Origin of the sequence: Glycomyces sp. MUSA5-2, from assembly GCF_037034145.1 — a bacterium.
GTDB lineage: Bacteria > Actinomycetota > Actinomycetes > Mycobacteriales > Micromonosporaceae > Glycomyces > Glycomyces artemisiae.
This window is the reverse complement of the sequence record NZ_JBAGKG010000001.1, coordinates 1-114098: the sequence shown is the minus strand read 5'-3', so window position 1 is coordinate 114098 and position 114098 is coordinate 1. Positions and strand designations below refer to the sequence as shown.

Genomic DNA, 114098 nt, shown 5'->3' with positions numbered 1-114098 from the left:
ACCCGACGCCCGCCGCGACCGCGACGACCACCGCGATGAGCGGCCACGGCAGCCGCCGCAGGCCCCCGCGCGGGTACGGGCGGCCGACGAGCGCGCCGCGCGGGCGCCGCTGCCACCACATCCGGTAGCCCCACACGATTATGCACACCAGCGCGATCATCGCCGCCGCGAGCAGGATCTGGTTCGCCAGGCCGAACAGGAGGCCCATGTGGAGCGCGATCGCGACGTTCGTCGCCTGCGCCATCACCGGCCAGTCCGCGAACCGCAGCTCCTCCGTCACTTCCGGTGCGCCCGAAGCGGTGTCGACCACGACCTGGTCCTGCTGCAACGGCAGCGACCGCTGCTGGCCCGTCACCAGGTACTCCGAGCCCGACCCGGACGGCAGCGCGATCTGCACCGGCCCGGACATGCCCGCATCGAGCGCCGCAGCATAGACGCCGTCGAGGAGCGTCACCGCGAACACCGACGACCCGGAGGAACCCGAATGCTGGTGCTCCGCATGCGCATCAGAGCCGCCCTCGGCCACGGTGAGCGACGGCGTCGTCCAGTCCAGCGCCTCCCGCAGCTGTGAGACGTTCTCACCGGCGTACCGCGACCACGTCAGGCCCGTCACCGACAGGAACAGCAGCACGATCACGAGCCACAGGCCCACCGGGCCGTGCCACGCGAGCGTCCGCCCGCGGCCCCGGCCCTCCGGCTTCGGCCGCCAGAAACCGCCGTTCCTCCGTTTGCGGGCGATCCACAGGACCAGCCCGCCCAGCGCCACGACCCACAGCCACGACGCCGCCAGCTCCGAGTACAGCCGCCCCGGCTCGCCCAGGTGCAGGCTCCGGTGCAGGGTCGAGATCCACTCGCGCACCGGCCCGGCCTGCGACGAACCGTACGTCGTCGAGTCCCCGAGCACCTCCCCGGTGTACGGGTCCACGTAGACGATCGCGACCGCGCCGGACTCGCGGACCGCGCCGTCGTCGACGAGCACTCCCGTCGAGTCCCCGGCCTCCGCGGGCGGCCGCACCGCCGTCACCGTCCAGTCGGGATGCGCGGCCGAGACGGCCGCGACCTGGTCCGCGAGCGTCAACGGCTCGCCGCCGGGATCGACGGTCTTCAGATCTTGGTAGAGGTAGTCCTCCAACGGGTACGAGAGCGCGTACGCCAGCCCCGTCAGGGCCGACACGAGCAGGAACGGGGCGATCAATATGCCGGCGTAGAAATGCAGCCGGAGCAGCAGCTGCCGCAGGGCAGCCGGAATTCTGGACATGGTTCGCTTTCTGAGCGGCCCGGAGCGCACGCTGCGCCCAGGGCAGGGGGAAGCGCCGAACGGCGCTCGGGGACAACGGGAATCAGAAAGCGAACCGCGGCGGACCCCGCCGCGAGATGGCCGCCGCAGCGACCGGGGCCGGACGCGGCGTCCGCGTCCGCGGCGTGAACCACCGCGGCCGCACCGCGACCGGGGATTCGGCGGACGCCACGCGCACCAGGCGCGCGGCGAACAGCGTCAGCAGGTCGAGCAGCGCCGCCGTCGCGGCTTCACCGCGCGCGAGCCACGACGCCTGCGCCAGGGCCGCGGCGACGTGGACCAGCCACATCGACACGCCCGAGCCGTGCACGTGCGCCGTCTCGACCGCCCCGGCCTGGAACAGCTCGTGCAGGCCCCACTGGGCCGCGAGGCACAGCGGCGCGAGGACGAGGAAGCCGCGCTGGCGGCCTCCGGCGGCGTACGCGGCGGCGAAGACCAGCGCGAACGCGGCGGCCGACTGGAGCGGGCCGGGCGCGTGCCCGCCGCTCCACAGGTGCAGCAGGAGCGACGCCGAGCCGGAGACCGCTGCGAACACGGCGGCCCGCAGCGCTCGGATCGGAGTCCAGCTCATCTGCACGGCCGTATTGTGTCACGGGCCCGGACGCGCGGACGCCCCCGCGTCGGCCATCCGACACAGGGGCGTCTCTGCGGTCCGAGGATCAGGACCGCTTGCGGCCGTAGGTGAGGCGCCGCAGGAGCACCTCGAACGGCCCGCGCATCCCGGCCTTGTCCATGAGCACCGCGATGAGCACGGTGGCCGCCCAGGTGCCGAACGCGACCCCGAACGCCCCCAGGTACCCGAGGTCCTCGCCGAGGCCGATGCCCCATGCGGTGAGCAGCGGCGCCATGATGAACGACTGGAGCAGGTAGCTGGTGAGCGACCGCTCGCCGACCGCGGCGAGCGCCCCGGGGACGCCCTTGCGGCCGTAGTCGCGGAGCTTGTGCGCCAGGAGCGCGAACCCGCAGATGTAGCCGAGCCCGGCGTACATCCCGCCGAGGAGCTCCAGGTACACCGCCGCGCGCCACAGCGAGGTCGACGGCTCCCAGGCGCCGATCGCGATGAGCGCCACGGGGAGCGCGCTGAGGGCGCCCGTCGCCGCGCCGGTGAGGAACACCGTCTTCAGGCGCTTCAGGTGCTCCTCGGGGTGATTGAGCCAGCCCTTGCGCTGGAGCATCATGCCCGCGATGACGAGCGGGAAGAACGACCCGGTGACCACGATCGCGAGGGAGCCGAACGGCGAGGCGATCGCCCCGACCATCATCTGCTCCAGGTACGGGTGCAGCGAGGCGTCGCCGGGCTCGCCGCCCGCGCCGCCGGTGAAGAAGAACGCCATGATCGGGTTGCCGATGAGCACGACGTACGCGATGGAGCCCCACAGCCACTTCTTGAGCCCCTTGTCGGAGAGGTGCACCCAGAACAGTGCGATGAGGCCCATGACGCCGTAGGGGGCGAGGATGTCGCCCATGAACAGGAACGTCGCGTGCAGGAAGCCGAACGCGACGAGCCACCACGAGCGGCGGCGCAGGATCTTGCGGACTCCCTTGGGCTCCATGCCGCGCGCGAACATGCGCGAGGCCATGACGGCGATGCCGAAGCCGTAGAGGATCGCGAACATCGGGCGCGAGCGGTCGGCGATGAACAACTGCTCGACGAACAGCGCGATGTGGTCGGCGGCCGACTGGCCGGTGTTGTGGCCGTACTGGTCGACGCCCATGCCCCACAGGTGGATCGGGACGTTCGCGAGGGCGATGAACAGCAGCATGCCGCCGCGGGCGATGTCGGGCGCGAGCGACCGCTCGGCCTTGGTGATGGGCGCGGGCGGCCCGGCCTTGGGCGGATCGGCGGTCGCGTAGGGGGTGGCGGTCACGGTCGCTCCTTCAGGATCGGACGGACGGGTTTCCTGGTCTCCTCGCCGCGGTGGGGTCCGCGCCTGCTCAGTCTAGGAAAATCGTGTCCTTTTGACGGTAGTGCCAGCCCCCGTCCCCCGCTCCCGCCTGCGGTACCGTTCCTCCTCGTTCTGAGGAAGGATCGCGTTCGAGGAGCGTCGTACCTCGGTAGTATTTTTGACCCAGGGGACCCTCTTCATGTCCGGTTTGTGTTAGACGCTCCGCGACACTCCGAGACGCTCCCGAAATCGTGGACACGCAGCAGGGCCCCGCCGCTTTCGCGACGGGGCCCTGCTGTTCGCTTGCGTCCCTTAGGACTTCGTGCTGCGCCTCTGGTTCACTCCGCCTACGGCTTCGTGCTGCGCCTCTAGTTCACTCCGCCTACGGCTTCGTGAACAGGAGCGCGGCGTTGTGGCCGCCGAAGCCGAATGCCGTGTTGAGCGCGGCCTTCAGCTCCACCTTGCGGGCCTCGTTCGCGGCGACGTCGAGGTCCAGGGCCGGGTCGGGGTTCTCCAGGTTGATCGTCGGGGGGATGACGCCCTCGGTGATCGCCAGGATGGCCGCGATGGACTCGACCGCGCCCGCGCCGCCGAGCAGGTGCCCGGTCATCGACTTGGTCGCGGTGAGCACCACGTGGTCGCCGACCTCGCGCTTGATGCCCTTGACCTCCGCCATGTCGCCGACGGGCGTCGACGTGGCGTGCGCGTTGACGTGGCCGATCTCCTTCGGGTCGATGCCGGCCTGCTTGATCGCCGCGCGCATCGCCCGGCCCCCGCCCCGGCACTCCGGGTCGGGCTGGACGATGTCGTAGCCGTCGGAGGTCAGGCCGGAGCCCGCGACGACCGCGTAGATCTTCGCCCCGCGGGCCTCGGCGTGGTCGCGGCGCTCCAGGACCAGCGCGCCCGCGCCCTCGCCCATGACGAACCCGTCGCGGTCGCGGTCCCAGGGCCGGGAGGCGTGCTCGGGGTCGTCGTTGCGGGTCGACATGGCCTTCATCGAGGAGAACCCGGCCATCGGCAGGCCGCCGATGACCGCTTCGGCGCCGCCCGCGACGACCGCGTCGGCGCGGCCGGCGCGGATCATGTCGGCGGCCCAGGAGATCGCCTCGGCGGAGGTGGCGCACGCGCTGGTGGGGGCGTGCACGCCTGCCTTGGCGCCGAACTCCAGGCCGACGACCGCGGCGGGCCCGTTGGGCATGAGCATGGGCACGGTGAACGGGGAGACCTTCCGCGCGCCGCTCTCCTCCAGGATGTCGTCCTGGGCGAGGAGGGTGAGCGCGCCGCCGATCCCGGAGCCGAAGACGACCCCGAGCCGTTCCTTGTCGAGGTCGTCGGTCAGCCCCGCGTCGTCCCACGCCTGCTGAGCCGCGACGAGCGCGATCTGCTCGGAGCGGTCGAGCCGGCGCAGCCGGACCCGAGGCAGGACCTCGGACGGCTCCACCGCCAGCTCGGCGGCGATCCGGCACGGGAGTTCCTGCGCCCACTCGTGCTGGAGCAGGTGCACGCCGGAGCGACCGGCGACGAGTGCCTCCCAGGTCGACGCCACGTCCCCGCCGAGGGGAGTGGTCGCGCCGAGCCCGGTCACGACTACCTCAGTCACATTAACCCTTCTCGATGTAGGAGACGGCGTCGCCGACGGTCTTCAGGTTGGCGACCTCGTCGTCGGGGATCTTCACGCCGAACTTCTCTTCAGCGGCCACGACGACCTCGACCATGGCGAGCGAGTCGACGTCAAGGTCGTCGGTGAAGGACTTGCCGTCGGCGACATCGTCGGGGTTGACGCCCGCGACCTCTTCGAGAATGTCCGACAGGCCTTCGCGGATCTCGTCACGAGACAGAGCCATGAGTTAATTTCCTCTCGATAGTTACGGGCAGCGGATGACCTGCCCGGCGTAGGTGAGCCCGCCGCCGAATCCGAACAGGAGGATCGGGGCGCCGGAGGCCACCTTGCCACTTTGTACCAACTTCGACAGCGCCAGCGGCACCGACGCCGCGGAGGTGTTGCCGGAGTAGACGATGTCCTCGGCGACGACGCAGTCGTCGCTGAAGTCCAGCCGCTTGGCGATGCCCTGGATGATCCGCAGGTTCGCCTGGTGCGGCACGAAGGCCGCGAGCTCGGAGATCTTCACGTCGGCCCGCTCGGCGACCTTCTCGATGAGCGGCGCGAGCTGGGTGGTGGCCCAGCGGAAGACGGTCTGCCCGGCCTGCTTGATGAACGGGACGTCCTCCTCGATGCGGATGACGTCGCTCATCGACGGCTCCGAGCCCCACACGACCGGGCTGATCGCCAGCGCCGGGTCGTCGGTGCCCTCGACCACGACCGCGCCCGCGCCGTCGCCGAACAGGACGCACGAGGTGCGGTCCTCCCAGTCGGTGACCGCGGTGAGCTTCTCGGCGCCGATGACGATGGCGCGGGTGGCGCTGCCGGTGCGGATCGCCATGTCGGCCTGGGCGAGCGCGTACTCGAAGCCGGAGCAGGCGGTGTTGACGTCGATCGCCGCGGGGGCGCCGATGCCGAGCGCGTCGGAGACGCGGCAGGCGGTGTTGGGGCAGACGTCCTTGGCGGAGACCGTGGCGACGATGACCATGTCGATGTCGGCGGCGGTGAGGCCGGCGTTCTCCAGGGCCTGCCGGGCGGCGTGGATCGCCATGTCGGCGACCTTCTCGTCGTCGGCGGCGATGCGGCGCTCCTTGATGCCGACGCGCGAGACGATCCACTCATCGTTGGTGTCGACGATCTTGGCGAGGTCCTCGTTGGTGAGGATCTTCTCGGGCTGGTAGTGCCCGACGCTGACGACGCGTGTTCCGTTGACGCTCACTCGGCTCCTTCGTTCCCTGCGAGGGCGGCGGCGGCCGCGAGGTCTGCGGGGGTGTTGACGTTGAGTCGTTCCACGCCCGTGAGCGCCCGCTTGGCCAGCCCGGTGAGCGTGCCCGCCGGCGGCAGTTCCACGACCGCCGTGACGCCCAGTTCTCCAAGCGTACTCATGCAGGCGTCCCATCGGACGGGTGAGGTGACCTGGGCCACCAGTTGCTGCAAGGCGGCGGCGCCGGAGGTCACGGGCCTGCCGTCGCGGTTCGACAGGAGGGTGCGGACCGGGTCGGCGGTGGGGATCTCGGCGGCGAGCGCTTCGAGGGCCTCCTGCGCGGGCGCCATGTGCGGGGTGTGGAACGCCCCGGCGACCTTGAGGGCGATGACCCGGGCCTTCTCGGGCGGGCTCGCGGTGAGCTTCTCGATGGCGGCGACGGGGCCGGCGGCGACGATCTGCCCGGCGCCGTTGCGGTTCGCGGGCCAGGCGCCCGCGGCCTCGATGCGGTCGAGGACTTCCTCCTCGACGCCGCCGAGGACGGCGGCCATGGTGGTCGGCTCGATGCTGCACGCGGCGGCCATCTCGCGGCCGCGGACGGCGGCGAGGCGGACGGCGGCCTCGGGGGTGAGGACCCCGGCGATGGCGAGCGCGGTGAGCTCGCCGACGGAGTGCCCGGCGACGGCGTCGAACACGTCGAGCGGGAGGGATTCGGCGGCGATCAGTCCGGCGGCGACCAGCAGCGGCTGCGTGTTGGCGGTGTCGGTGATCTCGGCCTGGTCGGCCTCGGTGCCGAGGCGCACGAGGTCGAGGCCGATGAGGTCCGACCAGTCGCGGAGCTTCGCCGCGGCGGCGGGGTCGGCCTCGATCCACGGTGTCAGGAACCCGGGCTTCTGGGAGCCCTGCCCAGGGGCGAGAATGGCAAGCACACTAGAACTTTCGCATCGGCGGCATGGGATCCGGGAGCACTCAGAGGACTGAAAGCCCGGTCGGTTCTTGTAGGGAATCTACAACACTCGTTGTCAACTGCGAGGACGCCGGGTCGCCGGGGAGTTCTCCAGGCGGCCTATGGTCAACCCCACACGGAGCACGAACGCCTCATGCGGATCGGTGGGGGAGAAACCGGTCACCTCCTGGATGCGGCGGAGGCGGTACCGGACGGTGTTCGGGTGCACGTACAGCTCGCGCGCGGTGCCTTCGAGGACGCCGCCGGAGGAGATGAACGCGTCCATGGTCTCCAGCAGCTCGCCCCCGGCGCGGCGCAGCGTCATGAACACGCCTTCGCGCAGGCCCCGGCGGGCGGCCTCGTCCCCGGCGATGGCCCGCTCGGGGAGCAGCTGGGTCGCGGTGACGGGGCGGGGCGCGTCGGGCCAGGCGGGGGCGGCGCGGTGCCCGGCGACGGCCGCGAGCGCCGACGCGGACGCGTCGGCGAGGCCGGTCACGGTGGGGCCCACGACGATCGGGCCCTCGCCGAACTGCCCGGTGAGCTTCTCGACGATCTCGACGGGTTCGGCGACGCCGCCGAGGAGGAGCACGAGGCGGGCGCCGTGGACGCCCGCGAGGATGTCGAGCCCGAGCCGCCGGGCGGCCCGCTGCACCGAGTGGAGGACGAGCGTGGCCTCGCCGCCGGGGGTGGCGCCGCAGACGACGGTGATCGTCTGGGTCTCGGACCAGCCGAGCGCGGCGGCGCGGCTGATGAGCTCGTCGGGGTTGTCGCCGCGCAGGAGCGCGTCGACGAGCATCGCCTGGAGGCGGGCGTCCCACGCGCCGCGGGTCTCGGCGGCGCGGGCGTACACGCGGGCGGCCGCGAACGCGATCTCGCGGCTGAAGCGCAGCACCGACTCGCGCAGCTGGTCGTCCTCGCCGTCGGCGGCGAGCTGGGGGACCTGCTCTTCGACGACGTCGATGACGACCTGGATGAGGGCGACGGTGTGCTGGAGGGAGATGGCGCGCGCGAGTTCGAGCGGCGCGGCCTCGAACACCATGTCGGAGGTGCCGAGGTCGTCGCCGGAGGAGCGCAGCCACTCCAGGAACTGACGGACGCCGGCCTGGGCCACCAGGGTCACCATCGAGCGCTGCTCGGCGGGGAGGTCGCGGAACCAGGGGAGGCGTTCGTCCATCCGGGTGAGCGACTGGGTCGTCAGCGCCGACGAGGAGCGTTCGATGTTCTGAATGGTCGTGGCCAGGTCCATGCCCTATAGCCTGCCAGACGTGGCGCGCGCCGCGCACCGACGTCGGACGGAATACCACCGGCGCCACTACTGTTGCCCGGGAGAGGACGAAATCACCCGAGACAGAGAGGCGGTCCTATGGCCACCGTTGAACTGACCAAGGACAACTTCGAGGAGACCGTCACCGGCAACGGCATCGTGCTGGTCGACTGGTGGGCCGACTGGTGCGGGCCGTGCAAGATGTTCGCTCCGACCTTCGAGGCGTCCAGCGAGCAGCACCCCGACGTCGTCTTCGGGAAGATCGACACCGAGGACCAGCAGCAGCTGTCCGCCGAGGCCGGGATCCAGTCGATCCCCACCCTCATGGCGTTCCGCGACGGCATCCTCCTCTACAGCCAGCCGGGCGCGCTGCCGCCGGCCGCGCTGGAGGAGATCATCGGCAAGGTCAAGGAGCTCGACATGGACGCCGTCCGCGCCGAGATCGAGAAGGAGGAGGCCGAGGAGGCCTAATCCCGGAGACCGATTGAGGGCGAGCGCGTTTCGGACGCGCTCGCCCTCTTTTGTCCGTCCATTTTGCGTGCTACGTTGAGCTTCGGTTGGGGACAGCAGCAGGGTCACCTCCCGAGGAGGCACGCAGTGCCGGCCGACACCACCCCCGATACCCGCCCCCTGCTCGGCGCCGCGGCGCGCCGGGCCCTCACCGCGAGCCACGTCGTCCTCTCGGTCGTCTGGCTCGCCTACATGGCGTTCGTGCTCGCCCTCTGCGTCTGGGTCCTCCTCTCCCCAGCGCCCGGCACCGCCGACGCGGCCTGGGCCGTCGCCGGGATGTTCAACGGCCTCGGCACCGGCGCGATCAGCTTCGCCGTCCTCGGCACCGGCCTCGTCCTCGCCGCCTCCGGCGGGCTCCTGCGCCACTGGTGGACGACTGCGAAGCTCGCCGCCGCGGTCGGCGTCATCGCCGGGGGCCTCGCGGTCCTGCGGCCCAGCCTCACCGCCCTCGCCGCCGGGGCCGGGACCGGCGCGGACCAGGCGGCCCTGACCGCCGGGACCGCCCTCGGGACGATCAGTCTGGGCTTCGCCGTCGCCGTCTCCTACCTGCGCCCCTGGGGCCGCATCGGGCGGCTGCGCGCCGAACAGCCCGTCGCGGACGGCCGCATCGGGGTGCGCGTGCGCCGCGTCGTCCCCGTCGCCGCGAAGGTCCACGCCATCGAGCTCGTCGGCCTCACCGGCCGCCTCCTCCCGCCGTTCGAGCCCGGCGCCCACCTGGAGGTCGAACTCCCCTCCGGGACCGTCCGCCACTACTCGCTGTGCTCCTACGCCGGAGACCGCCTCCTCTACCGGATCGCGGTCCTGCGCGAGGACGCCGGGCGCGGCGGCTCCCGCGAGGCCCACCGCCTCCGCGAAGGCGACCGCATCCGGATCTCCCCGCCCCGCAACCAGTTCCCGCTCGGCCTCCACTCCGGGTACCTGTTCATCGCCGGAGGCATCGGCATCACTCCGATCATGCCGATGATCCTCCAGGTCGAGCGCTCGCGGCTCCCGTGGCGCCTGGTCTACACCGGCCGCGACCGCTCCACGATGGCCTTCGCCGACCAGCTCGCCACCACCTGGCCCGGCAACGTCGTCCTCTACCCGACCACCAAGTACGGGCGCCCCGACTACGTCGCCGAACTCGCCGGACTCCCCGCCACCACCGGCGTGTACGCGTGCGGGCCCGTCCCTTTGATGGACGCCCTCGCCGACACCGTCCGCCGCGTTGCCCCGCAGCTGGAGCTGCACACCGAGAAGTTCGCCGCCCCCGCCGGGCCCGCCCCGTTCCCGCTGTTCGCCAAGCGCAGCGGCGTCGAGATCACCGTCGGGACGGACCGGACCGCGCTCGCCGCGCTCGTCGGCGCGGGCGTCGAGGTCCCCTCCAGCTGCGAGAACGGCGTGTGCGGCACGTGCCGCCTCCGCGTCGTCGAGGGCAGCCCCGAACACCCCGGGCGCGTCCCCGGCGCGCTGGCGCCCGACGGGGCGGTCCTGTTCTACCCCTGCGTCGGCCGCGCCCGCGGCAGGCTCGTGGTGGACGCCTAGCCGACGCATGACGAAGGGCCGCAGGCGATCCGCCTGCGGCCCTTCCGATGCCATTGCGGCTTAGGAGTCGCCGCCCGCCTCGCCGGCCTCGGCGGCCGTCGGGTCGGTGATCTGGTACTTCGCCGCCGCCTGCGCCGCGAGCTCCGGCTTGACCTCGCCGCGGGCGGCGAGCTGCTGGAGGGCCGCGACGGCCACGGACTCGGCGTCCACGTTGAAGTGGCGGCGCAGCGCCCCGCGGGTGTCGGAGTGGCCGAAGCCGTCCGTGCCCAGCGAGGTGTAGTCGCCCGGCACCCACCGGCTGATGAGGTCCGGGACCGCCCGCTGGTAGTCGCTGACGGCCACGAACGGGCCGTCGGAGCCCGAGAGCTTCTCCGTCACGTACGGGACCTTCTTGTCGGCCTCCGGATGGCGCAGGTTGTGCCGCTCGGCCTCGATCGCGTCGCGGTTGAGCTCCGACCAGGACGTCACCGACCACACGTCGGCGGCCACGCCCCAGTCCTCGGCGAGGAGGTCGGCGGCCTTGCGGGCCCACGACATCGCCGAACCGGAGGTCAGCAGCTGTACTCGCGGCCCCTGCACGTCCGAGGACGCGACCTTGTGGATGCCGCGGAGGATGCCCTCCACGTCCACGTCCTCGGGCTCGGCGGGCTGCACGATCGGTTCGTTGTACACCGTCAGGTAGTAGAAGACGTGCTCGCCGTCGGCGTACATGCGCTTCAGGCCGTCCTGCATGATGTGCCCGATCTCGTACCCGTACGACGGGTCGTACGAGACGACCGCAGGGTTCGTGTGGGCGATGAGCAGCGAGTGCCCGTCCTCGTGCTGGAGGCCCTCGCCGTTGAGCGTGGTCCGCCCGGCCGTGGCGCCGATGAGGAACCCGTTCGCGAGCTGGTCCGAGGCGGCCCAGATCGCGTCGGCGGTCCGCTGGAACCCGAACATCGAGTAGAAGATGTAGAACGGGATCATCGGCTCGCCGAGGGTGTCCCCGGAGGTGCCCGCCGCGGTGAACGCCGCGACCGAACCGGCCTCGTTGATGCCCACGTGCAGGAGCTGGCCCTGCTCGGACTCCTTGTAGGACAGGAACAGGTCCCGGTCCACCGACAGGTACTGCTGCCCGTGCGGGGAGTAGATCTTCGCCGTCGGGAACATCGCGTCCATGCCGAACGTGCGGGCCTCGTCGGGGATGATCGGGACCCAGCGCTTGCCGGTCTCCTTGTCCCGCATGAGGTCCTTGAGCAGGCGCACCAGCGCCATCGTCGTGGCGGCCTTCTGCTTGCCCGAGCCGCGCTTCGCGGACTTGTACGCGTCCTCGCCGGGGAGCGAGAGCGGGATGACCGTGTTGCGGCGCGAGGGGATCGACCCGCCGAGCGCGCGGCGGCGCTCCTGGAGGTACTCGTGCTCGGCCGAGCCCTCCTCCGGCTTGATGTACGGCGGCAGGTACGGGCTCGCTTCGAGCTGCTCGTCGGTGACCGGCATCTCCAGGGCGTCGCGGAAGCCCTTGAGGTCGTCGAGCGAGAGCTTCTTCATCTGGTGGGTCGCGTTGCGGCCCTCGAAGGTCGAGCCGAGCTTGTAGCCCTTGACGGTGTGCGCGAGGATCACCGTCGGCTGGCCCTCGTGCTCCATCGCGGCCTTGTACGCGGCGTAGATCTTCCGGTCGTCGTGGCCGCCGCGGCGCAGGTCCCAGATCTCGTCGTCGGTCATCGGCTGCGCCATCGCCTTCGTGCGCGTGTCGCGCCCGAAGAAGTGCTCGCGGATGAACGCGCCGGACTCGGCCTTGAACGTCTGGAAGTCGCCGTCGGGCGTGGTGTTCATGAGGTTCACCAGCGCGCCGTCGTGGTCGGCCGCCAGCAGCGGGTCCCACTCGCGGCCCCACATCACCTTGATGACGTTCCAGCCGGCGCCGCGGAAGTACGACTCCAGCTCCTGCACGATCTTGCCGTTGCCGCGCACCGGGCCGTCGAGGCGCTGGAGGTTGCAGTTGACGACGAACGTGAGGTTGTCGAGCTCGGCGCCCGCCGCGAACTGGAGCGCGCCGCGGGACTCGACCTCGTCCATCTCGCCGTCGCCGAGGAACGCCCACACCTGCTGCTGCTTGGTGTCCTTGATGCCGCGGTCGTCCATGTAGCGGTTGAACAGCGCCTGGTAGATCGCGTTGATCGGGCCCAGGCCCATCGACACGGTCGGGAACTGCCAGTAGTCGGGGATGAGGCGGGGGTGCGGGTAGGAGGGCAGGCCGCCCTGCGGGCGCGACACCTCCTGGCGGAAGCCGTCGAGGTCGTCCTCGGTCAGGCGTCCCTCCACGAAGGACCGGGCGTACATGCCGGGGGAGGCGTGGCCCTGGAAGAAGATCTGGTCGCCGCCGCCCGCGTGGCCGCGGCCGCGGAAGAAGTGGTTGTAGCCGACCTCGTACAGGTTCGCGGCGGAAGCGTACGTCGAGATGTGGCCGCCGACGCCGATGCCGGGACGCTGCGCGCGGTGGACGGTCATCGCCGCGTTCCAGCGCACGAACGCGCGGATGCGGTGCTCGACGGCCTCGTCGCCGGGGTAGTGCGGCTCGGCCTCCACAGGGATGGTGTTCACATAGTCGGTGCTCGTCGACGCCGGGACGCCGATCTGGCGCTTGCGGGCGTGTTCGAGCAGCCGCTGCATGACGTAGCGGGCACGGGTGCGCCCGCCGGCGTCGAGGAGGCCGTCGAGGGATTCCAGCCACTCGCTGGTCTCCCCGGGGTCAGTGTCCGGTACTTGGGTCGGCAATCCGTCACTGATGGGCGGCCGGTTCTGTTCCGTGGTCACGGGCGATCCCTCGTTCTAAGACTGCGGCTTTGCAGGGTTTCTTCAGGCAGCAGAGTGTCGTCGTTCGCTACCATCTTCCCCCGAATCTACCGCGACGCTCGGCCGCCCACCCGGGTTGATGCGACGGTGCCCACACTCTGCGCACGCGCAGGCCCCGGACGTGCGACCGTTTGCCGAGGAAGGTTCGCGAACGGGCGCGCGAGTCGGCCATATGCCCCACCGAATATGCTCTACTCCATATGCTGTGGTTCACAGAGCGAGCGCTCTGGCAACCGACCTCTGGAGGGGACAAGGTGAACGCTTCGAGCAGCCCGGTGGACGTGTCGAGCGTGGTGCAGCGGCTGGGGCTCGACGGCGTCGAGGCGGTCATGGAGATCGGCTTCGACACCGACGTCGACGCCGCGCTGCGGACGGCCGTGATCGAGGCCGTCGGCGAACTCCTCGACGAGGACTCCGACGAGATCGTCGGCGCCGTCCTCCTGTGGTGCCGCGTCGAGGACGGCGACCTCGTCGACCTCCTCCTCGACGCCCGCGACCCCCTCGCCGACGACGGCGTGGTGTGGCTGCTGACCCCCAAGGCCGGGCGCCCCGGGCACATCGACCCCGCCGACATCGAGGAGTCCGCGGCGCTCGCGGGCCTGAAGTCCACCAAGACGCTCAACGCCTCCCCGGACTGGGTCGCGTCGCGGATGGTCGTCGCCCGCCGCTAACGTTCAGCGCGACAACACCCGCAGGCCCTCCCTCGCGAGGGCCCGTCGCAAGGAGCGCGCATGCCCATCGAACCCGGAACCGCGGCCCCCGCCTTCACCCTGAAGGACCAGAACAACCAGGAGGTCTCGCTCGCGGACTTCCACGGCCGGAAGCACGTCCTCCTCGTCTTCTACCCGTTCGCGTTCACCGGCGTGTGCGAGGGCGAGCTGTGCGGCATCCGCGACAACCTCGACGCCTACCAGTCCGACGACGTGCAGGTCCTCTCCGTCTCCGTCGACTCCCCGTTCGCGCACAAGGTGTGGGCGCAGCGCGAGGGCTTCGAGTTCCCGCTCCTGAGCGACTTCTGGCCCCACGGCGCCGTCGCCCAGGCCTACGGCGTCTTCAACGACGAGAAGGGCATGGCCAACCGCGGCACCTTCGTCATCGACAAGGACGGCGTCGTCCGCTTCTCGGAGATGAACATGCCCGGCGAGGCCCGCGACCAGTCCCTGTGGCAGAAGGCCCTCGCCGACCTCCAGGGCTAGCCGACGCGCGGGCGCACCGGTCCCGGTGCGCCCGTCAGCGGTCCACCGGAGCGTCGCCCCACGGGCTCAGGAAGACGTACGTGACCATCGGGTACTTCTCGCGCAGCCGCGCCTCGACGGCGCGGCTCGTCGCCTCGATGTGGGCGCCGTCGGCGCCGTCGCGGTAGTCGATGCGGGCCGCCACGAGGACCGAGGTCGGGCCGAGCTGGAGCGTCAGCAGCTCCTGCACGGCCGTGATCTCCTCGCCCGACTCCAGCTCTCGGCGCACGGCCTCGCGGAACCGCGGCGGGAGGCTGCGGCCGATGAGGAGCGAGAGGTTCGCGTGGCCCAGGAGCACCGCGACCACGAGCAGCAGCAGTCCGATGAGGACCGACGCGCCGCCGTCGTACCGCGGGTCGCCCGTGACCTCCGTGAGCGCGAGGCCGCCCGCGGCCAGCAGCAGGCCGATGAGCGCCGCGGCGTCCTCCAGGAACACCGCCTTCAGCGACGTGTCGGGCGTGTACTTCAGGAACCGGCGCGGTCGCACGTCCCACGCGGCCGACTCGCTGCGCAGCTGCACGATGGTGCGCCCGAACGAGACCGCCTCCAGCACGAACGAGATCGCCAGGACGATGTAGGACACCAGGAAGTCGGCCTCGCCGCCCGAGTTCATCGAGTGGAAGCCGTGGGTGATCGAGAACAGGCCGCCCGCGACGAACGTGAACGCCGCCGCGAGCGCCGCCCACATGTACGCGGTCGAGCCGTAGCCGAAGGGGTGCGCCTCGTCGGGCCGCTTGGCGCTGTTGCGCAGCGCGATGTACAGCATGATCTCGGTGACCGTGTCGGCCGCGGAGTGCGCGGCCTCCGAGACCATCGCCGCCGAGCCCGAGAGGATGCCGGCGACGAGCTTCGCGACGGCGATGGCGAGGTTCATCAGGCCCGCCACGAGGACGGTCAGGACGCTCTCGGACTTCACTGCGCTCGCATCGCTCACTCCGGAAGCCTATGCGAGGGAACGTCCCCGGCGGGCCCGGATCGGGCCCGCCGGGGACGTTCCGCTAGGCGTCCTCGTCGATGAAGCCCCACTCGCCGACGTTGGAGAACACGCGCATGGTCGTCGCCCAGTTGTCGCGGACGTTCACGACGTCCTTGTCCACCATGACGAGCGCGGGCGTCCACGCGAGCGGGAGCTGCACGGCCTCGTCGAGGGAGATCTGCGCGGCCTCGTTGTTCAGCTCGGCGGCGCGGTCGCGGTCCATGGTGGTCGCGAGCTCGTCGACGATCGCGTCGACCCGGTCGTCCTGGAACCCGGTGTGGTTGCCCTCGCCCCAGTAGTCGGCCGCGGAGGCGGCGAACAGCGGGGTCTCGATCCAGGAGAACTGGATGAGGTCCCAGTCGCCCTCGTCGAGGACGGAGCTGAGCTCGCCGTTGGGGATCGGGTCCACCTGGAGCTCGATGCCGATCTCGGCCAGGTAGGTGATGACGAGGTCCTGGATGATCGGGGTGAACGCGTTGCCCTCGATGCCGGTGCGGTACCGCAATGTCACGGGTTCGCCTGCGGGCGTGAGGAGCTGCTCGTCCTGCCAGGTGTACCCGGCGGCTTCGAGGACGCCGCGGGCGGCGTCGATGTCGCCCGAGCCCAGGGTGGAGCCGTCGAGCTGGTCGGTCCAGTACTCCGAGTCGGGCCGGAAGAGCACGTTCTGCATGGTCTCGATGTCGGCGTACGCGGCGCCGTAGGCCCGCTGGTTGACGTCGTCGGCGTCGATCGCGGTGAAGATCGCCTCGCGCAGAGCCTTGTCGGACAGGAACGGGTTCTTCAGGTTCGCATCGATGTGGGACCAGCCGGACTGGGGCGCGACGCTGTACTTGATGCTCTCCTCGGAGGCGAGCTGGTCGAGGACCTCGGGGTCGAAGCTGGAGGGCGCGGCGCCGTCGATGGTGCCCTGGCGCAGCTCGGTCGCCATCGCGTCGGCGCTGCCGATGTACTTGAGCGTCAACGAGTCGAGCGTGGACTGCTGCGAGCCGGTCCACTCCGGGTTCGGCACGTACTTCGCGTACTCGCCGAGCACCCCTTCGGTCATCTTGAAGGGCCCGGCGCTGTAGTCGAGCGGCGGGTTCTCGGAGAAGTCGGCGACGGACGCGGCCATGACGGCCGGGTCGGTGCGCCATTCGGCGTGGCCGCGGGCCTCGGCGATGTGCGCGGGGTGCGTGATGACGCCCGCGGAGTACCACTCGGAGTCGAGGTAGCCGTCCACGTAGGTCACGACGACGGTGTTGTCCTCGGCCTCCTCGATGGAGGCGACGGTGGAGCCGTAGCTGCTCGCGGGCGTGCAGCCCTGGCACTGCGCCTCGTCGCCGGAGGTGGCCTTCCAGTGCCAGACGAAGTCGTCGATGCCGATCGGGACGCCGTCGCCCCAGGTCGCCTCGGGCTTGAGGTGGTAGGCCACGGTGAGGGGCGCTTCGGCGAGGAGCTCGGGTGCCTCGGCGTAGATGCCGTCGTTGTAGTGGATCACGCCGTCCTGGTCGAACGAGAACACCGTGGGCCGCAGGGGCTGGTTGATGATCGAGGTGGCGAGGCTGGAGCCGTAGATGTCGGCCTGGCCCCACGCCTCCCACTTGCCGTCGACGGCCCACACGAGGTCGCCGCCGTCGGCGCGCTCCCCGGAGTTGCAGGTGGTCGGCTCGGTGATGCAGTCCTCGAAGCCGACGCCGGTCGCGTCCGCCTCGCCGCCGCCGCCGCAGCCCGCGACCGCCAGGGTGAGGGCGGCCGCGACCGCGGCGAAGGACGTCGTCAAAGCGCCGCGGGTCGGCGCCTCGGTCTCAGGCATTGGAGGGCCTTTCGGATGGTATGGGGGGATGTGCACTATGGCACGTCCCGAACGCTATCGCCACCCTCAAGGAATGTCAACTTAAACGATAGGAATACTCGTGTATCTCACATCCGGGCCAGCCGCTCGACGTGCCGCCGGACGCCCCGGCCGGTCCGCTCCTCGTCGCCGGTCGCGATGAGGTCGATGAGCGAGCCGCGCAGGACCGCGAGCGCGAGCGTCAGGTCCGCCTCGTCCGCACCCGGCTCGCACGCGGCGAGGACCGCGAGCCAGTCGTCCACGGTGGCCTTCGCGAAGCCCGCCCAGGCGCCGTCGGGCTCCACGAGCGAGCGCGTGTACGCCTCGGTCCACAGCCGCAGCATCGGCCGGTGCTCGGGGTCGGCGAGCCAGTCCCACAGGCGCTCGACGGCCGCCGCGAGCCCCGCGGGCTCGTCGAGGCGGCCCAGGAGCGCCAGCTCGTCGGCGCGGGCGCGGGCCAGCAGCTCGCGGATGAGGCCGTCCTTGCTGCCGAACAGGAACAGCAGCACGCGCGGGCTGGAGCCGACCGCCGCCGCGAGCGGGCGCAGCGACATGTCGGAGAGGCCGTGCGCGAGCACGTACGCGTACGCGGCTTCGAGCAGTTCGGTCCGGCGGGCGGAGGGGCTGGTGCGGTCCAGGGTCACGGGTCTAGCATAAAGCCACTGAAACGAGTGTTTCACTCGATCGCGAGTCTGGAGGACCCCGCCATGGCCCACACCGAACTGCGCCCGGCCGACCGCCCCGGCGACCTGGGCTGGATCGTCAAGTCCCAGGGGGAGCACTACGCCGAGGCCCTCGGCTGGTCGAACGGGTACGAGGCGATGGTCGCGAAGATCGTGGCGGGCTTCGCCGACCTCGACCCCGACCGCGAGGCCGCCTGGATCGCCGAGGTCGACGGGGAGCGCGCCGGGAGCGTCGCCCTCGTGGACGACGGCGCCCCGGGCACGGCCCGCCTCCGCATCCTCTACGTCGACCCCTCCGCCCGCGGCCTCGGCCTCGGCGCGCGCCTGGTGGGGGAGTGCCTCGACTTCGCGCGCGGGGCCGGGTACGAGCGGGTGGTCCTGTGGACCGTCGACGTGCTCGCCTCGGCCCGCCGCATCTACCAGGCCCAGGGGTTCACGCTCGACAAGGAGGAGCCGTTCCACCGCTTCGGCCACGACCTCACCGGGCAGGACTGGGTCCTGGAGCTGAAGCCTCAGTAGACCTTCCGGCGCTGTCCCGTCGCCGGCGCGCTTCTGGCGTCGGTGATCCGGGCCCGGAAGAACCGCGACGCGGCGGCCTGGAGGCGGCCGCGGCCCGAGGCGCTGAACGGGACCGAGCGGCGCGCGAGCGCGCTGGTCACGTGCGGCGGCACGCCGCGCCGGTCGGTGTCGCCCGGAGCGTGGTCGGCGCGGACCGTCTCGACCCCGACCATCGTGGTCCAGTACAGGCCGGTCCGCTTGCGCCACAAGTGGATCCCCTTGACCTCCGACCACGGCAGCTCCACGATGGGGCTCAGGGAGCGGTTGCGCTGAGAGGTCTGCGGGTAGAGCCGCACGCCCTGCCGGTCGAACTCGGCCACGGGCTGGCGCTTGGCGAGGTTCCGCAGGCGCGTCAGGGGCCAGGCCAGGAACCCGGCCGCGGCGATGAGCGCGAGCGGCCAGCTGTTGCTCGTGCTCCCGGCCGCGGCGGCCACGGCCCCGGACGCGAGCGCCGCGCCCGCGGCGGTGCGCACCGCGTCGCGCCAGTGGGGACGGTCGGTGACTTGCTCTACCTCGGAGCCGGGCATGCGGAGTCCTCAAGGGGTTGAGGGGAGGGCCGACCTCATCATCCCACGCCCGGGCCCCTTCCGGCGGCGGAGCGGCGCCCCGATTTCGGCCGCCGGGGGGAGGGGCCCGGGGCGCGCGGGCGATACTGTGCGCTGACCGCGTGAGGCGAGAGGGAGGACGGGCCATGGTGGAGGCCAAGCGCTGGCGGGTACCGATCGCGACCCGCGACCACACCGAGGGGCACCGGCAGGCGACCTGGCTGGAGCTGTTCTTCGACCTCGCGTTCGTCGTCGCGGTCGCGCAGGCGGCGCTCCAGTTCGAGCACGCCGCCGCCGAAGGACACGTCGGTGAGGGGCTCCTCGGGTACGCGTTCGCGTTCGCCGCGATCTGGTGGATCTGGGTCTCGTTCACGTGGTTCGCGAACTTCTTCGACACCGACGACGTGCCCTACCGGCTGCTCATGATGGTCATGATCGCCGGGTCCCTCGGCCTCGCCGCGGGCGTGCCGCAGGCCGCGCACCTCGACTTCCGCATCTTCGTCGTGTCCTACGTGGTCATGCGCCTGGCGTACGTCGCGCAGTGGGGCCGCGTCTACCGCACCGGCGACCCGGCGATGCGCCCGCTCGCGCTGAAGATGATGGTGTGGACCAGTTTCGTGCAGCTCGGCTGGGTCGCGTTCCTCCTGGTGCCCATGGACCTGCGCGTCGAAGCATGGCTCGTGTGGTTCGCGCTCGACCTCGCCGTCCCCGTCATCGCCCGCTGGGACCCGCGCCTCGGCGGCCACTGGGGCCACATCCGCGAACGCTACGGCCTGTTCACGATCATCGTCCTCGGCGAGGCCGTCTCGGCCGCCACGATCGCCGTCTCCGGCGCCGTCGACTCCGGCCTCGACTTCGACACCGCGCCGCTCCTCACGCTCGCCGCCGCGGGCCTGGTCACCGTGTTCGCCCTGTGGTGGATCTACTTCGACTTCAGCGGCGGCCACGCGTTCGACCGCGGCCCGCGCACAGTCTACGTGTGGGCGTACGCCCACTACCTCGTGTTCGCGTCCGTCGCCGCCCTCGGCGCCGGGATCGCCCTCGCGGTTGTCCGCATCACCGACCCCGAGCACGTGCACCTCGGCGACCGCGCCGTCGCCCTCATCCCCGCGGTCGCGGTCGCGATCCTCCTGCTCGTCACGCTCCTCATCGAGACCGTCAGCGAGCACGGCATGGCCGCGGGCCACACCGCCGCCAAGTTCGCGGCCGCCGCCGTCGCGATCGGCGCGGCCCTGCTCGCCCCGGCGATCACGATCCAGGGCGCGGCCGTCGTCACCGCGCTGGCCCTCACGGGCCTGGTCGTCTACGGCGTCGTCGAGCAGCACCGCCTCACCGCCGCCGAGGAGGCCGAGGCGGCCTGAGCGGGCGGGGGCGCATTAGGATCGAGCGACCACCGCCCTTCGAGCCCCGAGGACCCGACGTGACCGCCACCGACACCGACACTCCCGAAACCCCGGTCCGGAAGCGCCGCAAGTGGCTGCGCGGTACGTTCATCGCCTTGGGGGTGGTGCTCGTGCTCGCGGTCGCAGGGCTCGGCGGCGCCGGGTGGTACTTCTCGAACGAGGTCCTCGTGCCCGACCACTCGCCCTCGGAGTACTCGCTCACCGTCGAGGCCTTCGACGAGACCACGGTGACGATCACCCGCGACGAGGCCTCCGAGAAGGGCGGCGTGTGGGGCCTCGCCTGGGACGGCGGGCACGCGGTCGTCGGCGACATCGTCTCCGAGGACGACGGCACCGTCACCCGCACGCTCCAGAACGTCCTCTCCGGCGACCTCGCCGAGGGCCTCAAGGTCCGCATGGACATGTACGGCTACCGCGGCGACCCGCAGACCGCGCTCGGCCTCGCGTTCGAGGAGGTCCAGATCCCGACCGGCCTCGGCGACGCCCCCGCGTGGCTCGTCCCGGCCGACGGCGACACGTGGGTGATCGGCGTCCACGGCCGCAACGCCACCCGCGAGGAGCTGCTGCGCTCCACCGAGGTCTACCACGGCCTGGGCTACCCCGTGCTCGACGTGACCTACCGCAACGACGAGGGCGCGCCCGCCGCCGAGAACGGGCTCATGAGCCTCGGCGAGTACGAGGCCGACGACGTCATCGCCGCGATCGACTACGCGCTCGCCAACGGCGCGAAAGACGTCGTCCTCCACGGCGTCTCCATGGGCGGCTCGACCGTCGCCATGGCCGCGCGCAAGATCGAGGACCCGTCCGTGATCAAGGGCCTCGTCCTCGACTCCCCGTGCGTCGACTGGAACACCACGCTCGACATGCAGGCCGCCGACCGGAACGTCATCGACCCGATCACGTGGGCCGCCAAGCGGGTCGTGGAGTTCCGCGCCGACATCAGCCTGCACGACCTCGACCAGCGGAACTTCGCCGACGAGTTCGACATGCCGGTGCTTCTGTTCGTCGACACCGCCGACCAGACCGTGGAGCACACCGCGACCCTCGACTTCGCGGGCATGCTGGAGGACGCGACGCTCGTCGAGTCCGCGTCCGGCCACACCGCGACCTGGAACGAGGACCCCGCGAAGTACGCCGCGGAGCTCCAGGCCTACCTCGCGTCGCTGTCTTAGGGGGCGCTGTAGAGCGGGTTCGCCCCCGGCGGCCGTTCGGCCGCCGACACCGGGCCCGGCGCGGTGCCCTCGCCGAACGGCGAGCCGCCGAGTCGCTCGCGGCCGTGCTCCGAGAGCCAGTTCGCGAGGTCCGGCCCGGCCGGGACCACCTGCGTCGGGTTGATGTCCTCGTGCACGACGTAGTAGTGCCGCTTGATCTGGTCGAAGTCCACGGTGTCGCCGAACCCGGGCGTCTGGAACAGGTCCCGCGCGTACGCCCACAGGTTCGGCATCTCGGTGAGCTTGTTCCGGTTGCACTTGAAGTGCCCGTGGTACACCGGGTCGAACCGCACGAGCGTCGTGAACAGCCGCACGTCGGCCTCCGTGATGTGCGCGCCCATGAGGTACCGGCTCGCCGCGAGCCGGTCCTCCAGCCAGTCGAGCGCCGCGAACAGCCGCTGGTAGGCCAGCTCGTACGCGCGCTGCGAACCGGCGAACCCGGCCCGGTACACGCCGTTGTTGACCTCCGTGAAGACCCGCTTGACCACCGGCAGCATGTCCGCGACGAGCCCCGCGGGCACCAGGTCCGGGGCGCCCTCGCGGTGGAACGCGCGCCACTGGGTCGACAGGTCGAACGTGATCTGCGGGTAGTTGTTGGTGACGACCTGCCCCGAGGGGACGTCGACGATCGCGGGCACGGTGATGCCGCGCGGGTAGTCCGGGAAGCGCTTGAAGTAGTGCTCCTGGAGCCGCTCGGTGCCGAGCACCGGGTCCCGGCCGTCCGGGTTCAGGTCGAACGTCCACGACCGCACGTCGTGGACCGGGCCCGGCGTGGCGAGGGAGATCGCGTCCTCCAGGCCCAGGAGCCGGCGCACGATGATCGAGCGGTGCGCCCACGGGCACGCCCGCGCCGCCACGAGCCGGTACCGGCCCGGCTCGACCGGCCACGCCGCGGCGCCCTCGGTGAGCCCGGCGATCCGCGGGTCCCCGATCGGCGAGGCCGCCTCCACGGGCGCGGCCAGCGCCGCGTCGACGTCGGCGACGATCCGGTCCTCGATGTAGTTGGCGTCCCGCTTGAACTCGCCGCCGGTGACGTACGCGCCCGCGGTCGAATACTCCGTGCCCTTGGTCGGCTCGTGCTGCTCTCCCATGGCACCCAGCCTACGCAAGTAGGCTCGGCGGGACTCCGCAGAAAGGGATCGCCTTGGACGACTTGACGACCGACGAGGCCACCGTCCGCTCGCTGCTGCACGACCAGCGCCCCGACCTCGCCAGCCTGGAGCTGCGGCTCGTCGACGGCGGCTGGGGCTGCCGCATGTGGCGCCTCGGCGCGGACCTCGCGCTGCGCCTGCCGCGCACCGAGGACGCCCCCGGGCTCATCGAGCGCGAGCACCGCTGGCTCCCTGGCCTCGCGCCGCTCCTGCCGCTGCCCGTGCCGGTCCCCGAGTACCTCGGCACGCCGACCGAGGCGTTCCCGAAGAACTGGATCGTCACCACCTGGGTCGAGGGCACCCCCGCCGACTTCGCGCCCGTCACCGACCCTGCCTCGGCCGCCGTGCTCGGGGCGTTCCTCACCGCGCTCCACCGGCCCGCCCCGGAGGAGGCCGCGGTCGCCACGGACCGCGGCGTGCCGCTCAAGACGTTCACGATGGAGTTCGACGAACCTGCGCTGCAAGCGGTCTGGGACGACGCCCTCGCGGCCCCCGAGTGGGACGGCCCGCCCGTGTGGCTCCACGCCGACCTGCACCCCGCGAACGTCGTCACCGCGGGCGGCGCCCTCACCGGCGTCATCGACTTCGGCGACATCTGCACCGGCGACCCGGCCACCGACCTGTGCGCGGCCTGGCTGCTCCTCCCCGACCCCCTCGCGTTCTTCGACCACTACGAGGCCGACGAGGCGACGGTCCGCCGCTCCCGCGGCTGGGCCCTGCGCCGCGCCGTCGGGCTCCAGCACATCGGGCGCGCGGGCGTCGAGGGCAGGCACTGGGGCAAGCCGACGTGGCTGCCCGCGGGCGACGCGGCGCTGGAGCGCCTCCTCGCGACCTGACGGCAATAGGCTAGACCCGGCGTGACGACCGAAGGGGAGCACATGGAAGCGACCGACCCGACCGCGCTCGAAGACCGCTACGGCGCGCACAACTACCACCCGCTGCCGGTGGTCCTCGCCGAAGGCGAGGGGGCGTGGGTGACCGACACCGACGGGAACCGGTACCTCGACTGGCTCGCCGCGTACTCGGCGGTCAACTTCGGGCACCGGCACCCGCGGCTCATCGCCGCGGCGAAGGCCCAGCTCGACCGGCTCACCCTCGCCTCGCGAGCGTTCCGCACCGACGCGCTCGGGCCGTTCCTCGCGGGCCTCGCGGAGCTGTGCGGCAAAGACGCGGTCCTGCCGATGAACACCGGCGCCGAGGCGGTCGAGACCGCGATCAAGGCCGCCCGCAAATGGGGCTACACGAAGAAGGGCATCCCCGCGCACAGGGCCCGGATCGTGGTCTTCGACGGGAACTTCCACGGCCGCACCACCACGATCGTCGGCTTCTCCTCCGACCCCGGCTCGCGCGAGGGCTTCGGGCCGTTCACGCCCGGGTTCGACTCGATCCCCTACGGGGACATCGACGCCCTGCACGCCGCGATCGGTCCCGACACGGCCGCGGTGCTCATCGAGCCGGTGCAAGGGGAAGCGGGCGTCATCGTCCCGCCCGCGGGCTACCTGCGCGCCGTGCGCGCGGCCTGCGACCAGAGCAACGTCCTGATGATCGCCGACGAGATCCAGTCGGGCCTGGCCCGCACCGGCCACACGTTCGCCTGCGACAGGGAGGACGTCGTGCCCGACGTGTACCTGCTCGGGAAGGCCCTCGGCGGCGGGGTCGTCCCGGTCTCCGCGGTCGCGGCCGACCGCGAGGTGATGGACGTGTTCACGCCCGGCACCCACGGCTCCACGTTCGGCGGCAACCCGGTCGCCGCCGCGGTCGGTGCGGAGGTCGTCGCCATGCTCGCCACCGGCGAGTGGCAGGCCCGCGCCCGCGACCTCGGCAAGCACCTCGAAGAGGCGCTCGCGACCCTCGACCCGTCCGCGGTGGACGCGGTGCGGGTGTGCGGGCTGTGGGCGGGCGTCGACCTCGCCGACGGCGGTCCCAGCGCCCGCGAGGTGTGCGAGCGGGCCGCGCGGCTCGGCCTGCTGTGCAAGGAGACCCACGAGAAGACCGTGCGCATCGCGCCGCCCCTCGTGATCGAGCCCGAGGAGATCGACCGCGGCATCGCGATCCTCAAGCGGGCGATCGAGGGCTAGGGCTCGTCCTAGGCGTCGGAGCTGCGGGCCGCGAGGATCGCGATCGCGCCCGCGGCGTCCTGGATCCGCTCGTCGTCCACGTCGCAGCCGTGCTCCTTGAGGACGGCGAGCAGGTCCGCGACCACCGGCCCGGTGGCCTCCATGGCCCACGACCGGTCCACCGGGTGCGCGTAGTCCGAGCCGCCCAGCTGCACCCCCTCGTGGTTCCACACGGCCGCCGCCGCGGCGGCGATGCGCCGCGCCCGCGTCTGCGGGTCCCCAAGGGGCGCTTCGCGTCCGGCCTCACCGTCGCCGAGGACGGGCGTGGCGTACGTGGGGCGCACCGGGGTCCGGTACCGGTCGTCGCCGAAGAGGTCTCTGAAATCGCCGATGCCGTGCATTGGTGTGCTCGCTTCCCCCCACCTGACGGTTGATCCGCTCCCCCTATTTGTACCGCGTCCGCCCGGTCCGCCCCCAAGTGGCGTCCCCCGTCCGAGTCGACGAGCGCCCCCGGGCGGCCGACCGGCTTGCTAGGATTCCCCGTCACCGCGAACCGAGTCCCCGGAGTGCCCATGGCCGTCGCCAGGCGGACGTCCCGCGACATCCGCAGCGAGTCGCGCCTCATCGTCGTGCGCGCGCTCCTCGCCGCGGGCGAGACCACCCGCAACGAGCTCGCCGAGGCCACCGGCCTCAGCCCCGCCACGGTCTCCACCGTCGTCGGCGACCTCCTCAAGTACGGCATCGCCGCCGAGACCGGCCTCATCGGCAACGGCATCGGGCGGCCCACGACCGGCCTGCGGTTCAACGCGGACCGGGGCCGCGTCGCCGGGGTGTACGTGGAGGACAAGTACCTGGAGGCGACCGTGTTCGACGCGGCCCTGGGCCGCCTCGCCACGGTGAACGCCAGCGCCGAGACGCCGGTCGAGGAGGCCGACGACGTCATCGACTGGATCGTGCGCATCCTCGACACCGCGCTCGAACGGGCCGGAGCCGAACGCGGGGACCTCCTCGGCGTCGGCGTGCTCCTCCCCGGCGGGATGCAGCGGCCCGTCAAGTCCGCGCCGACGCCCGGCGGGATCTGGCTGCACCTCGACCGGCTGCGCGACCGCCTCGGCCTGCCCGTGGTGGTCGACAACCCGCTCAAGGCCATCGCCACGGCGGAGCTGTGGCTGGGGGCCGGGCGCCGGTCCGGGAACATCGTGACCGTGAGCCTCGGCTACGGGGTGGGCGCGGGGATCGTCCAGGACGGCGCGGTCGTGCGCGGGGCCACCGACTCGGCGGGCGAGTGGGGCCACAGCCTCCTGGTCTTCGACGGCCGCCTGTGCCAGTGCGGCCGAAAGGGATGCGTCGAGGCGTACATCGGGGCCCTGGGGATGCGGCAGACCGTCGCCGAGCTCGATCCGGGCCATCCGCTCCTCGACGGGCCCGACGGGTACGTGTTCCTGCACGCGTTCACGGATGCGGCCGAGGCGGGCGACCCGGTCGCGGTCGCGGCGCTCGACCGCACCGCCCACTACCTCGGCGCGGCGCTCACCGACCTCGTCGCGGTCCTCAACCCCGAGGTCATCGCGCTGACAGGCTGGCCGGACTTCCCGGCCTGCCGCGAGCGGGTGATGCCGATCGTCTGGGGCCGCATCCGCGCCGACGCCCCCGGGTCCGCCGCGGAGGACCTGGAGATCGAGCTGGTGGGCAGGCACGGCATGGAGGGGATCGCCGCGATCGCCTTGGAGCGCTTCATGAGGGACGTGGGCCTGGTGACCACCAGAGTCCTGCCCGCGCTCTAGCTCTTGCGGAGCGACCCGAGCGAGGAGAACCCGAGCAGCACGAACCCGGCGATGACCGCGGTCGCCGCGGCGGCGGTCGCCGTCGTCGCGAGCGTGAGCGCCCCGCCGGCGACGGCGAGGCCGATGAGGCTCCACGCGAGCGGCGTGAACACGGGCGCGTCGAACGCCTTCGCGAACGGCAGGAAGTGCACGCCCACCACGAGGACCACCCAGCACACGGTCAGCTCCGGCCGCTCGAACACCCGGTTGATCACGTTGGCGCCCAAGATGATCGCCACGACTTCGGCGGCCACGGCGATCCAGTAGGTCCGCAGCGCCGCCTGCGTCGGCGGCTCGCCCCCGGGGTTTGGCCGCCGCATCACGACCCACATCGCCACCGCGAACGCGGCCACTCCGGCGATCCTGGCGACCTGCGGCAGTACCCCGGGAAGCCCGCCCGCGTTCACGAGGACGAAGACCAGGCCGCCGATGGACCCGATGGTCCCTCCGAGTTTCTCTCCATGCACTGCGGTATTCAAGCACACGTGTGCGAATCGAGACCGCGCTAGTGCAGTGCGACCGAATACGACGCGAGGTGCGGGCCATTCGGCGAGGGGATCGCGGTGACCGTGGCGTGCAGGGCGATCGCAGTGGTCTCGCCGGGGGCGGCGTGGAAGCGGGTGCGGTGTTCGGCGCGTGTCAGGTCGACAGTGGTGGCCGGGCCGGTCTGGGTGGGGTGCTGCGGGATTCGCACGACGAGGTCGTGGTCACCGGGGGCGAGCTGGGTCCAGGTGCGGGTCCAGCCTGTGGCGACGGGCTCGCCGTCGAGGAGGACTTCGGGGGCGGGTACCCAGGGGCGGCATTCGGGGGCCGCGGGTTCGCCGATGCGCACGGTCCGCCAGCGCTGCAACGGGTTCGGCTTCCCGCCCGCGAGGGCCGCGACGGCCTCGGGCGGGTAGCGGTCCAGGGTGTGGCGCAGGTGCAGGCCGAGTCCGGCCCAGCCGGGGGCGGGGGCCATACGGGCGGGTTCGTCGGCGTCGAGGACCACCGGTTCGTCGTCGGCGGCCGGGGGAGCGGCGACCGCGACGCGGCGCAGTCGCGCCTGCTTCCGCAGCGCCGCAACGATGGCTGCGGCCCCGATGCCGAGCCCGACCGTGATCGCGGCGGCCGGGGCCGCGGCGAGGAGGCCGGGGCTCGCGAGGGCGGTCCAGGTGAGCGCGGCCGCGGCGGCGACGCCGCCGAGCAGCAGGAGGTAGTACAGCGCCACCGGTCCGGGACGGCGGCGTTCCTTGAACGACACGGGGTCCCGCAGTTCCCCGGGGAGGGCGAACCGGTCGGCGGTGTCGCCGAGGACGCCCGCGTAGTCGAGTTCGAGCCGCTCGCCCGCCGCGAGCGCCACCTGCCGGTAGCAGCGCGAGTGCCCGCCCGCGACGGCGACGAGATGCGTCCCCGGCGTGAGCGTCAGTTCCGTCGCGCCCCAGCCCCACGAGGCCGGAACGCCGTCGACGCTGACCACCGGCACGAGCGGCCGGGAAGCGCGCAGCGAGGGCCGGGCCTCGCGCGAGTCCTGGTTGCGCCAGGCGGTGCGCACCACCACGACCGCGTCGGTCGCGCTCGTGCGCGCATCGAGCCGCCGCCCGGTCCGGACCTCCACGGCCGCATCGGGATGCGGCCGCACCGCCCATGCGCGGAACGGAGGGAACACCTTGAACGGGCCGAGGCGCCGCAGCCCGGGGAGCACCGGCCAGGCCAGGAGCAGTGCCGCGGCGGCCAGTGCGAAGGCCACGGCTACTTCCCGCCCCAGTCGGGCGCGTCGTCGTCGGCCCACTCGGGCGGGTCGATCGCGGGGATGAAGTCGAGGTTGCCCGGGTCGAGCCCGTACTTCGAGCGCGGGTCCTCGGCGCCGTTGACGTCGCCGTCCCCGGCGATGTCGTTGGCGTTCAGCCCGAGGTTGTAAGCGCCCTGGCCGCCCACGAACAGGTGCCCGAGGCCGCCCGCGACGTGGCGCCCGCCCGACGGCGCGGCGGCGTTGCGCAGGCCCAGCTGGGCGAGGCCCTGGATCATGTTGAACGCGGTGGGGCCCACCATCTCCAGGGGGTTGACGACGTTCCCCTGGGAGGCGAGGACGGTCCACGACACGGTCATGCCCCCGCCGATGGCCGCGGCGATCGAGTTGCCCACCACCTTCAGCGCCCCGTCGAGCGACTGGAGCACCCCCAGCCCCATCGCGGCGATCGACATCGCCGCCGTCCGCACCGCCGCGGCGGCCGGGGCGGTGAACGGGACAGCCTGGAGCGGCCAGTACACCACCGCCATCGCCATGAGGCAGGTCGCGAGCGCCGCGTACGCGGTGACCATGACGGCGAGGAGCGCCGCGATGGTGAACAGGCCCACGCCGACCTCGATCGCGAACGCCGCGATCGTGAACAGCTGCGTGCTCACCTTCCCCGACTGCTCGTGGAAGGCGTCGCAGTCGTCGCCCTGCCACGCCTCGGAGTCCATTGCGGACACCTCTTCGTCGAGGCCCTTGCCCGCGGTGATGTACTTCTCGGCCAGCTGGAACCAGTACGCGCCGACCATCATGAGCTGGCCGGGGTTGCACTGGTTCATGTAGACGATGCGGGCGATCTGCGTGCACGAGGGACCGAACGTGAAGGCGGGCAGCACGATCTCGACGGCCGCTGCCGGCGCCACGACCGCGAACAGGTCCATCATGCCCTGGAAGCTCTTGGGATCTGGTGCGCCGATTGACATTGCGCGTTCCTTTGCGGTTCGGGAGTCAGTTGAAGTCGGAGGCGCAGGCCTGATCGGCGTCCTCCCAGGAGGTCGCGCAGCCGTCGAGGTTCTCGTTCATGGCCTGGAAGCACTCGGCCGCGCCCTGGACCATCTCGTTCATGTAGCTCACCGCGGTCGTGTAGACCATCGCCAGGGACGGCGCGACCGAGGTGTACAGCGTCTGGTCGATGCTCCGCAGGTTCGGGAGGATCTCGTTGGCCTCCTCCAGCGTCGGCGTCACGTTCGCCTGGATGTCGGCGCCCAGCTGCCGCAGCGCGGCGGGGTCGATCTTCGTCATGGCGTCCTCATTTCCCGTGCAGTCGGCGGATGATCTCGTCGTGCTGGCGCCGCAGGTACTCGTACTGGCCGCGCACCTTGTCCCCGTACGCGTCCATCTCCCCGGGCAGGCCGTCGACCTGCTCCATCGTCAGCGGCAGGCCGAGGCCGTCGACCTGGGCGCGCTGGCGCTCCTTCAGGTCCGCGATGGCCTTCGCGGCGGTCTCGGAGATCTCCTTGCCGAGCGCCTCGGGCCCCAGCTCGCGGGCGTGGATGCCGAGGAGGACGCCCGCGATCGGGTACTCGCCGGTGGACTCGACGGTGACGGTCTCGTCGGGGCCGGTGGCGCGCCCGGTGACCGGCACGAGCTCGGCGGGGGTGCCGGGGCGGGGCTGGAACCGCTCCAGGATCCGGATCGCGGCGTCGAGGCCCGCGGTGGGGATCTGGTCGGCGAGTCCCATGCGGGCCATGGACCTCGGGTCGTCGGGCGGCAGCTCGTCCTCGTCGGCGCCGTACTCGGCCCGCTTGCGGTCGATGACGGCCTGGAGGCCCTCCTGGCGGAGCCCGTCGCGGAGGTTCTTGAGCTCGGCGAGGGCGTCGGCGGCCGAGCGGGACTCGTGGGCCTCGGCGGCCCTGACGGCGTCGGCCGCTTCGCGGGCGGTCCAGGTGACGAGTTCGGCGAGCTCGCGGGCGGGCAGGCGCAGGGCCTCGACCGTCAGGCGGACGACGGGGGCGCCGTTGCCGTCGACGACGGTGACGCCGCCGTCGGCGCTGGTGTGTGTCGGCGGCGGGGGTCCGGTGTCAGTCAAGGGGGGTCTCCGTCCCTGTCAGGCATCGCGAGGGGGCTGCTAAGAGGATAAACCGCAGATGCCACGCGAAGCGCCGCAGATCCCTTGTGGCAGTTCATGCTCCGTTCAACCACAGTGGACCGATTCAGCGAGCCGGACCCGTTGCGGCGGTTGGGGACGCGGAAGGGCCCGGCGGGACGATCACCGCCGGGCCCTCGTATCGGTGCCCCGTTCAGATCCCGGCGAGCGCGCGCCCGGCCTCGCGGCCGGCGTCCAGGGCCTGCCGGTGCTGCTCCGCGGCGAGGTCGCGGAGCGCCTCCATGCCCGGGGTCGTCGCGGCGAGGGTGAGCTCGCGCTTGACGATCGTCAGGTCCGCGCCCCAGATGTCGCCGAGGACGCGCTGGAGGTACGGCGTGGAGTGGTCCCAGCCCTCGCGGGGCGCGCCGGGGCCGTAGCCGCCGCCGAGCGAAGTGACGAGAACCGTGGGCGTGCCCTTGAGCACCGGCGTGGTCGGCCCGGCGCCGGAGATGACCAGGTCGGTCCAGGTCTTGAAGTGCTGCGAGACGCCGTAGTTGTACAGCGGCACGGCGAGGATCGCCGCGTCCGCGGACTGGAGCTCCTCGGCGAGCTGCGCGGCGAGGCCCAGGGCCTCGACGTGCGCGGCCTCGCGGTGCTCCTCGGGCGTGTGCGAGCCGATGGTGGCGTTCGCCCACGCGTCGGCGGGCAGCGGGTCGGTGCCGAGGTGGCGGCGGACGACGGTGCCGCCGGGGTGGGCGGCGGTCCACTCGGCCTCGGCGAGGTCGGCGATCTCGGCGCTGGTGGACGTCCCGGGCAGGATGCTGGCGTCCAGGCGGAATAGGTTCATGCGGATGGCTCCTTGCAGCGGCGCCGTCACGGGCGGCGCGGTCGGTTCGGGAGGGGCACGCCGTCGGGCCCCTCGCCAACTAAACGGACTTTACCCCGTTTATATTTCCGGCCGGTAGAGTGATCCCGTGGACCGACCCGTCGTACCTCTGGGCAGGCCGCGCGCCGAGCGCGCCGACGCCAAGCGCAACCGCCTGCGGCTCTTGGCGGTCGCGCGCGAGATGCTCGAAGAGTGCGGCGCCGAGCATGTGACGATGGACGCACTCGCCGAGCGCGCCGGACTCGGCAAGGGCACGGTCTTCCGCCGCTTCGGCTCCCGCGCAGGGATCTTCAAGGCCCTCCTCGAAGAGGAGGCCCGCCGCTTCCAGGAGCTCGTGCTCTCCGGCCCCCCGCCGCTCGGCCCCGGCGCCGGCCCCGCCGAGCGCCTCATCGCCTACGGCCGCGTGCGCATCGGCTTCCTCACCGACAACCTCGCCGTCGCCCGCGCCGCCATGGACCGCGACGTCGCCACGCCCGCCGTCGAGGTCGACATGACCCGCCTCCACATCCGGATGCTCCTGGGCCGGGCCGACCTCGGCGTGCGCGACATCGAGGGCCTCGCCCTCCAGCTCTCCGCGGCCCTCGAAGGCCCGCTCCTGCTCTACATGGCCTCCCCGCAGGCCCTCACCGACGCCCGCGACGGCGGCGCGATGCGCCTCGCCGACGCCTGGCAGGACCTCGTCGAACGCCTCTTCCGCGCCGGCCCGGAATAACCGCCGCGCAGACCGAATTAACCGCCGCGCGGTCTCGCTTTTCCGGGCCCGGGGGACTACGCTGATCCACATTGCTTGCGCATTCCGACAACACATGTTGGAGGACTGCACGTCACGGCAGCGGCCCGAGCGGCCCCGTGCGGCAGGAGCGAAGCCCCTCCCGAAATGCCCGGAACGCATTGCGTCCATGATCCGACATCACCCGTAGTGAGTAACGCGACACTCACTTTCCGGAATCCTCCATAAGATTCGATCATGGTCCCCGCCAACCTTCCCCCGCCGGAGCCGGTCCACCGACCGGCCGACACCAACACCTCCGCCGGTACACCCGGTCGGACCCTCGCCGGACCGCCGGCGCCCTCCACCGCCGCGGCACCCGCCGGTGGCATGACCTGCTGGACCCAGGAGGTCTAGACGTGGCACTCGATTTCGACGGCGACTTCGTGAGACAAGCGGTCGCCATCCTGCTCAGCGCGAACCAGCTCATCGCCTACTGGCTCGCCGGAAACAAGAACAACCTCGGCTGGCTCCTCGGCGTGCTCGGCGGCATCCCGTGGATCGCCTTCATCGTGGTCTGGGACGTCTGGGGCCTCGCCCCGCTCGTCATCGGACTCCAAGTCATCTACATCCGCAACCTGGTGCGCTGGTGGCGCGAGAGCCACAGCGCCGAACCCGCGCTCGACCCGCCCGTGGTGACGGCGGCCAAGGTCGGCGCGCCGACCGCTTCCTGACGGAGAACCGCCGGACCGGCTGGGGAGGGAGCACCCCGAGGAGGGGCGCTGCAGCCGGCCGGCGGACCCGTTCACAGGAGGCGGTCGCACCGTGTCGCGACCGAGGAGTTGTGCGAGAATCGCTCGGTGCATGTCGGCAGGCCGTTGATCCGGGGGTTCCGCGCCCTCGTCTTCGCCGTCGCCTGCACCGGCGTCACCGCCGCGCTCCACTTCGCCGCGGGCGGCCACCGCTTCGACCCGCTCCACCTCGCCGCCGCCGTCGCGGCCGTCACCGCCGCCGCCGTCCCGCTCGGGAAGCGCCAGCGCGGACCCCTCGGCCTCCTCGCCGCCTGCATTGCGGCCCAAGCGGTCCTGCACACGTGGTTCACCCTCGCCTCCGGGCACCTCGCCCACCTCGACCCCGGCCTCACGATGACCGGCGTCCACCTCCTCGCCGCCGCCGCCACCGCCCTGTGGCTCGCCCGCGGCGACGCCGCCCTCGCCGCGCTCGCCGACCTCCTCACCCTCTTCGCCGCCCCGGCGCTCGCCCTCCTGCTCGCCGCCGCCCCGGTCGCGCCCGCGCGCACCGCGCCCGCGCACACCGCCCCGCGTCCCAAGGCCCGCCGCTTCACCGCGGTCGCACCGCTGCGCGGACCCCCGCTCGGAGCGCTCGCGGGATAGGCCCCGGCCGCCCGCGACTCCGCCGACCGCACCCGCCGCCCCGGCGGGTGGACGCTCCGAGACCCTTGAGGCACACCACCATGACCGCCATCCGCCGCAACACCTTGCGCACCATGCTCACCGCCGCGTCCGGGCTCGCCCTCGCGCTGGCCTTCGCCGCCCCGGCCTCCGCCCACGCGGGCCTGGTCGGCACCGACCCCGAGGACGGCGCCGTCCTCGACACCGCGCCCGCCTCGGTGAGCGCCACGTTCTCCGAGAACCTCGACGGGCCCTCCACCGAGATCGCCGTGACCGGCCCCGACGGCGCCGTCATCGACGCCGGGGACCCGGTCTTCGAGGGCGACACGTTCACGCAGCCGATGCTGTACGCCGAGCCGGGGGAGTACACGGTCGCGTACCGGGTCATCTCCGAGGACGGCCACCGCATCGACGGCGCCGTCAGCTTCACCGTGGCCGAGATCCCGGCCGAGCTGTCGCTCAACCCGGTCGAGACCGAGACGAGCACCGCCGCCGAGACCACTGCGGCATCCGCGCCTGCCGAGACCGAGTCCACCTCCGAGGCCGCCGCCGCCGAAGAGGACTCCGGCAACAGCGCCGCGATCATCGCCGGGGCGCTCCTGGTGCTGCTGGCCGTCGCGATCGGCATCGCGGTCCTGGTGAACCGCCGCCGCAAGGCCGCCGAGTAGCCGAACGGGCGGCACGCCGGAAGGCGTGCCGCCCTTGCCGACTACTCCCCGGTCACGCCGTCGGCGAACTCCCGCATGATGTCGATGTGCCCGTTGTGGCGGGCGGTCTCTTCGATCATGTGCAGCAGGATCCACCGCAGCGAGCACGGCTCGCCCTCGGGCGGCGCGTTCCGTTCGAGCGCGTCGAGCGGCAGCGCGTCGGCGATGGCGACCGAGCGGGCGCACTGCTCGTCGTACTCGTCGAGCAATTGCGCGAGCGGCACGCCGTCGACGCGCATCTCCGCGTCGGGGTCGTCGTCGCTCCACGGGCCGCGGTCGGGCTCGCCGAGGAGGCAGACCTCGAACCAGGCGTGTTCGTTCCACCGCAGGTGGGAGACGAGCCCCGCCACGGTCATGAGCGGTGAGGGAAGGTAGGGCCGGTGGGCTTCGGCTTCGGCGAGCCCTTCGGCCTTCTTGCGGACGGTCTGGCGCTGCCAGCGCAGCCGCTCGTTCAAAGCGGTGCGTTCGTCGATCGGTTGCGATTGCGCCTGTTGGCGTTTCATGCGGATACTCCAGATTCGCGGGTGCCGCCCCGCCCGTGGAGCCGCCGCGTCAGCGCACGCCGCGGGAGGGGGACACCGGTTCGCTCGGATTCGACACCGTTTCCACCTCCCTTCCGTCGCTTGCGGTTCAGTTCGAGTCTAGCGGGTCGTCCGGGACCGCCTTGAGGATGCGGCGCCGGGCCCCCGGGGCGGGCCCGGGGGCGGCCGGTCAGGCTTCGAGGAGTTCCTGTGCGTGGGCGAGGATGCCGCGGATCTGGTCCTGCCAGGCGTAGGTCTCGGTCTCGATGGACAGGTAGTAGTCGGCCTGGGTGTCCTCGTGTGCCTGGTGGGCGGTCTCGCGGAACCCGGTCTCGTCGCCGCATTCGGCGACGTCGACGGCGAGCGCGATCTCGAACGCGAGCTTGCCCTCGTAGTCGGCGGGCGCGTCGTCGGGCAGGTCGGGGTGGTCGTGGACGTCGGCCTCGCCGGTGTACAGCTCGTAGAGGTAGTCGCTGATCGGCAGCGAGCCCTCCTCGTCGAAGGCCCACCCGGGGCGGCCGCGCTCGGCGAGGCAGTCGACGAGGTCGCCTTCGGCGCCCGCGATCCGCTCGCGGTACCGCGTCTTCACCTCGGCCATCGCGGCGAAGTCCTCGGTGGGGGTGGCGGGCCGGTAGTGCCAGTACGCGGCCGAGTATTCCTCGCCCTCGCCGCCTTCGACGACGAGTTCGAGGCCCTCGTAGAGCGCGTCGATCATCTCGCGCTTGCAGCCGCCGGGCTCGGGTTCGACGTAGTCGGGCTGCTCGTCCATGTCGATCTCGCCCTCGTCGGCCTCTTCGGCCGGGGCCCGGTCCTCGCCGATGAGGTACCCGTTCTCGTCGGCGGCGATGGCCTCGCCGTAGAACGCGACGTACCAGTCGTACTGGTCCTGCGGGGAGAGCGCCTCGAACGCGTCGTTCTCGAAGCCCGTGCCCCCGGCCTCGGGGCTCCCTTCGGCGAGCGCGTCGTCCGCGGCGTCGATACCGCGGTACTCGTCGTACTCGGCGGCCAGGTCCGACTCGCGGCCCTCGTCGGTCCAGCTCCAGGAGCCGAAGCCGAACCGCTCGGCCTCCTCCTTCTCCAGGAGCCAGCCGTCGTAGGGGTAGTAGTCGAAGAGGGTCTCGGTCTCGGTCTCGGCGGGCTCGGGCTGGGGCGCGAAGTAGAGCTGGTCGTGGACGGTGAAGCCCCGGTCCTCCAGGCACCGCTGCATGAGCCGCAGCTCGACGGCGTCGAGCTCGGCGGTGAGGCGGTGGGTCTCGTTGACCATCTCGACGAGGCGGGCCTCGTCGAACGACTCGGCCGCGGTCCCGCCGCCCTCGTCGCCGCCGGGGCCGTCCGTGCCGTCGCCGCCGCTGCACGCGGCCGTGGCCGCCAGGGCGACCGCGATGCCGACCAGGCCCGCGGTGGTACTGCGCTGCATAACTGCTGCTCTTTCGATGGGAGCCGGAAAATTGACCCCCTCAATACGCGCGCGTGCGGCAGCCCGGTTGCCCGGCTTGGTGGTCTTCGTTCAGCGGCCCCCGTAGAGCCGGGCCATGAGCTCGCGGACCGACGCGTCCATGTCCTTGAACTGCTGGATCGAGGCGTCCTGCATTTGGGCGACCCGCTCGTTCATCTCGCCGAGGTCGGCGGTCGGCACGGGCACGGCGGTCTGCTCGCCGCGCAGGTCGATCGCGGTGTTCAGCGCGAGGGTGAGCTGCTCCAGGAGCGCCTCGGGCCCGTCCTTGAGGGCGCTGAGGGTCATCTTGATCTGCTCGAACCGGCCGTCGGTCCCCAGCGTGACCTTGATGCGGCCGTCGGCGGCCTCGGTCAGGATCGGCTCCGTCTGCGCGCCCGCGGTGCCGGGCCCCTGCGCGAGGGTGTCGCGCGCCGCCGAGAGCTGCTCCGCGATCTGGTCTTCTCCGAACATGCGTCCTCCTAGCCGTTCCTGCCGAGCTTCGCCATGACCTGGCTGATCGAGGCGCTGAACGCCTGCAGCTGCCGCACGCCCGCGTCCTGCACGGCGGCCAGGGACTCGTTGATGGCGTCCAGGTCCGGGACGGCGTCCGCGGCGGTGACCATCGCCGCCCGCTTGCCGAGCGCCTCGTTCACCGCGGTGAGCACGTGCTCGGCGATGTAGTCGGTGCCCTCCTTGAACGCCTTGGGGTCCGCGACGATCTCCGCGACCCGCCCGTCGGCGCCGAGCGTCACCCGGATGCGGCCCTTCGCGGCCTCCACGGTCACCGGCTCGGCCCGGCCCTCCTCGGGCGCGGCGGCCGCGCGCGCGAGCTCGGCCCGCGCCTCCGCCAGTCGCCGCGCCTTGTCGTCTGCCTCGGCCATGGGCGCTCCCCTCTCGTTCACGAAACCGGCTCATCGTATCCCGGTCATTCGATCGGAAAACGCCCGCGGGCGCGCCGCCCGGCCGCCCGCAGCCCCGGAACGTGATCTCGGCGGCGTTGCACGCCGGGGCGAGGCGGATTACCCCTGGCGGAACGCGGCGGCGGCCTCCGGGAGGGCTACCGTTGATCCATGACCTATCGATACCTCACCGACGCCGACGCCGACGCGCTCCTCGAATCGACCTACCCCCAAGCGCGCCAGCTCCCGGCCCTGTCGGAGCTGATCGGCAGCGACCTGCGGTGGGACCCTCCGGCCCGCACGCTCGTCTACCTCGCCGAATGCTGGATCGAAGGCGTCGGCTACGGCCAGCGGCTGCACACGTGCGCCGCGCGCAACATCAACGGGGACAAGGACCTCGCGGTGGAGTTCTCCCGCGCCGCCCGCAAGGGCGACGCCGACCTCGTGGCCGCCGCGGCCGACGAGGTCCTCTCGATGGTCGCCGAGGGCGTCAGCGCCGCCGACAACGCCGCAGCCACGGCCGCGATCACCGCGATGCTCCACGGCGGCCTCACCGAGTCGCCGTCCCGCAAGCCCATGTTCGCGGCCCTGCGCGCCCAGTGGTCGGCCCGGCCCGCCGCGAACTGACCCGGCGCCTGAGTCGGCCGTTCGGCGGACCCGGCAGCGCGGCGTCCCGCCTCGCGACCGAGGCGGGAGGCCGTCCCCTCCCGTGAGGATGGTGGCGACCGCGGCATCGCGATGATGCCGGAGCACACCACCTCGAACGGGAACACCATGCACCGCAAACGAATCGCCCTGGCCGCGTTCACGGCGGCGGCAGTCGCGGCCGCCGTCTCCGCCGCCTCCTACTGGCAGGCCTCCGCCGAAGAGCGCCCCTCCCCGGACCGGCTCCAGCGGGACGCCGACGCCATCGTGGACGTCGGCGTCACCGGCGTCCAGGCCCGCGTCACCGACGACGACGGCGACACCCGCGCCGTCGTCAGCGGCGTCGCCGACATCGAGACCGGCGAGGCCGTCGACGACGAGGGGCTGATGCGGATCGCCAGCGTCACCAAGACCTTCGTCGCCGCCGTCGTGCTCCAACTCGCGGGCGAGGGCGCGCTCTCGCTCGACGACACCGCCGAGGACTGGCTCCCCGGCGTCGTCCAGGCCGAGGGCATCGACGGCGGCGAGATCACGATCCGCCAGCTCCTCCAGCACACCGGCGGCCTGCCCGACTACGCCGACGAGCCCGACTGGGGCACCGAGGCCCACTTCCAGCGCACCCGCTACGACATCGCCGATCCCGAAGAGGTCCTCGCGGCCGCGCTGGCGGCCGGGCCCGTCGGCGAACCGGGGGAGCAGTGGTCGTACTCCAACCCCGGCTACATCGTGCTGGGCATGATCATCGAGGAGGCCACCGGCCACCACTGGGCGAAGGCCGTGCACGACCGGATCGCGCGGCCCCTCGGCCTGGAGGACACCTTCTGGGCCGGGTTCACCGCGAAGACCCCCGAGCCCCGCGCCGAGCTCTACCAGCGTTTCGAGCCGGGCGGCGACCTCGTGAACGTCACCGAGTACATCGACCACGACGCCTCCGGCGGCCTGGTCTCCACCACCGAGGACGTCGACCGCTTCATGCGCGCCCTCATCGGCGGCGACCTGCTCGAACCCGCTCAAATGGCGGAGATGCAGCGGACCGTCCCGGTGACCGGCGAGGGCTACGACCTCATCTGGCCCGGCGGCGCCTCGTACGGCCTGGGCGTGTTCCGCCTCGGGTTCGACGACTGCGGCGAGGGCCTCTGGGTCGCCGGAGGCGACATCACCGGCGCCATGACCCGGGCCGCCGCCACCGGGGACGGTGCGAACTCCGTTACCGTCTTCAGTTCCACCGAACTCCGCGACTCCCTCAAATCGGGCGTCGCCCAGAACCTCGCCACGAACGACCTGATGGAACACGCCCTCTGCGGCCGCAACTGACAGCAGCAGTCCCCGGGGCGAACCGTCCTGGGGACGCCCGGGTGCCGTAACGGTGACGGCGTCAGCGGCTGAGGGCGCGGCGCACGCCGGCTGCGAGGTGTCCGTCCGACAGGTCGCCCCTGGTGACGAAGTCGAACATGAGGCCGTCGACGAGGGCGGCGATGACCTGGGCGTCGAAGGCCGGGTCCGGGGATCCGGCCTGGACGGCGACGAGTTCGGCGAGGTCGCGGAACTCGTCGCCGCAGCGGGCCATGGCGTCGCGGATCGCGGGGTCCCGGGCGCCGGCGAGGTCGAGTTCGAACCGCGCCAGGAGCAGCCGGCGGCTCTCGGTCCACCAGCCCCGCAGCAGCGCGGCGATCGCGTCGAAATCCGGCCGGTCTCTCATGGCGGCCAACTGCCTGAGCGCCTGTGCGATCGCGGGGCGGGCGCGCTCGCGGTCGATCTCGATGATGCGCTCGACGACGGCGAGGACGAGGAGGTCGCGGGTCTTGAAGTAGTACGTGACCGAGCCGTGCGGCAGGTCGGCGGCCTCCTGGACCGCGCGATGCGTGAGGCCGCGCAGACCGTGCTCGGCGATGACGTCGATCGCGGTGTCCAGTATTCGGATGCGCCGGTCTGTGGTCATGGCCGCAAGTCTGCCACGGGGTCTCGACAACGTGCGCAATTCTCTCTATGTTTGTAGAGAAAAGTTCTACAGATGTAGGAGACCGTGATGACCAGGAAATGGCCCGCCCGCGTGTCCGCCGCGACCGCGGCCGCGCTCGCGCTGCTCCTCGCCGCCGCCGCTTTCGTCGCCTATGCGTGGCAGCCGAGCCCGGCGCCGTACGACTCCGCCTATCTGGACGAGATCCGGTCGCAGTACGTCGACACGCCGGTGGCCCGGTTCCACTACACGGCCACCGGTGACGGGCCTCCCGTCGTGCTCGTCGCGGGCGGCGCGATGTGGCTGCACTCCTGGCGCGACACCGTGCCCGCGCTCGCCGCAGGCCACACGGTCTACGCGGTCGACATGCCCAGCCAGGGCTACACCGAGGTCGTCGACGGCGACTTCGCCTACGACCTCGAAGGGATGGCCGCGGCGATCGAGGCGTTCCTCGACGCCGTCGGCCTCGACCGCGCCTCGCTCGCGGGGCACTCATGGGGCGGCGCCTGGAGCCTCTACTTCGCCGAGACCCGCCCGGACCGGGTCGACCGGCTCGTCCTGCTCGACGCCCCCGGCCTGGACGCCGAGCGGGCGCGGCAGACCGAGGTCTTCAAGGTCCCCGTCATCGGCGAGGCCGCCGCGAACCTCACCACGCGGGACCGCTACGCCGACAGCCTCCGCAGCGCCTTCAGCCACAAGGACCTCGTCACCGACGAGACGATCGACGAAGGCTGGGCCTGGTTCTCCCGGCCCGAGCGGCGCGACGCGTTCGTGTCCCTCGCCCTCGGCCTCGACTACGACCAGACCCACGCCCGCCTCGGCGACGTCACCGCCCCGACCCTGATCCTGTGGGGCGCAGAGGACGCGTGGCTCCCGGCGACCCAGGCGCAGGGCCTCGCCGACCGCATCACCGGTGCGCGTGCCGAAGTCCTCGAAGGCTGCGGTCACAATGTCCACGAGGACTGCCCGGACGCCGCCCTGCCGCTCCTCACCGCGTTCCTCAGGCAGTGACCCCGCCCGAGAAGCGCCCGCCCGCCCCCAGGAGGTACCGCATGCTGCACGGACGCCGGACCGAGCAGGCCGTGATCGACCGGATGCTCCGCGACGTCCTCGACAGCCGTCCCAGCGCCCTCGTCGTGCGCGGCGAAGCCGGGATCGGCAAGTCGGCGCTGCTCGACTACGCCGCGGCGAACGCGCAGGCGCACCTCCTGCGCGCGACCGGAGTGGAATCGGAGGCGACGCTGCCGTTCGCCGCACTGCACTCGCTGCTGCGCCCGGTCCTCGACCGGGCCGAAGCCCTTCCGGCGCAGCAGTCCGCGGCGCTGCTCGGCGCGCTCGGCATGGGCGGCGCGAGCCGAGGCGACCGCTTCCTCGTCGGCCTCGCCACGCTCAACCTGCTCGTGGAGCTGTCCTCGCACCAGCCCCTCCTCTGCCTCATCGACGATGCGCAGTGGATGGACGGCGAGTCGGCCGACGCCCTCATGTTCGCGGCCCGGCGCCTGCACGCCGAGCCCGTCGCCGTGCTGTTCACCGCCCGGACCGGCCAGGACTTCCCCGCCAACGGACTGCCCGAGCTCTGGCTCTCGCGGCTCGACGACACGGCCGCCGCGCGGCTCCTCGCCGAGCGGTCCGGAGCGCTCCCGCCCGCCGTCCGCGACCAGCTCCTCGCCGAGGCCCAGGGCAACCCGCTCGCGCTCCTCGAACTGCCGCGCATGCTCACCGCCGAGCAGCGCACCGGCGCCCTCGCGCCGCATTCGTTCCCGTCGGGCGCGGCCGAACCCGTGACCGACCGGGTGCTCGCCGCGTTCCGCGACCGGATCACCGCCCTGCCCGTCGCGAGCCGCGCCTTCCTACTGCTGGCCGCCCTCGACGACCGCGGATCGCTCGACGTGCTCGCCCGCGCCGCGGGCGCGCTCGGCGTCGCACTCGCCGACGCCGCCCCCGCCGAGCACGCGGACCTGGTCCGCGTCGCCGGCGACGGGGTCGTCTTCCGCCATCCCCTGGTGCGCACCGCGGTCCTGCTCGCAAGCGACATCGGCGACCGCTTCGCCGCGCACCGGGCACTGGCCGACGCGGTCGACGACGACCGCCGGGCCTGGCACCTCGCCGCCGTCGCCATCGAATCGGACGAGGCCGTCGCCGCCGACCTCGAACGCCTCGCCCAGCGCGCCCGACAGCGCGGCGGCCAGGCCGCGGTCTCCGCCGCCTATGCCAGGGCCGCAGTGCTCTCGCCCGCGCCCGCCGACGCCGCCCGCCGGTACACCGCCGCCGCGAGCAGCGCCGTCGAGGCCGGGCTGCGGGAGCGCGGCGCCGAGCTCGTCGAGCTGGCGTCCGGCGTCGCGCAGCGGGGGACCTCGGACGCCGCCGTCACCGCGGAACTCGCCCAGGTGCGGGCGCGGCTGTCGTTCGAAGCGGGCCGCCAGCTGGAGGCCGCGAGGATCCTGCTGAACGAGGCCGAGTCGAGAGGGGCCGACCTCACCGGACTGTCGCTGCTGGGCATGGCCGCGTACTACTCGTGGTCCAGCACCGCCCACCCCGAGCAGGCGGCGCTCGCCGACCGCATCGTCTCCCTGCTCTCGCGCGGGCGCCTCACCCGCAGCACGGTCAAGGGGGCCATCGGCGACTTCTGCACGATCCTGAACGACGGCGACACGGTCACCCCCGCCGCACTCGACCCGGCCGGCCGGTTGCCCTCCGACCTGCGGACCCTCATGACGATGCACGCGATCGTGCGTGCCGACCGGGACGGGATGCTGGCCGATGCGACGGCGCTGCTCCAGGACTGCCGGGCCGAGGGCCGCCTCGGCCGGATCCCCCAGGCGATGACGACCCTCGCCATCGCCCAGGCCCTGTACGGCCGCCACGTCGCCGCGCGGGCCACCGCGGCCGAAGGCATCGACCTGGCCGCGGACCTGGACCAGCCGGTGTGGCGCGGATACCTGGCGGGCGTGCACGCGTACCTCTCGGCGATCGCCGGAGACCAGGCGGCCTACGCGGCGATGTCGTCGGAGGCGATGCGGTACGGCGACTCGCTGTCCTGGATGCCGAGCCGCTGCTGGGCCGAGTTCGCCGGAGCCATGCTGGACCTCGGCGCGGGCCGGTACGCGAGCGTGCTCGAACGCCTGGAGCGGGCGGCGGCGGGGCCCTCGCGGCACGCGTTCGTGTGGCGGTACGCGTGGCCCGACTACGTCGAGGCCGCCGCCAAGACCGGCGACCCGCGGCGCGGTGACGCGCTGCTGGAGCGGTACGCGACCTGGGCGGACTCGACCGGGCAGACCGGCCCGCTCGCCGTCCTGCACCGGGCGCGGGCGCTGGCGGCCGGCGACGACCGCGCCGAGCACTGGTACGAGAGCGCCTTGGAGCTGCACCTGCGGCACGAGCAGCCGTTCGACCTGGCGCGGACCCGGCTGGTGTACGGCGAGTGGCTCCGCCGCCACCGGCGGCGGAGCGAGGCGCGGCTCCAGTTGGAGGCCGCGAAGGAGGCGTTCGACCGGCTGGGGGCGGCGCCGTGGTCGGCCCGCGCGGCGGGCGAGCTGCGCGCGGCCGGGGCGTCCGTCGCCGAACGCGCCGCGGACGATCCGTTCGCCGCACTCACTCCCCAAGAGCTGCAAGTGGTGCGGCTGGCCGTGACCGGCGCGACCAACCGCGACATCGGCGCCCGGCTGTTCCTCAGCCCGCGCACGGTGGCCTACCACCTGTACAAGGCGTTCCCGAAGCTGGGCATCACCTCGCGCACCGAACTCGGGCGCCTCGCCCCCGGCAGCCCGTCCGCTTCAGTCGAATGACCGGTCCCGCGCGCGGCCCGTCCGCTCCCGCGGCGCCCGGGACGGCCCTGTGCTCGGCGTTCACCGGCCCAGTCGACTTGACTTCCGCGCGAACGCTTCGAATCCGCTTGCGCGGCAACTAGGCTCGGAATCCGGCGGCCCTTCCTTGCAGCGGCTGCGCCGCCGATGCCTCTGGTACGCAACCGAATCCGTCTCTCCCGCACCAAGGAGCACCCCATGTCAACGCAAGCCGAAGTCATCGTCGTCGGGGCCGGGCCCACCGGCCTGCTCCTCGCGGGCGACCTCGCCGAAGCCGGCGTCGACGTCGTCGTCCTCGAAGCCCGCGGCGAGAAGATCTCGAACCTCTCCCGCGCCTTCGGCGTCCACGCCAGGACCATGGAGGAGCTCGACGCCCGCGGCCTCGCCGAATCGCTCCTCGCGTACGGCGGGGCCCGGCTCCCCGGCATCCGACTGTTCAACCGGGTCACCCTCAACCTCTCCGACCTGGAGACCCGCTTCCCGTACCTCCTGATGACCCCGCAGTACACCGTGGAGGAGGTCCTGCGGCGGCGGGCGCTGGAGGCGGGTGCGTCGATCCGCTACGACCACAAGGTGACCGGGCTGGAGCAGACCGACGGGGGCGTCACCGTCCGCACCGGGGCCGGGGACTACGCGGCCCGCTTCGCGGTGGGCGCCGACGGCGTGAAGTCCGCCGTCCGCGAGGCGATCGGCATGCCCTACCCGGGCGAGGCCGTCCTCAAGTCGATCATGCTCGCCGACGTCAAGCTCGCCGAGCCGCCCGCCGAGAGCCCCGCGATCCACGGCATCAACGGCGCGTTCTGCTTCATCGCCTCTTTCGGCGACGAGTACTGGCGGATCTTCGCCTGGAACTCCGCCGATGTGAAGTCCGATGAGGATCCGATCGACCTCGACGAGATCAAGCAGGCCACCCGACTGGTCTTCGGCTCCGACTTCGGGATGCACGATGCGCGCTGGATCTCCCGGTTCCACTCCGACGAGCGCCAGGTCCCCGAGTACCGCCGGGGCAACGTCTTCCTCGCAGGCGACGCGGCCCACTGCCACTCCCCGGCGGGCGGCCAGGGCATGAACACGGGCCTCCAGGACGCGGCGAACCTCTCCTGGAAACTCGCGGCCGTCCTCAGAGGAGCCGATGCGGCCCTGCTCGACACGTACCACGCCGAGCGCCACCCCGTGGGGAGGATGGTGCTGCGGTCCAGCGGCACCATGATCCGCCTCGCCGCCGAGCGCTCGAAGGTCAAGGCCGCCATCGGCGGGCTCGCGTTCGGCGCCGCCATGCACATCAAGCCTATCGAGGCCAGGGCCATGGGCGTCATCTCAGGCGTCGGGTTCCACTACGCGCACGACAAGGGCGAGGACCAGCTCGTGGGCCACCGCGCCAACGACATCGCCCTCGCCGACGGCTCACGCCTCTACGAGGCCCTGCGCGGCGGCCGCTTCGTCGTCCTCGACAGCGCCGAGACCTACTCGGCCCGCTTCGTGGCCGACGCCGACTCGGCCGCTCCGGACGGCGACGCCAAGGTCGTCCGGCCCGACGGCTACATCGGCTGGGCCGGCGAAGACGACCCCGCCGCGATCCGCGCCTACCTGGAGACCCACGCCGGAAAGGCCTGACCCGTTCCCCGCAGCGGCATCCCCGCACGCGGAGGTGCCGCTGCCTGCATGTCTGTTTGTGGGTGCTACAGGGATCGAACCTGTGACCACCTCCTTGTAAGGGAGGTGCTCTACCGCTGAGCTAAGCACCCTGGGGCGCGATGGGGGCGCGCCGAGCCTGAGAAAGGGTACCTGAACGGGGGCTTGGGCGCGAGTGCGGGTCGAAGCGCGGTCGCGGGGAGAGGTGCCGCACAGGCGGAATTCAGTGGAAGCTTCAAGTGTTGGTGCCGAGGTGGAAACAGTACGTGTAGACATCTGGTCCGACATCGCCTGCCCCTGGTGCTACGTCGGCAAGGCCCGGTTCGACAAGGCCGTGGCAGGGCTCGAAGGGAAGGTCGCCGTCGAGGTGCGCCACCGCTCCTTCGAGCTCGACCCGAACCGCGCGCCCGGCGAGGTCGACGCGGTCGTCCCGATGATCGCGAAGAAGTACGGCATCAGCCCCGCCCAGGCCCAGGCGAACGAGTACAAGCTCGGCGAGCTGGCGAACCTGGAGGGCCTGGAGTACCGCACCGAGGGCCGCGACCACGGCAACACCTTCGACCTCCACCGCCTCCTCCACCTCGCCTCCGACAAGGGGCTTGAGGCCGAGGTCTGGAAGGCGTTCTACACCGCGAACTTCGCCGACGAGGCCTCGATCTTCCAGCGCGACAGGGTCATCGAAGTGGCCGTCGCCGCCGGGCTCGACGAGGCCGACGTCGTCGCCGTCCTCGACGACCCCGAGCACTACCGCGAGGCCGTGCGCGCCGACGAGGCCGAGGCCGCCGCGCTCGGCGCCACCGGCGTCCCGTTCTTCGTGATCGACGAGAAGTACGGCGTCTCCGGCGCGCAGCCGACCGCCCTCTTCGCCGAGATCCTCGAAAAGGCCTGGGACGAGCGGCAGCCCGCGAACTAACGGGACCTAACTGGCGAAACCTTCACGATTCGGCGCGCCCGGGCATATCCTGAGGCGAATTCCGACTACGAGGAGGCGGTAGCCATGCCCATGGATCGCGAGACGCAGCTCAAGCTGGTGAACCTGCGGGACGACGCCGGCGTGCTCTCGCTCTACGTCAACGCCGACCCCCGGCAGGAAGGCTCGACCCCGCCCTGGAAGACCCGGCTCGACCAGGGCCTCAAGCAGCTCCGCGAGGCCGTCGGCAACGGCACGGCCCCGCTCCTGGGCCGCCGCGTCGAGGACCTCAAGATCGACATCGAAGCGCTCGTCCGCCCCGGCTCCCCCGGGATCGGGCGGGCGCTCTTCGTCGCCCTCGGCACCGGCGAGACCTACAGCGTCGCCATGCAGACGCCCCTGACCGACCGCGTCGCCCTCGCGCCCCGCTCCCACATCGCGCCCATGTTCGGCGCCTGGGCCGAAGGCGCCCCCGTCGGCGTCGTCGTCGTGGACGGCAAGGGCATGCGCATCCTCGACAGCCGCTTCGGCCGGTGCGAGGAGGTCTCCGGCCTCGCCTTCGAGCTCGACACCGACGAATGGCGCGTCATGAAGGGGCCCGCCGCCGTCCAGAGCGCCTACGGCGGCCGCGACGGCTTCGTCTCCTCCAACCAGCAGGACCTCTTCGACTACCGCGTCGCCGAGCACCTCCAGAAGTTCCTCGCCGCCGCGCACTCCACACTGGAGGAGCACGTGACCGAGTTCGGCTGGGAGCTCCTGGTCCTCGCAGGCGAGCCCGAACTCGTCGAGGCCGCCTCGAAGCACCTCCGCAACGGCGTCAAAGCCGAGGTCGTGCCGTCCAAGCTCATCCTGAGCCAGAAGTCGCCCGCGATGATCCAGCAGGCCGTCGCGCCCGAGATCGCCGCCGCCCGGCACGCCCGGGACCTGCGGCTCGCCGCCGCCTTCGCCGAAGCGGTCCCCAAGGCCGCCATCGGATCAGAGGAAGTGCTCGACGCGCTGCAAGGCGGCCGCGTCGACCGGCTGCTCATCGAGCGCGACTCCGTCTGGAGCGCCCGCCGCATCCCCGAGGGCGCCGTCCTCGCCGACGCCGTCGCGCCCGGGGAGCCGGAGGTCGCCACGGCCGTCGCCGAAGCGCAGCTCGGCGAGGCGATGATCGAGATGGCGCTGGCGTCCGACGCCCGCGTGTCGATCCTCGGCGAAGGCGTCGACCTGGGGAAAGAGGCCGGAGGCGTCGGGGCGATCCTGCGCTGGTGACGACCTCTTGAGGGGATAGTTAGGTTATGCTAACCTATCCTCGGCAGTTCGAACTAGGGCCGCGAGTCTCTCACCTCTCGCGGCCCTAACTGCGTCTCCGGGCTCTGAATCCGTTGCACCGGACCATCTCCTGCGTCACATTGCGGCTCAGGGCCTTCCCTTCCGGCAGAATTCAACATACATTGAATTCATCAAGTGATGAATTTCCGAACACGGCTCACCCCTAGGAGACCGCCATGAACGAGCAGCAGCAGGCCGAAGTCATCGTCGTCGGTGCGGGCCCCACCGGGCTCCTCCTCGCGGGCGACCTCGCCGAAGCGGGCGTCAAGGTCACCGTCCTCGAAAAGCGCGGCGCCGAGATCTCGAACCTGTCCCGCGCCTTCGCCGTCCACGCCCGCACGCTCGAAGTCCTCGACGCCCGCGGCCTCGCCGACGACCTCTTCGCCCTCGGCGGCCGCCGCCTCGGCGAGCTGTTCCTCTTCGGCCGCGCCAAGGTCAAGCTCAGCGGCCTCGACTCCCGCTTCCCGTACGTGCTCATGACCCCCCAGTACAACGTGGAGCGCGTCCTGCGCGAGCGCGCCGCCGCGGCGGGCGTCGACTTCCGCTTCGACCACAAGGTCATCGGCATCGACCAGGCCGACGGGAGCGCCACCGTCCGCACCGACAGGGGCGACTTCACCGCGGCGTACGTCGTCGGCACCGACGGCGTCCGCTCCGCGGTCCGGCAGGCCGTCGGCATCGACTACCCCGGCGAGGCCGTGCTCCGCTCGATGATGCTCGCCGACGTCGAACTCGACGAGCCGCCCGCCGAGAGCCCCGCCGTCAGCGGCGCGAACGGCGCGTTCTGCTTCATCGCCGACTTCGGCGACGGCCTGTGGCGCGTCATCGGCTGGAACGCCGCCGACCAGCAGGACGACGACGCGCCCGTGTCCTCCGACGAGATCCGCACCGCGCTCAAGCTCGCGTTCGGCACCGACTTCGGCATGCACGAGCCCAAGTGGTCCTCGCGGTTCCACTCCGACGAGCGCCAGGCCACCGCCTACCGCGCCGGGAACGTGTTCCTCGCGGGCGACGCCGCCCACTGCCACACGCCCGCCGGGGGCATGGGCATGAACACCGGCATCCAGGACGCCGCGAACCTGTCGTGGAAGCTCGCCGCGGTCCTGCGCGGCGCCGACCCGGCGCTGCTCGACACGTACGCGGCCGAGCGCCACCCCGTCGGCGAGGCCGTGCTGCGCGCCAGCGGCCGCATCATCCGCGTGGCCGCCAACAAGTCCCGCGTCGTCGGGGCCGTGCGCGGCGCCGTCCTCGGCACCGCCCTCAAGCTGGACCCGGTGCAGCACAAGGTCACCGGCCTCATCAGCGGCATCGACGTCCACTACCCGCACGCCCACGGCGAGCACCGCCTCACCGGCGACCGCGCCCGGGACGTCGACCTCGCCGACGGCACGCGGCTCTACGAGGCGCTGCGCGCCGGGCGGTTCGTCGTCCTCGACAGTGCGCTTGAAGACGGCGCTCTTGAAGACAGCGCCGCCGCCGTCGCCCGCGCCACCGCCGAGCCCGACGGCACGGCCCGCGTCGTCCGCCCTGACGGCTACATCGGCTGGGCCGGGGCCGACGACCCCGCGGCCATCGCGGCCTACCTGGAGGCGCACGCCGGGAAGCTTTGACCGAGGAAACCAGGACGGCGGCGGACGCGAGTCCGCCGCCGTCTCTTGTGGTCTTCGGGGGCCGTCCGACACGAGTTCAACGCGCGTTCACCCCGTTGGGGTTGCACTCAAGTGGCATTTGTCGTGAACTTGCATTCCACCCGGATTCATCCTGAGATATAGAGGTTCAATGACAAACGTCCTCAGTCGACGCGGCGTGCTCGGCGCGGGCCTCGCCCTCGGTGCGACGGCGGTCGCCACCGGAGCCTTCTCCAGTGCCGCGCAAGCGGAAGAGGCCTCCGGCGGCCCCATCATCGGCGAGCCGCGCCGCGACCAGCTCCACCTGCTCACCTTCAACCTCCGCTACGAGGGCGGCGACGCCTCGCCCCACACGTGGGACGAGCGCCGCCCCCTCGTGAAGACCGTCCTCAAGCGAGAGCAGCCCTCGATCCTGTTCACGCAGGAGGGGATCTACCCCCAGCTCCAGGACGTGCGCGAGGACCTCGGCGGCCACTACGACTGGATCCACCTCGGCCGCCTCGGCGGCTCCCGGTCGGAGGCCACCGCGGTCTACTGGAACACCAAGCGGCTCAAGGTCGTCGAGTACGACCACCAGTGGCTCTCCGACACCCCGCTGCTCATCGGCTCCAAGGGCTGGGGCAACAACGTGGTCCGCATGCTCACGTGGGTCCGGTTCCTGGACCTGCGCACGGGCAAGGAGTTCTACGTGGTCAACAACCACTTCGACCACCAGTCCGAGGACGCCCGCCAGAAGGGCGCCCAGATGAACCTCGACGTCATCGCGCCGTGGGTCGAGCAGGGCTTCCCCGTGGTCGCCGCGGGCGACTTCAACCAGGTCCCCGACACCCCGACCTACACGATCCTCACCGACGGCGGCCTGGTCGACACCATGCTCGCCGCCGAGGAGCAGGTCACGCCGGTGTGGGGCACCTGGAACGGGTGGAACCCCGTCCCCAGCGAGACCGAGCGCCGCATCGACTGGATCCTCGCCACCCCCGGCGTCCGCATCCTCAAGGCCGCGGTGAACACCTACGCGAAGGACGGCCTCACCCCGTCCGACCACTGGCCCGCCCAGGCGCTCGTGGAGCTCCTGTAACCGTGAAGGCCCAGCGGGGCGGCGGGTCCGGCGCTATGGTCGCGACCATGGACACCGTTCGGAACGCCGCCCCGCCGGACCAGCCGCCCGCGCTCGCCGGCGTCCCGCTCGTCGGCCCGGTGGCGGCCCCCGAGCTCCAGGTGATGACCTACAACCTGAAGACCGCCTCGGGCCGCGCCCCGCACTCGTGGTGGAAGCGCCGCCCGTTCGTGGCGCAGGTGGTGCGCGACGAGCGGCCCACCGTGCTGTGCACGCAGGAGGGGCAGTTCTACCAGCTCCGCGAGCTGCGCGAGGACCTCGACGGCTACGACTGGGTCCACCTCGGCTGCGCCGGGGGCTCCCGGTCCGGGTCCACCGCGATCCTCTGGGACGCATCGCGGGTCGTGCCCGTCGCGTACGACCATCTGTGGCTCTCGCGCCACCCCGACCGGATCGGCTCGCGCGCGTGGGGGACCGGCGCGATCCGCATGCTCACCTGGGTCCGCTTCGAGGACAAGGCCACCGGCAAGGACTTCCACGTCGCGAACGTCCACCTCGACCACCGCTCCGAGCGGGCCCGCCGCAAGGGCGCCGCGATGTGCCGCGACCTCCTGCGCAGCTTCCAGGGGCCCGCGGTCCTGGCCGGGGACTTCAACTGCCGCCCCGACTCCGCGGCCCACGCGGTCCTCACGCGCGATCTGGCCGACGCCTGGGACACCGCCGCGACGCGGCTCACGCCGGACTGGGGCACGTTCAACAGCTGGCGCACCACGCCCGCCGAGAACGGCCGCCGCATCGACTGGATCATGGTCAAATCCGGTCCGAAGCGGCAGGAGCTGACCGTCCATAGAGCAGGCGTCAACACCCGGACCGGGGACGGGCTCGCCCCCTCCGACCACTGGCCGGTTCAGGCGGTGTTCACGATCGGCCGCTAGTTGATCTGGTCGAGGTACTCGCGGATCTCCCGCACGGCCGAGCGCCCGGCGCGGTTCGCGCCGATCGTGCTCGCCGACGGGCCGTAGCCCGCGAGGTGGATGCGCGGGTCGGCCGCGACCCTGGTGCCGTCCATGACGATCCCGCCGCCCGGCCCGCGCAGCTTCAGCGGCGCGAGGTGGTCGAGCGCGGCCCGGAAACCGGTGGCCCACAGGATCACGTCGGCGGGCACGAAGCGCCCGTCGTCCCATGCGACGCCGCCGGGCTCGATCCGGTCGAACATCGGATTCCTGTCGAGGATCCCGGCTTCCCGGGCGGCCCTGATCTCGGGCGTGAGCGGCACGCCGGTGACGCTGATGACCGACTGCGGCCGCAGCCCCTTGCGCACCCGTTCCTCGACCATCGCCACGGCCTCGCGGCCCCGGTCGGGGTTGAAGTCGCCGCTGCGCCACTGCGGCTCGCGCCGCGTCACCCACGTGGTGGCGGCCGCGACCGGGTGGATCTCCATGAGGTGCTGCATCGCGGAGATCCCGCCGCCGACGACCACGACCCGCTCGCCCGCGAACTCCTCCGGGCCGCGGTACTGCGCGGTGTGGAGCTGTCTCCCTTGGAAGGTCTCCTGGCCGGTGTAGCGGGGCCAGAACGGCCGCTCCCACGTCCCCGTGGCGTTGATGAGCGCCTTCGCGATCCACGTGCCGCGGTCGGTGGCGACTTCCAGGCGCTTGTCGGGGAGTGAGCGCACCGACCGGACCGACACGGGCCGCTCGACGCGCAGGTCGAACTCGCGCTCGTACGCGGCGAAGTACTCGGAGATGACCCCGGCCACGGGCGTCGACTCGTCGGGCTCGGGCACCGGCATGCCTGGGAGCTGGTACACCCCGTTCACGGTCTTGAACGTGAGCGTCGGCCACCGGAACTGCCACGCCCCGCCCGCGTGCGGCGCATGGTCGAGCACCGCGAACCCCGTCCCGGGCTCGAAGTGCCGCCGCAGAAAGTACGCGGCCGACAACCCGGCCTGCCCGGCCCCGATCACGACGACGTCCACTTCCCGCATCACACCAGCCAAAACGCCTCGGCGAGACGCGGGATTCCGCCCGGTGAGGGCGCTCACTGCGGTGCGGCGAACAGGTCCTTCAACGTGAAGGCATCGGCGGTCGGCCCCTTCTCGCGGAGCATCGTGAGCCGCTTCTCGGCGTCCTGGACGGTGGGCCGTTCGCCCGCCGGCACCCACCACAGCGCGGTGATCGCCTCCTTGAGGTGCTCGAACCACTCGCGGCGGCGCTGGAGGTACGGGCGGTGGACCGCGCCGTACACGTACGCGCGGAACGTCTCGGGGTTCTCCCACACCGACATGTTCACGATGAGCCACTCGTCGCCCCAGAACCGGAACGCGGTCGCCCCCTCGCCCTCCCCGTCGGCCAGCCGCCACACGAACCCCTCGTGCGCGTCGGCCGCCGCGTTCACCTCCGCCAGACCGTCCATGAAGTCCTTCATCACCGGCGAGTCCAAAGGCGCGCGCATCCGCCCGATGTTCACCTGCGCCAGTTCATAAGCCGCACTCATGCAACGAGCCTGCCAGCGCCGAACCCCCACCGTCAACGCCCGCCGGACAATCCCGGTCACACCCCAGTCGACTGGGATTCCGCACTGATTTCATGCCGCGGGGGAGAGGAACTCCAGCCGGTTGCCGAACGGGTCGTGGGCGTAGAAGCGCCGGAAGCCGATGAACAGGCCGTCCCATTCGACGACATGGCCTGCGGCTTCGAGCGCGGCGGCGAGGCCGTCGAGGTCGGCCACGAGGATGCCGGGGTGGGCCTTCTTAGACGGCACCAGGTCCGGTTCGACGCCGAGGTGGATCTCCAGTGCGTCGGTGCGCAGCCACAGGCCGCCGCGCTTGGCGAGGTCGGGAGGCTTGGGGACCTCGGTCATGCCCAGCACCTCCACGTAGAAGGCGCGGGCGGCGTCCTCGGACTCGGGGCGGATGGCGAGCTGCACGTGGTGGAGGCCGTAGCCGAAGGTCATGTCGCTCCTCAGGGGGTAATGGAGAAGGGGCGGGCCCGACCGGGCCCGCCCCTTCTCACTTTGGTTGTGCTACTTCGCGAGCAGGCCGCGGAGGACGTACTGGAGGATGCCTCCGTTGCGGTAGTACTCGGCTTCGCCGGGGGTGTCGAGGCGGACGACGGCTTCGAAGGTCTTGACGGCGCCGTCGGGGCTGGTGGCGGTCACGGTGACCGTGTCCGGGATGCCCGTGTTGACGGCGGTGACGCCGGTGATCGCGATCGTCTCCTCGCCGGTGAGGCCGAGGCTCTGGTGGGACTCGCCCTCCGGGTACTGGAGCGGCAGGACGCCCATGCCGATGAGGTTCGAGCGGTGGATGCGCTCGTAGGACTCGGCGATGACGGCCTTGACGCCGAGGAGGCGGGTGCCCTTCGCGGCCCAGTCGCGGCTGGAGCCGGTGCCGTACTCCTTGCCGGCGAGGACGACCAGCGGGGTGCCCTCGGCGGCGTAGTTCTGGCACGCGTCGTAGATCGTGGCGACGGGGCCGCCGGCCTGCGTGAAGTCGCGGGTCCAGCCGCCCTCGGTGCCCGGGGCGAGCTGGTTGCGCAGGCGGATGTTCGCGAAGGTGCCGCGGACCATGACCTCGTGGTTCCCGCGGCGCGAGCCGTAGGAGTTGAAGTCCTTGGGGCCCACGCCCTGGGACTTGAGGTACTCGCCCGCGGGCGAGTCGGCCTTGATGGACCCGGCGGGGGAGATGTGGTCGGTGGTGACCGAGTCCCCGAGCTTCGCCATGATGCGGGCGCCGTGGATGTCCTCGACGGCCTCCGGCGTGGCGGGCATGTTCTCGAAGTACGGGGCCTTGCGCACGTACGTCGACGCCTCGTCCCACTCGAACGTGTTGCCGGTCGGGATCGGCAGGGACTGCCAGGTCTCGTCGCCGTCGAACACGGACGCGTACTCGGTGAGGAACATGTCGCGGCCGATGTGGCCGTCGACGACCTCGCGCACGTCCTCGGGGGCGGGCCAGATGTCGCGCAGGTACACGTCCTGCCCGTCCTTGCCCTTGCCGATCGGGTCCGACGTCAGGTTGATGTCCATCGTCCCGGCGAGCGCGTACGCCACGACCAGCGGCGGGCTGGCGAGGTAGTTCATCTTGACGTCCGGGTTGATCCGGCCCTCGAAGTTGCGGTTGCCCGAGAGGACGGCGGCGACGGCGAGGTCCCCGGCCTGGACCGCGGCCGAGGTCTCCTCGGGGAGCGGGCCGGAGTTGCCGATGCAGGTGGTGCAGCCGTAGCCGACCAGGTTGAACCCGAGCTTGTCGAGGTACGGGGAGAGCCCGGCGCGCTGGAGGTACCCGGTGACGACCTGGGACCCGGGCGCGAGCGAGGTCTTCACCCACGGCTTGGACAGGAGCCCGGCCTCGACGGCGTTCTTGGCGAGCAGGCCCGCGCCGACCATGACGTACGGGTTCGAGGTGTTGGTGCACGAGGTGATCGCGGCGATCACGACGGCGCCGTGGTCGAGCTGGAACTCGCCGGCCTCGGTCTTGACGGTCTGCGGGTTGTGCGGGCGCGAGCCGTTGGGGGCCTGCGCGGGCGCGTCGGAGCCGGGGAAGGACTCGATGCCCGGCTCGTCGGCCACGTAGTTGGCGACGTCGCGGCGCCACTGGTGCCCGGCGTTGTCGAGCTGGATGCGGTCCTGCGGGCGCTTGGGCCCGGCGATGGAGGGGACCACGGTGGAGAGGTCGAGTTCGAGGTACTCGGAGTACTCGGCCTCCTGCTTCGGGTCGTGCCACATGCCCTGGGCCTTGGCGTACGCCTCGACGAGGGCGATCTGCTCCTCGGAGCGGCCGGTCAGGCGCAGGTAGTCGACGGTGCGCTCGTCGATCGGGAAGATGCCGCAGGTGGACCCGAACTCGGGGGCCATGTTGCCGAGCGTGGAGCGGTCGGCGACGGGCACCGAGGCGACGCCTTCGCCGTAGAACTCGACGAACTTGCCGACGACGCCGTGGTCGCGGAGCATCTCGGTGATGGTGAGGACGAGGTCCGTGGCGGTGGTCCCGGGCGGGAGGTCGCCGGAGAGCTTGAAGCCGACGACGCGGGGGATGAGCATGGAGATCGGCTGGCCGAGCATCGCGGCCTCCGCCTCGATGCCGCCGACGCCCCAGCCGAGGACGCCGATGCCGTTCTCCATGGTGGTGTGGGAGTCGGTGCCGACGCAGGTGTCGGGGTACGCGAGGCCGTCGCGGGTCATGACGACGCGCGCGAGGTGCTCGATGTTGACCTGGTGGACGATGCCGGTGCCGGGCGGGACGACCTTGAACTCGTCGAAGGCGGTCTGGCCCCAGCGCAGGAACTGGTAGCGCTCGCGGTTGCGCTCGTACTCGCGCTCGACGTTGCGCTGGAAGGAGTCCGGGTGGCCGAAGAAGTCGACGATCACGGAGTGGTCGATGACCATCTCGGCGGGCGCGAGCGGGTTGATCTTGGCCGGGTCGCCGCCGAGGTCGCGCACGGCCTCGCGCATGGTGGCGAGGTCGACGACGCAGGGCACGCCGGTGAAGTCCTGCATGATGACGCGCGCGGGCGTGAACTGGATCTCGGTGCTGGGCTTGGCGTTCGGGTCCCAGGAGCCGAGGGCGCGGATGTGGTCGGCGGTGATGTCCGCGCCGTCCTCGTTGCGCAGCAGGTTCTCAAGGAGGACCTTGAGGCTGTACGGGAGCCGCTGGTGCCCCTCCACCTTGTCGATGCGGTAGATGTCGTAGTCGTGTTCGCCGACCCGCAGCGTGTCGCGGGCGCCGAAGGAGTCCGTACTCACCATGAGAGCTCCTCGTCGAGTCTGAACTGAAGGTCGGTCTCAGTCTGCCGCAACCCGGGAGGTCGGGGACCGCGGTCGGTCAGACCGCCGACTCTTAAACAGTACGTCCGTCTTATTTAACGGTTCCAACTGTAGCACCCGCGTGCGGCCGGGCGGTGCTCAGCCGAGCCTAAGACGCATCGAGTGGCATGGATCGCCAAGAGGGGGACCGCGACGGGAACGGTGAAGGCCGGCGGCGGGAGCGGTTGTGTGCGGTGATGCCCCCGCCGCCGGCCCGGTGCGGTGGATATAAGCCTGAAATCGGACTATACGCTCCGGGCCTCCGGGGCCGTCACCGGCCCTGCGGTGCCCGGAGCGACCAGCGGTTCTATCAGTGCGCGCCCGCGATCCGCGGCCCGGCCTCGCGCTGCTCCGCGAGCCACGTCTCGACCTCGTCGGAGGTCCGCGGGAGCCCGGCCGAGAGGTTCTCGCAGCCGTCGGCGGTGACCCGCACGTCGTCCTCGATGCGGATGCCCACGCCGCGCAGCTCCTCGGGGACCAGCTCGTCGTTGGCCTGGAAGTACAGCCCCGGCTCCACGGTGAGCACGAAGTCCTCCTGGACCGCGCCCTTGTAGTAGTGCTCGGGCCGCGAGGCCGCGCAGTCGTGCACGTCGAGGCCGAGCATGTGCCCGAAGCCGTGGAGCGTCCAGCGCCGGTAGATCAGCGAGTCCTTGTCAAGCGCCTCGTCCACGGTGCCCGGCAGGATGCCCAGGTCGCTCAGGCCCTCGGCGAGGACCCGCATGCACGTCTGGTGGATCTCCTGGAACTCGGTGCCCGGCTTGATGACGTCCATGCCGGCCTGCTGCGAGGCGTGCACGATGTCGTAGACCTGCTTCTGGAGCGGCGTGAACCGCCCGTCGACGGGGATCGTGCGGGTGACGTCGGCGGTGTAGAGGTGGTGGTTCTCCACGCCCATGTCCATCAGGAGCAGCTCGCCGGTCTTCGTGGCGCCGTCGTTGGTGATCCAGTGGAGCGTCGTGGCGTGCGACCCGGCGCCGACGATCGAGTCGTAGCCGAGCCCGTTGCCCTCCAGGCGGGCCCGCGAGCGGAACACGCCCTCGATGAGCCGCTCGGAGACCGAGCCGGTCGCCGGGATGATCCGGGCGACGTCCTCGAAGCCGCGCACGGTGATGTCGACGGCGTCCTGGAGCTGCTCCAGCTCCCAGGAGTCCTTGCGCAGCCGCAGCTCCGACAGGACCGCGGCCAGCTCGCCGTCGCGGGTCAGGCCCTCGGCCTCCTCGGCCGGGAACCGGGCGTCCAGCGCGGCGTCGAAGCCGCGCAGCACGCGCACCCGCGAGCGCTCGGCGCCCTTGAGCGCCTCGTCGAGGCCCTCGACGTCCTTGCACGGCAGGCCGAGCCGCGTCTCGGTCTCCTCAAGGGAGTGCTTGCGGCCGATCCACAGCTCGCCGTACTTCGCGGAGCGGAAGAACTCGTCGGAGTCGGTGCCCTTGCGGGGCCGCCGGTACAGGACCGCCTCGTGGCCGCCGCCGCTCGGGTGCAGCACGAGCACGCCCTCGGGGTCCTGGTCGCCGGTGAGCCACACGAAGTCCGAGCCCGCGCGGAACGGGTAGAACGTGTCGTTCGAGCGCCGCTGCTCCTCGCCGGTGGGCACGATCAGCACCTCGCCGGGGAAGGCCGCCGAGAGCGCCTCGCGGCGCCGCGCCGTGTACGCCGCCTGCGGCAGCGGGGCGGCGTCCAGGTCCAGCGGCCCCCACCCGGAGCGCATGAACTCCAGGAACTTCTCGGGGAACTTCGGGTCGTGGGGTCGCTCCCCGGACTTCGTCTCGGCCATCGCCGTTCCTTTCCATCGACACTTGTCGCGCGACTAGGGGCGCTTGGGGATGACGGTACCGCGTTCGTGAGCGCCCCATGACGGTCCCGGCCGCTCGTGCCCTCCGCACTGGCACCGCTACCCTGAGAATCGTGACCGATCGCGCCAATTCGTCGCTCAACCCACCTTCCGGCAAGGGGGCGCCGTCGCGACCGAGCGTCACCCTCCCCGAGGGCCAGCTGGAGCAGATCCGCCGCCTCGTCGCGGTCGGCCGGGCGGAGTCGGTCGACGAGTACGTCGGCGCGGCCGTCGCCGAGCGCCTCGAACGCGACCGCTCCCTCTCCGAGCTCCAGGACCTCTTCGAGCGCAAGGGCCAGGGCCCCAGCGCCGAGCACCTCGCCTGGGCCCGCGAGGTCCTCGGGGTCGAGGAGAAGGACGACGGGGAGGCGCGCCCATGATCGGCGGCCGCATCCTGGACGTCTCGGCCATCGTCGGATTCGCCACCTCCATGCCCTACCCCCAGGCCGTGGTCTTCACCGCCCTGGAGCAGAACGTCGTCCTCGCGATCCCCTCCGGCGCGCTCGCCGAGGCCTGGTCGCAGGCCCGCCGCCGCGACCGCGACGCCCTCCTGGTCCTGCTCGGCCTGCCCGTCACCGTGGTCATGGACCTGGACCAGAAGTCCGCCCGCGACGTGGGGCTCATGCTCTCGCGCTCGCGGCAGCACGGGAACATCGCCGCCGGGCACGTCGCCTGGTGTGGCCTGAACCGCCCCGGGTGGCCCATCGTCACCGGGGAGCCGAAGACCCTGCTTGCATTCGATGCGAGCCTGGAGATCGACCAGCTCCCCTGAGGGGCCGGGCGAGGGACAATAGAGGAGCAGCGTGACCGCCGTACAGGAGCAGTCAATGACCACCACCGGCCCGCTCGAATACCGACCGCGCAAGTCCCGCATCGGGGCCTGGATCGGCGCGGCCGTGGCCTTCTTCGGCTTCACGGCCCTCTCCTTCTCCCTCGGGACGACCACCGTCGAGGGCGGCACCGTCACGGTCGCCGACCAGGCCGCGATGATCGGACTCGGCGTCATCGGCGCCGGGATCGCCCTGAGCTTCCTGCGGCTGCGCGTGCGCGCCGACGAGAAGGGCATCGAGGTGACCAACGTCGCCCAGAAGCGCTACTTCCCCTGGCAGGTCGTCACGGCCATCAACTTCAGCGACAAGATGACCTGGGCGACCGTGGAACTCGCCGACGACGACGAGATGTCGATCATGGCCGTCCAGGTCACCGACAAGGAGCGGGCTGTGGCGGCGATCAAACACCTGCGAGCGCTCTTGGAGCAGTCCCGCAGCTAGGTGCTACGATGGCTTGTCGATCGCACTGCGCTGCCCTGTCGGGCCGCGTGCAGTGCTAGCAAGCGGAGTCCAGCTCCCACCCGCAGCCGGGCCCTTCGGGGCCGACTGGCGACCGGGTCACAAGACGGCGATTGAGTTCGCCGTGCTTTGGAGTGGACCCCGGCATACGCTGGGGTCTTTCTTTGTTGGGACCTCATGCCCGAGGCCGCTGGGTCACGCTTGCGCGACGAGCCGCCGGTGCACCCGCACCGGTGACGACCCGAAAGCCACAGGGGCGCCGGCGCGAACGCGTCGGCGAGAATCGCAACCAAGGAGGCCCCATCAGCGATTTGCGCGTGAACGACCAGATCCGGACCAAGGAAGTGCGTCTGGTCGGCCCGCAGGGTGAGCAGGTCGGCATCGTGTCGATCGACAAGGCCCTGCAACTGGCCGCGGACGTCGACCTGGACCTGGTCGAAGTCGCACCCACCGCCCGTCCGCCGGTCTGCAAGCTCATGGACTACGGCAAGTACAAGTACGAGTCCGCTCAGAAGGCCCGTGCCTCGCGCCGCAACCAGCAGCAGACGGTCATCAAGGAGATGAAGCTCCGGCCGAAGATCGACAAGCACGACTACGAGACCAAAAAGGGTCACATCGTGCGCTTCCTCACGGCCGGGGACAAGGTCAAGATCACCATCATGTTCCGCGGCCGCGAGCAGTCGCGACCGGAGCTGGGACGCCGCCTGCTGGACAAGCTGGCGGAGGAGATCTCCGACCTCGCGGTCATCGAGTCCGCCGCGAAGCAGGACGGCCGCAACATGATCATGGTCGTCGCCCCGATCCGCCCGAAGGGCGAGATCAAGGGCGGCGGACGCAAGGGCCGCGACCGCGGCGAGGCCGAGCAGGCCCCCGCGGAGCAGGCCGAGCCGGCCCAGGCCGACGCCCCGGCCGAGGCCCCGAAGCCCGACGAGACGCCCGAGTCCTAGACCCGGGCGAACGGAGGAGCCGGGCGCGGCGACGCGCCCGACCCGCTCCGGTTGAACTAAGGAGAAGCAGATGCCGAAGATGAAGTCCCACAGCGGTGCCAAGAAGCGGTTCAAGGTGACCGGGTCGGGCAAGCTGATGCGCCGCAGCGCCGGCAAGAACCACCTGATGCTGGCCAAGAGCGGCCGCTTCAAGCGCAAGGCTTCGGGCGACCAGTCGGTCTCCCCGGCCGACACCAAGCAGGTCAAGAAGCTGCTGGGCATGTAGCCCCTCCCGATTGACTTCCAACCGCTTTTAACCGCAAGGAGACCTACTGTGGCACGCGTCAAGCGTTCGGTGAACGCCAAGAAGAAGCGCCGCGTCGTACTCGAAGAGGCCAAGGGCTACCGCGGGCAGCGCTCGCGCCTGTACCGCAAGGCCAAGGAGCAGCTGCTCCACTCGTACACCTACTCGTACCGCGACCGCAAGGCCCGCAAGCGCGAGTTCCGCAAGCTGTGGATCACCCGCATCAACGCCGCGGCCCGCGCGAACGGCATCACCTACAACCGCTTCATGCAGGGCCTGTCCCTCGCCGAGGTCGAGGTGGACCGCAAGATCCTCGCCGAGCTGGCCGTCTCCGACCCGGCGGCGTTCACCGCCCTGGTCGAGGTCGCCAAGGCCGCCCTCCCCGAGGACGTCAACGCCCCGGTCGAAGCGTAAATGCAGACCGATGAACCCGGGACGGGCGTGCTCACCGCGCGCTCGTCCCGGGTCGTCAACGCCCGCAAGCTCCAGCGCCGCCGCGGCCGCGACAAGGCCGAGCGGTTCCTCGCCGAAGGCCCCCAGGCCGTGCGCGAGGCCGTCGACGCGGGCGTCGTCACCGACCTGTTCTACGACCTCGACGCCGACACCCGCCACACGGACCTGATCGACGCCGCGGTCGCCGCGGGCGCGCACGTCCACCCCTGCACCGACGAGGGCCTCGCCGCCCTCGCCGAGACCGTCACCCCGCAGGGCCTGGTCGCGGTCTGCCGCTTCCTCGACCAGCGGCTTCCCGAAGACCCCAAGCTCATCGCGGTCCTCCACGGCATCACCGATCCCGGGAACGCCGGGACCGTGCTCCGAGCGGCCGACGCCGCCGGGGCCGACTGCGTCGTCTTCGGCACCGACTCCGTCGACCCGTACAACGGCAAGTGCGTGCGCTCCTCCGCCGGGAGCCTCTTCCACCTGCCCGTGGTGCGCGCCGCCGACACCGCCGACCTCCTCGACGTGTTCGTCCACGCCCAGATCCTCGCGGCCGCCGCCGACGGGGACGACCTGTACGCGCTCGACGCGGCCGGGGACCTGGACGCGCCCACCGTGTGGCTGTTCGGCTCCGAGGCCCACGGCCTCGACGACGGCACCGCCGCGCTGGCCCACCACCGCGTCGGCGTCCCCATCTGGGGGAGGGCCGAGAGCCTCAACCTCGCCGTCGCCGCAGGGGTGTGCCTGTACGCGAGTGCGGCCGCGCAGCGCAGGAAGTAGCATGGACTCATGTCTTACGGTCGCCGCGAATTTATCCAGCCCGCCGGGTGCGGGCTGGGCGGCTAGCCGACCACTCCTCCCCAGCGGGCTGCGGCCGCGCCGCGCGTCTTTTCTAGACTGCTGATGGTCCCGCCAGGAGAGAGACGAATGAGCACTGAGAACGAGGCTGGCCTGCTCCAGCCCGAGGCCCTCGCGAGGGCCGTGAAAGACGCCGCCGCCGCGATCGAAGCGGCCGGAAACCTTGAGGCGCTCGCCGCCGCCAAGTCCGCCGTCCTCGGCGACAAGGCCCCGGTGTCGCTGGCCCGCAGGGCGATCGGTTCGATCCCCGGCCCCGAGCGCGGCGAGGCCGGCCGGAACGTCAACGCCGCCCGCACCGAGATCACCGCCGTCTACGAGGCCCGCGAGGAGATCCTCAAGGCCGCCGAGGCCGCCCGGATCCTCAGCGAGGAGACCGTGGACGTCACGGCCCGCACGCCGCGGCGCCGCCAGGGCGCCCGCCACCCGATCAACGTCCAGATGGACCGGATCGCGGACCTGTTCGCCGCCATGGGGTACGCGATCGGCGAAGGCCCCGAGGTCGAACTGGAGTGGTTCAACTTCGACGCGCTGAACATCCACCCCGACCACCCGGCCCGCACCATGATGGACACGTTCCACATCGCCGACGGCGACGGCGGATACGGGTCGAACATGGTGCTGCGCACCCACACCTCCACCGTGCAGATCCACACGATGCTCACCCAGGAGCCGCCGATCTACACGGTCGCGCCCGGCCGCGTGTACCGCACCGACGAGGTGGACGCGACGCACTCGCCGGTGTTCCACCAGACCGAGGGCCTCGTGGTCGACAAGGGCATCACCATGGCCGACCTCAAGGGCACCCTCGACCACTTCGCGAAGTCCGTGTTCGGGCCCGACGCGAAGACCCGCCTGCGGCCCTCGTACTTCCCGTTCACCGAGCCCAGCGCCGAAGTCGACGTCTGGTTCGCCGCCCACAAGGACGGCGCCCGCTGGATCGAGTGGGGCGGCTGCGGCATGGTCAACCCGCGCGTCCTGCGCGCCTGCGGCATCGACCCCGACGTGTACTCGGGCTTCGCGTTCGGCATGGGGGTCGAGCGGGCGCTCATGCTGCGCCACGGCATCACCGACCTGCGCGACATCATCGACGGCGACGTCCGGTTCCCGGCCGGCCTGCGAGTGGAGGAGTAGACGATGAGGATTCCCGTTTCCTGGCTCGCCGAGTACGCCGCCCTGCCCGCGGACCTGTCAACCGAGGCGCTCGACGCCGCGCTGGTCGAGTCCGGCCTCGAAGTCGAGGAGGTCGACGACCTGCGCGGGCGCGTCACCGGCCCGCTCGTGGTCGGCCGCGTCGCCTCCATCGAGGAGCTCACCGAGTTCAAGAAGCCGATCCGCCACTGCCAGGTGGAGGTCGGCGAGGCCGAGCCGCGCTCGATCATCTGCGGCGCGAGGAACTTCGCCGAAGGCGACCTCGTCGTCGTGGCGCTGCCCGGCGCCGAGCTGCCCGGCGGCTTCAAGATCGCCTCCCGCAAGACCTACGGGCGCCTCTCGGACGGCATGATCTGCTCCGCGCGCGAACTCGGCGTCTCCGACGACCACGAGGGCATCATCGTCCTCCCTGAAAGCACGCTTGAGCAGACCGCGGTGGGGGCGGACGCCCGCCCGGTCGTGGGCCTCGACGACGTCGTCTTCGAGCTCGCGATCACCCCGGACATGGGGTACTGCTTCTCGGTGCGCGGCATCGCCCGCGAGGTCGCCCACCGCCTCGGCGTCGCCTTCACCGACCCCGCGTCGAAGGCCGTGGAGCCCAAGGCCACCGAGCACCCGCCGTACCCGGTGCGCGTGGAGACCGACGGCTGCACGCGGTTCACGCTGCGCGAGGTGCGCGACGTGGACGCGAACGCCGAGTCCCCCGAGTGGATGGCCCGGCGCCTCACTCAAGCGGGCATGCGCCCGCTCGGCCTCGCCGTCGACGTCACGAACTACCTCATGCTCGAACTGGGGCACCCGCTGCACGCCTTCGACCGCGATGCGCTCGAAGACGTCCTGGTCGTGCGCCGCGCCCAGCCCGGCGAGACGCTGAAGACCCTCGACGACGTGGAGCGCAGGCTCGACCCCGAGGACATGGTCATCTGCGACGCGACCGGCCCGCTCTCGCTGGCCGGCGTCATGGGCGGCCTCACCTCCGAGGTCGTGCCGGGCACCCGGAACGTGCTCATCGAAGCGGCGCACTGGGACCCGGTGTCGATCGCCCGCACCTCGCGGCGGCACAAGCTCACCTCCGAGGCGTCGAAGCGGTACGAGCGCGGCGCCGACGCGGCCCTGAGCATGATCGCCGCGCAGCGCGCCGCGGACCTGCTCGTGGAGTACGGTGGCGGGACCCTCGTCGAAGGGGTCGCGGACATCGACCGCCGGAAGCCGATCCCCGCGATCGAGCTGCCCGTGGACCTGCCGTCGAAGACCGTCGGCGTCGACTACGACCGCGCCACCGTGGTCGCGATGCTCGAAGCCGCGGGATGCACTGTGGATGGCGACGGCGACGTGCTCAGCGTCGTGCCCGCGCCGTGGCGCACCGACATCACCGACCCCGTCGACCTGGTCGAGGAGGTCGTGCGGCTGCACGGCTACGCGCACGTGCCGTCGGCGACGCCCCGCGCCATCGCCGGGACCGGCCTGACGGCCGCGCAGCGGCGCCGCCGCCGCGTGGCCCGCGCGCTGGCCGACGGCGGGTTCGTGGAGACCTACACGTTCCCGTTCGTCTCCCGCGACCGCGCCGACGAGCTGGGCCTGGACGAGAAGGACCCGCAGCGCGAGGCCGTCGCCGTGCTCAACCCGCTCGACGACGCCGCGCCGCTGCTGCGCACCACCGTCCTCGCGAGCCTCGTCAACGCCGTGCGCGTCAACCTGGCGCGCGGCGCGAAGGACCTCGCGGTCTTCGAGGAGGGCCTGGTCTTCCAGCCCGCCGAGGGCTGGACCGAGCTCGACAAGGTCGTGCTGCCCGTCTCCAAGCGCCCCGACGACGAGGCCATCGCGGCCGCGATCCGGCGCCTGCCGGTGCAGCCGCGCCACGTCGCCGCCGTCATGTGCGGGCAGGCCGTGCCCGCCGGAGTGGACGCGCCGGGCCGGGCCGTGGACTGGGCCGACGCGATCGAGGCCGCCGAGCTGGTGGCCGCCGCCGCGGGCCTGAAACTCGAAGCGGCCCAAGGCCAGGCCGCGCCGTGGCACCCGGGCCGCTGCGCCGAGCTGCGGGTGGACGGCGCCGTCGTCGGCCACGCAGGGGAGCTGCACCCGGAGGTGTGCGAGCGCCTCGGGCTGCCGCGCCGCACCGCCGCGATGGAGCTGGACCTGACCGCGCTGCCGCTGCCGGGTCTCGCGCCCGCGCCGGTGGTCTCGCACTTCCCGGCGACCCTCATCGACGTCGCCGTGGTCGTGGCCGAGTCGGTGCCCGCCGGGCAGGTCGAGTCCGCCCTGCGCGAAGGCGCGGGGGAGCTGCTCGACTCGCTGCGCCTGTTCGACGTGTACCGGGACGCGAAGCTCGGCGAGGGCCGCAAGTCCCTCGCGTTCAAGCTGGAGCTGCGCGCGAACGACCGGACCCTCACGAACGAGGAGGGCGTGGCCGTGCGCGACGCCGCCGTCGCGGTCGCCGCGGAGCGCTTCGGCGCCGGACTGCGCGAGTAGCGCCGATCGGATTCAGGGCCCGGTGTCACCTCGGTGGCATCGGGCCCTTACTGCGTGTCCTGATACGGCGGGATTTCGGAGTAAGGCCGGAGCCGCGGCATGTCGCATGGTCCGCGCCTTTTAAGGTACGTGGTGTGAATAACGGGAACCCCTCTCGCATCGGCAGGCGCCTGAGGCGGTCCGGCTCTGAAGGCGGACCCCCGGGGAGCCACCGGGCGGGCCTCGCGTACAGCGGGGCGCGCCGCGCCGCGTGGTCCCTCCCCCTCCCGGACCGGTTGCGCGACATGCAGTTCACCAAGCTGCACCTCGCCGTCGGCGGGGCCGCCGCGCTCGTCGTCGCCGTCGGCGCCTCGATCGTCCTCGGCAACCTCCCCGGCGGCGGCGCGGGCGAGACCGCCGAGGACGCCGCGCTCCTGTACAACGACGGCCGCGCCCTCCCCGCCGACTTCGCCGGCTCGCACCCGTCCCTCGTGGAGCGCATCCACACCGAACTCGAAGCGCGCTACGGCATCACCGCCGACCAGCTCTACGACGAGGACGCCAACCCCGACGGCTACCGCGTCGTCCTCACCCTCGACAAGGCCCTCCAGGACGCCGCCGAGGAGACCCCCGGCGAAGCGGGCGTCGTCGCCGTCGAACCCGGCACCGGCGCCGTGCTCTGCTACTACGGCGCCGAAGCGGCGAACGGCGCCGACCTCGTCGGCGCCGCCGCCCCGCACCCCTCCTCCTCCGTGTTCGACATGATCACCGCCGCAACCGCGCTCGAATCCGGCGCGTCCATCGAGTCCTGGTGGAGCGACGACGACGTGGACGTCACCCTCGCCGAAGCCGTCCAGGAGCAGCGCGACGGCGCCATGGACACCATGGCCGGCGAGTACGGCACCGCGAAGGTCCTGGAGACCGCGAACGGCATGGGCCTCACCGCGATCGCCGACGCCGACGGGACCCTCCGCGACCTCGCCTCCGGCGACTACGACGGCCTCGACCCCGCCGGGCTCGGCTCCTACCCCGTGCCCGTGGTCGACATGGCCGGCGTCTACGCGACCATCGCCGCGGGCGGCAAGTACGCCGAGACCCACCTCGTGGACGCCGTCCTCGACTCCGGCGACGGCGAGATCCGCGCCGACCAGGACATCCGCACCAACCAGGCCATCGCCGAGACCACCGCCCAGGACCTCCAGTTCATCGGCCTCGGCGAAGCCGACGCCATGGAGGACCGCGACTTCTTCGGCATCGGCGCCGACTTCCACGGCACCACCACCCAGTCCTGGTTCGTCGGCGCCATACCCCAGCTCAGCGTCGCCGCCTGGGCCAACGGATCAGCCGCCGCCGACGGCGGACTGCCATTGTGGCGCAACGTCATCGACACCGCCATCGAGACGAAGGGCTACGAGGCCGAGCGGCTCCCCGGTGCCTCCGGCGAGGGCGAGGACCTCACCGACGGCATCGAGGACGACGGGTCCATGGACCCGGACGGCGAGTACTGCCAGGCCCACCCCGACGACGCCGGGTGCGCCGCCTCCCAGAGCCCCAGCGAGGCCGAGTCCTCCAGCGAGGCCGAGGAGACCAGCGAGGAGCCCGAGCCCGACCCCACCACCTCCTCGGAACCCGAGCCCGAACCGACCACTTCGGACGAACCCGAGGAGACCACCAGCGAGTGCAACAGCTGGCCCTTCTGCTGAGCGGACGCCCCGGACGCTCCACAAGGCCTCGGCTACCATGCAGCCCATGACTCCCAACGGCTTCCCGAAGTCGCGCCTCGCGCTCGCCCTGGCCGTCCTCGTCCCGCTCGGAGTCCTCGGCGACGCGATATGGATCCGCCTCGCCGGAACGCCGCCGTGGCAGGGCCTCGACGACCACTGGAACGCCCTCGTCGGCGGCCCCGCCGACGGCGTCCGCTGGCAGCTCGCGCAGCTCCTCAACCGCCTCGGTGCCGCACCGGGCCTCGCGCTCCTCGCCATCGCCGTCGTCGCCCTGCTCCTCACGAAGCGCTGGCGCTCGGCCGTGTTCGCGTGCGCCGCCGTCGCCGCGTCCGCCGTCGCCGTCGACCTCGTCAAACGCGTCGGCGACCGGCCCCGGCCCCTCGACGTCATGATCGACACCGGCTCGTGGGCCTTCCCCTCCGGGCACGCCGCGCGCATGGCCGCGTTCGTCGTCATCGTCGCCGTCGTCTGGATCCCCGCCCGCCACCTCCGGGCCTGGTGGCCGATCGCCGTGTTCCTCACCGTGCTGATGATGGGCGCCCGCACCTGGCAGCACGCCCACTGGCTCACCGACACCATCGCGGGCGCCGCCCTCGGCTGGTCCGTCACCGCCCTCGCGTGGTTCGCCCTCACGCCCCTGCTCGACCGCGAACGCGCCCAGCGCGAGGCCCTCGACGCGCCCGTCGGGACCGACACCGATGGACCCGGTGCCTTACGCTCGGTGGGAAACGGGAAACACGCGATAGCAGAGGTGCCCTGATGTCCACGCCCGACCCCATGTACGACCCGCAGGCCCAGCAACCGCAGCAGCCGCCGCCCGGCCAGCCCTACCCGCCGCCGCCCTACCCCCCGTACGGCTACCCGCCGCCCTACGGGTACCCGGCCCCGCAGCCGCCCATGAACGGCATGGCGATCGCCGCGCTCGTCGTCGGCATCGTCGGGGTCTGCAACCCCATCGGCATCCTCGGCCTCATCTTCGGCACCATCGCCAAGCGCCAGATCGCCGAGCGCGGCGAGAGCGGCGAGGGCTTCGCCACCACCGGGATCGTCCTCGGCTGGATCGGCGTCGCCTCGATCGTGTTCTGGATCCTCTACGTGGTCTTCTGGGTCACCACGTTCGGGGCGCTTTTCAGCGAGCTCGACGAGCTGCCGACCAGCGACCCCAGCTGGGACGACTACAGCGTGGTCCTCACGCTCCTCGGGGTCGCCTGAAGTACGTCACGGCCGCGGTGTTCGCGGCGGCGAGCACCGCGAACGCGACCGCCGCCGCGGGCAGCCCGAGCCCCCACAGGGCCCACGCCCCCGCGCCGAACGCCACCGCCTTCACCGCCACGGTCCCGGCCACCGGCAGCGGCACGCGCGCCTTCGGCGCCGCGAACGCGCCCCACAGGGCCACGAGCGCGCCGACCGCAGCGACCGCGATGAGCAGCCGCGTCCACAGCGCGTGGTCGAGGTCGAGCGCCCACCAGGCGACGAAGACGAACAGGGCCAGTTCGAGCACGAGCGCGACGAACGCGTTGGCCATCACGAGGGTGCGGAGCACCCCGCTGTACCGTTCCCATTCGGGACGGAACTGGGGAGGATTCACCTGGGTCACCCGAACATGATGGACCCTCCGGGACAGATGGGGTGCGTTGGGTGCGACCAAAGTCGGAGCCCGCCTCCCCTCCCGGACCGAGGCCGCGCGCCCCGGGACGTGATGGGATGGGGGCATGACCAGTCCGCCCGGCCTCCTCCGGCGCATCCGCAGAGGCGACCTCATCGCCGCCGGGGTCATCTTCGTCCTCGGATCGCTCTTCATCGGACTCGGTGTCTTCGAGCCGTACATGGTCGACCTGCCGCTGTGGGTGCGCTTCATCCCCTTCGGCCTCACCTGCCTCGGCGTCGTCGTGCGCCGCGCCTCGCCGGGCCTGTGCCTCGCCCTCGGCACCGTCGGCTTCGGCACCGAGATCGCCATTGGCGTCACCTTCGCCACGATCTGCGTCTACACCGACAACCTCTACGCCTACGCCCGCTACGGGCCGCGCCGCGGCGTCCGCGTCCTCACCCCGGCCGTCGTCGTCGGCGTCCTCGGCCTCGGCGGGCTCGTCCTCCTCGAAGGCGGCGGCACCACCGGGGTCCTCACCACGCTCGCGATCCTCGCCGTGGTCCTGCTGTCCCCGATCGCGACCGGCATCATCGTCCGCCAGGCCCACGACCGCGCCCTCCTCGAACGCGAGCGCGCCGAGCAGATGGCCCGCCTCGCCGACGTGCGCCGCCGCGAGGCCGTGCTGCGCGAGCGCACCGTCATGGCCCGCGAGCTCCACGACACCGTCGCGAACTACCTCTCCGCGATCGCCCTCCAGTCCACCGCCCTCCAGGCCCGCCGCGACTTCGACTCCGACGCCGTGCGCACCTCCATCGCCGCGATCCGCGCCTCCAGCGTCGACGGCCTCGCCGAGCTGCGCCGCATCATCGGCATCCTCCGCGCCGGGGACGAAGGCGAGGAGCTGGCCGCCTACCGGATCGACCAGATTCCCGAACTCGCCGAGCGCATGCGCGCCGTCGGCCTCAAGGTCGACTTCCGCACCGAAGGCGAGCCGCGGGACCTGCCCGGCGAGGTCGAGCTGACCGCGTACCGGGTCGTCCAGGAGTCCCTCACCAACGCCCTCAAGTACGGCCGCGACGCCGTCGCCGCGATCGAGTACACGCCCGGGACGCTCGTCGTCACCGTCGTGAACGCCTTGGGCGGCAACGAGGAAGCGGTGCCCGGAGCCGGATCGGGCCTGGTCGGCATGACCGAGCGCGTCCGCCTCCTGGGCGGCAAGGTCCACGCCGGACCGGACGGCGACCGCTGGGCTGTCCGCGCCGAGATCCCGACAGGAGTATCAGAACATGACTAGGGTCCTGCTGGCCGACGACCACGCGGCCGTGCGCGCCGGGCTGCGGATGCTCCTGGAGAGCGCGGGCGGCGACGGCGACGAGGGCATCGAGGTGGTCGGCGAGGCCGCCGACGGGGTCGAGGCGGTCGCGCTGGCGAAGGAGCTGCGGCCCGACGTGGTGGTCATGGACATCCGGATGCCCCGCAAGGACGGGATCGCGGCGGCCGCGGAGCTGCGCGGCACCGCCGACGTCCTGGTCCTCACCTCCTACGGCGACGACGCGAACGTCTTCGACGCGCTCCGGGCGGGCGCGAGCGGGTTCCTGCTCAAGGACGCCGACGCGGCGACGCTCGTGGAGGCCGTGCGCACGATCGCGCGCGGCGACGGGCTCATCTCGCCCGCCGTCACCCGCGGCCTCATCGCCGAGTTCGCACGCTCCAGGCCCGCGTACGCTCCGATCGAGGCCGACGCGGCGGGCCTGGACGCGCTGACGCGCCGCGAGACCGAGGTGCTGGGCCTCATCGGCGAGGGCATGTCGAACGCGGAGATCGCCGCGGAGCTGGGCATGGCCGAGGCCACGGTGAAGTCGCACGTCACGCGGGTACTCGCGAAACTGGGTCTGACGAACCGCGTCCAAGCCGCCATCTTTGCTCGCGAGCAGGCTCGTTGAGGTCAGGGCGGGGCCATGGCGGCCAGCGGCCGTGTGTCGCGCGTGAACAGGGGCGATAGTCACATCCCACTCAGCGGAATATCCCTTTCACGCCCCGTCTGAATGCTGATACAGTTCTCTGCATAGTCATTCAAGACGGAGGTTTCCAGTGACGTTCAAGGTCGCCGTGGCGGGAGCCAGCGGCTACGCGGGAGGCGAGGTGCTCCGGCTGCTGGCCGACCACCCGCAGCTCGACGTCGTCGCCGCGGGCGCGCACAGCAACGCCGGTGAGTACATCACCGCAGTCCACCCCCACCTGTCCGCGTACGGCGACCGACGCTTCACCCCGACGACCCCGGAGGCCTTCGCCGACGCGGACCTCGTCGTCATGACCCTCCCGCACGGCCAGTCCGCCGCGCTCGCCGCGCAGCTGCCCGCCTCCCAGAAGATCGTCGACCTCGGCGCCGACCACCGGCTCGAAGACGCCGCGGCCTGGGACGCCTACTACTCCGGCCCCCACGCCGGGGCCTGGACCTACGGCCTCCCCGAGCTGCCCGGCCAGCGCGAGCAGATCGCCGCGGCCGACCGGGTCGCCGCGACCGGCTGCTACGCCGTCGCCACGGTGCTCGCGCTCCGGCCGCTCCTGGACGCCGGGATCGCCTCGCCCGAGGACGTCGTGGTCGTGGCCGCCTCCGGCACCTCCGGCGCCGGGAACGCCCCGAAGAAGAACCTCCTCGCCTCGGAGGTCATGGGCTCGATCAGCCCCTACAAGGTCGGCGCGCACCAGCACGTGCCCGAGATCAAGCAGGCCACCGGCGCGGCGTCGATCTCGATGACCCCGCTGCTCGCCCCGATGCCCCGCGGCATCCTCTCCACCGTCACCGCCAAGCCCCTCGCCGAGGTCTCGGCGGCGGACGGGCGGGACGCCCTGAACAAGGCCTACGCGGGGGAGCACTTCGTGCGGGTCCTGCGCGAGGGCCAGTGGCCGTCGACGGCGGCCGTCTACGGCACCAACGCGGTCCTGCTCCAGGGCGGCGTCGACAAGGACTCGGGGCGGATCATCGTGACCGCCGCGATCGACAACCTCGGCAAGGGCGCGGCCGCGCAGGTCGTGCAGTGCGCGAACCTGATGCTCGGCCTCGACGAGGCCGCCGGGCTCACCGTGAACGGAGTGGCGCCGTGACCATCACGACTCCCAAGGGCTTCAAGGCCTCCGGCGTCACGGCGGGCCTCAAGCCCTCCGGGAAGCCCGACATGGCCCTGGTCGTCAACGAGGGCCCGCTCCAGGTCGCCGCGGGCCGGTTCACCGGGAACCGCGTCAAGGCCGCCCCGGTCAAGTGGTCGCAGCAGGTGCTCACCACCGGCGCGCTCAAGGCCGTGATCCTCAACTCCGGCGGCGCGAACGCCTGCACCGGCCCCGAGGGCTTCCAGGACACGCACGCCACCGCCGAGAAGACCGCCGAGGTCCTCGGCTGCGGCGCAGTCGAAGTGGCGGTGTGCTCGACCGGGCTCATCGGCGAGCGGCTCCCCATGGACAAGCTCCTGCCGGGCGTCGAGGCCGCCGCGAAGGCCCTCGCCGCCGACGGCGGTCCCGCGGCCGCGACGGCGATCATGACCACCGACACCGTCGCGAAGAACGCCGTCGTCACGAGCCCCGCGGGCTGGACCGTCGGCGGGATCGCCAAGGGCGCGGGGATGCTCGCGCCGGGCCTGGCGACGATGCTCGTCGTGCTCACCACCGACGCCGTCGTGGACCACCCGCTCGCGGACGCCGCGCTCGGCACCGCCTGCCGGTACTCGTTCGACCGGCTCGACTCCGACGGGTCGATGTCCACCAACGACACCGTGCTCCTGCTCGCCTCGGGCGCCTCCGGCGTCGAGGCCGCCGCCGACGAGTTCATCTCGGCGCTCACCGAGCTGTGCAAGGACCTCGCGCACCAGCTGCTCTCGGACGCCGAGGGCTCCACGAAGGACGTCGCGATCACCGTGTCCGGCGCGGCGACCGAGGACGACGCGGTCGAGGTGGCCCGGATCGTGGCCCGCGACAGCCTCGTCAAGACCGCGCTGTTCGGCTCGGACCCGAACTGGGGCCGCATCCTCGCCGCCGTCGGCACCGCGAAGGCGCCGTTCGACGCCGACGCGGTCGACGTGGCCGTCAACGGCGTGTGGATCTGCAAGGCCGGCGCCGCCGGGGAGCCGCGCGACCTCGTGGACCTCAAGGGCCGCGACGTGAAGATCGACATCGACCTCCACCACGGCGCCGCCTCGGCGACCATCTGGACCAACGACCTGTCCCACGACTACGTCCACGAGAACTCGGCGTACAGCACATGACCGACATCAGTGACCTCGCACCGCATCTGCAAGCGGCCCTGGGCAAAGCGGAGACCCTCATCGAGGCGCTCCCGTGGCTCCAGCGGTTCACCGGCTCGATCGTGGTCGTCAAGTACGGCGGCAACGCCATGATCAACCCGGAGCTCCAGGCCGCGTTCGCCGCGGACATGGTGTTCCTCCACTACGTCGGCATCAAGCCGGTCGTCGTCCACGGCGGCGGCCCGCAGATCTCCGCGATGCTGAAGAAGCTCGACATCGCCTCCGAGTTCAAGGGCGGCCTGCGGGTCACCACCCCCGAGGCCGCCGACGTGGTCCGGATGGTCCTGGTCGGCCAGGTCGGCCGGGAACTGGTGGGCCTCATCAACAACCACGGGCCGTTCGCGGTCGGCATGTCCGGCGAGGACGCGCAGCTGTTCACCGCGAAGCGCCGCTGGGCCGAGGTCGAGGGCGAGCGGGTCGACGTCGGCCGGGTCGGCGACGTCGCGTCGGTCAACACCGCCGCGATCGACGACCTCATCGCCGCCGGGCGCATCCCCGTGGTCTCCACGGTGGCGCTCGACCACGACGGGATCCTCTACAACCTGAACGCCGACACCGCCGCCGCGGCGCTCGCGGAGGCGCTCGGCGCGCAGAAGCTCATCGTCCTCACCGACGTCGAGGGGCTCTACGAGAACTGGCCGGACAAGGACTCGCTGCTGCGGCAGATCTCCACCGACCATCTCACGGACATCCTCCCCTCGCTCCAGGCGGGCATGGTCCCGAAGATGGAGGCGTGCCTGCGCGCCGTCAAGGGCGGCGTCCCGCAGGCGCACGTGATCGACGGCCGGGTCCCGCACTCGACCCTGCTGGAGATCTTCACGACCGACGGCGTCGGCACCATGGTCCAGGAGACGGCATGACCTATTCGGAGCAGATCAAGGCCCGGTACGCCAAGGCGCTCATGGGGAACTACGGCCTGCCGCCCGTCGCGATCCGCGAGGGCAGCGGCTCCACCGTGATCGACGTGGACGGCAACGCCTACCTCGACATGATCGGCGGCATCGCCGTCTCCAGCCTGGGGCACAACCACCCCGCGCTCGTCGAGGCGATCGGCGGCCAGGCCGCGCGGCTCGCGCACACCTCGAACCTCTTCCTGCACGAGAAGGAGGTCGAGCTCGCCGAGAAGCTCCTCGAACTGTGGGGCAACCCCGGCCGGGTGTTCCTGTGCAACTCCGGGACCGAGGCCAACGAGGCCGCGCTCAAGCTCGCGATCCTCCACGGCAACGCCACCGGGAAGGCCAAGATCGTCGCCACCGAGCACGGCTTCCACGGCCGCAGCCTCGGCGCGCTCTCGATCACCGGGAAGGCCGCGATCCGCGAGCCGTTCGGGCCGTTCCCGCGCGAGGTCGTGTTCGTGCCCTACGGCGACGCCGACGCGCTCAAGGCCGCCCTCGACGACACCGTCGCCGCCGTGTTCCTCGAACCCACCCAGGGCGAGACCGGCGTGGTCCCCGCCCCGGCCGGATACCTCAAGGCCGCACGGGAACTCACCGCTGCGAACAACGCGCTCCTGGTCCTCGACGAGATCCAGTCCGGGTTCGGGCGCACCGGCGCCTGGTTCGCCCACCACGCCGAGGGGATCGTCCCCGATGTGGTGACCCTCGCGAAGGGCCTCGGCGGCGGCGTGCCGATCGGCGCGGTCCTTGCGACCGAGGCCACCGCGGCGCTCCTGACCCCCGGGACGCACGGCTCCACGTTCGGCGGCAACCCGATCGCGTGCGCGGCGTCCCTCGCCGTCATCGACACGATCGAGCGCGACCACCTCTTCGACAACGTGCTCGCCCTCGGCGCGCACCTCGAAGCGCGGCTCCTCGCCGACCCCCGGGTCACCGAGGTCCGCGGCCAGGCCCTGTGGCGCGGCATCGCCCTCGCCGAGCCCGTCGCCGCCGACGTCGTGAAGCACCTCATCGGCCTCGGCGTCCTCGCCAACGCGCCCCGGCCCGACACGATCCGGATCGCGCCCCCGCTGACCATTTCCCAGACCGAGCTCGACGTCTTCTGCGACAAGCTCATCGCGGCCCTCGACGCCGTCTGTCCCGCACCCGGAGGACGACCGTGACCCTCAAGCACTTCCTCAAAGACGACGACCTGACCCCCGCCCAGCAGGCCGAGGTCCTCGACCTGGCCGCGAAGCTCAAGGCCGACCGCTACGCCTACCCGGCCCTCAAGGGCCCCAAGTCCGTCGCGGTCGTCTTCGAGAAGCCCTCCACCCGGACCCGGCTGTCCTTCGACGTCGGCATCGCCGAACTCGGCGGCCACTCCGTGGTCCTCGACGCCCAGTCCACCCAGCTCGGCCGCGGCGAGACCATCGCCGACACCGCCCGGGTCCTCTCCCGGTACGTCTCCGCGATCGTCATCCGCACCTTCGGCGACGACCGGATCGCCGAGCTCGCCGAGCACGCCACCGTCCCGGTCGTCAACGCGCTCACCGACGGCTGGCACCCCTGCCAGCTCCTCGCCGACCTCCAGACCATCGCCGAGCACAAGCCCCTCAAGGGCACGAGCATCGCCTACGTCGGCGACGCCGCGTTCAACATGGGCAACTCCACCGTCATCGCCTCCTCCATGGCGGGCATGCACGTGCGCATCGGCGCCCCCGCGGGCTACCAGCCCGCCGACGAGGTCCTGGAGCGCGCCGCGCAGATCAACGCGACCACCGGCGGATCGGTCACCGTCACCGCCGACCCCGTCGAAGCCGTCTCCGGCGCCGACGTCGTCTCCACCGACGCGTGGATCTCCATGGGCATGGACGACAGCGCGAAGCGCTTCGCCGACCTCAACCACTACCAGCTCAACGCCGACCTCCTCGCCCACGCCGCCGCCGACGCGATCGTCCTCCACTGCCTCCCCGCCCACCGCGGCCAGGAGATCACCGACGACGTGATCGACGGCCCCCACTCGCGCGTGTTCGACCAGGCCGAGAACCGGCTCCACGCCCAGAAGGCCCTGCTCGCCTGGATTCTCAAGGAGTCCTCGTGAACCAGCCGACCACCAAAGCCGCACGCCAGGCCCGCATCGTCGAGCACATCTCGAACGGCGCCATCCGCTCCCAGACCGAACTCGCCACGCTCCTCGCCGCCGACGGGATCGACGCCACCCAGGCCACGCTCTCGCGCGACCTCGAAGAGCTCGGCGCCGTCAAGGTCCGCGGCACCGACGGCGGGTCCGCGGTCTACTCGATCTTCGCGGAAGGCGAACGGCCGCTCCGCGACGCCGAGGCGGCCCCCGACCGGCTCCAGCGCCTCCTGCGCGAACTGCTCGTCGGCGCCGACCACTCCGCGAACATGGCCGTCCTGCGCGTCCCGCCCGGCGCCGCCCAGTACCTCGCCTCCGCGATCGACCGCTCCGGCCTCGCCGACGTCATCGGCACCATCGCCGGAGACGACACGATCGCCGTCATCGCCCGCGACGGGGTCCTCGGGACCCAGATCGCGGACCAGTTTCTTACCTGGGCCGGCAAAGCGCCAGACCCCTACCACGCCACCACTGAGGAAATAAAGGAGAACCAGAAATGACCGAGAAGGTAGTGCTCGCCTACTCCGGCGGCCTCGACACGTCCGTCGCGATCCCGTACCTGGCCGAGCAGCTCGACGCCGAAGTGATCGCCGTGGCCATCGACGTCGGCCAGAACGGCGAGGACATGGAGGTCATCAAGCAGCGGGCCCTCGGCTGCGGCGCCATCGCCGCCGAGATCGTCGACGCGCGCGAGGAGTTCGCCGCCGACTACTGCTTCCCCGCCGTGGCCGCCAACGCCCTCTACATGGACCGCTACCCGCTCGTCTCCGCGCTCTCCCGGCCGCTCATCGTGAAGCACCTCGTGGCCGCCGCCGAGAAGCACGGCGCCACGATCGTCTCCCACGGCTGCACCGGCAAGGGCAACGACCAGGTCCGCTTCGAGGCCGGCCTCGCCGCCCTCGCCCCGCACCTCAAGGTCGTCGCGCCCGCCCGCGACTTCGCCTGGACCCGGGACAAGGCCATCGCGTTCGCCGAGGAGAAGAATCTCCCCATCGACGTGACCAAGAAGTCCCCGTACTCGATCGACCAGAACCTGTGGGGCCGCGCCGTCGAGACCGGCTTCCTGGAGGACATCTGGAACGGCCCCATCGAGGACATCTACGACTACACGCAGAACCCCGCCGAGGAGCGCGAGCCCGACGAGGTCGTCATCACCTTCGTCGCCGGCAAGCCCGTCGCCCTCGACGGCGTCGAGAAGTCCGCGTTCGAGCTCATCAGCGAGCTGAACCAGCGCGCTGGCGCCCAGGGCATCGGCCGGATCGACATGGTCGAGGACCGGCTCGTCGGCATCAAGTCCCGCGAGGTCTACGAGTCCCCGGCCGGCATCACCCTGATCGCCGCCCACATGGAGCTCGAAAACGTCACCATCGAGCGCGAGCAGGCCCGGTTCAAGCGGACCGTCGACCAGCGCTGGGGCGAGCTCGTCTACGACGGCCTCTGGTTCTCCCCGCTCAAGCAGAGCCTGGAGACCTTCGTCAACGACGTGCAGACCTACGTCACCGGCGAGGTCCGGCTGACCCTCCACGCCGGCAAGGCCACCGTCACCGGCCGCCGCTCCGAGACCAGCCTCTACGACTTCGACCTCGCCACCTACGACGAGGGCGACGCCTTCGACCAGTCCAACGCGCGCGGCTTCGTCGAGCTGTGGAGCCTCCCGGCCAAGCTCGCCGCCGCCCGGAACGAGCGGATCAAGGCCGAGGCCGAGTAATGGCGAAACTGTGGGGAGGCCGCTTCACCGGCGGCCCCGCCGCGGCCCTCGAAGCGCTCAACGCCTCGATCGGCTTCGACTGGCGGCTCGCACCGTACGACCTCAAGGCCTCCAAAGCCCATGCGCGCGTGCTCAACCGCGCCGGGCTCCTCACCGCCGACGAGCTGACGCAGATGCTGTCCGCGCTCGACGCGCTCGGCGAGGACGTCGCGAACGGGACCTTCACCGGGACCATCGCCGATGAGGACGTCCACACCGCGCTCGAACGCGGCCTCGTGGAGCGCCTCGGCGACCTCGGCGGCAAACTCCGCGCCGGACGCAGCCGCAACGACCAGATCGCCACCGACCTGCGCCTCTACTGCCGCGACCACGCCCGGGGGCTGGCCGCGGACGTCACGGCGCTGGTTGACGCGCTGGCCGGGCAGGCCGCGGCCCTCGTGGACGCGCCCGCGCCGGGCATGACGCACCTCCAGCACGCGCAGCCGGTGACCCTCGGGCACCAGCTCCTCGCGCACGCGCAGGGCCTCCTGCGGGACCTGGACCGCCTGCGGGACTGGGACAAGCGGGCCGCGGTGTCCCCGCTGGGCGCGGGCGCGCTCTCGGGCTCCTCGCTGCCGCTCGACCCGGTCGCCGTGGCCGAGGAGCTCGGCTTCGACGCGCCCGTCGCGAACTCCATGGACGGCGTGTCCGACCGCGACTTCGCGGCCGAGCTGCTGTTCGTCTGCTCGATGATCGGCGTCCACCTCTCCCGCCTGGGGGAGGAGGTCATCCTCTGGTCGAGCCAGGAGTTCGGCTGGGTGACGCTCGACGACGCGTTCTCCACGGGCTCGTCGATCATGCCGCAGAAGAAGAACCCGGACGTGGCCGAGCTGGCCCGCGGCAAGTCGGGGCGCCTTGTCGGCAACCTGACCGCGCTGCTCGTGACGCTCAAGGGCCTGCCGTTCACGTACAACAAGGACCTCCAGGAGGACAAGGAGCCGGTCTTCGACTCCCTGGACAACCTGGCGCTCCTGCTGCCCGCGGTGACCGGCATGGTCGAGACCATGACGTTCAACGTCGAGGTCCCGCGCGCCTCGGCGCCGAAGGGGTTCAGCCTCGCCACGGAGATCGCGGACTGGCTGGTGCGCAAGGGCATCCCGTTCCGCTCGGCGCACGAGATCGCGGGCGCCTGCGTGGCCCACTGCGAGGCCCGCGGCATCGAGCTGCACGAGATCGCCGACGCGGACTTCGCGTCCATCTCCGCGCACCTCGACCCGTCGGTGAAGGCCGTGCTCGACGTGGACGGCGCCCTCGCGGGCCGCACCACGCCCGGCTCGACCGGCCCGAAGGCCGTCGCCGACCAGCTCGCGCAGGTCCGCGACCAGATCGCGTCCTGGCGCGCCTGGGCCGAATAGCATATATCCTATATCCTATATCCTATAGGATCTACGATCGCGGCCCGCGCTGATGCGCGGGCCGCTTCGCGTTGATCAGATCTCCTTGGAGAGCCGCCGCAGCCTGACGCTGGTGATGACGGTGAGCAGGCCCCAGACGATCGCGAAGAACCCGATGGTCACCACGAGCGCGATGGCGCCCTCGCCGGGCTTGGCGAGGAGCAGGATGCCCAGGACGATCCCGGCGAGGCCGGAGAGGATGAACAGCCAGCGCCCGCCCGCGTCGCGGCCGAGGCCGAAGCCGTTGACGAGCGAGCCGATGCCGGTGACGATGGCCCAGAACGCGATGACGTACAGCAGCGCGAGCGCGGAGATGCCCGGCCACACGAGGGCGATGACGCCGGCGACGACGCCGAGGACGCCCATGAAGATGAGGAAGCCGCGGCCGGTGTGCCGCCGCAGGCCCATGACGATCGCGGTGATGCCGTCGACCACGGCGTACGCGCCGAACAGGATCACGAGCGCGAGGAGCGTGATGCCGGGCCAGAAGACCGCGAGCGCGCCGAACACGATCGTGAAGATGCCGCGCACCAGGACCCACGCCCAGTTCTTGGCGAGCAGTTCGAGCATCGTATCCACCCCGTTCCACCTGCGATAACGCTTGTACCTGCCACGCTAGCCCCGGCGGGGCCCGAACGTGTGGAAACGGCACGGAACGGGCCCCGGCGCAGCGCGCCGGGGCCCTGGGTTCCCTGTTCCTAGACTCGGGCGGGCTCCTTCGCGGGCTCGCGCTCGGGTTCGACGGTGACGTGCGGCAGGGCCCGGTCGAGCCACTTCGGCATCCACCACGCGGACCGGCCGAGGACTTTCATGATCGCGGGCACGAGGAGCACGCGGATGACGAACGCGTCGAGGAAGATCGCCGCGGCCATGCCGACGCCGAACTGCTGGAGCATCCGCGACTCGCTGAACACGAACGCCCCGAACACGGCGATCATGATCGCGGCCGCCGCGGTCACGACGCCGCCGGTGGAGGCGAGGCCCTTGCGGACCGCCTCGCGGGCGTCACCGCCGCGGACCCACTCCTCCCTCATGCGGGACATGAGGAACACCTCGTAGTCCATCGACAGCCCGAAAATAATGGCGAAGGACATGACGGGCACGAACGCCTCGATCGGGCCCGGCTCGGCGCCGAGGGCCCCGCCCTGGAACATCCAGGTGACGAGCCCGAGGCTCGCGCCGATGGTGAGCAGGTTGAGGATCGCGGCCTTGATCGGGATGAGGACCGACCGGAACACGACCATGAGCAGGAGCATCGACAGGCCGACGACGAGGATCAGGAACAGCGGCGCCCGCTGCTCGATGATGTCGCTGAAGTCGATCGCCGCGGCGGTGGCGCCGCCGACGTACTGGTCGCCCGCGACGCCGTCGAGGTCGTCGCGCAGCTCGTGGACGAGGTCCACGGTGGCCTCGTCGCTGGGCCCGCCGGTGCCGAACACCGTGGACATCCACAGGTCCTCGCCGATGGGGAACGCCGGGGTCGCGTACTCCACGCCGTCCAGCGCGCCGACCGCGTCGCGGGCCGCGGCCGCTTCGGCCTCGGTCCCGTCGGTGACGACCAGGAGCGGCCCGTTGAAGCCCTTCCCGAACCCGTCGGCGAGCATGTCGTACGCCTGTCGGCTCTGGAGCTCCTCGGACTCGGTGCCCGCGTCGGCGAAGCCGAGCCGGATGCCCGTGAGGGGCGCGGACAGCGCGACGAGGCCGACGGTGACGAGGACGATCGCGAGCCACGCCTGCTTCTCGACGAGCCGCGACCACGCGTTCCAGCGCCGCCCGGGCACGCCCTTGGCCTTCGCCGCGTGCTTCCTCACGCGCCGCTCGATCCGCTTGCCGAACATGGCGAGCAGCGCGGGCAGCAGCGTCACCGACGCGAGCATGGTCACCAGCACCACGAGCGCGACGGCGATCGAGACCGACTGGAGCGCACCGAGTCCCAGCGCGTACAGGCCGATGAGGGCCACGATCACGACCGACCCGGCGAACAGCACGGACCGGCCCGCGGTGTCGAGGGCCGTGGCGGCGGCGTCGCGCCTGGCCGCGCCGCCGAGGAGCTCGGAGCGGAACCGCGCGAAGATCAGGAGCGCGTAGTCGATGCCGACGCCGAGCCCGACCAGGAACAGGATGGGCGTCAGGTACGTCGGCAGGGTCGTCACGTGAGACACGAGCTGCGCCAGGCAGAACGTGGTGCCCACGGCGAACACGGCGGTGATGAGCGGCAGGCTCGCGGCCAGGAACGACCCGAACATGAGCACGAGGATCACCAGGGCCGCGAGGATGCCGATGCCTTCGGCGGCCCCGCCGCCGCCCTCCTCGGCCTCGCGGATCGGGTCGCCGCCGAGCGCGACGTCGAGGCCGTCCCCGGCGGCGTCCTCGGCCACCGGCAGCAGCGCCGCGGCCTCCTCGGTGGTCCCGTCGAACGCGACGGTCGCGTACCCGACGGTGCCGTCGGCGCTGATCGCGCCGGGCTCGGTGTACGGGTCGGTGACCGCCCCGACGCCGGGCATCGCGGCGAGGTCGGCGAGCAGCGCGTCCACGCGGTCCTGCTCGGCCGCGACGGCATCGGCGGCGAACACGACCTGCACGGTCACCGGGTCCGCGTCGGGGGCGCGGTCGGCGAGCAGGTCCGAGAGCTCCTGGGACTCGGTGCCGGGCATCGAGAAGTCGTCGTCGAACGCCGATCCGACGACGGTGGCGGCGCCGATCGACGCGGCGAACACGACGACCCAGACGAGGAGTGCGGTGAGCGGCCGGCGCTGCGTCCAGTCGGACAGGCGGGCCATGCGCGAGCGCGGGCGGGCGAGGTCTTGTTCCATGCCGCGACTATCGCCGCCGCAGGGGCCCGGTCGCATCGTCCCGGCAGCGGCATTCGCGCTACCTCCGCGGGATCAGGCCCGCCCGGGCCCGTACCACCCCGGTAGCATCACTGCCCGTCGGTCCATGTGGGACGGACGAGCCCGGCCTCGTACGCGGTCACCACCAGCTGCGCCCGGTCCCGCGCCGACAGCTTCGACATGATGCGGCTGACGTGCGTCTTCGCCGTCGCGGGGGACAGGAACAGGGTCCCGGCGATCTCGTCGTTGCTCATGCCCGTCGCCACCAGCTTGAGCACCTCGGTCTCCCGCTCGGTGAGCGCGCCGAGCTTCGAGCTCGGCTCCGGCCGCGCGACGCGCCCCGCGAACTCGGCGATGAGCCGCCGCGTCACCTTCGGGGAGATGAGCGCCTCGCCCGCGGCGACCACCCGGATCGCGTGGATCAACTCATCCGGATCGGTGTCCTTGACGAGGAACCCGCTCGCGCCCGCGCGCAGCGCCCGGTACACGTAGTCGTCCTCGTCGAACGTCGTCAGGATCACGACCTTGACGCCGTCGAGCTTCGGGTCCCGCCCGATCCGCTCGGTCGCCTCCAGGCCGTCCATGCGCGGCATCCGGATGTCCATGAGCACCACGTCGGGCCGCTTGGAGCGCACCAGCTCCAGGGCCTCCGCGCCGTCGCCGGCCTCGCCGACCAGCTCCACGTCCTCCTCGTCGCCGAGGATCGACGCGAACCCGGCACGCACCAGCCGCTGGTCGTCGACGAGCATCACCCGGATCACTTCGGCACCTCCAACGGCCACGCGGCCTCCACGGCGAAGCCGCCGTCCTCGCGCGGCCCCGCGTCGAAGGTACCGCCGAGGCCCTCCGCGCGCTCGCGCATCCCCGCCAGACCGTTCCCGGCCTTGTTCGCGCCCTTGGCATCCCCGACGCCGTCGTCCACGACCGCGAGCGCCAGCGTCGACGTCCCGATCACCACGTTCACCTGCACGCGGGTCGCCCTCGCGTGCCGCAGCACATTCGTCAGCGACTCCTGCACCACCCGGTACGCGGCGGCGTCCACGGCCACCGGCACCTCCTTGCCCCCGTCGACGCGCAGGTCCACCTCCAGGCCGGACGCCCGCGCCGCCTCCGCGAGCGCCGGGAGCTGCGCGATGCTCGGGCCCGGCCCGGTCGGCGCGGCCTCCCCGGCCTCCCGCAGCACCCCGACCATGGCCCGCAGCTCCCGCAGCGACATCCGGCTGGTCTCGGCCACGACCTCCAGGACCTCCCCGGTCGCGTACGAGGGGTCCTTGCGCAGCTTCCGCAGCGCCGCGGTGGTCTGCACGTTGATGAGCGACAGGTGGTGCCCGACGGCGTCGTGCAGGTCCCGTGCGATCCTGATGCGCTCCTCGGCGACGGACCGGCGCTGCGTCTCCTCCAGGGCCACGAGCGTCTCGGCCCGGTACCGGCGGTGGTGCGCCACGACCGCGCCGATCGCGGGGACCGCGATGATCCAGCCCGAGAGCATGAACGTCTCGCTGGCGGTCATGTGCGCGAAGTCCGCGAGGACCTCCGAGACCACGACGATCACGAACGTGCTCGCCGCGATCACCGACGCCGCAACGAGCCTGCCGAGGGCCGCGAGCGTGTACAGCGCGACCACGAACGCCGAGAGCATCGGCCCGTCCGTCGAGGACGCCGGGTAGTAGACCAGCGTCGCCGCCCACGTGACGAGCGTGACCGCGAGCGGGTACGGGGTCCGGAAGAACAGCGCCACGATCGACACGCCCATCATCGCCCACGCCAGGCCCTCGTTCAGGCCCTGCGTGTCGGTGATGCGCAGCTCCCACTGCACGAACGACCAGGTCAGGACCACGACCGCGTTCACGGCCCCCGCAACGAGGTCGCCGGGCCGGAACAGGGTCGCAGGTCGTTTCACAACAACAACTCTAGGGGAGCGCCCGGCCCGGGCCGGGCGCTCCCGCGCGTCACTTCGCCAGCCCCGCGCGGCGCAGCGCCTCGGCCATCGCGCTCTCGGGCGCGGCCTGGCGGCCCCCGCCCTGGCGCGGCTGCTGGCGTCCGCCGCCCTTGCCGCCCTTGGCGTTCCGGTCCCCGCCCTGGCGGCGCCGGTCCTGGCCGCCGCCCGCCTCGGGCTCGTCCTCCAGGCGCATCGTCAGCGAGATGCGCTGGCGCTGGAGGTCCACGGACAGGACCTTGACCTTGACGACGTCGCCGGGCTTGACGATCTCGCGCGGGTCCTCGACGTAGCGGTTCGCGAGCGCCGAGATGTGCACGAGGCCGTCCTGGTGGACGCCGATGTCGACGAACGCGCCGAACGCGGCGACGTTCGTCACGGCTCCTTCGAGGAGCATCCCCGGCTTGAGGTCGGCGACCTTCTCGACGCCCTCCTTGAACGCGGCGGCCTTGAACTCGGGCCGCGGGTCGCGGCCGGGCTTCTCCAGCTCAGCGAGGATGTCGGTCACCGTGGGCACGCCGAAGCGGTCGTCGGCGAAGTCCCCGGGCTTGAGCTTGCGGAGCGTCTTCGCGTCGCCGACGATCCCGGCGACCGAGACCCCGGTGGCCGCGATGATCCGCTCCACGACCGGGTACGCCTCGGGGTGGACCGCGGACACGTCGAGCGGGTTGTCCCCGCCCGGCACCCGCAGGAACCCGGCGGCCTGCTCGAACGCCTTGGGGCCCAAGCGGGGCACATTCAGCAGGCCCTTGCGGTCGGCGAAGCGGCCGTGCTCGTCCCGGTAGGCCACGATGTTCGCGGCCACGGACTCGCTCAGCCCCGACACCTGCGACAGCAGCGGCACCGACGCGGTGTTCAGGTCCACGCCGACGGCGTTCACGGCGTCCTCGACGACCGCTTCGAGCGACCGCGTGAGCTTCGACTCGGTGAGGTCGTGCTGGTACTGGCCGACGCCGATGTGCTTGGGCTCGATCTTGACGAGTTCGGCGAGCGGGTCCTGGAGCCGGCGGGCGATCGAGACGGCGCCGCGCAGCGACACGTCCATGCCCGGGAGCTCCTTGGTGGCGTACGCGGACGCCGAGTAGATCGACGCGCCCGCCTCGGAGACGACGATCTTCGCGATGTCCGCGGTCCCCGCGAACGCCTTCACGAGGTCGGCGGCGAGCCGGTCGGTCTCGCGGGAGGCGGTGCCGTTGCCGATGGCGATGAGCTGCACGCCGTGCTTCTTGACGAGCGCGCCGAGCACGGCCAGCGAGTCGTCCCAGCGGTTCTGCGGCTGGTGCGGGTAGATCGCGGTGGTGTCGAGGACCTTCCCGGTGGCGTCGACCACGGCGACCTTGACGCCGGTGCGGTAGCCCGGGTCCAGGCCCATGACGGCCTTCGGCCCGGCCGGGGCGGCGAGGAGCAGGTCCTTGAGGTTCGCGGCGAAGACCTTCACGGCCTCGTCCTCGGCCTGCTGCCACAGCCGCATCCGCAGGTCCACGCCGAGCTTGACGAGGATGCGGGTGCGCCAGGCCCACGAGACGGTCTTGGCGAGCCACGCGTCCGCGGGCCGCCCCTCGTCCCTGATCCCGAACTTCGCGGCGATCACGGCCTCGCAGTCGGCCCCGTCGGCCTCGGCCTCGCCCGGCTCCAGCGCGAGCGAGAGCGCCTCCTCCTTCTCGCCGCGGAACAGCGCGAGCACCCGGTGCGAGGGGAGCGTGGTGAACGTCTCGGCGAAGTCGAAGTAGTCGGAGAACTTCGCGCCCTTCTCCTCGGCCCCGTCGCGGACCTTCGCGACCACGCGTCCCTTGCGCCACATGCGTTCACGCAGGTCGCCGATGAGGTCGGCGTCCTCGGAGAACCGCTCGGTGAGGATCGCGCGGGCCCCGGCGAGCGCGGCGGCCGCGTCGGCGACCTCCTTCTCCGGGTTGAGGAACGCCGCGGCGGCAGCCTCGGGGTCCTGTGAGGGATCACTCAGCAGGAGGTCGGCGAGCGGCTCCAGCCCGGCCTCGCGGGCGATCTGGGCCTTGGTGCGGCGCTTGACCTTGAAGGGCGCGTAGAGGTCTTCGAGCCGCGCCTTCGTGTCGGCGGCGTCGATCTGCGCGGCCAGCGCCTCGGTGAGCTTGCCCTGCTCGCCGATCGATTCGAGCACCGCCTTGCGGCGGGCCTCCAGCTCCCGCAGGTACCCCAGGCGCTCTTCGAGGGAGCGGAGCTGCTCGTCGGAGAGGCCCCCGGTGGCCTCCTTGCGGTACCGGGCGATGAACGGGACGGTGGAGCCGTCGTCGAGGAGCGCGACGGCCGAGCGGACTTGGTGGGCGCCGACCGAGAGTTCTTCGGCGATGCGTTGATCGATAGCTTGAGCCACGGGAGGATTCTGCCAGAGCGCTGCGACAACACCGGGGAGAGCCGCAAGCCCCGACCCCCCGGTGGACGCTTCCGGACGGGTTGGGTAAAGTTCTATCCCGTCGCCGGGGGAACGGAAACAAACTCCTGGAAGACATGCGGACGTAGCGCAGTTGGTAGCGCGACACCTTGCCAAGGTGTAGGTCGCCGGTTCGATCCCGGTCGTCCGCTCGGAGCTCGAAAGAGCGCTATCCCGGACGATTAGCTCAGCGGGAGAGCACTCCCCTGACACGGGAGAGGTCACTGGTTCAATCCCAGTATCGTCCACCGAAGTGAAAGGCCCAGGTTCGCAAGGCCTGGGTCTTTTCCACACCAGGGTGGGTTGTCCGAGCGGTTAGGTAACGGCCTGCAAAGCCGTGCACACGGGTTCGAATCCCGTACCCACCTCCATCGAATGAACATCGAGGAACGAAGCCCGGGCGACCGGGCTTTTTCCTTACCCTCCCTCTTCTGCATCAATTCCGCATACCCCCATTCTCTTTCGTCCTCTGGAAGCCCGTTTTGGGGCCGATGCCCGGGCACGCGCTTGCGGCCGGGCGCGGAGATTTATTGACATCACTGCCCGTCGGAATTAAGCTCTGGAAATTATCGGTAAAGGCTCCGAAAGTTTCGGTCGAAGCGGTCGTGTGATCGTGCGCATTCGGTCGGAAACCGGGCCGTTCTCAAGGAGGAGACACATGTCGGACGTGTACGGGCGAACGCCCTTCAAGGCGACCCGCCGCGGACTCATCGGGTTCTCGGTGGCCGCCACGGGTGCGATGGCGCTCGCGGCGTGCAGCGACGACGGCGACGCCGAAGTGGACCTCGACGCCCAGTCCAAGGGCGCGATGGACGACTTCAAGGCGGACACGCAGTTCAAAGCGACCGAGCCGTTCACCCTGTCGCTGCTGTGGACCGAGTGGCCGGACCTGCCGGTGACCGATACCTGGACGTTCTTCGACGAGATCGAGAAGCGCACCAACGTCAAGTTCGAGCTGACCACCATCCCCTTCAGCGACGCGGTCGAGAAGCGCAGCCTGCTGCTCAGTGCGGGCGACGCCCCCTCGATCATCCCGCTCGTGTACACCGGCGAGGAGGACTCGTTCGTGTCCTCCGGCGCGATCGTCCCGATGAGCGACTACGTCGAGCACATGCCGAACTTCCAGAAGTACGTGGAGGAGTGGGACCTCGGCGGCATGATCGACAACCTCAAGCAGGCCGACGGCAAGTACTACATGCTGCCGGGCCTCCAGGAGGTCTCGGTCCCGGTGTTCACGCTCGTGATCCGCAAGGACGTCTTCGAGTCCGTCGCCGGGGGCATCCCCGAGACCTGGGACGAGATGCGCGAGGCGCTCGTCAAGATCAAAGCCGCCTACCCCGACTCGTACCCGCTCGCCGACGGCTTCGAGGCCGCGTCGATGCTCAACTACGCCGCGCACGCCTTCGGCGCGCAGGCCGGCTGGGGCTTCGGCGACGGCATGATGGACGACGGCAACGGCGGCCTCCAGTACACGGCGGTCTCCGAGGGCTACAAGCAGATGGTCGAGTACTTCCGCGGCCTCGTCGCCGACGGCCTGCTGGACACCGACTCGCTCACCGCCGCGAACGACGGCTCCGGCGGCGGCAGCGTCGCCGAGAAGTTCGCCAACGAGCTCGTGTTCGCCGCGTCGGGTTCGAGCGGCACCGCGATCGAGTTCGCGCAGGCCCTGAACGAGACGGTCGGCGAGGGCAACTACGAGGTCCTCCAGATCGCCCCGCCCGGCGGCCCCGCCGGGCAGGTCGTGGAGCCGCGGAACTTCTGGAACGGCTTCATGCTCAACGCCGAGGCCGCGGAGTCCGAGTACTTCCTCGCGACCCTCCAGTTCCTCGACTGGCTCTACTACAACCCCGAGGCGCGCGAGCTCATCCGCTGGGGCGTCCTCGACGAGACCTACACGAAGGACGCCGACGGCAAGATCACCCTCAAGCCGGAGTTCTCCCTCGACGCGTACAACATCAACCCGGGCGCGCCCACGGACATCCAGGCGGACCTCGGCTGGTCGAACTCGGTGTTCGCCGACTCGACCGAGGCCCGCTCCCTCAAGGAGTCCTACAACACGCCCACGTTCGTCGAGTACATCGACTCCGTGCTCTCCACGCGCACCCCGCGCGACCCCAACCCGCCCGCGCCCCTCGACGAGATGGAGCTGGAGCAGGCCTCGCTCCTCGCCACCCCGCTGAAGGACACCGTGGACACCAACACGCTGCGCTTCATCATGGGCGAGCGCGACATCGCCGAATGGGACGACTACGTCGCCGAGCTCGAAGCGCAGGGCCTCCAGCAGTACGTCGACCTCGTCAACGGGGCCCGGACCCGCTTCGAGGAGGAGAACTCCTGATCCGCCCGCCGGGGCCCCTGGCCCCGGCGCCGATCGGAGGTGCACGCATGACCCTCACCAGCACCGAGCGGCCGGCCGCAGCGCCCGCCGCGCCCCCGCCGCCGCGGCGCCGCAAGCGCCGCCAGACCTGGCGCGAGGCCTTCCGCCGCGACTGGCAGCTCTACAGCCTCGCGCTCCTGCCCCTGATCTTCTTCGCGATCTTCAAGTACGGCCCCATGGTCGGCAACGTCATCGCGTTCCGGAGGTTCCGCCCCGGCGGCAGCATCTTCGGCGACGAGTGGGTCGGGTTCCGCTACATCGAGATGTTCATCAACGACCCGTCGTTCTGGCACGTCTTCACGAACACCGCGATCCTCGGCGGCCTGACCCTGGTGGTCTGCTTCCCGCTGCCGATCATCCTGGCGCTGCTGCTCAACGAGGTCCGCAAGCGGCATTTCAAGAAGATCGTCCAGTCGATCTCCTACCTGCCGCACTTCCTGTCGGTGGTCATCGTCGTCGGCATGCTCATGCAGCTGCTGTCGCTCCAGGGCACCGTCAACCAGATCATCGGCGCGTTCGGCGGCGAGGGCATCCCGTTCCTCCAGCGGCCCGAGTGGTTCCGCGCCGTCTACGTCGGGTCGGAGGTGTGGCAGACCGTCGGCTGGGGCACGATCCTCTACCTCGCGGCCCTCACCTCCGTCGACGACTCGCTGTACGAGGCCGCGCGCATCGACGGCGCGGGCCGGTGGCGCCAGACCTGGCACGTGACCCTCCCGGGCATCCGCCCGACGATGATCACGCTGCTGATCCTCAACATCGGCACGTTCCTCAACGTCGGCTTCGAGAAGGTCCTGCTCCTGTACAACCCGCTGACCTACCAGACGGCCGACGTCATCTCGACGTACCTGTACCGGGTCGGCCTGGTGTCGAACAATCTCAGTTATGCGGCGGCGATCGGCCTGTTCCAGGCCCTGATCGGCCTCGTGATGGTGCTCTCCGCGAACCTGATCTCGCGGCGGATGGTGGGGACGAGCCTGTGGTGACGACCAGAATCGACCCCGAGCGGGTCCTCCGGGGGCCCAGCCGCGGCCGCGAGACCCGCGGGACGCGCGTCTTCGGCGCCTTCAACGCCGTGTTCCTGATCCTGCTGTGCGCGCTGATGCTCTACCCGTTCATCACCGTGCTCGCCCAGTCGTTCTCCTCGCCCGGCGCGATCAACGCCGGCCAGGTGTCCTTTTGGCCCGTCGGCTTCAACACCGACACGTACGCCGCCGTCATGCAGAACGAGACGTTCTGGCGCAACTACGGCAACACCGTGCTGTACACCGTCACCGGCACCGCGATCGCGATGGTCCTCACCACGACCTACGCGTTCGTGCTCTCGAAGCCGCACCTGAAGGGCCGCAAGGTCCTCATCGGCATCGCCGTGTTCACGATGTTCTTCAACGGCGGCCTGGTCCCCAACTACGTGCTCATCTCCTCGCTGGGCATGAAGAACACCATGTGGGCCATCGTCCTGCCCGGCGCGATCTCGGTCTTCAACCTGCTGGTCATGAAGTCCTTCTTCGAGAGCCTCCCCAAGGAGCTCGAAGAGGCCGCGCAGATCGACGGCCTCGGCTGGTACGGGATCTTCGGGCGCATCGTGCTGCCGCTGTCGAAGGCCGTCATCGCCACGATGATCCTGTTCTACTCGGTCGCGTTCTGGAACGACTGGTTCGCCGCGTTCCTGTACCTCGACAAGACCGAGCTGTTCCCCGTGACCCTGTTCCTGCGCAACCTCATCGCGGGCGCCTCCACGACCGCGTCCGAGGGGGCCGCGGCCGCCGGGACCACGACCGCCCTGGTGTCCTCCAACATCCAGGCGGTGACGATGATCCTCACCGTCATCCCGATCCTGTGCATCTACCCGTTCGTGCAGCGGTTCTTCGTCACGGGCGTCATGCTGGGGTCGGTGAAGGGGTGATGGCGATGCGAACCGATGCCGACGAGGTCGGCCCCGGGACCCTCTCCCGGGCCACCGCCGCGGTCTACCGCTACCTCGTCCTCGCCGTGTTCCTCGCGGCCGCGGGGCTTCCCACCGTGGTGCTGTGGACGCTCCTCGCGCCCGAGGCCGGGAACGCGGTCCTGTTCGCCGCCGCGCTCCTGCCCGCCGCGCCCGCCCTCTCGGCGGCCCTGTACGCGCAGCGGGCCTGGGCCGCGGAACCGGACCTGAGCCCGGCCCGGCCGCTCCTGCGGGGCCTGCGGCTCAACCTGCGCGACACCCTCGCGTGGTGGGTCCCGGTGCTCGCGGCGGCGACCGTGCTCGCCGTGAACGTCCTCTTCGCGGGGACCGTGCCCGGCGGGGCGGTCCTGCGCCCGGTCGGCGCGGTCCTGCTCGTCGCGCTCGCGGTGTGGTCGGGCCACCTGCTGACGGTGACGTCGTTCTTCTCGTTCCGCTTCCGCGACGTGCTGCGCGTGGCCGCCGCCGAGTTCTTCCTGTCCTGGAAGACCTCGCTCGGCATCCTCGCGCTCCTCGTCGTCGCGGCGGCCGTCGTCGTCACCGGCTCCGAGGCGGTGCTCCTCCTCGTCGGCTGGGCATTCGCCGCGGGCCTGTGGCTCGTCGTCCGCCCGGCCGTCGACGACGTCACGAAGCGGTTCACCAGACCTTGATCGGACCCGAACGCGGGCGGGAGGCCATGCCTCCCGCCCGCGCCCGCATACCCCCTGCGGCACGCGGTTGAACCGATTCAAGGCCGATGCGGCGCAGGCGCCTCCACTGTGGTCCGTTTCAGGGCTTTGATGGCAGTACCGGCGCAGTGTTGACGCGGAGTTGATCGTTAACTATTGTGTCAATCACGTTTGAATCCTTTCAAATATGTGAATCAACCGCGCTCCCTCGGCGCGGCACCCCTCGCCGGGCCCCTCGCCCGGACGCATCGACGGAGATGTGGAGTACGCGCATGACGACACTGGACACCCCTCGCCGTCCGTCGGCGGCCGGCGGGTCGCGGACCGAGCGCTGGTACGGGCGGCTCGACGCGATCGCCTACGTCGGCGCGCTCAACCTCCTGGTGATCGCCTTCACCCTGGCGGGCGGCATCGTCCTCGGCTGGGCCCCCGCGCTCGCCGCGGCGGCCGCGTGCAGCCGCATCCGCCTGCGCGGCGACTCCCAGCACCTGTTGCGCGCCTTCGCCTCCCGGTGGCGGCGCCGGTTCGTCCACGCCAACCTCCTCGCGGCCCCGTCGGCGCTCGCGCTCGCCGCCCTCGGCTGGAACCTCGCCGCCGCCGAGTCCCCCTGGCTGCGGGCCGCGCTCGTCGCCGCCCTCGCCCTCGTCGTCGCGCACCTGCTCCTCGCGATCGCGATGGACGCCCACTACGAGCTGCGCCGCGGCCGGTGCCTGCGCCTGGCCTGGGAGTTCCTGCTCCGCTTCCCCGGCGCGCCGCTCCTCCTCGCCGCCACGACCGCGCTCGTCGGCGCGGTCACCGCACTGGTCCCCGGGCTTCTGCCGGTGCTGTCGGTCGGCGTGTGGATCCACCTGTGCACCGCGCTGTGCCTCTCCTTCTTCGCCGCGAACGACCGGAGCCTGCCGGGCGCGGCCTGACGATCCGCCCGCCGCCGGCGGGACGGCAATCGAGAATCCCCTTTCCGAAAGGACAACCCCCATGTTGAAAAGAAAGCGCATACCGGTGGCGCTGCTCGCCGTCGGGAGCCTCGCGCTCGGCGCGTGCTCGGACGGCGGCGACAACGCTGAACCGCTGGAGTCGCTCGACATCATGGCGCCGTTCTTCTCCGCGGTCCCGCCCGAGGAGGACGACCCGGTCGACAAGGCGCTCAGCGACCTCGCCGGACTCGACCTGAGCGTCCAGTGGGTGCCCAACACCGACTACGGCAGCAAGACCAACACCGTCCTCGCGGGCGACGACATCCCCGACGTCATGGTCATCCAGGGCAAGGACCAGTCCTTCGTCCAGACCGCCGAGGCCGGCGGGTTCTGGGATCTCACCGAGTACCTCGCCTCCGGCGACTACCCCAACCTCGTCACCGAGAACCCGCAGGTGCAGGAGGCCGCGAGCGTCAACGGGAAGGTCTACGGGGTCTACCGCGCCCGCGACGTCATCCGCACCAGCGTCATCCTCCGCCAGGACTGGCTCGACAACCTCGGGCTCGCCCAGCCGCAGACCACCGCCGACCTCTACGAGGTCGCCCGCGCCTTCACCGAGGACGACCCGGACGGCGACGGCGAGGACGACACCTACGGGATCATCAACCCCGCCTGGGGCGGCATCGGCAACGGCAGCCCCTACGACGCCATCGAGACCTGGTACGGCTCGGGCAACCTGTGGCGCGAGGAGGGCGGCGAGCTCGTCCCCGCCTTCACCACCGACGAGTGGCTCCAGGCCCTCCAGTACGAGCGCGACCTCGTCGCGAACGGCTACGTCAACGCCGACTATGTCACGATGGACCCCGCCACCTGGAACGAGCCGTTCCTGAACGGCGAGGGCGGCATCATCATCGACGTCCAGTCCCGCGCCACCCAGCTCGCCGGCCTGTTCAAGGAGCAGGACCCCGAGCACTACGACCAGTACGTCGCGCTCGTCGGCCAGCTCGACGGGCCCAACGGGACCTACGCGCTGCCCACCTCCGGGTACTCCGGCTTCCTCGCCGTCCCCCGCGCGGGCGTGCAGACCGAGGACCAGCTCAAGCAGGTCCTGACGGCCCTCAACGAGCTCAACACCACCGAGGCGCAGAACCTCATGAACCACGGCATCGAGGGCGACAACTACACCGTCGTCGACGGCGAGGCCGTGTTCGACCCCGCGAAGCAGGACTTCACCGACCAGGTCACCGGCGCGTGGGCGCAGCTCGGCATGAACGTCGCGGGCTACAACGCGTACCCGATCCAGGAGGAGACCGAGTACGACAAGGCCCTGTACCAGCAGCGGCTCGACCTCCAGGCCGAGGACCTCGCGAACGCCGTGTTCAACCCGGCCGCCGGGTTCGTGTCGCCGACCTACACCACCAGCGGCGCCCAGCTCGACACGATCATCGCCGACGCCCGCATCCAGTACATCGCGGGCCAGATCGACGACGCCGGACTCCATGCGGCCCTCGACACCTGGCGCTCCAGCGGCGGCGACGACGTCGTGCAGGAGATCAACGACCTGTACGCCGACCTGAACTGACCGCCCGCGCGGGGCCGGGCCCGCCCGGCCCCGCGCACCGAACCCCCAAGGAGACTGCGATGACGACCGCCCTCGCGGCCGACCGCGAACCACCCCTCGCGCGCGGGCCCGGCCGCCTGCGGCGCCTGCGCCGGGACGCCGTGCGCTACCGCTGGCTGTTCCTGCTCATGCTCCCCGGACTCGTGTACTTCGCCCTGTTCCGGTTCTGGCCCATGTACGGGGCGCGGATCGCGTTCAAGAACTACATCCCGTTCCTCGGCATCGACGGCAGTGAATGGGTCGGCTTCGCCCACTTCCAGGCGTTCCTGTCGAACCCCGACTTCCCGCGGCTGCTCGTCAACACCCTCGTCATCGCCGCGCTCAGCCTGCTCATCGCGTTCCCGCTCACGATCGTGCTGGCGCTGCTGCTCAACGAGCTGCGGCTCCAGATCCTCAAGCGCACCGTGCAGACCCTCGTCTACATCCCGCACTTCCTGTCGTGGACCGTCGTCGTGTCGATCACCGCGCTGCTGTTCGCGATCGACACCGGCCCCCTGTGGACGTTCTTCGCAGGGCTCTTCGGGACGGACGCGAACATGCTCGCCGACCCCGACTGGTTCCGGCCGCTCGTGCTCATGCAGATGGTCTGGAAGGACACCGGCTGGGGCACGATCATCTTCCTCGCCGCGCTCGCGGGCGTCGACCAGGAGCAGTACGAGGCCGCGATCATCGACGGCGCGGGCCGCTGGCAGCGCGTCCGGCACATCACGATCCCCTCGATCCTCCCCACGATCACGGTCCTGCTGATCCTGCACACCGGCCAGATCCTCAACACCGGCTTCGAGCAGATCTACCTGATGTCGAACTCGCTCAACCGGACCGTGGCCGACGTGTTCGACACGTACGTCTACTTCGCGGGGATCGAGCAGGGCGCCTACAGCTACTCCACGGCCGTGGGCCTGTTCAAGGCCATCGTCGGGCTGGTGCTCATCTTCGGCACCAACTGGCTCGCCAAGCGCTTCAACCAGCAGGGGATCTTCTGATGTCCACGACGCACAAGCGGTTCAACACCCGGGCCGGCCGCGCCTTCGACGTCCTCAACGTCGCGATGCTCACCGGCGTCGGCCTGCTCGCGATCCTGCCGTTCCTGTACGTGCTCGCCGGGTCGTTCGCCACCGAGCTGGAGATCACCACCCGGCCGTTCTTCCTGTGGCCGAACGAGTTCACGACCGCCTCGTACGCGTCGATCCTGTCCTCCGACGTGTTCGTGCGCGCCTTCGCGACCACCGTGGTCGTCACCTTCGTCGGCACGCTCGTCCAGCTCGGCCTGACCGCGCTCATGGCGTACCCGCTCGCCAAGCCCGACCTCCCCGGGCGACGCACGGTCCTCGCCCTGGTCGTGTTCACGATGGTCTTCAGCGCCGGGATGATCCCGACGTTCCTGGTCGTCAAGGACCTCGGCCTGCTCGACACCTACTGGGCGCTCATCCTGCCGCTGGCGATCAACCCGTTCAGCCTCATCATCATCAAGAACTTCTTCCAGCAGCTCCCGCGCGAGCTCGAAGAGTCCGCGAAGATCGACGGCGCCAACGAGCTCCAGGTGCTGTGGCACGTGATCCTCCCGCTGTCGAAGCCGGTCCTGGCGACGTTCGCGCTGTTCTACGCCGTCGGCATCTGGAACGACTACCTCTCGCCCCTGCTGTACCTGAGCGACACCAGCAAGTGGACGCTCCAGATGATCCTGCGGCAGGTCACCGCCGCGGCCTCGCTCTCGGCCGACGAGATGGCGACCGACGTGCCGCCCCCCGCCCAGGGGATCAAGTTCGCGGTCGTGATCATCGCGACCATCCCGGTGCTCCTGGCGTACCCGTTCCTCCAGAAGCACTTCGCCAAAGGCATGCTCATAGGAAGTGTGAAGGGCTGATGACGATCCACCTCGCCGGCGACTCCACCGTCGCCCCCACCGACGGCGGCGCGACCTCCGGGCGCCCCGACCTGCCGCTCCTGGGCTGGGGCGACGAGCTCCAGCGGTTCACCGCCGAACCGGTGCAGAACCACGCCAAAGGCGGCGCGACCACCGAGTCCTTCCGCGAGGAGGGGCGCTGGGACGCGCTCGCCGCCGCACTCGAACCCGGCGACACCGTCGTGATCCAGTTCGGGCACAACGACCAGAAGGAGCCCGAGACCCTCGCCGCCGACGGCGGCTACCGCGACCGCCTCGCCGCCTTCGTCGCCGAGACCCGCGCCGCCGGGGCCCGCCCGGTCCTCGCCACCAGCGTCGAGCGCCGCATGTTCCGCGAAGGGGCCCTGCGCCACTCGCACGGCCCGTACCCGGCCGCGGTGCGCGCCCTCGGCAAGGAGCTCGACGTCCCGGTCATCGACCTGACGGCGTTCACGCGCTGGCTCTACACCTGGCTCGGCGAGGACGAGTCGGCCGCGTTGTTCGTCCACGGCGCGGCCGCCGACCTGCGCGTCGAGGTCGACGAGAAGCTCCAAGGCGACAACACCCACTACACGACCGCCGGGGCCGCCGCGGTCGCCCGCTTCGTCGCCGAGCACCTGCACGCCCTCGACGGCGTCGGCGACGACCAAGAGCCGCTGGGGAAGTGGCTGGTCCGGCCGTGACCTACCGCAACCCGCTCGCCGAGGCGGCCGACCTCGACGGCTGGAGGGCCGAGGGCCCCGCCGGCACCGCGCACGCCGACGGCGGCCTGGTCCTCTCCAGCACCGCCGACGAGGCGGCCCTCGCCGCGGCCGGGCGCGGCGACCACGCCCACTTCACGCTCTGGTGCCCCGAGGTCTTCCCCGCCGACGTCGCGATCGAATGGGACTTCAGGCCCCTTGCGGGCGAAGGACTCGCGATGCTGTTCTTCGCCGCAGCCGGCACCGGCGGCCGCGACCTGTTCGACCCGGCGCTCAAGCCGCGCACCGGCTACTACCCGCAGTACCACTCGGGCGACGTCTCCGCCCTGCACGTGTCCTACCTGCGCCGCAAGTGGCCGGCCGAGCGCCGCTTCCGCACCTGCAACCTCCGCAAGAGCCCCGGCTTCCGCCTCGTCGCCCAGGGCGCCGACCCGCTGCCCGGCCCCGAGGACGCCGACGGCCACTACCGCGTCCGCGTCGCCAAGCGCGGCCCGGAGGTGTCGTTCGCGATCGACGGCCTGACGCTCTTCACGTTCCGCGACCCCGAACCGCTCGGCGCGGGCCGCATCGGCTTCCGCCAGATGGCCCCGCTCGTCTCCCACTACCGCGACCTTGAGGTGACCACCCTGTGACCACTGTGGATGTGCCCCTGCGCTGGCTCGACGACGCCGCGCCCGACCTCGCGCTCGCGGGCGTCACCTGCGGCGTCCCGCTCGCCCCCGGCGCCGTCGCCGACCCCGCTGAACTGTCCGTAGTAGACGACGCCGGGACCCCGGTGCCCGCCCAGACGTGGCGGCTCGCCGCCTGGCCCGACGGCAGCGTCAAATGGGCCGGGATCGCGCTCGGCGCGGGCGAGCCCGCGGACGGCTACCGGGTCGTGCGCGGCCCCGGCCCCGCACCGGCCGTGCGGGTCCACGTCGCCGAGACCGCCGACGCCGTCGAGGTCGACACCGGCGCCGCCCGCATCACCTTGTCCCGCACCGGCACCGACCTGGTCCGCTCCATCAGGGTAAGCGACGCCGAGGTCGCCGCCTCCGGCCGCCTCGTCTCCAGCCGCCAGGACCGCCCCGAACCCGACGTCCCCGGCCGCGCGCACGCCGCCGGGCACGTCACCGCCTGCGAGGTCGAGCAGGACGGGCCGCTGCGCGCGGTCGTCCGCGTCACCGGCGTCCACCGCGAGGAGTCCGGTCGCGAATGGCTCCCGTTCACCGTGCGGCTCGTGTTCGCGGCAGGGGCCGCGACGTTCCGGATCGTCCACTCCTTCACCTGGGACGGCGACCCCGAGCGGGACTTCCTCTCCTCGCTCGGCCTGCGGTTCACCGTGCCGCTGCGCGCGGACCTCCACGACCGCCACGTGCGCCTCGCGGGCGCGGGCGGCGGCTTCCTGCGCGAGGCCGTGCGCGGCCTCACCGGCCTGCGCCGCGACCCCGGCGCCGAGGTCCGCGCCGCGCAGCTCGACGGCCGCCCCGTCCCGGACCCGTCCACCTGGGACCGCGACGTGGAGCGCCTGTCGCGCTGGATCCCCGCCTGGGCCGACTACACGCTGCGCCAGCCGAACGCGAACGGCTACACGATCCGCAAGCGCACCGCCGCCGACCGGCCCTGGATCGACGCCGCCCAGGGCACCCGCGCCGACGGGCTCGCCTACGTCGGCGACACCGCGGGCGGACTCGCGTTGGGCCTCACCGGGTTCTGGCAGTCCCACCCCACCGGCCTCGACGTCCGCGCCGCCGACACCGAGGCCGCGACGCTGACCCTGTGGCTCTGGTCGCCCGACGCCGAGCCCATGGACCTGCGCTTCTACCACGACGGCCTCGGCCAGGACACCTACGCCGACCAGCTCGACGCCCTGGAGATCACCTACGAGGACTACGAGCCCGGCTTCGGCACCGCCCACGGCATCGCCCGCACCCACGAGCTCACCGTGACCCCGTACGCCGCCACGCCCCCCGTCGCCGAACTCGCCCGCCTCGCCCGCGGCACCGTCCTGCGCCCGCAGCTCGCCGCCACGCCTGAAGCCCTCCAAGGGTTCCTCGGCGACTGGGACCTGCCCGACCGCGCCGACCCGAAGCGCGCCGCCCTCGAAGACCGGCTCGACTTCCTCCTGGACTTCTACATCGGACAGATCGACCAGCGCTCCTGGTACGGGTTCTGGAACTTCGGCGACGTCATGCACGCCTACGACGCCGACCGCCACACCTGGCGCTACGACGTCGGCGGCTACGCCTGGGACAACTCCGAGCTCTCCCCGGACCTGTGGCTGTGGACCTCGTTCCTGCGCACCGGCCGCGCCGACGTCTTCCGCCTCGCCGAGCGCATGACCCGCCACACCGGCGACGTCGACGTCTACCACGCCGGCCCCTGGCGGGGCCTCGGCACGCGGCACAACGTGCAGCACTGGGGGTGCAGCGCCAAGCAGGTCCGCATCTCCACGCCCGCGTACCGCCGCGTCCACTACCTGCTCACCGGCGACGAGCACACCCGCGACCGCATGCTGGAGCAGCGCGACTCCGACGCCACGTTCCTCGCCCTCGACCCGACCCGCAAAGTGCGCGCCGACGCCGCGACCTACCGGCCCGAGCGCGGCGCGCTCGCGGTCGGCCTCGGCACCGACTGGAGCGCGCTCGCGGCGACCTGGCTGGCGGACTGGGAGATCACCGGGAACGAGCGGTCCCGCGACCGCCTCGTCGGCACGATGCGCGACATCGGATCGCTCCCGAAGGGCTTCTTCACCGGCGAGGCCCTGTACGACCTCGACAAGGGCCGCTTCGACACCGCGCGCGATCGCGTCGCCCTCTCACACCTCTCCGCCGTGTTCGGCCTGGTCGAAGTGTGCAGCGAACTGGTGTCCCTCATCGACGCCGGACTGGTCGACGCCCCCGGGTTCAAGGACGCCTGGCTCCAGTACTGCCGCCTCTACCTCGCCGACCCCGAGGCCCAGCGCGCCGAGCTCGGCACCGCCCCCGCGGGCGTCCACCTGGAGCAGGCCCATTCGCGCCTCACCGCGTACGCGGCGCACCGGCTCGGCGACGACGCGCTCGCCGACCGGGCCTGGCGCGCCTACTTCGCGGGCGGCGAGTTCATGGGGGAGGACGCGTTCCGCACCGTGCAGATCCTCCCGCCGGAGGTCCTCGCCCCCGTGGACGAGGCGCGCACGCTCTCCACCAACGACGCCGCCCAGTGCGGCCTGGCGACCATCCAGAACCTCGCCCTCATCGGGCGCCGCCTGCGCTGACCCGGGCACGCGGAAGGCCCCGGATCGCTCCGGGGCCTTCCGCGGTCTCGCTGTATTTACTCGGTCTCGGTCTCGGCGTCCGACGCCTCGGCCTCGATCTCGACCGGCGCGCCCGCGACGGGGATGCGCTGGGCCGTCGGGGCGGGCTTGACCGCACCGGCGACGCGCACCGTCAGGATGCCGTCGGCGACGCCGGCGGTCAGCTGCTCGGCCGTGGTGCCCTCCGGGAGCGTGAACTCGCGGCGGAACGAGCCGGCCGACAGGCCGCGCACCAGGTACCGGTCGCCCTCGGCGGACTCTCGGGCCTTGCGCTCGGCCGTGATCGACAGGCGGCGGCCTTCGAGCTCGACCGTGACGTCCTCGGCGCTGACGCCCGGGACCGCGGCGCGGACAACGAGGTCCTCGCCCTCGGTGTAGACGTCGGCGCGCAGGGAGTACTGCACGGCGCCGCGGCCGAAGCCGAGCCGCACGAGGCGCTCGAACTCGCGGTCGAACTGACGGAACGCCGCGTAAGGGTGCTGGTAGCGAACGATCATGGTGGTCTCCTCAGGTCTCGTCGTTAGCACTCTCGGGTGTTGAGTGCTAACGGTCTATACGACGCCCGCGCCCCGCCGAATATTTCAGCCGTGACCGGCGTCACGGGACCTACGGCGTCCCTCCTGGACCCGAGGAGTTCTTCAAAAAGCGCCCGACCTGCGACGACGCGCTCCTAGACTGACGTCGTTTCCGACCGAACGGGGGTGCGGTCCGCGATGACTCGAACCGGCACGGGAAGCCGCGCCGCCGCGGCCCTGACCGCGGCGGCGCTGGCCGCCGCCGCACTCCTCGGACCCGCCGCCGCGCAGGCCACCCCGCCGATCGTCCTCTCCGGCGCGATCACCGACCAGGTCGACGCCCTCGGCGACCGCACCGCCGACGTCGAGGACGCCATCGACGACCTGGCCTCCTCCACCGGCATCGGCATGTACGTCGCCTACATCGACAGCTTCGACTCGTACTCCCCGCAGACCTGGGCCGACACCACCGCCGTCGACTCCGGACTCGGCTCCGACGACATCCTCCTCGCCGTCGCCACCGGCGACCGCCGCTACACCTGGTCCGTCGACTCGGCATTCCCCCTCACCGACTCGCAGCTCAACGAGGTCGCCTCCAGCCTCATCGCCCCCGCCCTCCAGGACGAGGACTGGGCCCGGGCCGCCATCGACGCCGCCGCCGGATACCAGGCCGCCGCCGACGGCGACGACGTCTCCAGCGCCGGCTCCGCTTCCGGCGCCAACGTCCTCGGCATCGTCCTGTGCCTCCTCATCGTCGCCGCGATCGTCATCGCCGCCGTCGTCTGGATGCGCCGCCGCCGCAAAGGCGCACCCGCCGCCGCCAAGGGCGGCAAGCCCGTCGACCAGCGCACCACCGAAGACCTCAACCACGAGGCCAACCGGCTCCTCGTCGAGACCGACGACGCCATCCGCACCAGCGAGCAGGAGCTCGGCTTCGCCGTCGCCGAATTCGGCGACGAGGCCACCGGCGGCTTCACCCAGACCCTCAAGGGCGCCAAGGAACAGCTCTCCGAGTCGTTCCGCATCCGCCAGCTCCTCGACGACGACAAGCCCGAGACCGAGGACGAGCGCCGCCGCATGCTCGCCGACATCATCGACCGCCTCACCAGGGCCAACGGCGACCTCGACGCCGTCGCCGGGGACTTCGACGCCCTCCGCGACCTCGGCCGCCGCGCCCCCGAAGCCATCGCCGCCCTCAAGGAGCGCGCCGCGCGCATCGACCTCGACGCGGCCCGGACCGCGCTGGCCGCCATGGGGACCGCGTACCCCGCGACCGCCGCCGCCACCGTCCGCGAGTTCCCAGACAACGCCGCCGACCGGCTCCGCTTCGCACAGGAGCAGCTCGCCGACGCCGACGCCGCGGTCGCCGCCGACGACGGCGGGAAGGCGGCCGTCCTCGTCCGCGCCGCAGAGGAGGCCGTGGGCCAGGCCGAGCAGATGGCCCAGGCCGTGGTCCGCCGCGGCACCGAGCTCGACACCGCCGCGTCCCAGCTCCCCGGCGTCCTCGCCGAAGCCGAGCAGGACGCCGCCGACGCCGAGCGCCTCGCCGGAACCGAAGGGGGCCAGGCGGTCGCCGCGAAGGCCGCGAACCTCAAGGCCGTCATCGCCGAGGTCAAGGCCCAGACCGGCCCGGTCGACCCGCTCGCCGCCACCGGCCGCGTCGAGCAGGCGTCCCTCGACCTGGAGAACGAGGTGCGCGCCCTCCAAGGGGCCGTGCAGAACGCGCAGAAGGCCCGCGCGCAGCTCCAGCAGATGCTCCTGAGCGCGCAGAGCACGGCCGCGGCCGTCGAGGACTACGTGACGACCAACCGCGGCGCCGTCGGCCCCGAGGCCCGCACCCGCCTCAACGAGGCGAAGCAGCAGCTCGCCCAAGCCCGCGCGCTCGCCGACACCGACCCGGTGCAGGCCCTCGCGCTGGCGCAGCGCGCCGACCAGCTCGCGAACGCCGCGGCGCAGCTCGCACGGCAGGACGTCGAGGGCTACCTGGCGCCGTCGAACCCGAACAAGGGATCGAACCCCATGGGCGGCAACGCGGGCGCGATGCTCGGCGGCATCCTCCTGGGCCAGATCCTCGGCGGGGGCGGCGGGCGCGGCGGCGGCTTCGGTGGAGGCGGCTTCAGCGGGGGCGGTTTCGGCGGGGGCGGGGGCGGCCACCGCCGCGGGCCCGGGTCGTTCGGCGGGTCGGGCACCCGCGGGAGGCGAGGGGGTGGCGGCCGGTTCTGACTTCCGGGCCGCTGGCCCGTCTTCCGCAAGCACTGTGAACAAGGAGTGGACATGTCGAAGAAGCAGTCGATCTTCGGGAGGATCTCGCAGCTCGTCAAGGCGAACATCAACGACGCCATCGACAACGCCGAGGACCCCGCCAAGATGCTCGCCCAGATCGAGCGCGACTACAAGAACAGCATCGTGGACGCCGAGAACGCCATCGCCGAGACCATCGGGAACCTGCGGCTGATGGAGGACGACTACGCGGCCGACCAGAAGGCCGCCGACGAGTGGGGCGCGAAGGCCAAGAACGCCAGCCAGAAGGCCGACCAGCTGCGCGCGGACGGGAACGCGGCCGAGGCCGACAAGTTCGACAACCTCGCGAAGGTCGCGCTCGGCAAGCAGATCGCCGTCGAGAAGGAGATGGCCGACGAGGCGCCGATCATCAAGAGCCAGCAGGAGGTCGTGGACAAGCTCAAGACCGGCCTGGGCCAGATGAAGGACAAGCTCAACGAGCTCCAGGCCAAGCGCACGAGCCTCTCGGCCCGCGCCAAGACCGCCGAGGCGCAAAAGAAGGTCAACGAGGCCATCGGCAGCATCGACGTCATGGACCCGCTCAGCGAGGTGAGCCGCTTCGAGGACAAGGTCCGCCGGGAGGAGGCCAAGGTCCGCGGCCACCAGGAGCTCGCGATGTCCTCGCTCGACAGCCAGTTCGAGGCCCTCGACAGCGTCAGCGACGACGCCGACATCGAAGCGCGCCTCGCGGCCCTCAAAGCGGGCTGACCGCAGACGGCCCGACGGCCCCGGAGCGCGGTGCTCCGGGGCCGTTCGGCGCCGTGGGAACGGTGTTGCGCGGGCGCGGCGGCGCGGCGAGAATGGCGCCATGTCTGAAGTCGCCATCCGCCCCCGCCTCGACCGCGCCGACGCCGAAGCCCTCGTCCGCGGCGCACTCGGCGCCGACTTGGAGTTCACCGCGCACGAGGAGTTCAAGGACGGCTTCTTCAACGCCGCCCACGCCCTCGACCTCGCGGACGGCCGCCGCCTCGTCGTCAAGGTCGCGCCCGACAGGGCCGTGAAGCTCCTGCGCTACGAGGTCGACCTCATGGCGACCGAGATCGAGTGCTTCGAGCGCGGCCTCGCCGCGGGCGCCCCCATGCCGCGCGTGTGGCACGCCGACCCCGACGCCGGGATCCTCGTGATCGACCGCCTCGACGGCGCGCCGCTCTACAAGGTCCGCGGCGACATCCCCACCGATCGACTCTTGGCCCTGCGCAAGGAGATCGGCGCCCAGGCCGCCCGCTTCGCCAGCGTCACCGGCGAGCACTTCGGCTACCCGCGCGCGAGCGGGCGCACCATGAGCGGCACGTGGTCGGAGTCGTTCCTCGCCATGGTGAACGACGTGCTCGACGACATCGAGGAGCAGGGCACGGCGCTCCCGCGCCCCGTCGCCGCGATCCGCGCGTTCCTCGAAGGCGAGCGCGGACTCCTCGACGAGGTGACCCGGCCCGCGCTCGTCCACTTCGACCTGTGGGACGGCAACATCTTCGTGCGCCGGGGCGGCGACGACTGGGAGTTCGAGGCGTTCATCGACGGCGAGCGCGCGTTCTACGGCGACCCGGTCGCCGAGCTCGTGTCGCTCCAGATGGTCCCGGAGGAGGAGTTCCCCTCGGCCGTCGAGGGCTTCCTGGGGCGGCCTATGACCGCGGGGGAGGAGCGGCGGCTCGCGCTCTACCGCACGTACATCATGCTCATCCTGGTCGCCGAGTGCAAGGTCCGCGGGTTCGACGCCGAGCAGGAGGCGAACCAGAAGAAGTGGGCCACCGAGACCCTCGAACGGGACTTCACCGCGTTCGGCCTCTAGTGGTGGTGGTCGTGGTCGTCCGGGTCGGTGCGCGCCGCCGCCTTCTCCTTGGTAGCGCGCGCTAGCCCGAACGGCGGCATGTTGAAGTACGAGGTCTCGTAGGCCCCCGCGGGCACCTGGTACAGCTCGTGCCACAGGCCGACGTCGCCGTTGTCCTTCACGTTGCGGTTGAACCACTTCCAGAAGCCGCGGTGCAGGCGCTCCTGCGAGTGCGCGTACTCCTCCAGGTGGTCGCCGCTGCGCCAGTACTGGACGACCATGACGACCCGGCCGCTGAGCGCGAACCGCGAGTCGAGGAGCCCCAGCTCGGGGTCGGACGCGAGCTCCCGCAGGATCTTCCGGAGCGCGATGAGGACCGGCAGCCACCGGCCGACCTTCCACAGGCGGTTGATCCGCATGCCGCCGGTGAAGACCACGAGGTCCTCGCCGTAGTCGACCACGACGCGTCCGGGCCTGACCTTCGCCACGTGAGGACCTCCAAGGGGTGAGCGGTAGTTAGCCTCCCCTAACAGGTTAACGAAGCGTGTTCGAGACGCGTCAAGCGGTCGCATCCGCGACTCGCGTCACTCGCGTTGCGCGCCAAGCTATCCAGGCCAGCTCCACTGCGCGACCTCCGGAAGGTCCTCGCCGTGCTCGCGCGTGTACTCGCGGGCGGCGTGCCGCGCGTCGACCATCCGCTGCCGCAGGCCGGCCGCGTTCGGGCCCAGGCCCGGGACCCGGTCGATCACGTCCATGACGAGCCGGAACCGGTCGAGGTCGTTGAGCATGACCATGTCGAACGGCGTGGTCGTCGTGCCCTCCTCCTTGTAGCCGCGCACGTGGATGTTGTCGTGGTTGGTGCGCCGGTACGTGAGCCGGTGGATGAGCATCGGGTAGCCGTGGAACGCGAACAGCACCGGCCGGTCGGCGGTGAAGACCGTGTCGAACTGGCGGTCGCCCAGGCCGTGCGGGTGCTCCGTGTCCGGCTGGAGCCGCATCAGGTCCACCACGTTCACCACTCGGACCTTCAAGTCCGGCAGGTGGACTCGGAGCAGGTCGGCGGCGGCCAGCACCTCCAGGGTCGGCACGTCCCCGGCGCACGCGAGGACCACGTCGGGCTCGCGCCCCGCATCGGTCGACGCCCACTCCCAGATGCCGAGGCCCCGTTCGCAGTGGCGCACCGCCTCCTCCATGCTCGTGTACTGGAGCGCGGGCTGCTTCCCGGCGACCACCACGTTCACGTACTGTCGGCTGCGGAGGCAGTGGTCCATCGTGGACAGCAGCGTGTTCGCGTCCGGCGGCAGGTACACCCGCACGATGTCGGCCTTCTTGTTCATCACGTGGTCGATGAACCCCGGGTCCTGGTGCGAGAACCCGTTGTGGTCCTGGCGCCACACGTGGCTCGACAAGAGGTAGTTCAGCGACGCGATCGGCCGCCGCCACGGGATGTCCCCGGAGGAGTCCAGCCACTTCGCATGCTGGTTGAACATCGAGTCCACGATGTGGATGAACGCCTCGTAGCTCGTGAACAGGCCGTGCCGACCCGTGAGGAGGTACCCCTCCAGCCAGCCCTCGCACAGGTGCTCCGACAGCGCCTCCATGACCCGCCCGTGCGGCGCCTGGTGCTCGTCGGTCGGCAGGATCTCCGCCTGCCACTGCCGGTCCGTCGCCTCGAACACCGCGCCGAGCCGGTTCGACTCGACCTCGTCGGGCCCGAACAGCCGGAACCGGTCCGGATTCCCCGACATGACGTCGCGCAGCCACGCCCCCAGCACCCGCGTCGCCTCCCCGACGGTGCGCCCGTGCCCCTCGATCGCGACCCCGTAGTCCCGGTAGTCCGGCAGCACCAGGTCCCGCAGCACCAGGCCCCCGTTCGCGTGCGGGTTCGCGCTCATCCGCGCCTCGCCCTCCGGCGGCAGCCCCAGCAGCTCCGGCACCGGCGCGCCCGTCGCGTCGAACAGGTCCTCCGGCCGGTACGAGCGCATCCACTCCTCAAGCATCGCAAGGTGATCCGCATTCGTGCGCACCGCCGACAGCGGCACCTGGTGCGCCCGCCACGTCCCCTCCACCGGCACGCCGTCCACCTCGGACGGACCCGTCCAGCCCTTCGGCGTGCGCAGCACGATCATCGGCCACCGCGGCCGCACCGGCGACCCGTTCGCCCGCGACCGCGCGTCCGCGCGGATCTCCGCGATCCGGTCGAAGCACGCGTCGAGGGTCCCCGCCAACTGCTGGTGCACGTCCGCCGGATCGTCCCCGTCCACCAGGAACGGCTCGTACCCCGCGCCCCGGAAGAAGCTCGCCCGGTCCTCGTCGGAGATCCGCGCGAACACCGTCTGGTTCGCGATCTTGTACCCGTTCAGATGCAGGATCGGCAGCACCGTCCCGTCCGACACCGGGTTCAGGAACACGTTCGAGAACCACGACCCCGCCATTGGCCCCGTCTCCGCCTCCCCGTCGCCCACCACGCACGCCACCGTCAGCCCCGGGTTGTCGAACGCCGCCCCGTACGCGTGCGACAGCGCGTACCCCAGCTCGCCGCCCTCGTGGATCGAGCCCGGCACCTCCGCCGCCACATGCGACGGGATCCCGCCCGGGAACGAGAACTGCCGGAACAGCCGCCGCATCCCCTCCTCGGAGTGGTTCACCGACGGGTACAGCTCCGGGTACGTCCCCTCCAGCCACGTGTTCGCGACCATCGCCGGACCCCCGTGCCCCGGCCCGCACACGTAGATCATGTCCAGGCCCCGCGCCTTGATGCACCGGTTCAAGTGCGCGTAGATCAGGCTCAGCCCCGGGCTCGTGCCCCAGTGGCCCAGCAGCCGCGGCTTGACGTGCTCAGGCCGCAGCGGCTCGCGCAGCAGCGGATTGTCGAGCAGGTAGATCTGCCCCACCGTCAGATAGTTCGCGGCCCGCCAGTAGGCGTCGACGAGCGCCAGCTCCTCTTCGGAAAGCGGCGCGCTGGAACGGTCGGTCTTCGCGGTGTCCATGCGTCAGAGCGTGCCCCATAACGCGCGCACTGACCGCGATTCGCAAGAATAATTCGCGCTCGGCCCGGTCCCGGTCCTTCAGCAGCCGCTCCACCGCCGCCAGCCGCCCCTTCACCTCGATCAGCGCCGCCCGGACCTCCGTCGCGTCCACGCTCGCCTTCTCCGCGAGGTCCCGGTACTGGTCCGCCCGCTCCTCCGCCGCCCGCGACTTCGCCGCAGACGCCGCGAACGCGATCCCCGTGATGATGATCGCCGTCACGAGCAGGGACATCCCGAAGACGAACAACATCCCCGACTGGCCCATGTTCATAGCGCGCTCCCATCCTCCGACGCCTCCCGAAAGTGTAAGGCCCCGCGCCGTCGCACCCGCGGGGCACAATCACAGGCATGCTCGCCGACCACCTGCCCGTCTTCAACATCCGCCTGCGCACCGAACGCCTCGAACTGCGCCTGCCCGACCTCGACGACCTGGCAGCACTCGCCGACCGCGCCGCCGAAGGCGTCCACGACCCCTCCTTCCAGCCCTTCGAGAACGCCTGGACCGAAGCCGAACCCCGCGAGCGCGCCCGCACCGCCCTCCTGTGGAACCTCCGCCTCCTCGCCGGCCTCGACCCCGACCGCTGGAGCCTCCCCTTCGTCGCCGTCCACGACGGCCGCGTCATCGGCAAGCAGGACCTCGCCGCCAAGCAGTACAACCTCACCCGCGAAGCCACCACCGCCTCCTGGCTCGGCCGGGCCCACCACGGCCGCGGACTCGGCACCGAGATGCGCGCCGCCGTCCTCGCCCTCCTCTTCGACGGCCTCGACGCCGAATGGGCCCTCAGCGACTCCCTCGACGGCAACGGCCCCTCCGAAGGCGTCTCCCGCAAACTCGGCTACAAAGCCGACGGCATCGACCACCAGGTCTACAAGGACCGGCGCGTCACCAGCCGCCGCTGGCGCCTCACCCGCGCCGACTGGGAGGCCCACCGCACCCACGAGGTCGCCGTCGAAGGACTCGACCGCGACGCCAAAGCCATGCTCGGCGCCGCATAACTCGATTGCGGGACCCGCGCCGCCCCCGGAAGAATCGAGCCATGCTCGCCGACTACCTGCCGGTCTACAAGATCCGGCTCCGCACCGAACGGCTCGAACTGCGCCTGCCCGACTTCGACGACCTCGCCGCGCTGGCCGACCGGGCCTCCGAGGGCGTCCACGACCCGGACTTCATGCCGTTCCTGATGCCGTGGACGGACGCCGAGCCGCTCCAGCGGGGCCGCGGCACGATCCTGTGGCACTTCCGGGCCGTCGCGGCGTCGACGCCCGAGAAGTGGGTGCTGCCGTTCGTCGTGGTCCACGACGGCAAGGTCGTCGGCGTCCAGGAGGTCAAGGGCGACCAGATCGCGCTCACCCGCGAGGCGTCCACCGGCTCGTGGCTCGGCCTCGCCCACCACGGGCAGGGCATCGGCACGGAGATGCGCGCGGCGGTCCTGGAGTTCATCTTCACCGGCCTCGGCGCCGAGTACGCCACGAGCGCCTCGCTCGACGGCAACGGCCCGTCCTCGGGCGTCTCGCGCAAGCTCGGCTACAAGGCCGACGGCATCGAGCACCACGTGGTGCGCGGCGTGCGCCGCCAGGACAACCGCTGGCGCCTCTCGCGCGAGGACTGGGAGGCGCACCGCAAGCACGAGGTGCGCATCGAGGGGTTCGGCGAGGAGGCCCGCGCGATGCTCGGCCTCGGCGCCGCGGAAGCGTGATCTGAGCCCCAATCGGCGCCAAGGCCCCATGAAGTCCGATTGAACCGTGCGCTACAGTATGGTCGTTCGCAAGTCAAGGCTTGTGAAATGCGGACGTAGCGCAGTTGGTAGCGCGACACCTTGCCAAGGTGTAGGTCGCCGGTTCGATCCCGGTCGTCCGCTCCGATGAGAAGGGGCCTCCCGAACGGGAGGCCCCTTTTCTCATGCCTTGGCGTCCTTCGGAATCCAGCGGATACCCATCTCCTGGTCCTCGACCGCGCGCCCGGGGAGCGGGTCGCCGCCGGGGGCCCGGAGGGCCTGGAGCGGCAGTTCGAGGCTGCGGAGGCGCAGCTCGGTGGTCCGCTCCTTGTCGCCGATGCGGATCGACGCGAGCGACTCGGTGATCATGATGAGGTCGCCGATCCGCGCGTCAGGGCGGAGCACGCCCGCGCCGTGGAGCTTCTCCATGAGCACGTGGTTGAGCCGGTCGCCCTCGATCGCGGCCTTGAACATCTCCTCGGAGGGCGTGAAGGTCCCGGCGAGCTTGACGGTGATCGACGCGGTGTCGGCCGCGACGACGGCTCTCATGAAGGCGCAGAACGCGTCCCACGGGTCGCCGTCGTCGTCGATCGCCTCCTGGACGAGCTCCATGTGCCGCGCCAGGCCGTCGCTGCACAGCTTGCGCAGCAGGTCCTCCTTGCTGGGGTAGCGGCGGTACAGCGCGCTGATGCCGACCCCGGCGCGCTTGGCGACCTCCGCGATCGGCGCGGCCGGGTCGTCGACGAACACCTCGTGGGCGGCTTCGAGGATGAGCTTGTCGTTGCGGGCGGCCTGCGCCTTGCGCCCGCTGAGCGGCTTGTCGGTCATGGCACGCATCCTATCCGGAACAGAGCGGTTCATTCTGGTACGCCTTCGCCGGCCGCACCCGAAGGCACGACCGGCGGAGGGGGCTCATTGCGTTCAGTGCTCGGCCTTCGCCTGCTTCGGCAGGCCGAACGCGACGAGGAACGCCACCAGCGTGAGCAGGACCGTCAGGCCCGCCACCGCCTGGGCCGCGTCCATCGACTCGGCCGCGCCGGAGCCGATCGCGAAGCGGCTGAAGAACACCGTCCCGAGCCCGGCGACGCCCAGCGCCGATGCGCCCTGCTGGAAGGACTCCAGGAGGCCCGACGCGGAGCCGACTTCGTGGTCCTCCAGGTCGCCGGTGATGATCCCGAAGAGCGGCACGAAGATCATGCCCATGCCGATCCCGAAGACGCCGAGCGCCGGGGACAGCGCCCAGGTACCGGGCGCGGCGGCGGCGCCGAACTGGAGCCAGACCACGGTCAGGCCGACCGCCATCACCGCGAGGCCGAGGTGCAGGACGCCGCGGCCGAGCTTCGGCGCGAGGGCCGCGGAGGAGCCGGAGCCGATGAACGCGCCGACCGCCCACGCGGCCATCGCCAGGCTCGCCTGGAGCGGGCCGAAGCCGAGGCCGAGCTGGAGGAACAGGCCGACGGCGAGCGAGAACCCGGTGACCGCGCCGAAGAAGACCACGACGAAGGCGATGCCGGAGGTGTAGGACCGCTTCTTGAAGACGCTCAGCTCGACCAGCGCGGTGCGTCCGGAGCGGGCGCGGCGGGCCTGGGTCCAGGTGAACAGGCCCAGGACCGGGACGGAGGCGACGAGCATCGCGATCGACCAGGCCGGCCAGCCGAGCTCGCGGCCCTCGACGAGCGGCACGAGCAGCAGGCACATCCCGGCGCCCGCGATGAGCGCGCCGCCGAGGTCGAGCTTGAGGCCCTTGACCGTGGGAGCTCCAGCGGGCAGGACCTTCGCGCCGAGGACGATCGCGGCGAGGCCGAGCGGCAGGTTGATGAGGAAGATCGAGCGCCAGCCCGTGCCGAGCAGGTCCGCGTCGACGAGGACCCCGGCGACGACGGGTCCGGCGATCGAGGCGAGCCCGATGGCGGGGCCGAACAGCGCGTAGGCCTTGCCCATGTCGCGGCCGAACATGTCGCGGATGAGCCCGAAGCACTGCGGCACCATGACCGCGGCGAAGACGCCCTGGACGACGCGGGCGGCGAGGAGCAGCCCGATCGAGTCGGCCAGGCCGCAGGCGAGCGAGGCGGCGAGGAAGCCGGCCAGGCCGATCATGAGGACCCGCTTGCGGCCGAACATGTCCCCGAGGCGCCCGCCGGTGAGCAGGCCGACCGCGAGGGCGAGGGTGTAGCCCGCCGAGAGCCACTGGATCGTGGCGGCGGTGCCGCCGAGGTCGCCGCGGATCGCGGGGGCCGCGACGTTGACGATCGAGGCGTCGAGCAGGTTGAGGAGGGTCGCGGAGAGGATGGCGACGAGGCCGAGCCAGCGGCGGGGGAAGGTCCGCGGGTGCGCGGCGTCCGCCGCTGCGGCGGGGGTCGGGGTTTCGACGATGGCGGTCACGGGTGCCTCCGGTTGATCCGAGTTCTGTGGAACGGAACGCTTGATTCCACTATAGCAGAGCGGAATGATCTGTTCCAATAGCGGGGCCGAAAAAATCCCGCAGCGGTATCGCTGCGGGCTTGAGCTGCTGGAACGCCGGGGCCTAGGTCTCCTGCCCCGCGTTCAGGTAGCCGAAGATGATGATCATCGCGACCGCGACGATCACCAGCCAGAGCGTCGCCTTGCGGAACTTGTGGCGCGCGCCGGGGGAGAACCACATGACCGCCGCGATGATGAGCAGGACCCCGACGACCACGCCGGGGGCGGCGCCCAGATTATCTTCCATCTTCAGACCAATCGCATCAGAGGTGACCAGGGGACTGTTGTACCGGTCGCCCGTTCCATCATCCCGACCGGGGCCCGGCCGGTCAACCCGAACGGCTCACCACTCGCATGTGGTCCCTTCGGCGTTGCGGCTGTGGTACGAGAGCGTGACCTGGTCGGCGTAGTCGACCGTGGAGCCCGCGGACGGGAACTGCTGCACCACGGTGCAGTGGGCGGGCTCCGGGGTGATCGCGTAGTAGCCGACGTCGGCGACGACGTTGCTGAACCCAAGGCCCTCAAGGTAGTCGCGGGCGTCGAACGTGGTCCGGCCGGTCACGTCGGGCAGCTCGGTGGTCCCGGACTTCGGCTCGTCGGCCTCTTCCTCCTGGGTCTCCTCGCCGCCGGTCTCGCCCGAGCCCCCTTCGGAGCCGCCGCCATCGGTGCCGCCGCCGCTCTCGGTCTCCTGCGCCGCAGGGGACTCCGTGGCGGACTCGGACGCCTCCGGGTCCGGCGAGGCCGACGTCTCCACGGCCCCGGTCGTATTCGCCGCGGCCTCCACCGTGGACTCGTCGGCGCCGCCCCGCGGCCCGTCGCCGGTCCACGGGCTCCATGCCACGACCCCGAACACGGCCGCCGCCAGCACCACCGCGACAGCCACCAGCGCGAGGCGCCGCCGCGGCCGCCGTTCGGTCTCCTCGACGGGAACGCCCGGCTCCACCGGTGGCGGCACCGCGATCTCCCCGGTCGCCGCTGCCCGGCACGCCGCCGCGAACTCCGCGCCGGACTCCCAGCGCTCCTCCGGGGCCTTCCGCAGCGACCGCGAGACGACCGCCGCGATCTGCGGCGGGACCGTGTCCGGCAGCGCGGGCGGCTCCTCGTAGAGGTGACTGTGGATGACCGCCATCGGATCGCGCGCCGGGAACGGCGGCGTCCCCGTCAGGCACTCGTACGCGACCGCGCCGAGCGAGTACAGGTCCGACTTCCCGGTGACGTCCTGGTTCCGCAGCCGCTCGGGCGACACGTACGGGACCGTCCCGAGCACCTCCTTCGAGTCGGTCAGCCGCGAGCGGTCCACGAGCAGTGAGATCCCGAAGTCCACCACCCGGACCCGCCCGTCGGCGTCGATGAGGAGGTTCGCGGGCTTGACGTCCCGGTGGACCACGCCGCGCCGGTGGGCCTCGCCGAGCGCGTCGGCGGCCTCGGCGACGATCCGCATCGTCCGCTCCGGGTCCAGCCGCTCCTCGCGGGCGAGCAGCCGCGCCAGCGAGACGCCGTCGACCAGCTCCATCGCGAGGAAGTGGACGGTGCGGTCCCCGTCGAGCTCCTCGCCGTACTCGTAGACCTGGACGTAGCCCGGGCCCTTGAGGCTCGCGAGGGTCTTCGCCTCCCGCTCGAAGCGCTCCCCGGCGCCGTCGAGGCCGGGCAGGAGGATCTTGACGGCGACGTCGCGGTCGAGCTGCTCGTCCCGGGCCCGCCAGACCGCGCCCATGGCGCCCGAGTCGATGAGCCGGTCGAGCCGGTACCGGCCTGCGAGAAGGGTTCCCGATTCCACGGGAACCAGTCTGACGGCCGCTTGCCACGCGGCAGGTCCGGGGTCCCCGTTCGGGTCCATCCGGCCCGAAATCCACTAGGCTGGCAACGAAACCGAGCGGAGGAGGACCCAATGCCCGAATTCATCGAAGTCCCCAAGGGCCTCGACCGCGTCATCGTCGCGGACACCGAGATCGGCGACGTCCGCGGCGAGGAGGGCTTCTACCACTACCGCCAGTACAACGCCGTCGAGCTCGCGAAGCACTGCACGTTCGAGCAGGTCTGGTACCTCATGACCCACGCCGAGCTGCCCACCCGCGCCCAGCTCGACGCCTTCAAGGCCCAGGTGGCGCCCTACCGCACCCTCACCCCGCAGCTGCGCGACCTGCTCCCGCACCTCGCCGCCGACTCGCCGCTCGACGGCCTGCGCACCGCGCTCTCGGCCGCGTGCGCCGCCCGCCCCATGAAGCCCGTCCTCGACATCGACGAGGCCGCCCGCGCCGACGACGCACTGTTCGCGTGCGCCGTCACCCCCGCGATCCTCACCGCCATGTGGCGCCTGGGCCAGGGCCGGGAGCCGCTCGACCCGCGCGAGGACCTCGGCTACGCCGCCAACTACCTGTACATGACCACCGGCGAGGTGCCCTCCCCGGAGGCCGCGCGCGCGATCGAGCACTACCTGATCCTCACGATCGACCACGGCTTCAACGCCTCCACGTTCACCTCCCGCGTCATCGCCTCCACCGGCGCCGACCTCGGCGCGGCCCTCGTCGGCGCGATCGGCGCCCTCTCCGGGCCGCTCCACGGCGGCGCCCCCGCGCGGGCCCTCGACGCGCTCGACGCGATCGGCGGGCCGGACAACATCGACGCGTGGATCCGCGGCGAACTTGAGGCCGGGCGGCGCATCATGGGCTTCGGCCACGCCGTCTACAAGACCGACGACCCGCGCTCGCTGCACCTGCGCGACGTCGCCGACGAGTTCGGCGGCGACATCGTGGACTTCGCGAAGACCGTGGAGCGCCGCGTGGTCGAGATCCTCGCCGAGGTCAAGCCCGGCCGCAAGCTCTACACGAACGTCGAGTTCTACGCGGGCGTCGTCATGGAGCTCGCGGGCGTCCCGCGCCCCATGTTCACGCCGACGTTCACGACCAGCCGCGTCGTCGGCTGGAGCGCGAACATCCTCGAACAGGCCCGCGACTCCAAGATCATCCGCCCCCGGGCCCGCTACGTCGGGACCCCGCCGCCCGTGCCGGTCCCTGAGGACGGCTTCGCCGACTGAGCGCGGCTCGCGTCCGTTCCCGCTTTCGGGCGACAAGGCGGCCGCCCGCGGCCGTTCTTGTCGGACCCGGGCGGGAGGATCGGCGCCTATCCTCTTCCCCGGGCGGGTGGGGGCTAGG

Annotated in this window: 106 protein-coding genes, 5 tRNA genes and 1 pseudogene (1 of these 112 running past the window's edge); 67 read left to right on the top strand and 45 right to left on the bottom strand. The window is 71.6% G+C overall.

The window, feature by feature from the left end; genetic code table 11:
- The 8 genes and pseudogenes from WA640_RS00560 to WA640_RS00525 all read right to left on the bottom strand — a co-directional run.
- Positions 1–1258: the 5' portion of a Dyp-type peroxidase gene (locus WA640_RS00560; protein ID WP_335985600.1), read on the bottom strand. It extends 1406 nt beyond the left edge of the window; only the first 1258 of its 2664 coding nucleotides appear in the window; the start codon lies at positions 1256–1258; the stop codon falls past the left edge of the window.
- An 82-nt stretch (positions 1259–1340) separates the two neighbouring features.
- Complete coding sequence (locus WA640_RS00555) at positions 1341–1874, bottom strand: hypothetical protein (protein ID WP_335985599.1); 534 nt, start codon at positions 1872–1874, stop codon at positions 1341–1343.
- 82 nt (positions 1875–1956) lie between these two features.
- Positions 1957–3165, bottom strand: a complete 1209-nt coding sequence (locus WA640_RS00550) for a DUF418 domain-containing protein (protein ID WP_335985598.1) — start codon at positions 3163–3165, stop codon at positions 1957–1959.
- A 400-nt stretch (positions 3166–3565) separates the two neighbouring features.
- Positions 3566–4783 (bottom strand): beta-ketoacyl-ACP synthase II, encoded by a 1218-nt coding sequence (gene fabF, locus WA640_RS00545; RefSeq protein WP_335985597.1) that lies wholly within the window; start codon positions 4781–4783, stop codon positions 3566–3568.
- Position 4784: 1 nt separating this feature from the next.
- Entirely contained in the window at positions 4785–5021 is a 237-nt protein-coding gene (locus tag WA640_RS00540) for an acyl carrier protein (protein WP_030159099.1), read from the bottom strand.
- Positions 5022–5048: 27 nt separating this feature from the next.
- Entirely contained in the window at positions 5049–6002 is a 954-nt protein-coding gene (locus tag WA640_RS00535) for a beta-ketoacyl-ACP synthase III (RefSeq protein WP_335985596.1), read from the bottom strand.
- A gap of 20 nt (positions 6003–6022) precedes the next feature.
- Positions 6023–6916, bottom strand: a pseudogene (locus tag WA640_RS00530) (ACP S-malonyltransferase); the annotation flags it as partial.
- Positions 6917–7009: 93 nt separating this feature from the next.
- A complete protein-coding gene (locus tag WA640_RS00525) occupies positions 7010–8179 on the bottom strand; it encodes a PucR family transcriptional regulator (protein ID WP_106362342.1) in 1170 nt (389 codons plus the stop codon).
- Positions 8180–8296: 117 nt separating this feature from the next.
- Here WA640_RS00525 and trxA point away from each other — a divergent pair, with 117 nt between their 5' ends.
- Complete coding sequence (gene trxA / locus WA640_RS00520) at positions 8297–8668, top strand: thioredoxin (RefSeq protein WP_106362343.1); 372 nt, start codon at positions 8297–8299, stop codon at positions 8666–8668.
- Between the two features lie 126 nt (positions 8669–8794).
- Positions 8795–10231: a PDR/VanB family oxidoreductase gene (locus WA640_RS00515; protein ID WP_335985594.1), complete on the top strand. Its 1437-nt coding sequence runs from the start codon at positions 8795–8797 to the stop codon at positions 10229–10231.
- 60 nt (positions 10232–10291) lie between these two features.
- On the opposite strand, the gene aceE is transcribed toward WA640_RS00515, so the two are convergent.
- On the bottom strand, positions 10292–13024 hold the full coding sequence (aceE, locus tag WA640_RS00510) for a pyruvate dehydrogenase (acetyl-transferring), homodimeric type (RefSeq protein WP_335985593.1): 2733 nt from the start codon (positions 13022–13024) through the stop codon (positions 10292–10294).
- A gap of 293 nt (positions 13025–13317) precedes the next feature.
- On the opposite strand from aceE, the gene WA640_RS00505 reads away from it, so the two are divergent.
- Both WA640_RS00505 and WA640_RS00500 read left to right on the top strand, forming a co-directional pair.
- Positions 13318–13734, top strand: coding sequence for a DUF3052 family protein (locus WA640_RS00505; RefSeq protein ID WP_245888862.1), 417 nt, complete (start codon positions 13318–13320; stop codon positions 13732–13734).
- A gap of 60 nt (positions 13735–13794) precedes the next feature.
- A complete protein-coding gene (locus tag WA640_RS00500) occupies positions 13795–14259 on the top strand; it encodes a peroxiredoxin (RefSeq protein WP_335985592.1) in 465 nt (154 codons plus the stop codon).
- 34 nt (positions 14260–14293) lie between these two features.
- On the opposite strand, the gene WA640_RS00495 is transcribed toward WA640_RS00500, so the two are convergent.
- From WA640_RS00495 to WA640_RS00485, 3 genes are all read right to left on the bottom strand, one after another.
- A complete protein-coding gene (locus WA640_RS00495) occupies positions 14294–15232 on the bottom strand; it encodes a cation diffusion facilitator family transporter (RefSeq protein ID WP_335985591.1) in 939 nt (312 codons plus the stop codon).
- A 64-nt stretch (positions 15233–15296) separates the two neighbouring features.
- Positions 15297–17066, bottom strand: coding sequence for an ABC transporter substrate-binding protein (locus WA640_RS00490; RefSeq protein ID WP_335985590.1), 1770 nt, complete (start codon positions 17064–17066; stop codon positions 15297–15299).
- 107 nt (positions 17067–17173) lie between these two features.
- Positions 17174–17728, bottom strand: coding sequence for a TetR/AcrR family transcriptional regulator (locus WA640_RS00485; RefSeq protein ID WP_335985589.1), 555 nt, complete (start codon positions 17726–17728; stop codon positions 17174–17176).
- Between the two features lie 63 nt (positions 17729–17791).
- On the opposite strand from WA640_RS00485, the gene WA640_RS00480 reads away from it, so the two are divergent.
- On the top strand, positions 17792–18286 hold the full coding sequence (locus WA640_RS00480) for a GNAT family N-acetyltransferase (RefSeq protein ID WP_335985588.1): 495 nt from the start codon (positions 17792–17794) through the stop codon (positions 18284–18286).
- Here WA640_RS00480 and WA640_RS00475 read toward each other — a convergent pair.
- Positions 18280–18852, bottom strand: a complete 573-nt coding sequence (locus WA640_RS00475) for a hypothetical protein (RefSeq protein WP_335985587.1) — start codon at positions 18850–18852, stop codon at positions 18280–18282. The genes WA640_RS00480 and WA640_RS00475 overlap by 7 nt on opposite strands.
- Before the next feature lie 164 nt (positions 18853–19016).
- Here WA640_RS00475 and WA640_RS00470 point away from each other — a divergent pair, with 164 nt between their 5' ends.
- The gene (locus WA640_RS00470) at positions 19017–20231 is read left to right on the top strand and encodes a low temperature requirement protein A (protein ID WP_335985586.1); all 1215 of its coding nucleotides are present in this window, start codon (positions 19017–19019) and stop codon (positions 20229–20231) included.
- A gap of 59 nt (positions 20232–20290) precedes the next feature.
- On the top strand, positions 20291–21445 hold the full coding sequence (locus WA640_RS00465) for an alpha/beta hydrolase family protein (RefSeq protein WP_335985585.1): 1155 nt from the start codon (positions 20291–20293) through the stop codon (positions 21443–21445).
- Here WA640_RS00465 and WA640_RS00460 read toward each other — a convergent pair.
- Positions 21442–22575: a glutathione S-transferase family protein gene (locus WA640_RS00460; RefSeq protein WP_335985584.1), complete on the bottom strand. Its 1134-nt coding sequence runs from the start codon at positions 22573–22575 to the stop codon at positions 21442–21444. The genes WA640_RS00465 and WA640_RS00460 overlap by 4 nt on opposite strands.
- Positions 22576–22622: 47 nt before the next feature.
- Here WA640_RS00460 and WA640_RS00455 point away from each other — a divergent pair, with 47 nt between their 5' ends.
- Both WA640_RS00455 and rocD read left to right on the top strand, forming a co-directional pair.
- Positions 22623–23471, top strand: coding sequence for a phosphotransferase (locus WA640_RS00455; protein WP_442904666.1), 849 nt, complete (start codon positions 22623–22625; stop codon positions 23469–23471).
- Positions 23472–23513: 42 nt separating this feature from the next.
- Entirely contained in the window at positions 23514–24713 is a 1200-nt protein-coding gene (gene rocD / locus WA640_RS00450) for an ornithine--oxo-acid transaminase (RefSeq protein WP_442904665.1), read from the top strand.
- 8 nt (positions 24714–24721) lie between these two features.
- Here rocD and WA640_RS00445 read toward each other — a convergent pair whose 3' ends face one another.
- Positions 24722–25093, bottom strand: coding sequence for a hypothetical protein (locus WA640_RS00445; RefSeq protein WP_335985581.1), 372 nt, complete (start codon positions 25091–25093; stop codon positions 24722–24724).
- A gap of 171 nt (positions 25094–25264) precedes the next feature.
- Here WA640_RS00445 and WA640_RS00440 point away from each other — a divergent pair, with 171 nt between their 5' ends.
- Positions 25265–26476: an ROK family transcriptional regulator gene (locus WA640_RS00440; protein WP_335985580.1), complete on the top strand. Its 1212-nt coding sequence runs from the start codon at positions 25265–25267 to the stop codon at positions 26474–26476.
- Here WA640_RS00440 and WA640_RS00435 read toward each other — a convergent pair.
- The 6 genes from WA640_RS00435 to WA640_RS00410 form a co-directional block, all read right to left on the bottom strand.
- Positions 26473–26982, bottom strand: a complete 510-nt coding sequence (locus WA640_RS00435; RefSeq protein WP_335985579.1) for a hypothetical protein — start codon at positions 26980–26982, stop codon at positions 26473–26475. The genes WA640_RS00440 and WA640_RS00435 overlap by 4 nt on opposite strands.
- A gap of 38 nt (positions 26983–27020) precedes the next feature.
- A complete protein-coding gene (locus WA640_RS00430) occupies positions 27021–28241 on the bottom strand; it encodes a hypothetical protein (RefSeq protein WP_335985578.1) in 1221 nt (406 codons plus the stop codon).
- Positions 28242–28243: 2 nt separating this feature from the next.
- Positions 28244–29209: a hypothetical protein gene (locus WA640_RS00425; RefSeq protein ID WP_335985577.1), complete on the bottom strand. Its 966-nt coding sequence runs from the start codon at positions 29207–29209 to the stop codon at positions 28244–28246.
- 25 nt (positions 29210–29234) lie between these two features.
- Complete coding sequence (locus WA640_RS00420) at positions 29235–29528, bottom strand: hypothetical protein (RefSeq protein ID WP_106362361.1); 294 nt, start codon at positions 29526–29528, stop codon at positions 29235–29237.
- A 7-nt stretch (positions 29529–29535) separates the two neighbouring features.
- Positions 29536–30315, bottom strand: coding sequence for a hypothetical protein (locus WA640_RS00415; RefSeq protein WP_335985576.1), 780 nt, complete (start codon positions 30313–30315; stop codon positions 29536–29538).
- A 211-nt stretch (positions 30316–30526) separates the two neighbouring features.
- A complete protein-coding gene (locus tag WA640_RS00410) occupies positions 30527–31159 on the bottom strand; it encodes an FMN-dependent NADH-azoreductase (protein ID WP_106362363.1) in 633 nt (210 codons plus the stop codon).
- Positions 31160–31286: 127 nt separating this feature from the next.
- Here WA640_RS00410 and WA640_RS00405 point away from each other — a divergent pair, with 127 nt between their 5' ends.
- From WA640_RS00405 to WA640_RS00390, 4 genes are all read left to right on the top strand, one after another.
- On the top strand, positions 31287–31910 hold the full coding sequence (locus WA640_RS00405) for a TetR/AcrR family transcriptional regulator (RefSeq protein WP_335985575.1): 624 nt from the start codon (positions 31287–31289) through the stop codon (positions 31908–31910).
- A gap of 416 nt (positions 31911–32326) precedes the next feature.
- Positions 32327–32641 (top strand): hypothetical protein, encoded by a 315-nt coding sequence (locus tag WA640_RS00400; protein ID WP_106362365.1) that lies wholly within the window; start codon positions 32327–32329, stop codon positions 32639–32641.
- A gap of 126 nt (positions 32642–32767) precedes the next feature.
- The gene (locus WA640_RS00395) at positions 32768–33301 is read left to right on the top strand and encodes a hypothetical protein (protein ID WP_335985573.1); all 534 of its coding nucleotides are present in this window, start codon (positions 32768–32770) and stop codon (positions 33299–33301) included.
- 80 nt (positions 33302–33381) lie between these two features.
- Entirely contained in the window at positions 33382–33987 is a 606-nt protein-coding gene (locus WA640_RS00390) for a copper resistance CopC family protein (protein ID WP_335985572.1), read from the top strand.
- A gap of 41 nt (positions 33988–34028) precedes the next feature.
- Here the strand turns inward: WA640_RS00390 and WA640_RS00385 are convergent, their stop codons facing one another.
- The 4 genes from WA640_RS00385 to WA640_RS00370 form a co-directional block, all read right to left on the bottom strand.
- Complete coding sequence (locus WA640_RS00385) at positions 34029–34529, bottom strand: DinB family protein (RefSeq protein WP_335985571.1); 501 nt, start codon at positions 34527–34529, stop codon at positions 34029–34031.
- A 208-nt stretch (positions 34530–34737) separates the two neighbouring features.
- The gene (locus tag WA640_RS00380; RefSeq protein ID WP_335985570.1) at positions 34738–35964 is read right to left on the bottom strand and encodes a hypothetical protein; all 1227 of its coding nucleotides are present in this window, start codon (positions 35962–35964) and stop codon (positions 34738–34740) included.
- Between the two features lie 90 nt (positions 35965–36054).
- Positions 36055–36453 (bottom strand): hypothetical protein, encoded by a 399-nt coding sequence (locus WA640_RS00375; protein WP_106362370.1) that lies wholly within the window; start codon positions 36451–36453, stop codon positions 36055–36057.
- Positions 36454–36461: 8 nt separating this feature from the next.
- Positions 36462–36863 (bottom strand): YbaB/EbfC family nucleoid-associated protein, encoded by a 402-nt coding sequence (locus tag WA640_RS00370; RefSeq protein ID WP_335985569.1) that lies wholly within the window; start codon positions 36861–36863, stop codon positions 36462–36464.
- A gap of 189 nt (positions 36864–37052) precedes the next feature.
- Here WA640_RS00370 and WA640_RS00365 point away from each other — a divergent pair, with 189 nt between their 5' ends.
- Both WA640_RS00365 and WA640_RS00360 read left to right on the top strand, forming a co-directional pair.
- Positions 37053–37508: a hypothetical protein gene (locus WA640_RS00365; protein ID WP_335985568.1), complete on the top strand. Its 456-nt coding sequence runs from the start codon at positions 37053–37055 to the stop codon at positions 37506–37508.
- Positions 37509–37655: 147 nt separating this feature from the next.
- Positions 37656–38840: a serine hydrolase domain-containing protein gene (locus WA640_RS00360; protein WP_335985567.1), complete on the top strand. Its 1185-nt coding sequence runs from the start codon at positions 37656–37658 to the stop codon at positions 38838–38840.
- 61 nt (positions 38841–38901) lie between these two features.
- Here the strand turns inward: WA640_RS00360 and WA640_RS00355 are convergent, their stop codons facing one another.
- Positions 38902–39465, bottom strand: a complete 564-nt coding sequence (locus WA640_RS00355) for a TetR/AcrR family transcriptional regulator (protein ID WP_335985566.1) — start codon at positions 39463–39465, stop codon at positions 38902–38904.
- An 87-nt stretch (positions 39466–39552) separates the two neighbouring features.
- Between WA640_RS00355 and WA640_RS00350 the strand changes: the two genes are divergently transcribed.
- The 3 genes from WA640_RS00350 (at position 39553) to WA640_RS00340 (ending at position 44900) form a co-directional block, all read left to right on the top strand.
- Positions 39553–40494, top strand: coding sequence for an alpha/beta fold hydrolase (locus WA640_RS00350; protein ID WP_335985565.1), 942 nt, complete (start codon positions 39553–39555; stop codon positions 40492–40494).
- Positions 40495–40535: 41 nt separating this feature from the next.
- Positions 40536–43268, top strand: coding sequence for a helix-turn-helix transcriptional regulator (locus WA640_RS00345; RefSeq protein WP_335985564.1), 2733 nt, complete (start codon positions 40536–40538; stop codon positions 43266–43268).
- A 216-nt stretch (positions 43269–43484) separates the two neighbouring features.
- Positions 43485–44900 carry an FAD-dependent monooxygenase gene (locus tag WA640_RS00340; RefSeq protein ID WP_335985563.1) on the top strand — a complete coding sequence of 472 codons (1416 nt, stop codon included), beginning with the start codon at positions 43485–43487 and terminating at the stop codon, positions 44898–44900.
- 59 nt (positions 44901–44959) lie between these two features.
- On the opposite strand, the gene WA640_RS00335 is transcribed toward WA640_RS00340, so the two are convergent.
- Positions 44960–45031 (bottom strand) — tRNA-Val (locus WA640_RS00335).
- Between the two features lie 140 nt (positions 45032–45171).
- Between WA640_RS00335 and WA640_RS00330 the strand changes: the two genes are divergently transcribed.
- From WA640_RS00330 to WA640_RS00310, 5 genes are all read left to right on the top strand, one after another.
- Positions 45172–45831 carry a DsbA family oxidoreductase gene (locus tag WA640_RS00330; RefSeq protein WP_335985562.1) on the top strand — a complete coding sequence of 220 codons (660 nt, stop codon included), beginning with the start codon at positions 45172–45174 and terminating at the stop codon, positions 45829–45831.
- A gap of 84 nt (positions 45832–45915) precedes the next feature.
- A complete protein-coding gene (locus WA640_RS00325; protein WP_335985560.1) occupies positions 45916–47082 on the top strand; it encodes a VLRF1 family aeRF1-type release factor in 1167 nt (388 codons plus the stop codon).
- A gap of 236 nt (positions 47083–47318) precedes the next feature.
- Positions 47319–48752, top strand: coding sequence for an FAD-dependent monooxygenase (locus WA640_RS00320; RefSeq protein ID WP_335985558.1), 1434 nt, complete (start codon positions 47319–47321; stop codon positions 48750–48752).
- 169 nt (positions 48753–48921) lie between these two features.
- The gene (locus WA640_RS00315; RefSeq protein WP_335985557.1) at positions 48922–49848 is read left to right on the top strand and encodes an endonuclease/exonuclease/phosphatase family protein; all 927 of its coding nucleotides are present in this window, start codon (positions 48922–48924) and stop codon (positions 49846–49848) included.
- Positions 49849–49895: 47 nt separating this feature from the next.
- A complete protein-coding gene (locus WA640_RS00310) occupies positions 49896–50762 on the top strand; it encodes an endonuclease/exonuclease/phosphatase family protein (protein WP_335985556.1) in 867 nt (288 codons plus the stop codon).
- On the opposite strand, the gene WA640_RS00305 is transcribed toward WA640_RS00310, so the two are convergent.
- From WA640_RS00305 to WA640_RS00285, 5 genes are all read right to left on the bottom strand, one after another.
- A complete protein-coding gene (locus tag WA640_RS00305) occupies positions 50759–51814 on the bottom strand; it encodes an NAD(P)-binding domain-containing protein (RefSeq protein ID WP_335985555.1) in 1056 nt (351 codons plus the stop codon). The two genes, WA640_RS00310 and WA640_RS00305, sit on opposite strands and share 4 nt — an antisense overlap.
- A 53-nt stretch (positions 51815–51867) precedes the next feature.
- Positions 51868–52323, bottom strand: coding sequence for a DUF3291 domain-containing protein (locus WA640_RS00300; RefSeq protein WP_335985554.1), 456 nt, complete (start codon positions 52321–52323; stop codon positions 51868–51870).
- A gap of 90 nt (positions 52324–52413) precedes the next feature.
- Positions 52414–52782 carry a VOC family protein gene (locus tag WA640_RS00295; protein ID WP_335985553.1) on the bottom strand — a complete coding sequence of 123 codons (369 nt, stop codon included), beginning with the start codon at positions 52780–52782 and terminating at the stop codon, positions 52414–52416.
- A gap of 69 nt (positions 52783–52851) precedes the next feature.
- Positions 52852–55572: an aconitate hydratase AcnA gene (gene acnA, locus WA640_RS00290; RefSeq protein ID WP_442904664.1), complete on the bottom strand. Its 2721-nt coding sequence runs from the start codon at positions 55570–55572 to the stop codon at positions 52852–52854.
- A gap of 370 nt (positions 55573–55942) precedes the next feature.
- Positions 55943–57403 carry an aminopeptidase P family protein gene (locus WA640_RS00285; protein ID WP_106362394.1) on the bottom strand — a complete coding sequence of 487 codons (1461 nt, stop codon included), beginning with the start codon at positions 57401–57403 and terminating at the stop codon, positions 55943–55945.
- Between the two features lie 131 nt (positions 57404–57534).
- On the opposite strand from WA640_RS00285, the gene WA640_RS00280 reads away from it, so the two are divergent.
- The 12 genes from WA640_RS00280 to WA640_RS00225 all read left to right on the top strand — a co-directional run bounded on the left by WA640_RS00280 (position 57535) and on the right by WA640_RS00225 (position 67808).
- Positions 57535–57840 (top strand): ribbon-helix-helix domain-containing protein, encoded by a 306-nt coding sequence (locus tag WA640_RS00280; protein WP_106362395.1) that lies wholly within the window; start codon positions 57535–57537, stop codon positions 57838–57840.
- Entirely contained in the window at positions 57837–58232 is a 396-nt protein-coding gene (locus WA640_RS00275; RefSeq protein WP_091043173.1) for a hypothetical protein, read from the top strand. Before WA640_RS00280 ends, WA640_RS00275 begins: the two co-directional genes overlap by 4 nt.
- A 55-nt stretch (positions 58233–58287) precedes the next feature.
- On the top strand, positions 58288–58731 hold the full coding sequence (locus WA640_RS00270) for a PH domain-containing protein (RefSeq protein WP_335985549.1): 444 nt from the start codon (positions 58288–58290) through the stop codon (positions 58729–58731).
- Positions 58732–59066: 335 nt separating this feature from the next.
- Positions 59067–59696, top strand: coding sequence for a translation initiation factor IF-3 (gene infC / locus WA640_RS00265; protein ID WP_106362397.1), 630 nt, complete (start codon positions 59067–59069; stop codon positions 59694–59696).
- A 70-nt stretch (positions 59697–59766) separates the two neighbouring features.
- Positions 59767–59961, top strand: a complete 195-nt coding sequence (gene rpmI / locus WA640_RS00260; protein ID WP_106362398.1) for a 50S ribosomal protein L35 — start codon at positions 59767–59769, stop codon at positions 59959–59961.
- A 48-nt stretch (positions 59962–60009) separates the two neighbouring features.
- Positions 60010–60393: a 50S ribosomal protein L20 gene (rplT, locus tag WA640_RS00255; protein ID WP_106362399.1), complete on the top strand. Its 384-nt coding sequence runs from the start codon at positions 60010–60012 to the stop codon at positions 60391–60393.
- On the top strand, positions 60394–61197 hold the full coding sequence (locus tag WA640_RS00250) for a TrmH family RNA methyltransferase (protein ID WP_335985548.1): 804 nt from the start codon (positions 60394–60396) through the stop codon (positions 61195–61197).
- A gap of 147 nt (positions 61198–61344) precedes the next feature.
- Complete coding sequence (gene pheS, locus WA640_RS00245; RefSeq protein WP_106362401.1) at positions 61345–62406, top strand: phenylalanine--tRNA ligase subunit alpha; 1062 nt, start codon at positions 61345–61347, stop codon at positions 62404–62406.
- 3 nt (positions 62407–62409) lie between these two features.
- A complete protein-coding gene (gene pheT / locus WA640_RS00240) occupies positions 62410–64893 on the top strand; it encodes a phenylalanine--tRNA ligase subunit beta (RefSeq protein ID WP_335985547.1) in 2484 nt (827 codons plus the stop codon).
- A 284-nt stretch (positions 64894–65177) separates the two neighbouring features.
- Positions 65178–66575, top strand: coding sequence for a penicillin-binding transpeptidase domain-containing protein (locus WA640_RS00235; protein WP_335985546.1), 1398 nt, complete (start codon positions 65178–65180; stop codon positions 66573–66575).
- A 46-nt stretch (positions 66576–66621) separates the two neighbouring features.
- Positions 66622–67356 (top strand): phosphatase PAP2 family protein, encoded by a 735-nt coding sequence (locus tag WA640_RS00230; protein WP_335985545.1) that lies wholly within the window; start codon positions 66622–66624, stop codon positions 67354–67356.
- Positions 67356–67808 (top strand): DUF4190 domain-containing protein, encoded by a 453-nt coding sequence (locus WA640_RS00225; RefSeq protein ID WP_106362404.1) that lies wholly within the window; start codon positions 67356–67358, stop codon positions 67806–67808. The genes WA640_RS00230 and WA640_RS00225 overlap by 1 nt, the downstream gene beginning before the upstream one ends.
- On the opposite strand, the gene WA640_RS00220 is transcribed toward WA640_RS00225, so the two are convergent.
- Positions 67786–68193: a YrdB family protein gene (locus WA640_RS00220; RefSeq protein WP_335985544.1), complete on the bottom strand. Its 408-nt coding sequence runs from the start codon at positions 68191–68193 to the stop codon at positions 67786–67788. The genes WA640_RS00225 and WA640_RS00220 overlap by 23 nt on opposite strands.
- A gap of 115 nt (positions 68194–68308) precedes the next feature.
- Here WA640_RS00220 and WA640_RS00215 point away from each other — a divergent pair, with 115 nt between their 5' ends.
- The 10 genes from WA640_RS00215 to argH all read left to right on the top strand — a co-directional run bounded on the left by WA640_RS00215 (position 68309) and on the right by argH (position 78596).
- The gene (locus tag WA640_RS00215) at positions 68309–69478 is read left to right on the top strand and encodes a sensor histidine kinase (RefSeq protein WP_335985543.1); all 1170 of its coding nucleotides are present in this window, start codon (positions 68309–68311) and stop codon (positions 69476–69478) included.
- Positions 69471–70127: a response regulator transcription factor gene (locus WA640_RS00210; RefSeq protein WP_335985542.1), complete on the top strand. Its 657-nt coding sequence runs from the start codon at positions 69471–69473 to the stop codon at positions 70125–70127. The genes WA640_RS00215 and WA640_RS00210 overlap by 8 nt, the downstream gene beginning before the upstream one ends.
- 148 nt (positions 70128–70275) lie before the next feature.
- Entirely contained in the window at positions 70276–71289 is a 1014-nt protein-coding gene (gene argC, locus WA640_RS00205) for an N-acetyl-gamma-glutamyl-phosphate reductase (RefSeq protein WP_335985541.1), read from the top strand.
- Positions 71286–72440: a bifunctional glutamate N-acetyltransferase/amino-acid acetyltransferase ArgJ gene (argJ, locus tag WA640_RS00200; protein WP_335985540.1), complete on the top strand. Its 1155-nt coding sequence runs from the start codon at positions 71286–71288 to the stop codon at positions 72438–72440. Before argC ends, argJ begins: the two co-directional genes overlap by 4 nt.
- Entirely contained in the window at positions 72437–73339 is a 903-nt protein-coding gene (gene argB, locus WA640_RS00195; protein ID WP_335985539.1) for an acetylglutamate kinase, read from the top strand. The genes argJ and argB overlap by 4 nt, the downstream gene beginning before the upstream one ends.
- Positions 73336–74538, top strand: coding sequence for an acetylornithine transaminase (locus WA640_RS00190; protein WP_335985538.1), 1203 nt, complete (start codon positions 73336–73338; stop codon positions 74536–74538). The genes argB and WA640_RS00190 overlap by 4 nt, the downstream gene beginning before the upstream one ends.
- Positions 74535–75458, top strand: a complete 924-nt coding sequence (gene argF / locus WA640_RS00185; protein WP_106362412.1) for an ornithine carbamoyltransferase — start codon at positions 74535–74537, stop codon at positions 75456–75458. Before WA640_RS00190 ends, argF begins: the two co-directional genes overlap by 4 nt.
- Positions 75455–75994, top strand: coding sequence for an arginine repressor (locus tag WA640_RS00180; protein ID WP_335985537.1), 540 nt, complete (start codon positions 75455–75457; stop codon positions 75992–75994). Before argF ends, WA640_RS00180 begins: the two co-directional genes overlap by 4 nt.
- The gene (locus WA640_RS00175) at positions 75991–77202 is read left to right on the top strand and encodes an argininosuccinate synthase (protein ID WP_335985535.1); all 1212 of its coding nucleotides are present in this window, start codon (positions 75991–75993) and stop codon (positions 77200–77202) included. Before WA640_RS00180 ends, WA640_RS00175 begins: the two co-directional genes overlap by 4 nt.
- Positions 77202–78596, top strand: coding sequence for an argininosuccinate lyase (gene argH, locus WA640_RS00170; RefSeq protein WP_335985534.1), 1395 nt, complete (start codon positions 77202–77204; stop codon positions 78594–78596). Before WA640_RS00175 ends, argH begins: the two co-directional genes overlap by 1 nt.
- A 75-nt stretch (positions 78597–78671) precedes the next feature.
- Here argH and WA640_RS00165 read toward each other — a convergent pair whose 3' ends face one another.
- From WA640_RS00165 to WA640_RS00145, 5 genes are all read right to left on the bottom strand, one after another.
- Positions 78672–79205, bottom strand: coding sequence for an HdeD family acid-resistance protein (locus WA640_RS00165; protein WP_245888874.1), 534 nt, complete (start codon positions 79203–79205; stop codon positions 78672–78674).
- Between the two features lie 128 nt (positions 79206–79333).
- A complete protein-coding gene (locus WA640_RS00160; RefSeq protein WP_335985533.1) occupies positions 79334–81448 on the bottom strand; it encodes an MMPL family transporter in 2115 nt (704 codons plus the stop codon).
- Between the two features lie 107 nt (positions 81449–81555).
- On the bottom strand, positions 81556–82227 hold the full coding sequence (locus WA640_RS00155; protein WP_335986528.1) for a response regulator transcription factor: 672 nt from the start codon (positions 82225–82227) through the stop codon (positions 81556–81558).
- Positions 82224–83366 (bottom strand): sensor histidine kinase, encoded by a 1143-nt coding sequence (locus WA640_RS00150; protein WP_146147957.1) that lies wholly within the window; start codon positions 83364–83366, stop codon positions 82224–82226. The genes WA640_RS00155 and WA640_RS00150 overlap by 4 nt, the downstream gene beginning before the upstream one ends.
- Before the next feature lie 49 nt (positions 83367–83415).
- Positions 83416–85749: a Tex family protein gene (locus WA640_RS00145; RefSeq protein ID WP_335985532.1), complete on the bottom strand. Its 2334-nt coding sequence runs from the start codon at positions 85747–85749 to the stop codon at positions 83416–83418.
- A 136-nt stretch (positions 85750–85885) separates the two neighbouring features.
- Between WA640_RS00145 and WA640_RS00140 the strand changes: the two genes are divergently transcribed.
- The 14 genes from WA640_RS00140 (at position 85886) to WA640_RS00075 (ending at position 99143) form a co-directional block, all read left to right on the top strand.
- Positions 85886–85958: transfer RNA gene (locus WA640_RS00140), tRNA-Gly, on the top strand.
- A gap of 24 nt (positions 85959–85982) precedes the next feature.
- Positions 85983–86054: transfer RNA gene (locus tag WA640_RS00135), tRNA-Val, on the top strand.
- A gap of 49 nt (positions 86055–86103) precedes the next feature.
- Positions 86104–86177: transfer RNA gene (locus WA640_RS00130), tRNA-Cys, on the top strand.
- A gap of 287 nt (positions 86178–86464) precedes the next feature.
- Complete coding sequence (locus WA640_RS00125; RefSeq protein WP_106362421.1) at positions 86465–88144, top strand: ABC transporter substrate-binding protein; 1680 nt, start codon at positions 86465–86467, stop codon at positions 88142–88144.
- A gap of 47 nt (positions 88145–88191) precedes the next feature.
- Positions 88192–89166 carry an ABC transporter permease gene (locus WA640_RS00120; protein ID WP_106362422.1) on the top strand — a complete coding sequence of 325 codons (975 nt, stop codon included), beginning with the start codon at positions 88192–88194 and terminating at the stop codon, positions 89164–89166.
- Positions 89163–90086 carry a carbohydrate ABC transporter permease gene (locus WA640_RS00115; protein ID WP_335985531.1) on the top strand — a complete coding sequence of 308 codons (924 nt, stop codon included), beginning with the start codon at positions 89163–89165 and terminating at the stop codon, positions 90084–90086. The genes WA640_RS00120 and WA640_RS00115 overlap by 4 nt, the downstream gene beginning before the upstream one ends.
- 5 nt (positions 90087–90091) lie before the next feature.
- Complete coding sequence (locus WA640_RS00110; protein WP_335985530.1) at positions 90092–90772, top strand: hypothetical protein; 681 nt, start codon at positions 90092–90094, stop codon at positions 90770–90772.
- A gap of 290 nt (positions 90773–91062) precedes the next feature.
- Positions 91063–91704, top strand: coding sequence for a DUF624 domain-containing protein (locus tag WA640_RS00105; RefSeq protein WP_335985529.1), 642 nt, complete (start codon positions 91063–91065; stop codon positions 91702–91704).
- A gap of 61 nt (positions 91705–91765) precedes the next feature.
- On the top strand, positions 91766–93286 hold the full coding sequence (locus WA640_RS00100) for an extracellular solute-binding protein (RefSeq protein ID WP_335985528.1): 1521 nt from the start codon (positions 91766–91768) through the stop codon (positions 93284–93286).
- Between the two features lie 59 nt (positions 93287–93345).
- On the top strand, positions 93346–94308 hold the full coding sequence (locus WA640_RS00095; RefSeq protein ID WP_106362426.1) for an ABC transporter permease: 963 nt from the start codon (positions 93346–93348) through the stop codon (positions 94306–94308).
- Complete coding sequence (locus tag WA640_RS00090) at positions 94308–95189, top strand: carbohydrate ABC transporter permease (protein ID WP_335985527.1); 882 nt, start codon at positions 94308–94310, stop codon at positions 95187–95189. The genes WA640_RS00095 and WA640_RS00090 overlap by 1 nt, the downstream gene beginning before the upstream one ends.
- Positions 95189–95890, top strand: a complete 702-nt coding sequence (locus WA640_RS00085; RefSeq protein ID WP_335985526.1) for a rhamnogalacturonan acetylesterase — start codon at positions 95189–95191, stop codon at positions 95888–95890. Before WA640_RS00090 ends, WA640_RS00085 begins: the two co-directional genes overlap by 1 nt.
- A complete protein-coding gene (locus tag WA640_RS00080) occupies positions 95887–96540 on the top strand; it encodes a DUF1961 family protein (RefSeq protein ID WP_335985525.1) in 654 nt (217 codons plus the stop codon). The genes WA640_RS00085 and WA640_RS00080 overlap by 4 nt, the downstream gene beginning before the upstream one ends.
- Positions 96537–99143: an exo-rhamnogalacturonan lyase family protein gene (locus WA640_RS00075; RefSeq protein ID WP_335985524.1), complete on the top strand. Its 2607-nt coding sequence runs from the start codon at positions 96537–96539 to the stop codon at positions 99141–99143. The genes WA640_RS00080 and WA640_RS00075 overlap by 4 nt, the downstream gene beginning before the upstream one ends.
- 56 nt (positions 99144–99199) lie before the next feature.
- Here WA640_RS00075 and WA640_RS00070 read toward each other — a convergent pair whose 3' ends face one another.
- Positions 99200–99679 carry an Hsp20/alpha crystallin family protein gene (locus tag WA640_RS00070; RefSeq protein ID WP_335985523.1) on the bottom strand — a complete coding sequence of 160 codons (480 nt, stop codon included), beginning with the start codon at positions 99677–99679 and terminating at the stop codon, positions 99200–99202.
- A 216-nt stretch (positions 99680–99895) separates the two neighbouring features.
- Here WA640_RS00070 and WA640_RS00065 point away from each other — a divergent pair, with 216 nt between their 5' ends.
- From WA640_RS00065 to WA640_RS00055, 3 genes are all read left to right on the top strand, one after another.
- Positions 99896–101920, top strand: coding sequence for a TPM domain-containing protein (locus tag WA640_RS00065; RefSeq protein WP_335985522.1), 2025 nt, complete (start codon positions 99896–99898; stop codon positions 101918–101920).
- Positions 101921–101971: 51 nt separating this feature from the next.
- Positions 101972–102685, top strand: a complete 714-nt coding sequence (locus WA640_RS00060) for a PspA/IM30 family protein (RefSeq protein WP_335985521.1) — start codon at positions 101972–101974, stop codon at positions 102683–102685.
- A gap of 100 nt (positions 102686–102785) precedes the next feature.
- The gene (locus WA640_RS00055; RefSeq protein WP_335985520.1) at positions 102786–103763 is read left to right on the top strand and encodes a phosphotransferase family protein; all 978 of its coding nucleotides are present in this window, start codon (positions 102786–102788) and stop codon (positions 103761–103763) included.
- On the opposite strand, the gene WA640_RS00050 is transcribed toward WA640_RS00055, so the two are convergent.
- Positions 103760–104230, bottom strand: coding sequence for a DUF4188 domain-containing protein (locus WA640_RS00050; RefSeq protein ID WP_335985519.1), 471 nt, complete (start codon positions 104228–104230; stop codon positions 103760–103762). The genes WA640_RS00055 and WA640_RS00050 overlap by 4 nt on opposite strands.
- Before the next feature lie 117 nt (positions 104231–104347).
- Entirely contained in the window at positions 104348–106732 is a 2385-nt protein-coding gene (locus tag WA640_RS00045; RefSeq protein ID WP_335985517.1) for a phosphoketolase family protein, read from the bottom strand.
- Positions 106733–107119: 387 nt separating this feature from the next.
- On the opposite strand from WA640_RS00045, the gene WA640_RS00040 reads away from it, so the two are divergent.
- The 3 genes from WA640_RS00040 to WA640_RS00030 all read left to right on the top strand — a co-directional run bounded on the left by WA640_RS00040 (position 107120) and on the right by WA640_RS00030 (position 108630).
- Positions 107120–107767, top strand: coding sequence for a GNAT family N-acetyltransferase (locus WA640_RS00040; RefSeq protein ID WP_335985516.1), 648 nt, complete (start codon positions 107120–107122; stop codon positions 107765–107767).
- A 41-nt stretch (positions 107768–107808) separates the two neighbouring features.
- Positions 107809–108468, top strand: coding sequence for a GNAT family N-acetyltransferase (locus WA640_RS00035; RefSeq protein ID WP_335985515.1), 660 nt, complete (start codon positions 107809–107811; stop codon positions 108466–108468).
- An 89-nt stretch (positions 108469–108557) separates the two neighbouring features.
- Positions 108558–108630: transfer RNA gene (locus tag WA640_RS00030), tRNA-Gly, on the top strand.
- Positions 108631–108669: 39 nt separating this feature from the next.
- On the opposite strand, the gene WA640_RS00025 is transcribed toward WA640_RS00030, so the two are convergent.
- The 4 genes from WA640_RS00025 to WA640_RS00010 form a co-directional block, all read right to left on the bottom strand.
- Positions 108670–109314 (bottom strand): TetR/AcrR family transcriptional regulator, encoded by a 645-nt coding sequence (locus tag WA640_RS00025; RefSeq protein WP_335985514.1) that lies wholly within the window; start codon positions 109312–109314, stop codon positions 108670–108672.
- 93 nt (positions 109315–109407) lie between these two features.
- Entirely contained in the window at positions 109408–110868 is a 1461-nt protein-coding gene (locus tag WA640_RS00020) for an MFS transporter (RefSeq protein WP_335985513.1), read from the bottom strand.
- Between the two features lie 142 nt (positions 110869–111010).
- A complete protein-coding gene (locus WA640_RS00015; protein ID WP_146147958.1) occupies positions 111011–111193 on the bottom strand; it encodes a hypothetical protein in 183 nt (60 codons plus the stop codon).
- A 96-nt stretch (positions 111194–111289) separates the two neighbouring features.
- Positions 111290–112723, bottom strand: a complete 1434-nt coding sequence (locus tag WA640_RS00010) for a serine/threonine protein kinase (RefSeq protein ID WP_335985511.1) — start codon at positions 112721–112723, stop codon at positions 111290–111292.
- Positions 112724–112834: 111 nt separating this feature from the next.
- Between WA640_RS00010 and WA640_RS00005 the strand changes: the two genes are divergently transcribed.
- A complete protein-coding gene (locus WA640_RS00005) occupies positions 112835–113980 on the top strand; it encodes a citrate synthase/methylcitrate synthase (protein WP_335985510.1) in 1146 nt (381 codons plus the stop codon).
- Positions 113981–114098: the final 118 nt, after the last annotated feature.

What these genes read in the sequence shown, in the direction of transcription:
- WA640_RS00125 (WP_106362421.1), top strand. Translation starts at nt 86,465, where the DNA reads ATGTCGGACGTGTACGGGCGAACGCCCTTCAAGGCGACCCGCCGCGGA.
- WA640_RS00235 (WP_335985546.1), top strand. Translation starts at nt 65,178, where the DNA reads ATGCAGTTCACCAAGCTGCACCTCGCCGTCGGCGGGGCCGCCGCGCTC.
- WA640_RS00275 (WP_091043173.1), top strand. Translation starts at nt 57,837, where the DNA reads ATGATCGGCGGCCGCATCCTGGACGTCTCGGCCATCGTCGGATTCGCC.
- WA640_RS00250 (WP_335985548.1), top strand. Translation starts at nt 60,394, where the DNA reads ATGCAGACCGATGAACCCGGGACGGGCGTGCTCACCGCGCGCTCGTCC.
- WA640_RS00360 (WP_335985567.1), top strand. Translation starts at nt 37,656, where the DNA reads ATGCACCGCAAACGAATCGCCCTGGCCGCGTTCACGGCGGCGGCAGTC.
- WA640_RS00410 (WP_106362363.1), bottom strand. Translation starts at nt 31,159, where the DNA reads ATGAACCTATTCCGCCTGGACGCCAGCATCCTGCCCGGGACGTCCACC.
- WA640_RS00345 (WP_335985564.1), top strand. Translation starts at nt 40,536, where the DNA reads ATGCTGCACGGACGCCGGACCGAGCAGGCCGTGATCGACCGGATGCTC.
- WA640_RS00490 (WP_335985590.1), bottom strand. Translation starts at nt 17,066, where the DNA reads ATGCCTGAGACCGAGGCGCCGACCCGCGGCGCTTTGACGACGTCCTTC.
- WA640_RS00035 (WP_335985515.1), top strand. Translation starts at nt 107,809, where the DNA reads ATGCTCGCCGACTACCTGCCGGTCTACAAGATCCGGCTCCGCACCGAA.
- WA640_RS00300 (WP_335985554.1), bottom strand. Translation starts at nt 52,323, where the DNA reads ATGAGTGCGGCTTATGAACTGGCGCAGGTGAACATCGGGCGGATGCGC.
- WA640_RS00110 (WP_335985530.1), top strand. Translation starts at nt 90,092, where the DNA reads ATGCGAACCGATGCCGACGAGGTCGGCCCCGGGACCCTCTCCCGGGCC.
- WA640_RS00060 (WP_335985521.1), top strand. Translation starts at nt 101,972, where the DNA reads ATGTCGAAGAAGCAGTCGATCTTCGGGAGGATCTCGCAGCTCGTCAAG.
- WA640_RS00070 (WP_335985523.1), bottom strand. Translation starts at nt 99,679, where the DNA reads ATGATCGTTCGCTACCAGCACCCTTACGCGGCGTTCCGTCAGTTCGAC.
- WA640_RS00225 (WP_106362404.1), top strand. Translation starts at nt 67,356, where the DNA reads ATGTCCACGCCCGACCCCATGTACGACCCGCAGGCCCAGCAACCGCAG.
- WA640_RS00365 (WP_335985568.1), top strand. Translation starts at nt 37,053, where the DNA reads ATGACCTATCGATACCTCACCGACGCCGACGCCGACGCGCTCCTCGAA.
- WA640_RS00315 (WP_335985557.1), top strand. Translation starts at nt 48,922, where the DNA reads ATGACAAACGTCCTCAGTCGACGCGGCGTGCTCGGCGCGGGCCTCGCC.
- WA640_RS00525 (WP_106362342.1), bottom strand. Translation starts at nt 8,179, where the DNA reads ATGGACCTGGCCACGACCATTCAGAACATCGAACGCTCCTCGTCGGCG.
- argB (WP_335985539.1), top strand. Translation starts at nt 72,437, where the DNA reads ATGACCGACATCAGTGACCTCGCACCGCATCTGCAAGCGGCCCTGGGC.
- WA640_RS00480 (WP_335985588.1), top strand. Translation starts at nt 17,792, where the DNA reads ATGGCCCACACCGAACTGCGCCCGGCCGACCGCCCCGGCGACCTGGGC.
- WA640_RS00475 (WP_335985587.1), bottom strand. Translation starts at nt 18,852, where the DNA reads ATGCCCGGCTCCGAGGTAGAGCAAGTCACCGACCGTCCCCACTGGCGC.
- WA640_RS00340 (WP_335985563.1), top strand. Translation starts at nt 43,485, where the DNA reads ATGTCAACGCAAGCCGAAGTCATCGTCGTCGGGGCCGGGCCCACCGGC.
- WA640_RS00350 (WP_335985565.1), top strand. Translation starts at nt 39,553, where the DNA reads ATGACCAGGAAATGGCCCGCCCGCGTGTCCGCCGCGACCGCGGCCGCG.
- WA640_RS00325 (WP_335985560.1), top strand. Translation starts at nt 45,916, where the DNA reads ATGCCCATGGATCGCGAGACGCAGCTCAAGCTGGTGAACCTGCGGGAC.
- WA640_RS00500 (WP_335985592.1), top strand. Translation starts at nt 13,795, where the DNA reads ATGCCCATCGAACCCGGAACCGCGGCCCCCGCCTTCACCCTGAAGGAC.
- argH (WP_335985534.1), top strand. Translation starts at nt 77,202, where the DNA reads ATGGCGAAACTGTGGGGAGGCCGCTTCACCGGCGGCCCCGCCGCGGCC.
- WA640_RS00045 (WP_335985517.1), bottom strand. Translation starts at nt 106,732, where the DNA reads ATGGACACCGCGAAGACCGACCGTTCCAGCGCGCCGCTTTCCGAAGAG.
- rpmI (WP_106362398.1), top strand. Translation starts at nt 59,767, where the DNA reads ATGCCGAAGATGAAGTCCCACAGCGGTGCCAAGAAGCGGTTCAAGGTG.
- WA640_RS00425 (WP_335985577.1), bottom strand. Translation starts at nt 29,209, where the DNA reads ATGTCAATCGGCGCACCAGATCCCAAGAGCTTCCAGGGCATGATGGAC.
- WA640_RS00310 (WP_335985556.1), top strand. Translation starts at nt 49,896, where the DNA reads ATGGACACCGTTCGGAACGCCGCCCCGCCGGACCAGCCGCCCGCGCTC.
- WA640_RS00175 (WP_335985535.1), top strand. Translation starts at nt 75,991, where the DNA reads ATGACCGAGAAGGTAGTGCTCGCCTACTCCGGCGGCCTCGACACGTCC.
- WA640_RS00295 (WP_335985553.1), bottom strand. Translation starts at nt 52,782, where the DNA reads ATGACCTTCGGCTACGGCCTCCACCACGTGCAGCTCGCCATCCGCCCC.
- trxA (WP_106362343.1), top strand. Translation starts at nt 8,297, where the DNA reads ATGGCCACCGTTGAACTGACCAAGGACAACTTCGAGGAGACCGTCACC.
- WA640_RS00370 (WP_335985569.1), bottom strand. Translation starts at nt 36,863, where the DNA reads ATGGCCGAGGCAGACGACAAGGCGCGGCGACTGGCGGAGGCGCGGGCC.
- pheT (WP_335985547.1), top strand. Translation starts at nt 62,410, where the DNA reads ATGAGGATTCCCGTTTCCTGGCTCGCCGAGTACGCCGCCCTGCCCGCG.
- WA640_RS00385 (WP_335985571.1), bottom strand. Translation starts at nt 34,529, where the DNA reads ATGAAACGCCAACAGGCGCAATCGCAACCGATCGACGAACGCACCGCT.
- WA640_RS00390 (WP_335985572.1), top strand. Translation starts at nt 33,382, where the DNA reads ATGACCGCCATCCGCCGCAACACCTTGCGCACCATGCTCACCGCCGCG.
- WA640_RS00375 (WP_106362370.1), bottom strand. Translation starts at nt 36,453, where the DNA reads ATGTTCGGAGAAGACCAGATCGCGGAGCAGCTCTCGGCGGCGCGCGAC.
- WA640_RS00065 (WP_335985522.1), top strand. Translation starts at nt 99,896, where the DNA reads ATGACTCGAACCGGCACGGGAAGCCGCGCCGCCGCGGCCCTGACCGCG.
- WA640_RS00210 (WP_335985542.1), top strand. Translation starts at nt 69,471, where the DNA reads ATGACTAGGGTCCTGCTGGCCGACGACCACGCGGCCGTGCGCGCCGGG.
- WA640_RS00095 (WP_106362426.1), top strand. Translation starts at nt 93,346, where the DNA reads ATGACGACCGCCCTCGCGGCCGACCGCGAACCACCCCTCGCGCGCGGG.
- WA640_RS00440 (WP_335985580.1), top strand. Translation starts at nt 25,265, where the DNA reads ATGGCCGTCGCCAGGCGGACGTCCCGCGACATCCGCAGCGAGTCGCGC.
- WA640_RS00320 (WP_335985558.1), top strand. Translation starts at nt 47,319, where the DNA reads ATGAACGAGCAGCAGCAGGCCGAAGTCATCGTCGTCGGTGCGGGCCCC.
- WA640_RS00420 (WP_106362361.1), bottom strand. Translation starts at nt 29,528, where the DNA reads ATGACGAAGATCGACCCCGCCGCGCTGCGGCAGCTGGGCGCCGACATC.
- WA640_RS00040 (WP_335985516.1), top strand. Translation starts at nt 107,120, where the DNA reads ATGCTCGCCGACCACCTGCCCGTCTTCAACATCCGCCTGCGCACCGAA.
- WA640_RS00285 (WP_106362394.1), bottom strand. Translation starts at nt 57,403, where the DNA reads ATGGCCGAGACGAAGTCCGGGGAGCGACCCCACGACCCGAAGTTCCCC.
- WA640_RS00190 (WP_335985538.1), top strand. Translation starts at nt 73,336, where the DNA reads ATGACCTATTCGGAGCAGATCAAGGCCCGGTACGCCAAGGCGCTCATG.
- WA640_RS00470 (WP_335985586.1), top strand. Translation starts at nt 19,017, where the DNA reads ATGGTGGAGGCCAAGCGCTGGCGGGTACCGATCGCGACCCGCGACCAC.
- WA640_RS00105 (WP_335985529.1), top strand. Translation starts at nt 91,063, where the DNA reads ATGACGACACTGGACACCCCTCGCCGTCCGTCGGCGGCCGGCGGGTCG.
- WA640_RS00445 (WP_335985581.1), bottom strand. Translation starts at nt 25,093, where the DNA reads ATGCACGGCATCGGCGATTTCAGAGACCTCTTCGGCGACGACCGGTAC.
- WA640_RS00090 (WP_335985527.1), top strand. Translation starts at nt 94,308, where the DNA reads ATGTCCACGACGCACAAGCGGTTCAACACCCGGGCCGGCCGCGCCTTC.
- pheS (WP_106362401.1), top strand. Translation starts at nt 61,345, where the DNA reads ATGAGCACTGAGAACGAGGCTGGCCTGCTCCAGCCCGAGGCCCTCGCG.
- WA640_RS00120 (WP_106362422.1), top strand. Translation starts at nt 88,192, where the DNA reads ATGACCCTCACCAGCACCGAGCGGCCGGCCGCAGCGCCCGCCGCGCCC.
- WA640_RS00270 (WP_335985549.1), top strand. Translation starts at nt 58,288, where the DNA reads ATGACCACCACCGGCCCGCTCGAATACCGACCGCGCAAGTCCCGCATC.
- WA640_RS00380 (WP_335985570.1), bottom strand. Translation starts at nt 35,964, where the DNA reads ATGCAGCGCAGTACCACCGCGGGCCTGGTCGGCATCGCGGTCGCCCTG.
- WA640_RS00165 (WP_245888874.1), bottom strand. Translation starts at nt 79,205, where the DNA reads ATGCTCGAACTGCTCGCCAAGAACTGGGCGTGGGTCCTGGTGCGCGGC.
- WA640_RS00055 (WP_335985520.1), top strand. Translation starts at nt 102,786, where the DNA reads ATGTCTGAAGTCGCCATCCGCCCCCGCCTCGACCGCGCCGACGCCGAA.
- WA640_RS00355 (WP_335985566.1), bottom strand. Translation starts at nt 39,465, where the DNA reads ATGACCACAGACCGGCGCATCCGAATACTGGACACCGCGATCGACGTC.
- WA640_RS00005 (WP_335985510.1), top strand. Translation starts at nt 112,835, where the DNA reads ATGCCCGAATTCATCGAAGTCCCCAAGGGCCTCGACCGCGTCATCGTC.
- WA640_RS00215 (WP_335985543.1), top strand. Translation starts at nt 68,309, where the DNA reads ATGACCAGTCCGCCCGGCCTCCTCCGGCGCATCCGCAGAGGCGACCTC.
- WA640_RS00025 (WP_335985514.1), bottom strand. Translation starts at nt 109,314, where the DNA reads ATGACCGACAAGCCGCTCAGCGGGCGCAAGGCGCAGGCCGCCCGCAAC.
- WA640_RS00100 (WP_335985528.1), top strand. Translation starts at nt 91,766, where the DNA reads ATGTTGAAAAGAAAGCGCATACCGGTGGCGCTGCTCGCCGTCGGGAGC.
- WA640_RS00015 (WP_146147958.1), bottom strand. Translation starts at nt 111,193, where the DNA reads ATGGAAGATAATCTGGGCGCCGCCCCCGGCGTGGTCGTCGGGGTCCTG.
- WA640_RS00085 (WP_335985526.1), top strand. Translation starts at nt 95,189, where the DNA reads ATGACGATCCACCTCGCCGGCGACTCCACCGTCGCCCCCACCGACGGC.
- WA640_RS00230 (WP_335985545.1), top strand. Translation starts at nt 66,622, where the DNA reads ATGACTCCCAACGGCTTCCCGAAGTCGCGCCTCGCGCTCGCCCTGGCC.
- rocD (WP_442904665.1), top strand. Translation starts at nt 23,514, where the DNA reads ATGGAAGCGACCGACCCGACCGCGCTCGAAGACCGCTACGGCGCGCAC.
- WA640_RS00160 (WP_335985533.1), bottom strand. Translation starts at nt 81,448, where the DNA reads ATGGAACAAGACCTCGCCCGCCCGCGCTCGCGCATGGCCCGCCTGTCC.
- WA640_RS00305 (WP_335985555.1), bottom strand. Translation starts at nt 51,814, where the DNA reads ATGCGGGAAGTGGACGTCGTCGTGATCGGGGCCGGGCAGGCCGGGTTG.
- WA640_RS00460 (WP_335985584.1), bottom strand. Translation starts at nt 22,575, where the DNA reads ATGGGAGAGCAGCACGAGCCGACCAAGGGCACGGAGTATTCGACCGCG.